Here is a 115343-nt window from a genome sequence, read left to right on the forward strand (position 1 = left end):
CTACTCGCCGAAAACCTAAGGTTTCCTCGGGAAGGCTCGTCCGCTGAGGGTTAGTCGGGACCTAAGCCGAGGCCGAAAGGCGTAGGTGATGGACAATCGGTTGATATTCCGATACCACCAGTAGCCGTTTGAGAGATGGGGTGACGCAGGAGGATAGGCTGAGCGCACGGATGGATATGTGCGTCCAAGGCGCAAGGCGTGCCTCCTAGGCAAATCCGGGAGGATAAGCTGAGTGCTTGATGGGGAGTCGTAAGACGAAGCAGCTGATTTCACACTGCCGAGAAAAGCCTCTATCGAGGATGCTGGTGCCCGTACCGCAAACCGACACAGGTAGGTGAGGAGAGAATCCTAAGGCGAGCGGGAGAACCCTTGTTAAGGAACTCGGCAAATTGACCCCGTAACTTCGGGAGAAGGGGTGCCTACCGCAAGGTAGGCCGCAGAGAATAGGCCCAGGCGACTGTTTAGCAAAAACACAGGTCTCTGCTAAGTCGAAAGACGATGTATAGGGGCTGACGCCTGCCCGGTGCTGGAAGGTTAAGGGGAAGGGTGAGCGAAGCTCTGAACCGAAGCCCCAGTAAACGGCGGCCGTAACTATAACGGTCCTAAGGTAGCGAAATTCCTTGTCGGGTAAGTTCCGACCCGCACGAATGGCGTAACGACCTGGGCGCTGTCTCAACAAGGGACCCGGCGAAATTGTAGTACAAGTGAAGATGCTTGCTACCCGCGATTGGACGGAAAGACCCCGTAGAGCTTTACTGCAGCTTAGCATTGGGTTTCGGTATTGTCTGTACAGGATAGGTGGGAGGCAGAGAAGTAGCGTCGCTAGGCGCTATGGAGCCGACGTTGGGATACCACCCTGATGATACTGAAGCCCTAACCGGAGGCTTTGAAGCAAGTCACGGGACATTGTTAGGCGGGCAGTTTGACTGGGGCGGTCGCCTCCTAAAGAGTAACGGAGGCGCCCAAAGGTTCCCTCAGTGCGGTTGGAAATCGCGCGTAGAGTGCAAAGGCAGAAGGGAGCCTAACTGTGAGACTGACAAGTCGAGCAGTGACGAAAGTCGGGCTTAGTGATCCGGTGGTACCGAGTGGAAGGGCCATCGCTCAACGGATAAAAGCTACCTCGGGGATAACAGGCTGATCTCCCCAAGAGTCCACATCGACGGGGAGGTTTGGCACCTCGATGTCGGCTCGTCGCATCCTGGGGCTGAAGTAGGTCCCAAGGGTTGGGCTGTTCGCCCATTAAAGCGGCACGCGAGCTGGGTTCAGAACGTCGTGAGACAGTTCGGTCCCTATCCGTCGCGGGCGTAGGAAATTTGAGGGGAGCTGTCCTTAGTACGAGAGGACCGGGATGGACGAACCTCTGGTGCACCAGTTGTCATGCCAATGGCACAGCTGGGTAGCCAAGTTCGGAAGGGATAAGCGCTGAAGGCATCTAAGCGCGAAGCCCACCCCAAGATGAGATTTCCCACGCGGAAGCGAGTAAGACCCCTGGAAGAACTATCAGGTTGATAGGCCAGAGGTGTAAGCGTCGTGAGGCGTTTAGCTGACTGGTACTAATAGGTCGAGGGCTTGATCTTATTGTGCAGTTTAATCCGGTGGTGATAGAGGTAGGGAAACACCCGTTCCCATTCCGAACACGAAGGTTAAGCCTACCTACGCCGATGGTACTAGGCTGGAGACGGCCTGGGAGAGTAGGTGACTGCCGGGTAAATTTAAAGCCTCAACCGAAATGGTTGAGGCTTTTTACTTGTGGTGCCTGGCACTTAAGTTTAAGATTTTACTGTTTTTTATGATTTTCAAACTGAGTAATTACCCTATCAAGTTTTTCTTCGATGGATTTTAATTTTTTAGTATGTTTGTTATGTATAAAAATGCTATAATTAAAATTATTATAGGTAGTCCTATGTTTGTTAAAAGAGCTAAAATATCGATTAAATTCATTTGATATCCCCCTAAATATATTATAAAATATATTAACAAATTACACAATAAATGTAAATACTTTGATAATGGATAATACATAAAAAGACTAAATAAAATTAGGAGGTGAAGCCTTTTAGGCGGACTATGAAGGAAATCAAACTACATGGAAATAGTATAATAATTGGGAAAGATTCACTAGAATACATTAAAGGATTGCAAATAAAAGGGCCTTTATTGTAACTGGTGGAAATTCGATGTTTAAAAATGGCGCTATTGATAGACTTACGAATATTTTAAGAGATGTAGATGCTGAATATGAATTATTTTGCAAAGTTAAAAAGAACCCATCAATAAATACAGTATTGGATGCTATAGAAAAAATGAAGGAATTTCAACCGGATACAGTAATAGGAATAGGTGGAGGCTCTCCTATAGATGTTGCTAAAGCTGCTGCAGTGTTTTATGAATATCCAGAACTTGATATAAAGAATCCTGATAATTTGATCCTTCCTAAAATGAGAAAAAAGGTAAGACTTATTGCAATCCCATCAACATCAGGAACGGGAACTGAGGTTACAAGGGCATCGGTGTTAACTTATGATGATATGAATTTAAAAATAGGGTTAAAGTGTGATGCCTTTATACCTGATGTCGCTGTTTTAGATGCTGCTTTAACTCTTTCAATGCCCAAAAGCATAGTAGCGGAAACTGGGATGGATGCCTTAACCCATGCAATTGAATGCTATATAAATAAAAATATAGATGAATTTACTGAAGTTCTAGCTGAAGGTGCGATAAAAGGCTTAATTAGATATTTGCCTTTATCTTATGAATATGAAAACTATGATTTTAGAGAAAAGGTTCACATATACAGCTCTATGGCAGGATGTGCCTTTTCAAATGTTGGGCTTGGCATGGCCCATGGAATTTCCCACGCATTAGGTGGCAGGTTCGACCTTTCCCATGGTCTTTTAAACGCTATTGCCCTTCCTTATGTGCTTTTGTTTAATTCAAGGGATGAAAAGGTAAAAGAAAGATTAAATAACATAAGCAGCATGATAGGCAATGATATAATAGAAGAGATAATAAAGCTAAATAGAAAGATAGGCATCCCTTTATCGTTAAAGGATGCTAGCCTTGATGAAGGAGAATTTTTAAATGAATTTGAATCATTATTAGAAAACTCTATGAAGGGGTCAACAAGGGTAAACCCTGCTAAGGTTACCCTTGATGATATGAGAGTAATCCTAAGGTCTATTTATTATGGCAGATTAGAGGATTTGAAAATCCAGTCATAGGCTGTAAGTGCAAGGGCACATGATGCTTTTATCATCATGTCCTTTGCATAGTTTTTTATTGTGGCTTCTTTAAATTCTATGGTTCCATACCTTTCACCATTTTCACATATTCCAATATAAGGATGAACTGTAGGAATCCTATGACTTATAAGGCCTATGTCTAAACTTAAAGCTGAAGATAACGGACCATGGATGTTTATTATGCCGCATTCCTTAAGATTATGGGAGGTAAGCTTTATAAGTTCAACATTTTTCTTAAAGGGCATATAATCTGCTTGAACTTTATAATCAAAATCACATGAGTATACTTTAGAAATAAATTTAGCACTTTCTATTATTTTATCCTTTATCTTTTCAAGAACCATCATATCGGTGGCCTTTACTCCAATTGTGCATTCTGATTTTTCAGGTATTATGAAGATATCTTGATTGTCGCAGTTGATGACGTAATTTACAAGATGGGAATTAAATTCGCTTTTAAGATCCTGAATGATATCTAAAAATTTAATTATAGGATTTAAAGATGATATTCCTTCATTAGGGTTAAGATTAAAACTTGCTCTTTTTCCAGTAAACTCAAATTTCATTATGCTCATGGCCATTGAGCCTACGCTTTCGTAAGTTTTTCACCTGGATGGGCACAAATTATTAAATCCAAGTCATCAAATATATGCCTATTCGATAAAGTAATTTTTAAGGGTAAAGATTCTTCCTTAGGAAGTCCATAGATAATTATTTTAGAATCAATTTTATCTAGGATCCTAGTTAAGCCTAATGCGCCGCCTATATTCATTACGCATTGAATATTATGACCGTTTGTATATCCTTCCTTAAGGGCTTCAAACTCGCAAAAAAGCCTATTTTCTTGCTGCCATTTCCTATTTCCGCAATAAATGTGTTTTCTATTTGCTGAATGTTATTGTTAATGAAAAAGCCATTTTCTTTTAAAAATGTTGATAGAATATTAAAGGCTTTTTTTCGTGATCTTTATCGATATTAATGTTATATAAGTCATCTAAAAGTGCATATAGCTTATCCTTTGAGCTTTCAATATAACCCTTTATTAGATTCCTTTCGATATTTGACATAATTTCACCTCAGGAATATTATTTACATTAATAAGAAATATATGCCTAAGATGTTCACAAGTTTAACGCAATATGATATATTGAAAATAATAGAACTAAGGAGGTTTCTATGGATACGCCGCTTATTAATGGTTTGTTAGAATATATTAGTCAGAGGAATGTTCCCTTTCATATGCCGGGGCATAAAAATAATGCTAATGAATTTAAAGAGCTAAATATAATTCAGGACAATATTTTTAAAATGGACCTTACTGAAGTTGAAGGAGTTGATAATCTCCACTCACCAGAGGGAATTATAAAGGATGCTCAGGGAAACTTTCTAAATGTCTTAAGTCTAAGGAAAGCTTTATGCTTGTAAATGGAAGCACTTCAGGGATTTATAGCATGATTCTTGGCCTTACAAAGCCTAAAGATAAAATCATAATTCAAAGAAATTGCCACAGATCCGTTTATTCAGCAGCTTTCTTGGGTGATTTAGAAGTTGAATATATAAATCCTTCGGTATTAAAGGATTTTAACATCCCGGTTTCAATAAACTTAGATGAAGCCTTTAAGGTTATAGAAAAAAATAAGGACGCAAAGGCTATAGTAGTTACTTATCCTACATATTACGGAACGTGTTTGGATTTAAAAAGGCTAATAGAATATGCCCATAGGTTTAATATACTTGTTTTGGTGGATGAGGCCCACGTGCCCATTTCCCCTTTAACTCTAAACTCCCAAAGAGTGCGATGGAACTTGGTGCTGATGTTTCTGTCAATAGCTTTCACAAAACATTGCCATCTTTAACACAAACGGCTGTTTTAAATGTAAATCATGGAGTTGATTCAACAGGAATAAAATATATGCTAAAAATTTTTCAATCTACAAGTCCTTCCTATATATTGATGTCCTCGATAGACGCTGCAAGAAGCATTATGGAGGGGAAGGAGAAAGGCTTTTAGATGAGGTTATTGGATATATTGAAGATTTAAAAAGGGATATAAGGTATGTTGATGGCTTTAAGATTTTAGATGAAAATTATATCGAAAAAGCAAATATTTATGACATAGATAGAACCAGGATAGTGATAAATTCAAATTTAGGAGGGAAAACTTTAGAAAGCATTTTAAGAAGAGAACACAATATTCAAGTTGAAATGTCGGATCTTTACAACATAGTTCTTATTGGAAGCGTCGCAGATAAAAAGGAATTTTATGATAGTCTAAGAAATGCATTGTTAAAGATAAAAGATAAATTTCAAGGACACAAAAATACTGATTTTACAAGCAAAAATGTTAACTATCAAAAAGTCCTATCCCTTAGGGATGCCTATTATATGCCTAAAAGACGGGTAAAGATTAAGGAGGCAAAGGGACTAATAAGCGGAGAGATGGTGGTGCCATATCCTCCTGGTATTCCAATATTAGTTCCGGGGAAATTATAACTCAAGATATAATAGATTTAATAGATGAGTATAAATCAAGCGGAATAACCTTAAACGGAATAGACGATGTAAACGGAGAATATATTTTAGTAGTAAACGGAGGGTAGTAAATGGGAAAACTTATAATAATAGATGGAACAGATGGAAGCGGCAAAGCAACTCAAACCCAAAGGTTATTTGAAAGGTTAAAGGCGGAAGGAATAAGGGTAAAAAAGTTGAGTTTCCAAACTATAAAAGTGAATCAAGTTCCTTAATTAAAATGTATCTTAATGGAGATTTTGGCAAAAATCCTGAGGATGTTAATCCCTATGCGGCTTCATGCTTCTACGCTGTCGACAGATTTGCAAGCTACAAGATGGAATGGGAGGAGTTTTATAAAGCTGATGGAGTTATAATAGCAGATAGATATGTAACATCCAATATGGTCCATCAGGCAGCAAAGATAAACGACTTAAAAGAAAAGGTATACTTTTTGGATTGGCTTTATGACCTTGAATATAATAAATTTAATCTTCCTAAGCCGGATCTTGTTATTTTTCTCGATGTTCCTCCGGATATAAGTTTAAATTTAATTAAAGATAGACCGAGCAAAATGTCAGGGGACATTAAAAAGGACATACATGAAAAAATTCAGAATATATTTTAACATCCTATAAGAATGCTGTTTTTGTGCTGAAAAATATGGCTGGAGGAAAATTCGATGCTATAGAGACGGAAACTTAAGGACTATTGAGGATATACATGAGGATATTTATAAAGAAGTTAAAAAAATATTATAAAGGGGTGTTTTTATGAAGCTTGTTATAGCGATAGTTCATGACGAGGATGCTTATGAGCTTGTTGACAATATAACGGAAAAAGGATTTCAAGTTACAAAGCTTGCAACGACTGGGGGATTTTTAAAATCAGGAAATACTACCCTTATGATAGGCGTTGAAAAGGAAAGGGTAGAGGAAGTTCTAGACATCATTAAAAATGTATGTAAGACTAGAAAAACCATAATATCTGCTCCATCACCTGTTATGGGAACAGCTGGAGTTTTTGTTCCTAATCCTATGGAGGTTACAATAGGAGGAGCAACTGTCTTTGTTTTAGATGTCGATAGATTTGAAAAATTTTAGGAGTGATTTGGCTTGTTTGAAGTAGTTGGACAAAATAAACTTAAGGAGGTCTTTGATAAAATATTAAAATTCGGTTCCCTTGTAAATTCTTATATTTTAAAGGGACCTGAGGGAATTGGAAAAAGGAATTTTGCCCTTTATATGGCAGCTAAAATATTATGTAAAACCAACGATGCCTGTGGAGTATGTCCTTCATGTATTAAGATTAAGCATTTCAATCATCCTGATGTCATCATACTTTCAAAAAAGGATAAAACTATAGGTGTTGAAGACATAGAAGAAATTATAGAAAGGATTCAGATAAAACCCTACGAAGGGGATAAAAAGGTGGTTATAATAGAAAACTTTGAAAATACCACTATTCAAGCTCAAAACAAATTTTTAAAGACTTTAGAGGAACCCGTAGAGGACACAATAATAATTCTTACAGCTAATCACTTAAATTCAGTTTTGGAAACTATAATTTCAAGGTGCCAAATTTTTAGTTTAAATAGAGTGGATAGTGAAGAAATACAAAGATATTTGATTAAAAGGGAGTAAACAGCGAAAAGGCAAGGGTTATAGCAAAACTAAGCGATGGCATAATTGGAATAGCTGAAAAATATTTAAATGAGGAATATGCTAATTTAAGAAACGATGTAATAAACATTGCCACCAAAATTACAAATATTGAGGGTTTGGAGATGACGGAAATAGTAAGATTCTTTGATGATAAAAGGGATTATATTGATGAAATACTGGATATGCTAATAACATGGTTTAGGGATGTTTTGATGTATAAGATCACTTACAATAAGGATGTTCTGATAAATGAAGATTATTTTGAAAGAATAATTGAAGAAAGCAAAATACTTTCTTATAATAAAATAAATGGGATAATTGATATAATCAAAAGAACAAAAGAAAAACTGAACTATTATTCAAATTATCAACTTACAATCGAAGCAATGCTTTTGAATATACAGGAGGTTTAATATGGTAACAGTAGTAGGCGTAAGATTTAAAAGGGCCGGTAAGATATATTATTTTGATCCAGACAACTTAGACATAAATATAGGGGATTATGTTATTGTTGAAACAGCTCGTGGTCTTGAATACGGTGAGGTAGTTATCGGGAAAAGAGAAGTTCCTGAGGAGGATATTGTAGCTCCTTTAAAAAAGGTGTTGAGGGTTGCAACCGATGAGGATAAAATGAAACATTTAGAAAATAAAGCAAAGGAAGAGACCGCCTTTGATATATGTCTTAAAAAAATAGCTGAGCATGGTCTTCCTATGAAACTGATTGATGTAGAATATACCTTTGACAACAATAAAGTTATATTCTACTTTGTGGCAGAGGGAAGGGTTGATTTTAGAGAGCTTGTTAAGGACCTTGCTGCTATTTTTAGAACTAGAATTGAGTTAAGGCAAATTGGGGTAAGGGACCAGGCAAAGATGGTTGGAGGCCTTGGGCCCTGTGGAAGACCTATGTGCTGTGCCCATTTTTAGGGGAATTTGAACCTGTTTCAATCAAAATGGCAAAGGAGCAGAATTTATCATTAAATCCATCTAAGATATCAGGCGTTTGTGGAAGGCTTATGTGCTGTTTAAACTATGAACAGGAAACCTACGAAGAAATTCGCAAAAAACTCCAACCATTGGTTCTATTGTAAGGACCCCTGATGGCGAAGGAGAAGTTGTAGAAAACAGCATCGTTCATGAAAGGGTTAAGGTTAAACTTAATAAGGAAAACGAGGTTGAAATAAAGGCGTATTCAATATATGATGTGGAACTTATTGAAGGAGAATATGAATTTAAAGAAATATCGGAGGAAGAATTGAAGCAGGAAATAGAAGAAATAGGAGAAGAGGGGTTAAACGACCTTTAGAAGAGTAATTGGAACATTTGACATTTATTTTATTTGTGATAAAATATATTTGAAAAGTGATAGGGGGTGAAAATATGGCATACAAAATTACAGATGCTTGCATAAACTGTGGAGCATGTGCAGCTGAATGCCCTGTTTCATGCATAAGCCAAGGAGATACAATCTATGTTATCGATGCATCAGCTTGCATAGATTGTGGAAACTGCGCTAATGTTTGTCCAGTAGGAGCTCCAGTTCAAGAATAATACATAAAAAGGCTGCTGATCTTCAGCAGCCTTTTTGTTGGCATAAAAAGGATTTCTAAAAAATTACAAAAAATTTGTGCGTCATTAAAATAATATATATAATTATAAATAACTATTATGTTAATAATAGTTAACAATTTTAAATAGGAGGATTTATTCATGGCAGTCAACCAAGCATTAATTAAAAGCAATTCTGAACTAAAAGCTGCAGCAAGAGAGCAGTTAAAGGGAAATTGGGGAGTGTCAATATTAATTTGCGTAATAGCAGGACTTATAGGAAGTCTTATTGGATTTATTCCTTATGTTGGGCCGGTTTTAGGCATTATAATTTCTGGACCACTTGCCCTTGGGCTTGCTATAAGTTTTTTAAAATTAGCAAGAAGAGAACCATTTAAACTTGAAAATTTATTCGACGGCTTTAAAAATTTTAAAACGGCATTTTTAACCCAACTTCTTATTGCTATATTTATTTTTTATGGACATTGCTTTTTATAATTCCAGGAATTATCGCTGGTTTCAATTATGCTATGGCTTTTTATATAATAAGTGATAATCCTGAAATTGGCGCAATGGAGGCCATAAGGAAAAGTAAAGAAATGATGCGTGGCTTTAGATGGAAGCTATTTAGCCTATATTTTAGTTTCATAGGTTGGACCCTTTTATGCGTCCTCACACTTGGCATTGGATTTTTATGGTTACAACCGTATATAAATACATCTGTTGCAAATTTTTATCAAAATTTGAAGGAAGTTTGTGCAGATCAAAAGGAAAATAAGATACCTCAAGAACAAGAAAATATGCCTACAGATGTAGAATGATGGGTAGATACAAAAGTATCTACCCTATCTTTATAAGGAAAAGTATACTTTTTATTAGCTTTAAATATGCTATAATGTATGAGAAATCGTTTGCATAAGGGGGATTATGATGAAAAAGAGATGACAGCATTTTTATTAGTTTTTTTATTATTTTATTAGCCTTTATTTTTCTAAGGAGTAGGTTGGGATCTAAAAGTTCAATAAAAGTATTTAAGGAAGGGAATCGGATAGTTATTAAAAAGGGAGAGGATATTAAAATAATAGAACTTTATGATGATAATATCATAAGAGTTGATTATCTTCCTAAAGGTGAAGAAAGCCAGGATACATTGGTAATTCAGGGTTTTCAGTCACAAGTTACAAAGATAGATTTTGAATTTAATTCAGGGGATATAGAATTGAATGGTTATAGGATAAATATAAACGAGGATACAGGAATGATTAGCATATTTGATGATGAGAATAAATTGATATTAAAGGAAGATGAAAAAAATACATATAAAGACAAGGTAAAATTTATCCACAATGCAGGGGATAACTTTTATGGAATAGATAGTTTTAATGTGGATCAAAAATCAAGTTTTAAACTAATATTAAGAAACAGTGGGGAAATGCAATTGCAGGAAAACAAGGACATGCAGGTGGGCCCTTTGTATGGTCAACTTCTGGTTATGGCATTTTAGTTGATTCTGATTCAGAAGGGGCATGGTTTGATATAAACGATGAATATGTTGAGTTTTTAGGTAATTCTAAAAGGGATTTTGAATATTTTGTTTTCCTTGGGGAGCCTAAGGATATATTTAGGGCTTTGTTTAAAATAAGCGGAAGATATCCTTTATTTCCTAAATGGTCGATGGGATTTATGAATACTGAGTGGGGAATAGATGAAAGGGAGCTTATAGAGACTATAGATACATACAGAAAAAGGAAATTCCTATAGATGCATTTGTCCTTGATTTTGATTGGAAGGCGTGGGGAGAAGAATTAGGGGAATTTCGATGGAATCAAAATAAGTTTCCAAACGGTCAAAGTGGAAGGTTAGCGGAAATTTTAAGAAAAAAGGAATTAAACTTGCAGGTATCTTTAAACCAAGGATTCATATTGATACAAAATCAGGTAAATTTGCTTTAGAGAAGGGATATTTTGTTGACAAGAAGCCCTATGAGGATTATTTTTCAAAGAAGTTAGTTAATGACCTTGACTTTTCTAAAGAGAAAGTTAGAAAATGGTTTTTGAAAATACAAAGGAGGCCTTTAACTCAGGAATAATAGGCTATTGGAATGATGAGGCGGATGAGGTTAACAATACCCAGTTTTTAAATATGCAAAGGGCCCTATATGAAGGACAAAGGGATTACACTAACAAAAGGGTATGGTCTTTGAATAGAAACTTCTTTTTAGGTTCCCAAAGATATTCCTACGGAATTTGGTCAGGGGATATAGATGCATCTTCTTATACTATGGCAGCTCAAAGGGAAAGGCTTTTAAGTTCAGTGAACATTGGAGCTGTAAAGTGGGGAATGGATACTGGAGGATTTAGAGGGAGCCTTCAGAGGAGACATATATAAGATGGGTTCAGTTTAGTGCCTTTACACCTATATTTAGGGTGCATGGAGATTTAAATCAGCAAAGACAGCCATGGGTATTCGGCAAAAGAGCAGAGGATTTATGTAGAGAAGCTATAAGATTAAGGTATAAATTAATTCCGTATATATATGCCTACGAAAGAAAACTTTATGATGAAGGATTCCCCTTGTAAGACCTTTGGTATTTGATTATCCTAAGGATAAAAATGTAATAAACTATGTGGATGCATGGATGTTTGGGGAATATCTTTTAGTGTCTCCTGTTGTTGAGGAGGGGCAAACAGAAAAGGAAATATATCTTCCTGAGGGGAATGGATAGATTATTTTAAAGGAACAGTATATAAAGGTGGACAAAATATTAAATATAAAGTAAATTTAGATACCCTTGAAGATATTCCTCTTTTATAAAAAAGGTGCCATAATTCCAACGCAGGATGTAGTAAATTATGTTGAGGAAAAGAAGATAGAGAATATTTATTTAGATATATTCCCGGATTATAAGTGGAGCTTTTTGACTATTACGATGATGACGGAGAAACATATAACTATGAGAAGGGAGAATATTTTAAACAAAGAATAGGTGCTATAGATGCTAAAGACTATGTTGAAGTAAATATATCAGAAAAAGAAGGAAGTTTTGTGCCACATTTAAAATATTATTTGATTAGACTACACAGGAATAATTTAAATGAAGTTAAAGTAAATGATATAAGCATTACTAAATTAAATAATTTAGAAGAGCTTTTGAGCTTTGAAGGAGAAGGGTATTTTAAGACAAGGGACAAATTCGGAGAAGTATTATGCATTAAGATAAAGACAGGTCTGAATAAAAATATCATTATAAAATAAAGGGAACGCTTTAGCGTTCCCTTTATTTTTAAGGCATACAAAGAGGTGCATAAGAATAATTATTTATGAGAAAACAAATCCTTTGGAGGTCTATATGAATTATATTTATGTTTATGCTCTTTTAATACTTTTGGGAATTGTGATTTTTTTAGGGTGTGTTTTTATAAAAATATAATTTTAAAGTTACAAAGGTGAAACCTAAGCTAACTTTAGCGATTTTAACTAAAAATAATGAGAAGTTGTTAGATACGATTTTAAATTATGATATTAGTTTTTGATGAGATATACATTTTTGACATCGGTTCTATCGATAATACTTTAGTAGTAGCAAGGGAGCATTCGAAAAAGGATAAAAGGATAATAGTAAAGGATATTAAAAGGGCAAGCATGTATAATGATTATTATAGCATAATAAGAAATAGTCTAAAGAGCGATTCGGTATTACTCCTCAATCTTATCGGCATCGATAAAGAAAATCCCCATGTTTATATTCCGGATATCTTTAAACCCATTAACGAGTTTAAAAATAAAGCAAAAATAAAGTTGGATTCAAGGATCAATGGGATATTTTTGCTTGAGCATGATATGCTTGAAAGGCAAAAAATAACTTGATTTTAAATGAGTATATTCAAAGGGCTTTAATAAATATAAAAGAAAGTTTAAAGGTGAATTCAAAATATGGTGAAAGGGATGAAGAAATATCTTATATCGATAAAGTAATCTATGAGATAGATCTTTTAATAAAGCTTATGGGGATTACCATAAAAAATGATGGGGAATTAGATGAGAACTTAGCAAAGATATTCAAGGAATACAGTGAAAAAAATAGGGTCCTAATTAATTTCAAAATAATTGGGAAAACGAGGTATTTCAATGAAACTATAAATAATTTAATATTGCAAATTGTTCAAGAACTTCTCTATGCGGTGTTTCATTTTAATTATTCTATATATCTTGATGTTTATGAAAGATATGGGAAAATTTATTTTCTTATGTTGAAGTTTGATTGGATAGGTAATTTTGAGGATTTTATAAACAATAAAAATAGCCTTAGCTATTATGTTTTGCAATCAATTAAAAACAGATTAAATTTAATTTCGGGAGACTTAAAAATAAAGAATAGGGGTAACAAGGTAAATATTTTAATTGAAATACCTGTAAAGAAAATAATAAAAGATATCTGCAATAGATAATATTAATCTTGAATAAGCACAAAGTAATTATATCCTACATAAGCTAATTTAAGAAGGAAGTTTATGGAGGCTTAAAGTTGATTGGAATTTTGTGTAATAATTCAGATATGGATTTTTTAAAGATTTTGTTGAAAAAAATGTTAAGAATGAGGAAGTTTTGATTTTTAATATACAAGATTTAGACTATGAAAAAACAATGTAAAAGGAATATTAATTAAAAAAGATATTATAATATATGACTATTTCAAAATACCCGATATAATCTTTAATTTTTCAATCCAGTATAATAGATTAAATATTAAAAAGCTAAGAAATTTAGTTGAAGATGAAAAAATTAAAGTGTTCAATTCTAGCAATAATGTTAATCAATACATGATTTATGAGATATTAAATTCAAATGAAGTTTTTAAGCCCTATATTAAGAGTTATATGATCAAAGATAAAAATACTATCTTATTAGAGGCGAATTTTATAAAAAATAATATAATTATTCCTATTAAAGGGACAAAGAATTTTATTTATATTGAGAAGTCTGGAGAATATTATGAGATTTATAAAGAAAACAATATTGAAGAAGTGTCAAAATTAGGTTTTAAAAATAGTCTAAATAGGGTTCTTAAAAAGAAAAGATTTTTAGTTATAGATTCACCTAAATTGATTAAGAATAATCAGCCTTTTATTATTAGAGTATACCTTCAATCAGATAAAAAACAAAGCCTAATACTTTATGAGATACCCTTGTTTGAAAAATATAACTTATCATCAAATATTACACAATTAGTTGAGGTATTAAGCATCAAGATGTTTGACTATATTAAGAAATTTTTACCAAATTTATTTTTGATTTATTTCGATTTTATATTTGATTTAGGCGAAAATCCATATTTTTTAAGAATGGGAGGAGCAGATATAAGCTTATTTAATGATAAGATAAAAAATGAAATATATAAAAATATTATTGAATTAAGCTTTGCATTAGAATAAAGGGGAGCTTATTATGTGGGTTGTTTTTGAAACTGTTAATGATGGAAGGTCGGTAATTTATCTACCCTTTGATAATCTAAAAAATTATATGCAAGTCCATTTTGGTAAGAATAGAGAGATTGCTAAGGTTATAAGAATAATGGGGAAGAACTTAAATTCTACCTACGAAAATCCTATAAAGATAAAAATAAGTTCCTCCTTAAAGGAAAAATTATTAATTAAAGAAACGTTAAAATATAGATTAATAGTTAAAGAAAATTCGATAATAATAGGGCCTGTTATAGGATTTTTGCTTGGCAGCCACAATAATTTATATAGTCCTATTCATATGGAAAAATATTCAGATAGATTTGGGATATATGATAAGGTTGGAGGATTAATATATGCCTTTTCACCTAACACTGTCGATTGGGAAAATAGAAAAATATATGGACTTTATTACAACATTAATAATTTAAAATGGGAATATGGCGTTTTTCCATTCCCTGATGTCGTATATAGAAGAAATTTTCATTCAAGTAATTTAATTATTAAAAGATTGAGATTAGAACTTAATGATAGGGTGTTTAATTCCCATAGATTTAATAAATATGAACTTTACGAGTTTTTGAGAAAGGACGATTATTTTAAAAGATATTTACCTTTAACAAAAATATCTAATGAAGAAAATGTAATTTTTATGTTGGAGGGATTTGAAAAGGTAATTTTTAAACCTATAGATCTTTCAAGAGGAAGAGGTATATTAATAGCTGAAAGGGAAGGAGATAAAGTAAAAATATATGATTATAGAAAAAAGGAAGATAGCATACTTAAAATAGAAAAAAATGTTTTTATGAACTTTTTAAAGGAAAACAAATTGTTAAGCGATAAATATTTAGTTCAACAATATATTAAGCTTAAAAAATATAAAGACTGTTTTTTGATATTAGAATTGTAATGCAAAAGGGTGAGAACAAAGCATGGGACTGTTCCGGGATTGAATGCAGGGTAGCCAAGATAAATACCATGGTAACAAATATCTCAAAAGGAGCTACTGCCCATAGTATAGATAGCGTTTACAAAAGTTTATTTAACGATAGAGCTGAGGAGGAAAAGAGAAACTTAATCGATTTTTGCAAAAATTTATGTAGTTATTTAGATACTATGGGTGAAATTTTTGGGGAATTTGGGATAGATGTTGCTTTAGATGAAGAAGATAATTTCTGGGTTATAGAGGTTAATGTTTTCCCAAGCTTTAAAGGATTTAAGCAGATGGATTATTTGACATATTTAAATATTAGATATAATCCACTTCTTTATGCAAAATCATTAACCGAATTTGAAGGTGATTAGATGAAACTTAAAATTATTCAAAATAAGGGCTGTATTTATTTTCCTGAAGAAATTCAAGAAAAATACAATTTAAATGAAGAAATTAAAATTTGCCATGGTAAGTTAACATCAAGGGCTATTATAAAAAGCACAAAAGAAGAATTAGCTATAAGTCAAGATTTAGCAGATTTATTAAAGATAAAGGAAGTCGATTATGATTTTAAGATAATAAACAGTGAAATGATTATTTTAGGACCGGTTGTAGGAATACTTGCAAAAAGGAATTTTTCCGCATTAACTTTAAAATATTTAAGTAGGATGGAAAGATTTGCAATAAATTGCACCAAGGGTTTATTAATAGTCTTTTCCTTAGATAAAATAAAGGATTCTTTCGTTAGGGGATATTATTTTAATCCAGAAAAAATAAATTTGAGGAGGCAGAACTTCCATTCCCTTTATCTGTTTATAGAAGGATTGGTTTAAGTTTGTTTGAAAAAAACATGTTACAATCCATTATAGGGAAAAGTTATTTTAATAGTCATTTTTTAAATAAATATGAGGTATATAAGTTATTATCGCAATTTGAAGATCTAAAAGCACACATCCCATATACAATTCTTTATAAAAATCCTAGTGATTTATTTGAAATGATAGATAAATTTAAAATAATTTATGCAAAGCCTATTTTAGGGCTTCAGGGAAGGAAGGTATATAAAATTTCAAAGGAAGAAGGATATATTAAATTAAGATTTAGAGAAGAAGGATTAAATAAAATAGCAATAATAAATATCCATCAGGCAGATGTAATCGATGAATATATTAAAAGTGGAAATTTTATTCTTCAACAGGGTATAGATTTAATTCAATATGAAGGTAGGAGTTTAGATTTAAGATGTATAATGACAAAGGATAGAAGCAATACTTGGATTTTAAATGGAATTGTAGTAAGGGTGGCTCCACAAGGCAGTATTGTAACAAATGTTTCAAGCGGTGGAGGAGCTTATATGTTTGAGGACTTTTGTATAAATAACATGGGATTTTCGGATGTTTATACTTTTTACTCAAGGAAAAGATAGATATTTTTGCAGGAGGATTTGTGATTGCTTGGATAATTTGGGATATAATATGGGTTATTTAGGGATAGATATTGGAGTTGATAAATATCATAATGTTTTTTGATAGAAATAAACTCGAGGGATCCTGATGCAACCATTGCTTTAGATGCACAAAATACTCTTTTATATTATGATATAAAGGCTAATATAGTGGATTATTTGAATTATCTATCAGGTTTTGGGGATGGTTAGATGATTTATAGAATAGAATTCAATGAGGATATATATGCTTTATTACCCTTTAAAATTGACTCTATCGAAAAAATATATATTTCGGCAGTAAAAATGTTAAAGTAAAATTAAGATGGGGTAAAGGATTAAAAAATAAAATAATTTTTCCTAAATCTTTGAAGGAGGAACTTTTAATTAAAGAAAAATTATTATATCAAATTATTATTGGAGACTCTATAAAAATAGGTCCATTGATAGGAATTTTAGTAGACAAAAGGACAGAAACATTGAAGAATAATCTAGATGATTATATTTCATATTTTTTACTTTATAGTAGATTTTATGGAGTAGTTTTTTATTTGCTCTAGATGGAATAGATTTTAAAAGGGGACTGTTACGGGATTTTATTTTAATCCCTTTAGTGATAATAATTTTATTTATGATACTTTGCCTCTGCCCTACTTTGTATTTAGGAGAATAGGATTAAATGAAAAACAAAGGGAATATTTATTAAATAATACTTTACTTTATAATTCATATTACTTTGATAAATGGGAATTCTATAACTTAATTAAAGATAAAGTAAATACGCCTGAGACAAAAATTTATAACAAAGAAAATTTACAATTCATGTTAAATCAGTATAAAGAAGTGTTTTTAAAAAGCAAAACGGAAGTATGGGGATTGATATATATAAAATAATAAAATCGCAGGAAGAATATATGTTAAAGGGTAAATTTGACAGATCATATTCTTCATATAAAAGTTTAGATGATTTGATGAAGACATTAAATTTGAAAGGTTACCTTATTCAAAGAGCTGTGAAACCTATTAAGGACGAAAACAGGTGTTCAGATATAAGAGTTATAATGCAGAAGGATGATACTTTAAAATGGAAGTTAGTGTCTATGATAGTTTACCTTGGAAAAAGAGACGGAATTTGTTCAAACTATCAAAGGTATGGATATACATTAAAATTTGAAGAATTTTTGTTGATAAGTTGGGGTTAGGGTATGATAAAGTATTTAGAATAAAAAAGGCTATAGAAGAGGAGTGCAAAAAGGTATGCAATCTTATGGATACTATCGGAAATTTTTGCGATGTAGGGATAGACGTTATAGTAGATGAGGATTATAATATATGGATAATCGAGGCAAATAAAAGGCATGATCATAGAATGGTTTTATCTTTAAATGATAAAATAGGCTATTACCAAATAAAAGGCAACCCAATTAAATTTGGAGTTAAAAAAGCGGGTTTGAATTATTTTAATAAAAATTAATTTTAAAAGGGAAAATAATATACAGAAGAAAATGAAGGGGTGATTATATGCATGAAATTTTTAAAAGAAGAAGCATAAGAAAATATCTTGATAAACCTGTTGCTAAAGAGGATATAGATGACCTTTAAGGGCAGCTATGGCAGCACCGCCGGCAGGAAATGAACAGCCGTGGGAGTTTATAGTTGTTGATGATAAAAATGTTTTAAAAAGAATTGCAGATGTTCATCCATATGCTAAAATGCTCTATGAAGCTCCTGTTGCTATAGTAGTTTGTGGCGACTTAAATAAAGAAAAGTATAAGGGTTTTTGGGTTCAGGATTGTTCAGCTGCAACTCAGAATATCCTGCTTGAAGCAACGGATAAGGGGCTTGGAGCTGTTTGGATTGGAGTATATCCAGATGATACAAGGGTTAAGGATATATCCAATATCTTCGGTATTCCATCAAATGTAATCCCATTATCCATAGTAGCTGTAGGATATCCTGCTCAGGAAATGCAGGAAGTTGATAGGTTTGATCCTCAAAAATACATTATAATAAGTGGTAAAGGTCCAAATTTTTGGGCCTTTTTTATTTGAATTTAACTTTATTAAAGGATAAAATGTAAATAAAGGGGGATTATGATGAGGGCCGACTATGCTATTTTAAAATATCAAAAGAAATTTATTTTAAATAGGTTTAAAGCAGTAGAATATTCTGAGGGAGCAAAGGAACATATAGATGAACTTGAGAAAATATTTAAAAGGGATATAAATAAACCCTTTGAATATTTTTATTATTTTAAACTTAATAATAGCAAATACTGCTTTGCAAGAGCCTTTTCTAAGGAAGGAAGTAGCAACGATTATACCGTAGAATGCCTTTTATTTGACGATATAGACTTTTATCCCTTTAAACTTTTTGATTGCAAAATAGAATATTCTCAATATGCGGATATAACTTTAAATGAGTTTAATCTTGAGGCTTTGAAAACTATTTCGGAGAATAGAGGGATTTACATTTTAATTTCCAAACTGATAGATGGAGAAAAGGTTAATATAATATTTGACGATTATAAAACTTTGTTAGTAGCGTTATATCATGCTTTTCCAGTAAAATTTGCAAAGGATATATATTTTACAACAGATGAGGCTTTCCCTAAAGAGGTTGATATAAAATTTGTGAAGGGAATAAACACTTCAAATGCTATTAATTTAAACGAAGGTAAAATTTTAAAAGGCAGGGGATATGAGGTTACTAACTTGATTGAACTGGCATATACCATTAATATAAATTATCTATTTGATTTTCATAGTTTTTTAGAACAATTTGAACTTAAAAAATTGGCCCTGATATAGATAATCTATATTGGTTATACAAGATGATAGGAATGGATGTAAAGGAAATAGATAGGGAAATTCTAATTAGAATTATAGGATTTTCCTTTAATTTACCTGATGAAAATATATTTGAAATCTTTAAGTCATTAGAAAAAAATTTTGAAGTATTAATAACAAAGCTTAATGTTTATGATTGTGATGTAATGCTAAAGTTTTTAATAAAGAATTTAGATTCTGATAATTTATTTGTAATTCAAAGAAGCCAAGAGCTAATAACATTTCTTTTAGATGAGATGATATTAAAGGATATAGACTTAAATTCTTTTATCGATAAAGTTGATGAATTGTTTAATATTATAAAGGATAAAGGACTTTATTTTATCAAATCAAACTTAAAGGAAGAAAGAATAGAATTTATCAATGCAATTTTAAATAAAATCGAAGATTCAAAAATTCACTACTTTTATTTATACATTACAATTAAATCTCTACTTGAACTTGATTATACCTTTGAAAAGGCTTTAAAAAATGAAGGGATAAGAAGTTTAATAGAAAAATCTTTAAATGTAATATTTGAGGATATAGATAAGAGCAAGTCTTTATTAAATTTGGTATCAAATAGTCCGGAGTTTTTTAGCAATTTATTTATTATTTTATTCGACAAGTCTGAGAATGAATTAAAACAAGCTGCTCTCATTGGAATTTTAATTTCAATTATAGATCAAAAGGATGAATTTATATCCTACCAGTTAAGAAGGGAAATAAAAAACAAAAATTCTGAAGTATTATATGAAGAATTTAAATTAAGGCTTGAAAATGTGGAAGACAAAGTGAAGTTTTTGAATTTTATACTGAAAATGTTTTAGAAAAGTTCGATGATTTTTATAGAGAATATTTTGAAAAAATTTTAAAGGATTATTTGTTAGAATTAAATGATGAAAATGCATCAAGGGAAGTAATAAAAATAATAAATAGGGTAATAAATGAAAAATTACTGCTTAGCGATGATGCAACGAGGATGCTTATTGAGTTCTTTGAAAAACATTATGATTTTAAAGATATAAACGAAGTAAAGGATATTGTTAAATGGATAAAGTTAATTAAAAGAATAAGAAAAATAAACACTAGCCCAGATGTTACTTCTTTACTTGATCTTGGTATATTTTTAGAGGAAGGCAAAGATGCGAGGACAAAAATAAATGATTTGATAAAAAGTTTTGGTAGGATAAACTTTCTTACAGGAGATAAATATAAGAACTTTCTTTTATGGACATTACCTAATATTTTAAGATTAATAGAGGATGTGGAAGACCATAAGTCCATAATTTACTTTTATAACCCAGAGGATGAATTGGAGTTTTATAAGTTTTATACAAATAATATTTTTAAATTCTACGAGGAAAACAAAGAGGCTGGCTATCATGTATTGCTTACTTTTTTAGTTTATTTTTACTTTTATATTGAACCTAAATACAGGCTTTATGGTGAGGAAAATAAGGTTGAAGAATTTAATGATTTTCTAATTCTAATGTTTTCAGAATACAAGAATATTTCAATTGAAAAATTTAATCTTGATATAATAAACGAATTTGAAAGCAGTGGACTTAGTGTGCCTATAATGTGGAAGAATATTTATGAAAAACTATTAAAGAGGTAGGGTGGTTTTGTGGAAGATTTAAAATTTGCAATAGACATAGGGACAAGAACTGTTATAGGAGTTGCTTATTATGTTGAAGATGGGAAAAGGATAATAAAAGATATAGAAATAGAAGAACACAAAAAAGGTCCATGTTTGATGGACAAGTCCACGATATTGCAGCAGTTTCTGAAGTTGTTTTAAAAGTTAAAAATAAATTAGAAGAAAGGTTGAACATAAAGATTGAAAGGGTTTCGATTGCAGCAGCAGGTAGAACCCTTAAAACATGTAAGTATAAATTGGATAAATACTTTGAAACTAATACCTTCATTGATAAGCATATTATAGGCCAAATTGAGATGGAGGCCCTTCAGGGTGCCTATAATATGATGGAGAAGGATAATTCTGATGAAGAATTCTATTGCGTAGGCTATACCGTCGTGAACTATTATCTAAATGATTATATTATTATGTCTTTAGAGGGTCATAAAGCCAATAAAATTTCTGTTGAAGTCCTTGCAAGTTTTCTACCAAGGTCAGTTGTCGATGGATTATACGAAGTTATAAATAGATGTAATATGACGGTTGAGAACCTAACATTAGAACCCATTGCCGCAATGAACGCAATAATACCTAAGGATCTGAGGCTTTTAAATCTAGCCCTTGTGGATATTGGAGCTGGAACATCCGATATTGCAATTACAAAGGATGGAACCGTAGTTGGATTTGGTATGGTTCCCTTTGCAGGGGATGAGATTACGGAGGCTATATGCCATTATTTGGTGGTAGATTTTAATACGGCTGAAAAAATTAAGATGGAAATGGGGACAAGGAAAAAGGAGATAAAATATATAGATGTTTTGGGAAATAAAAAGATAATAAAGAAGGAAGAGCTGCAGGAAGCAATAAGAGATGCTCTAAAAAGGATGGGAATGTTGATTTGTGAAAAAATAATTGACTTAAATGGGAAATCCCCTAATGCTGTCTTTTAGTAGGAGGAGGCAGTAAAATAGGCGGTATATCAGAATGTATATCCCAACAATTAAATCTTCCAAAGGAAAGGGTAGTAGTTAAAGGCCTTGAAGCTGTTAAGGGAATTATTAACATGAGCACAAAAAGCTTGGCCCTGAGGGAATAACTCCGATAGGTATTGCTTTAACTTCAACTAATGTAAATACTTTTATTGAAGTTAAAGTTAATGGCAAAGAGGTGAAACTTTATGGTGGAAGAAAAATGAAGATTTCGGATTGTTTAGCTCAGGTAGGATTAAGTTCTTTAAAATTGTTTGGAAGAAGCGGAAAAAGTTTAAGCTTTAAGTTAAATGGGGAGCAAAAGAAAATATATGGGGAAAATCCAACTCAAGGATTAATATTGTTGAATGGTGAACTATCCAACATAATGGCAGAGGTTAAAGATGGGGATGAAATTATCGTAAAAGAAGCAGTAGATGGGAAGGATGCGAAGGCTTTTATAAAAGAATTTATAAAGGATGGTCAAGTTGCCTATGTAAATTCAAAATTGGTTGATTTAAATTATGAAATAAAAGATGGAGATGAGGTAACAATAATAGATAAAGAAAACTTTATTAAAGTTAAAGTAAACAGTAAAGAAATAAAGTTAGAAAATAAAGAGGATGGTTATATATTTATAGATGTTTTTAATTACATAGATTTTGATATAAAAAGTGTAAAGAATGTTAAACTTCTTCTTAATGGAAGGCAGGCATCCTATACGGATAAAATATATGATGGGGATGAAATAGAAATACAATTTACTTAAAACTTGACCAAATAATGGAACAAAATTTAAAAAATGCTGTCTAATTTAGTGAAGAAGGAATAAAGAGGTGAAAAAATGAGGCTCCCCATAAGATTAAGAAACTTTTTAACAATAATGATTATAATTTTGCTTTTTCCTATAGTAGTTTTTGCCAATGCAACATATAAAGATATTAAAGTAAAGCTGGCAGCTCAAAATAGTCCCTCATTGCCATCAGTAGGTAGCTATGAAAATTTTATTAAACTATTAGAGAAATCTGAAAAAATAAAACCCTTCTATAAGCTAACCTTCACGACGGATGAAAGGGCATTAAAAACAGCTGCTGCTGACTATTCTAACACAAATGTTCAAGTTGAAGGCGTGGATGAATCGGATATTATAAAAACAGATGGTGAATACATTTATCAAGTCAACAATGAAAGATTGTTGATAGTTAAAGCTTATCCCGCTGAGGAAATGCAAGTCGTAAGTCAAATTAAGTATGACCTTGGTGCATTTTATCCTAACGATTTATATGTCTATAAAAACAATTTGGTAGTGATTGGTAGAAAATATGTTAATATAAGAAAAGAAGGAAGCCCAGTAGAAGGCGGAAAAATAATTAAAAACGTAATTAGGCCAATAGTTATTACAAAACCAGTTACAAAAGTTTTAGTTTATGATATAAGCAACAAAAAGAATATTAAGATTAAAAGAACTATAGAGGTTGATGGTGATTATCTAACATCTAGGATGATTAATTCTAAGTTTTATATGATAACAAATAAATATCTTTATGATTACAGGGCTAATCAAGATATAAAACCTATGTATAAGGATAGCGTATATAGAGCAGGTAGAGAAAATGAAATAGACTTTAAGGACATAAAATATTTCCCTGGATATGTTGAACCTAATTATATTTTGCTTTCTTCATTTGATATATTAAAGGATGATAAGGCAGACATTCAGACATATTTAGGTTCAGGTCAAAATGTCTATGCTTCATTAAACAATATTTATGTTGCAGTAAGCGAATATAGTTATCAAAATAACAACACTATAATTTACAAGTTTAATATTAAGGATGGAGTAAGGTATACAAATAGTGCAAAGATTCAAGGCATGCTTTTAAATCAATTTTCCATGGATGAATACGATGGTTATTTCAGAGTAGCTACCACTAGTTTTTCAAACGTTATAGGTGGGGATACATCTAATAATTTATATATCCTTGATGAGAATATGAATCTTGTCGGAAAGCTTGAAGGCTTAGCTGAAGGTGAAAATATTAAATCAGCAAGGTTTTTAAAGGACAAGGTATATTTGGTAACCTATAAAAATATTGACCCATTATTTGTAATTGATGCGTCTAATCCAAAAGAACCTAAAGTATTAGGATACCTTAAAATACCTGGATTCAGCACCTATCTACATCCCTATGATGAAAATCATATAATAGGCTTTGGAGTAAACACAAAGGATGTAGAGATTACGGGATATGATGGCAAGCCTTTTACTACAACTATAGAAAGTGGATTAAAATTATCTTTATTTGATATTACGGATTTTGAAAATCCGAAGGAACAGGATACAATTATAATAGGAGGAAGGGAAGCTATTCAGAGCTTTTATATAATCATAAGGCACTACTTTTCTCAAAGGAAAAGGACATTTTTGCCTTCCCAGTTACTATATTTGAAACTGCAAATTTAGATAAACCTTTTGATTATGGAAAGTTTAGTTTTCAAGGAGTATATATATTTGGTGTAGATGTAGAAAAAGGATTAAATCTGAAGGGCAAAATTACACATATAACAAAATTTGGTGATGATAAATATATTGGATTTGATTATAATGAGGCAATTCACAGAATGATATATATAAACGACGTAATATATACCATTTCAGATAAGTATATAAAGGCAAGCGACATTAACACCTTCGAAGAAATTAATAAAATTGAATTAAAATAAGGCACTTTTAAGGTGCCTTATTTTGTTGACTTAATCCTGCAATATTGATATAAATAAATTTAGGTGATGATAATGATTTTAATCCAGTGTGCACTATATTCCGAGGCTAAGCCTTTAATTGAAAAGTTCAGGCTTTCTAAAAATATGAAGGAAAATTATTTTGAAGTTTTTGAGGGGATAATATAAAACTTATTGTATCCGGATACGGTAAAATAAATGCAGCAGCATCTGCAGTTTATTTTATAACAAAAACAATTTAGAATGTGAAGCCTTTGTTAACATAGGAATTGCTGGAAGTTTAAAAAGAAAAATAAGGGAGGCAGTTTTAATAAACAAGATTGAGGATAATGATACAGGAAGAAGCTTTTACCCTGATATATTAATAAAACACTCCTTTGATGAAGGAACTCTCGAGACTTTTTCTAAGATAGTTATAAAAGATATGGTGGAGGACTTATGCGATATGGAGGGTAGTGCTTTTTCGAAGCCTTAAGTAAGTTCCTACCTCCCCATAAGCTTCAAGTTATTAAAATTGTTTCTGACAATCTTGATGGAAAAAGACTAAATCATGACTTTGTGTATGATGTTATTAAGGACAATATAGAAAAGATTGAGGATTTTATTGTAAAGCTTTATAATGCAAATAAAAGGGAAGAATTTTTGGATGACAAGGATGAGACAATTTTACAAGGGATTTCACAGAATTTGAATCTAACGGAATTTCAAAAAACGAACTTATAAAGCAATATATTTCCTTTAAAATTAGGGAGAGGACATTAATATTTTAGAACCTTTTTACAAATTAAAGTAAAAACAAAAACGAAGGGAAGAAATATTATAATGAAATCATCAGAACTTTATCTAAATAGTTTTTCCCATATATATGTTGAAAGGGATGTTTTTGAACATGAAAAAACTACTGATATTTTAAGAAAAGTTGTAAATGGGCAGGTTATAGTTATAGATAATTATAAAGATGTATTTAACAGGCCCAAGCAGGATTTTTAGTTCAAAAGAAGAGTCAAAAGTTAATTTTAGCTAAAAAAGAGATGAATTCTTATACAAGGGTTCTGAACTTTGTGAAAACTTTGGATATAAATATTTCTTTTATACATCAAATATTTTAAATTGCATTTATGATTGTGAGTATTGCTATTTAAGGGGACTATATAACTCATCGAATATTGTCATTTTTGTTAATATTGAAGATTTTTTTAGGGCAATCGATGAAGAAACTAAGGATAAAAAAATTTATGTAGCACTTTCCTATGATTCTGACATTTTAGCCTTTGAAGGTTTAACAGGTTTTTGTAATGATTATATTGATTATGCCAAAAAGAATAAAAATGTCCTGTTTGAGATAAGAACTAAAAGTTCAAACTTTAATTTAATTTCACAAATTGATATTCCTCAAAATATTATTTTGGCTTGGACACTTTTGCCTGATGATGTAATTAAGTTTTATGAAAATAAAACGCCATCTTTAGATCTAAGGCTTAAGGATATAAAAGCTGCTCAATCAAAGGGGTTAAGGGTTAGACTTTCTATTGAACCTATTATAAAGGTTAGGAACTTTGAGAAGATTTATAAAGATTTTATTGAAAAAGTCTTTAAGGAACTTGATAAAAATCTCATTAGGGATATTAATGTTGGTGCCTTTAGAATGAGTAAAGAACATATAAAAAGAATAAGGAAATTAAATCCTTATTCTAAAATATTTTCCTATAAATTTGTTAACAAAGAAGGATATGTAAGTTACGATGATGAAGAAAATTTAAGGGAATTTATAATATCTGAATTAAAGAAATATATAGAAGAAGAAAAAATTTATTGAATAAATTCGAAGGTATATGCCTTTTTGACAGGTCTTTTTACAATCCAAGTGGATTTAAGCCCTTTTGGGAAAGTCACTAGGGTGTTTTCATCGATATGAACTTCTTCATAGTCTGTTTTAACGATAACTTCTCCTTCAAATATGTAGCAGGTTTCAGTTTCATCATATTCCCAATCAAATGTTGAAACATCGCAGCTCCATCTTCCCCATGTGTCAATCCCAAGTTTTTGCTTCTTCAAGACTCATTTTTCTTTTTATTATTTTTATCATATATAACACCTCCCTAAGTAAATTTATAATGCAAATAAAATAATTTTTCAATAGAAATAAAAAGGCTGCCTTTGGGCAGCATTAAGCCATTTTTATAGCTCTATGTGGACATACTTGCACACATTTTCCACAACCAACACATTTGTTTGGGTCTACCTTTGGTGTTGATGCACCAAAAAGCCTTTTACCTCTTGTGTTATTGCTCCAACTGGACAAACCCTTTTTGCAGGACAGAATGGTGATCTATCGCATATATTAGGATCAACGTAAGCTTTTTTCATAAAACACACCTCCTACAAAATTATACCCCTGGGGGAATGCAAAAGTATTATATAATATATTTAAAGAAAATGCAATATAAAAAAGGTGGTAATTATGAAAAGAATTATTATATCATTAATTATTTTTTGTTTTTAGGATTTGAAGATATTAAAGAAATCAATATAAATGCCATTGGCGATTGCACTCTTGGTAATTATTATGGTCAGGACTATAAGTATAGTTTTGATTATATATTTGATACAAAGAAGGATTACTCTTATTTTTTAAAAATGTTAGAGGATTATTTAAAAAGGATGACTTGACAATTGCCAACCTTGAAGGACCCCTTACAAATTCAAAGGATTTAAAGATAAAGAATGCTTCGATTAGCTACAATTTTAAAGGCAAAAAGGAATACGCAAAAATATTAAAGGAAGGGTATGTTGATGTTGTTAATCTTTCCAATAATCATATCTATGACTATGGGAAAAAGGGATACGAGGATACATTGGCTGCTCTAAAGTCAAATGGCTTAGATTGGTATGGCAATGGAAGAATTTTAATCAAAAATGTAAAGGGAATAAAAATAGGAATATTAGGTTATAAATTGTTTGGTTTAGAAAAATTAAACGTTAAAAGTTATAAAGCTTATTTATTAAAGGAAGTTCAAAAAGTAAGAAAAAACTGCGATTATTTGATAGTTACCTTTCATTGGGGCGAAGAAAATGAATATTTTCCTAATAAAATTCAAAGGGAGATAGCCCATTTTTTAATCGATAATGGTGTTGATTTAATATTAGGACATCATCCCCATGTTCTTCAAGGAATTGAAAATTATAAAGGCAAATACATTGCTTATAGCTTAGGAAATTTTTGCTATGGAGGAAATAGAAAGCCAAGGGATTTTGATACTGTCATTTTAAATATAAAAATAAAATTTAGTTCCCAAAATAAAACTTTGGGAACTGAGATAAATATTATTCCTTGCTCTATATCGTCAACAAAAAATATAAATGATTATTGTCCAAAGATATTGAACGGGCAAGAAAAAAATAGGGTTTTAAATAAGATAAAAAGTTTGTCTAAAGATTTAGGAGAATATTAATTTCCTTAGAAACCTTTTAAATTACTACCTATTACCATTTTTGCAAAGTATTTTTATGCTGTCAAATAAAAATTATAGGGAATAATAAAATTAAAGCCATTTATTAAGGCTTAGGAGGGATAATATGTTAAAGATTGTTAAAGTTTTAAGGGATAATGAAGGCAAAATTATATCTTATGAGCTAAACAGTGGAGAGATAGTAAGTCAAAGCGAAGCTGCCCAAATGGTTAAAGAAGGAAAAATAAAAGGTGCTATTTTAGGCGTTGATGAATATGGACATCCAGCAATACATTCAGTTTTAGGCTCAAACAGGTTTGACGATGTAGAAAATTTACCTGAAGTATAAATTAAAAGAGGGGAAATCCCCTCTTTCTTATTTTTCTTCACTGAAGGTAAGTTTTAAAGCTATCTTTTTCCCATTTCTATATATTACTGCATCAACTGTATCCCCAGCTTTATATCTAGATTTTACAGCATCTACATCCTTAAGGCTTTTAATTTCTTGCCCTGCAAGCTTTATTAAAATATCGCCTGCTTGTATTCCTGCCTTATATGCACCCGTATTAGGAGTTACGCCTATAATATAGACACCCTGCGGAATATTATACATTTTTGCAATAGTTTCAGTAATTTCTCTTCCGGATATTCCTATAAATGGTCTTCCTTTTACGTATCCAAACATAACAAGCTGATCTATTATTGGTTTTGCGTCGTTAATAGGTATTGCAAAGCCTAAGCCTTCAAGGCCTGTTGAGGATATTTTTACAGTATTAATTCCAATTACTTGTCCCTTTGAGTTTACTAGCGCACCACCACTATTTCCAGGATTTATTGCGGCATCGGTTTGAATCAAGTTTAATGTTCTATCATCTATTTGGACTTTTCTGTTTACAGCGCTTATAATACCTGCTGTTACTGAACCTGCAAAATCAAGACCTAAGGGATTTCCTATTGCAACTGCAAGCTCTCCAACTTCAATGCTACTTGAATCCCCAAGTTCAGCAACAGGAAGATCACTAAGGTCTACCTTTATTACTGCAAGATCAGTTTTCCTATCTCCACCTATAAACTTACCTTTAGCCTGTCTTCCATCTGGTAAAAACACCTCTAATGTAGTATACTTACTATAAGAATTTTTAGGGTCTGCGTATTCTACAACGTGGTAGTTTGTCATTATATATCCATTCTTATCAAAAATTATTCCTGAACCTTCGGATTTATTCTGTGACATTACTTGATTTATTCTATTTGGAATTGTTATGGACATTCTAATTGCCACAATAGATGGGGAAACCTTTTTACTATTTGAGGAATAGTAAGGCCTGTATTGGTATTTGTTATGTTTTGGGATGTTGTAAGGGTATAATTTGTGCTAATAGGTTGATAGGGTGTATAATTTTTATTAGTTTTATTGTAAAATCCAAAATAAAATATAGAACCCATAATACTTGTTGTTAATAAAGAAGAAATTAATGCAGTAGTAAATATAATCTTAAAATTTTTCCTCATGCTCCCACCTCCAAGCCTTATATTAAAATTATAAATTGAAGAAAAGGTGGAAAAAGTATTAATTTTTGTTAATGATTTGATTTTTATGCTTCTATAATATTATTATATTTTACAAAAAATATTTACAAGGAGGATAACTATGGAATTTAATGTTAAAACTAACAAAAGGGAGGAATTTATAAACATTACTTCCTATATAAAAGGAGCAGTTAAAGAATCTGGAGTTAAAAATGGAATAGCAATAATTTTTGTTCCCCATACTACAGCAGGGGTTACTATAAATGAAAATACAGATCCAGATGTTACAATCGATATGATAAATGGCCTTAATGAAATCGTTCCAAACCTTAAAAAATTTAGGCATATTGAGGGAAACTCTGATGCCCATATAAAAGCATCACTTATTGGTTCTTCAGTAACTGTTATAATAGAAAACGGAAACCTAAAGCTTGGCACATGGCAGGGGATATATTTTTGCGAATTTGATGGACCGCGACTTAGAAAATTTTATTTGAAAATAATAAATGAATAAAAACTACATAATTTCTCCACATATGCTTGCTACAATACCATCAAGAGGTGAAATTTATGATTTTGATATTCTTAATATTGATTGGTGTTGTAGCATTTATTCTAATAGATGAAAGGAAGTGATTAAATGTTTGGAGGATTTTGTAGAGGATTATTTGGATATGGACTTGGTGGAAGTTATCCATTTTTCATGTTTTTTATGATGATGGCCTTAGTGCTTGTTTTAATAATAGGCATTTATTTCATATTAAAAAGACCTGAATTTAAGCCTAATAAAGACGATGTGTTAGAGATACTAAATAAAAAACTTGCAAATGGTGAAATCTCAGAGGAAGAATACTTTAGGAAAAAGAAATAATTTATAAAAAATAGCGGCGCTATGCCGCATTTTTATGGCTTTCCAAGCCATTAGTTTGAACATCAGCCGCCGCCAAATTGATTTGGAATTACAACATCAGAAGGATTTACTGATGAAACGTCATCTACAACTTTTATCACTCCATTTAACATCCCCATCCAGCAGCTAAATACAATATCCCCTTCTTCTTGTGGGGTAAATTCAATTATGTTTTCACCCTTTGTAAGCTCCCTTTCAATTCCTAAAGAGGGTATAACTATTGCATTGTTGCAGGATGTTAATTCTTTTCCGTTGATTATAAATTTTACAGGGATCCCCTTTTGAACTATGAAAACATTAGGATTATATCCGCTATATGTGGCATCCATTCTTATTACCTGGACATCATTTTCGAACTGTGAGACTGAAGCTTTAGTGTTTGGCGCAGTATATTTTAATGGGTTTATATTAATTCCAGCAAGGGCAAAACTTCTTGATAGCATTATAAATCCTAAAACCATCACAAAAATACCGCTGTATTTAAACATTTTCTGGGAGGAGTTTTTGTTAATTAAGGAGGATATAATGCCTAAAGTTAACATAATAGGAATGGTTCCTAAGGAGAAAACAAACATTGACAGTGCACCCTTTATAAAACTTCCTGTTGAAAGGGCATAAAGCTGCATAGCTTGAAGGGGACCGCAGGGCATAAATCCATTTAATAAACCAACAATAAATGGGGTTTTGCCACCTTTGATTCCTTTAATGTGGACAGGCGATAATATCCCTCTTAAAAATTTTATCCCGAAAAAATTTAACCCCATAATTATCATGAAGATGCCAGCTAAAGCCATTATAAACGCCTTTGCATAAGGACTTAGACTAAAAATAGAACCAACAGCTCCTATTATCCCACCCAGTATTGTATATGAAATAACTCGGCCTGAATTGTATAAAATTGCAGGAAGAAACTTTGAAAACCTATTATTTCCATGAAAACTAAATGTTTGGCTTAGCATTATTCCTCCGCACATTCCTACGCAATGGAGGGATGTAAATATTCCAATAATGAATAGGATTAAATATGTTACCTCCCCTTCAAGGGCGGAGGTTATATTAAACATATTGGAAAGCCTGTATAAAAGAACCATGATTAAGATTAATACAACAAGTTCTAAAATTTTTTCTACGTTATCGACTTCAACGCTGTAACCAGCCTTTTTGATAGCAATTTTAACCTTTTCAAGATTACATAGTGAGTCATCAAACTCGACAGTAACATCTCCCATTTTATAGCTTGCCTTAACAAAAGTGATTCCATCAAGTTTTCTTATTTCATTTTCTATCTTCCTTTCACATGAGGAACACGTCATATCGTTGACTTTGATTCTATGGATTCTTATCCCATCTTACCACCTCCAAAAACATATTAATAAATTTTTGTGTGTTTTTATGAAGAATCTTCAACAAAAGTTCATAAAATTAGGTTAATATAAATTTAGGAGGTGGGCACATGAACAAGGTGCTTATAATTGAAGACGAATATAAAATAGTCGATGTTTTAGAGGCTTATTTAAAAAAGGAAGGATATATTGTATTTACAGAAGCTTCAGGACTTAAAGGGTTACAGGCTTACTTAGAAAAACAGCCTGATATAATAATACTTGACCTTATGCTCCCTGATCTTACAGGGGAGGAGGTTTGCAAAAGGATAAGAAAAGAATCAAAAGTTCCTATATTAATGCTTACAGCAAAGTCTATGGAAGAGGACATTTTAAAGGGATTTGATATTGGAGCAGATGATTATGTAACAAAACCCTTTAGCCCCAAGGAAGTTGTTGCAAGGGTAAAGGCACTTATTAAAGGTCAAAGGATGAGGTTTTACCCTTAATAATTTATGAAGGTTTGGAAATAGACTGTGAAGGACGCAGAGTTAAATTAAATGGGGAGGAAATAGATTTGACACCAACAGAATTTAAGATACTAATTACTATGGCAAAAATGCAAAAAAGGTTTTTACAAGGGAGGAGCTTATAAACAACGTGTTTGGAATGGATTATGACGGATACGATAGATCAATAGATACCCATATAAAGAATTTAAGGCACAAGTTAAAGGAGGACCCTAAATACCCCAAATATATAAAAACGATAAGAGGATTAGGTTACAAATTTGGTGGTGAATAGAATGAAAAAAAGCTTAAAAAGGCAATTAACTTTGTCTCATCTAATGCTTAGCATTTTTAGTATTCTTCTTATTATTATATTAACTAATTATATTTTGGAAAGGCAGTTTAGGGATTATATTATCAATAACATAAATAATAAAACAATAGAGATTTTGAATTCAGTTAAAGAGGAATATAAAGACGGAAAATGGGACGTAAAATCCATTGAAAGCATAGGTGTATCTGCATTAGAAAATGGTATGATACTAAAGCTTGTAGATAATCAGGGAGAGTTATTTGGGATGCTCATCTTCACAATAGCGGGCAATGCCAAAATATACTTGACCATTATTCAAAAATTATGATGAAAAGGTATCCAAATTTTAATGGTGGATATAAGGAGGAAATAAAAAAATCTACTCAGAGGATCAATTTATTGCAACTTTATATATAGGATATTATGGCCCCTACTATTATACAGATAATGATATAATGTTCTTAAATACTTTAAATGGGGTTTCTATTGTTGTTTCTATTTTAGCTATACTATTTGCACTTTTATTTGGTAGTTTGATTTCTAAGAGTATAGCAACTCCAATTATGAAAGTCTCAGATTCTACGAACTTACTGTCGAGGGGGGAATTTAAAAGTTTAGATTATAAATCTGAAATTTTGGAGATAGATGAATTAATCAACGCAATAAATTTACTTTCAAAAAGCTTGATGAACAGGAAAAATTAAGAAAAAGATTAACCCAGGACATATCTCATGAACTTAGAACGCCCATAACAACCATAAAGAGCCATGTGGAGGCTATGCTTGATGGGATTTGGCAGCCGACAGAGGATAGATTAAGAAGCTGTCTTGAGGAAATAGAAAGATTGAATAAGTTAATCGGGGATATTAAACTTCTTGCAGAATATGAAATCGAGGAAAGAATTGAAAAACATGAACTAAATTTAAGGGATTTGATAAAGAGCATAACCTTAAATTTCGAAAAAAGTCTTTTAGATAAAAGATTAGTTTTAGAAACTCACCTTGAAGATGTGTTTTTATATGCAGATAAAGATAAAATCACACAAGTTATTATAAATTTGTTATCAAATGCAATTAAATATTCAAGGGAAGGTGGCAAAATTTATATTGAGCTCAAAGGAACTAGTGAAGGCGTTTTTATTAGAATAAAAGATGATGGTATAGGAATTCCTAAAAAGATTTACCATATATATTTGAAAGATTTTATAGGGTAGATCAATCAAGGAATAAAAAAACAGGGGGAGCTGGTATTGGCCTTTCTATTGTAAAAAGGATTATTAACATGCATAACGGTGAAATATCAGTAAAAAGCGAATTGAATAAGGGAACCGAGTTTATTATAAAGCTGCCCTATAAATAAATTTTTTATTTTTGTTATAATAAGAATAATAAATACAAAAATGGGGTGACGATATGAATAGGATAGGTAAAAGAATTGAAGAGGCAAGAAATAGATCTTCAATCAGTGTAAAAGAACTTGCTAAAAAGCTTGGTGTTTCTCCAAACTATATAATGGAAATAGAAATGGGGAAAAAATAATTAGCGAGGATATGATAAAAAGGATTGAGAAATTGCTAAATGTTAGTTTGAATGAAGATTTATATGATGAAGTTGTTGAACCAGTTGAAAATATAAAGGATTATGAAAACCTTCCAGTAAATAAAGAGATGGAGGAGGCTTTTTCAAATATATTAAAGAAAATTCCCGTGTGTGATGTTTATTTTAAAGAGATATATGAATACAAAATGCTTCCTATAATCGATAAAAAGATTGAGGGATATAATGCTGAGAAAATAATTTTCATAAAGGCTCCAGACGATTCAATGAGGGGATTTAGGATATTAAAGGGAGATAATATAATGATTTTTAAAACCTCTGAAATAGAAAATAACTCTATATGTCTAATAGAGATTGATAAAAAAGAATGATAAGGCAGTTAAAAAGGCTTGATGCAAATAAAGTATTATTGGTAAGTCATGGCAATGATTTAAAAACTGAAACTTTAGATGTTAAATCTTTCACAAGTGGTAGGTAAATGTTTAAAGTTAGAAATAGATTTATAATGTTAACTTTTTAGCATCTTTTTTAATTTTTATTAATATTATAAATTAAATATTTACTAAAAAAGTATAACAAATATTTGAAACATCGGGATTTTTAAGAGAATTATGCATACTTGACGAACATATTCTGCCCCCTTTTGATATTTTCTGACGTTATTTTCGTAACAAAGTAGTTTAATTAATAAAATTTTACAAATTTTAAATATTGAATTATTCTGAAAAATGAAGTATTATTATTTTTAAGTTTAAAAATTAGTCAGGGGGATGTAAATGTCCGAAAAAGAGAAAACTGGGGAAGCAAATTAGGACTAATATTGGCAATGGCTGGTAATGCGATAGGTCTTGGAAACTTCTGGAGATATCCTTACCAGGCTGCAAAAACGGTGGAGGAGCCTTCATGATTCCATACTTTGCAGCACTTATACTTCTTGGTATTCCTCTAATGCTTGTTGAGTGGAATCAAGGAAGGTATGGCGGTAAATATGGTCATGGAACATTAGGACCAATGGTTTACCTTCAGGCAAGGGAAGGCGCAAATCCAAAGGTTGCAAGGATTCTTGGTGGACTTGCTGGTGCCTTAGCCCTTGGAGTTACTGTTCTTCTTAACTCATATTACAATCATATAATTGGTTGGACATTAGGATATGCCTTTGAAACTGCAACAGGCGGCTATATGGATAAGGCTATAAATACTGGTGAATATTTCGTTAAGTATATCCAAAGTCCAGGAAAGGTTATGGTATTCTGGCTAATTGCCCTTGCTGTATTAGGATTTGCAGTTATGAGGGGTATCCAAAAGGTATTGAAGCTTGGGCAAAATTCATGATGCCAACTATTTATGTGTTTGGTATTATTTTGATAATAAGAACTCTAACCCTTGGTGCCCCAGTTAAGCCCGAATGGACTCCAATTGCAGGACTTAACTATATCTGGTCACCAAGATGGCAGGATCTTAACTGGACAGCAGCCCTTGCTGCAGCAGGACAGATTTTCTTTACATTGTCCCTTGGTATGGGAATTATCCAAAACTACGCATCCTATTTAAAGCCTGAGGATGATATAGTTCTTTCAGGACTTGCAACGGTTTCATTAAATGAGCTTGCTGAGGTTATTTTGGGCGGAACAATCGCAATTCCTATAGCTTATACCTTCTTAGGACCTGAAGGATTAGGAGCGGGCGTTGGTTTGTCCTTTATAGCCCTACCAAATATATTCAGACAAATGGCGGGAGGACAAATATTTGGAACCTTCTGGTTCTTGCTACTATTCTTTGCAGGTTTTACAAGTGCTATAGCTATGTATAATTATCTAGTTGCCCTCCTTGAAGAGGAAGCTGGAGTTCCAAGAAGAGTAGGTTCGGTATTAGTATTTGTAATATACATTATATTTGGACTTCCAGTTGGACTTGAACCAATCCTTACAAAAACAGCTGACCTTGCATACCTTACAGAGCTTGACAACTGGGTTGGAAGTTATCTTCTTGTAGTTCTTGGACTTCTTGAAGTAATAGTTACTGGATGGCTTCTTGGATTAAAAGGACTTGAAGAAATGAACAAGGGAAGCTTCTGGAAGGTATCAAAGACCTTCTACAACGTGTTTATCCAATTCTTGACTCCGGTTTCAATAATAATACTTCTTGGTTTCTCAACAAGAGACTACTTTAAGGCTGGATACTTCAAGTGGATACCAAGCTTTGTTGAAAAGACACCACAACTTGTTCCATGGGTTTTAGCTGCAAGATTTGTAATGTTTGCAGTTTTAATCATTGGATTTATTCAGGCTTATAGAAATATCGGCAAGAAATATGGACAGGAAATTTATGAGGGAAGAGTCCTCGTAAGGAGGGATTAATATGTCAGGTGCGGCATTAACCTTCATGATTTTAGCTTGGGGTGTTATTATAGTAGCTGTTGGTGTTACTTTAAGTTCACTTTTAAAGCATAGCAAATAATAAAATGCCTCCCAAAAGGGAGGCATTTTTGGAGGGATTATATGGATAAAAACTTATTAAAGCTCTTAGATGATATTAAAATAAAACTTCAAAGGAGTAATTTAAAAAATAGCGATAAATATTTAAAGGATATTGACGCTATAAAGGAAAGTTATAAAGAACTTCAAGTAAAAGAAGAAAAAAGGATAATTTATGAAAGCATCCTAAATATGGGGAAGGATTTATTAAAGGAGGATAAGGATTTTAAAAATAAATTGGAGCTTTTTATAAGATACTGTAATGCTGCAGTTTATGATTTCAACGATAACATAAGGCCTTTAAGAAGGATTACTTTGAGCTTTACTATAACCAGTATGCTCTTTATGCTATTAGCCCCGCAGTATCTTTCTTATTTACTCCCTCTTCTTATGATTTTGCCTATATTTTTAGGGTTAAAGGGAATGAGAAAAAGAAGCTTAAACGGACTTATTTTAGGGTTATCAGTTATGCCGATATCAATTTTAAATTCAGTTATTATTATAAGAAATGCCTATCTTGTTAGAAATAATTTTAATAGTTTTTTATTAGATCTTTCAAAGACCTATGGAAGATCCTTAGAATTTGTTAAGGGACTTTTTATAATCTCAACCATTTTAGGTATTATAATGCTCTTTACATCGATCTATACTATTTATCTTGGATATAAATATAAAAAGATGTTTGTGTAGGCTGATATATCAGCCTTTTTATTTGCACAAAGAGGGAAGAAGTGGTATATTATAATATAAGCTGAAAATTTAGGGTGATGGTTATGGAAAGGATAGTAGAAAAGGTCAAGACAAATTATAAAGAAATAGCTTTAAGGTTGCTGTTTTTGCTTTCCATTGGAGGACTTACAAAGATTTATGTTATTTTAAATAACTATAGGGGAAGGTATATCATCTTAAAACAGCATTAGATACTATAATCCCCTTTAATAAATATTTTGTAGTTCCCTATCTTTATTGGTATATTTATATGGCTGTTGTCTTTGTGTATTTTGCTGTAACAGACGGGAAAAAATACTTTAAGCTTCTTTCTGGAATAATAATAGGAATGGCTTTATGTTTTGTTATATATTATTTTTTCCAACAACTGTTCCAAGGCCTCTACTTAAGGGGGACGATATATTTATAAAGGCTGTAAATTTTATATATAAAAGGGACAACCCATATAATTGTTTTCCGAGCATTCATGTTTTAGATTCCTTTTTAGCAGCAGTTTATATCAACAGAGAAGAAAATATCTCATATAAATTAAAAATTACATCTTCAGTTATATCCTTTTCCATAATTTTATCTACCCTTTTTATAAAACAACATTACGTTTACGATGCTTTATCTGCAATGGTTTTGGCATATATTATGTATTATTCTTTAAATTATGCAGCTATAGTTGAAAAAATCAGGCAAAAACCTCTATTGAGATTAATGAATAAAGGCACCTTAATAGGTGCCTTATTCCATACTGCTTTTTATAGCTTCGTTAATGTCTTGAATTTTAATATTTTTATAGAAGTAATTTAGAATTTCTTGATATGTTTTTCCTGAATTTGCAAGATTCATTGCAGCATATTGGCTCATTCCGACACCGTGGCCATATCCACCGCCAAATATGGTTATACTTTTAATTCGTGTCTGACCATATATTCTATCTATTATAAAGAATGGTGAAGGAAGACTTTTAATATTTTTAAGTTTTAACCCAGAAATAGTTTCAATATCAAATTCCTTTGGAGTTATGATAAATTTTATATTTGAAGGACCAATTATTTTATACTGTTTATTATCGGTAATTATAATCATTTCCTGTGGAACTCCGCTTTTGCTACGCTTTGATATATAAATATCCTTAATTTTTCCTATACCTTCTTCGGATAATGTTGCCTTTTTATATATGTTAAGGAACCATTTTTCCTTAATGTTATCCGGATCCTTTAAATATCTATTATATATATTTTCGCTTACTGCTTTATTTAGTTCACTATAATCGATGGACACCTTCCACCTAAAATAAGGAGAAGAGGAATCTATAGCTTTAACGGTCCAATCCTTGAAAAATTTTGAGGCATTCTCTTCTGAGGATATTTCGCTTATATTCTGATCGGTATAATTGTTAAAATCTAAGTATGGCTTTGGATTGTAATTTTTAACCTCTTGATAGACCTCATCATAGGCTGCACCTAAACCGCAGGAGGTTGAATAATATTTAGCGTCTATGATTTTTCCATCATAAGTTAAAACTTCTCCTTTAGTTTCTTCTATGGCTTTAATACAAAGATCGTTTGTAGGTCTTTCGTTATAAACTTGGCTTTGCGTTGTATCGTCTATATTAAAACCATGTTTTGAAAATCTTCCACCAAGTATTTCAGATAGGGCATAGGTCCTTGCTGCCACCGACTGAACCTTATATCCTTCTATTCCGCCGTATCCAGGCATTTCAGATGGGACGACGTATTTTAAATAATCCTCTATATTTATTTCGTTTATAATTCTAAGGCTTTTGTCCTTTAGGAATATTTCTAAATTTCCATAATATTCGGGAGTATATCCGTTTTCTCTTTTAAGGATGTAATAAACACAGGATTTTCAGATGAAATGAAAATCCTTTTATCGGTTATTATCATGTCCTTTCTTTTTGATAAGAATCTTTAGGAGATTCAATAAGTATTTTTATTTTATTGCCTAATACTCTAAAGCTTGCAATTTCTTTTTCTTAACATCTATTTCAAAGTCCTTAGAATATATCCTAAAGCCTTTTTGGATGTAATTGTAATAAGGTTATGGTCATAGGAGGAAAAGTTATAGGTTGATAGACCAACTCGTATTTTATCTATAATAGGGAATTCGGTAAGGATAATTGCTTTAATAGTATCTTCATCCAATATAAATTGATAACTCGATTGGCCAACTATTAAAAAGCTTTTTTGGCCAGTTTATAATTATCGTTGTCTTTTATATAATAATTTATATTTTGGGATATTTTATATATAGTGTCATCGATATTTATATTATTTATATCTTTAGAATATACCTTGCCTGATATTGATTTCAAAGGCTTAAAATAGACAGTTCTAATCCCCTTTAACTTTATTTTATAAGCTGCCGCATCGATAAAATCCTTTTTCTTTATGTTTACCCATTTTATGTTTTTATCATAAATTATTTTTAATCTGTAATAATTTTTAAGTTCCTTTTTTCTACAACAAGACCACAATCGATGTCAACTGGGAAAAAAATAGAAAATATGCAAGGATTGATAGCAAAACAAATGTTAATGGGATTATATATCTTAAAGGACTTTTGCTTTTCCTTTTTCTTCTCATATCATCACCTCAAACTTTTACTGTATTTATTTTACAATAATATTTTACTTTATTAAAGGGAATTTTTATTGTTGTTTATAAAAAAAATGCTAAAATAATTTTAGCCTACATCCTTTTGGAGTGGGACTTTATAAAAAGAGGTGTTTTATATGAAAATCGGTTTTATTGGCGCTGGAAAGGTAGGTTCTGCCTTTGGACGCTATCTTTATGAAAAGGGTTTTAAAATTACAGGGTATTTTAGCAGGACAGAAGACTCAGCAAGAAAGGCTGCTGAGTTTACTAAGTCTAGTGTTCTTTCAATTCAGGAACTTGCAGAGGAATCAAACTACATATTCATAACAACACCGGATGGTGCCATATCAGAAGTTTGGGAAAATCTTAAGAAATTCAATATTAAAGGAAAGAAAATATTTCACATGAGCGGATGCCTAAGCTCTGATGTTTTTAATGGAAGCATGGACTTAGGCGTAGATTCATATTCTTTTCATCCCTTATATCCCTTTACAGATAAAAATTGCTATGACAAATTGAATAAAGTTATATTTTCCTTAGAAGGGGAAAATATAGAGAATATAAAAGAATTTTTAGACAGAGCAGATCTTAAATATTTTCTTTTGAACAAACAAGATAAGGTAAAGTATCATGCAGCGGCAGTTTTTGCGTCAAACTATTTAGTTGCCATATCAAAAATTGCTAAAGATTTACTTTTAGAATGTGGAATCAAGGAAGAATTTATTATAGATGCTATTTATCCCTTGATGGAGGGGCCCTTTTAAATATAAAGGAAAAGGGGATAGAGGATGCCTTGACGGGACCTATTGTTAGAGGGGATTATAAAACGATAAATATGCATTTAAAGAGTTTAAGGGAGTATAAGGATATTTATAAAAAACTCGGACTTGTTGCCCTTGGTATTGAAAGGGAGAAATCTTGTGATGATGAAAAGGCAAAAATCTTGATGAAATAGAATTTTTACTAAGGAGTGAAGAAATATGAAAAGGACAGTATCAAGTTTTAAAGAAGCAAAACAAAAGGGACAAAGGCTTACTATGCTTACGGCCTATGATTATTCTATGGCAAAACTTATAGATGAAGCAGGGATAGATGGGATTTTAGTTGGTGATTCATTGGGTATGGTGGCTCTTGGATATGAAAACACCTTATCAGTTACCGTCGATGATATGGTTCATCACATAAAGGCAGTTGCAAGAGGGGCGAAAAATGCCCTTATAGTTGGGGATATGCCTTTTTATCCTATCATATATCAATTAAAGAATCTATAAAAAATGCAGGAAGGTTAATTCAAGAAGGAGGATGTCATGCTGTAAAACTAGAAGGTGGAATTGAGGTTTTAGATAAGGTAAAGGCGATAATAAAGGCTCAAATTCCGGTTATGGGCCATATTGGATTGACTCCTCAGTCGGTAAATATGCTTGGGGGATTCAAAGTTCAAGGAAAGACTAAGGAGAGTATAAAAAAGCTCATAGATGATGCAAAATACTTAGAAGACGCAGGAGTTTTTGCGATTGTTTTAGAGGCAGTTCCAGATGAGGTTGCAAAATTAATTACGGAATCCATATCAATCCCTACTATTGGAATAGGTGCAGGTAAATACTGCGACGGACAAATACTTGTTGTTAACGATATGCTGGGACTTTTCAGCGACTTTGTTCCTAAATTTGTAAAAAATATAGAAATCTTGGCGATGAAATTAAGGGAGCAATAAAGGAATATATTGAGGAGGTTCGAAGGGGAGATTTCCCAGAGGATTCTCACTCATTTAAAATAGACAAAGACATAGTGGAAGAAATAAAAAGGCTTTATTAGGAGGTTTAAGGATGGAAATAATAAGAAGTGTAATAAAAATGCAGAATAAAGCAAAGGAGCTTTTAAAGGAAGGAAAAACTATTGGATTTGTTCCTACCATGGGATATCTTCACGATGGACATAAAAGCCTTATAGAAAGGGCACGAAGGGAAAATGATATTGTTGTGGTAAGCATTTTTGTTAATCCCACTCAATTTGGCCCTAATGAGGATTACGATAGATACCCAAGGGATGAGGAAAGGGATAAAAAATATGTGAAGCAGCAGGATGCGATATAGTGTTTATTCCCGAGAGGGAGGATATGTATGGAGAAAACTATTCAACATACGTTGAAGTTTTAAACTTAACTGAGGGGCTTTGTGGTGCCTCAAGGCCAGGACATTTTAGAGGCGTTGCAACGGTTGTAACTAAGCTTTTTAATATTGTAAAACCAACAAGGGCATATTTTGGGCAAAAAGATGCTCAGCAGCTTGCGGTAATTAAAAGAATGGTAATGGATTTGAATATGGATGTAGTAATAGTTCCTTGCCCTATAGTTAGGGAAGAGGATGGCCTTGCTATGAGTTCAAGGAATACCTATCTTAATGAAGATGAAAGAAAACAAGCCCTTGTTCTTTATAAATCCCTAAAGCTTGCGGAGAAAATGATAATAGATGGTGAAAGGGATGTAAAAAGGATAAAGGATGAGATGGTAAATTTAATTAAAACCTCAAAGGATGCTGTAATAGATTATGTGGAATTTGTCGACAATCAAAATTTAAAGCCTGTAGATAAAGTAGAAGGAGAAGTTTTAATAGCTCTTGCAGTAAAGATTGGAAAAACAAGGTTAATAGATAATACAGTTGTTAGAGCATAAGGAGGATGACTATGCTTTTAAATATGTTAAAATCTAAGATACACAGAGCTACTGTCACTGAAGCCAATTTAAACTACGTAGGAAGTATAACCATAGATGAAGATCTTATGGATGCGGTAGGAATATTGGAAAATGAAAGGGTCCAAATAGTTAATATAAATAATGGTAAAAGGCTAGATACCTATGTAATTAAAGGTGAAAGAGGTAAAGGAGATATCTGCCTTAATGGAGCAGCCGCAAGGCTTGTTCATCCAGGGGATAAGATTATAATAATGGCCTATTGCTTTGTTGATGAAAAGGAAGCAAAAACCTAAAGCCTAAGATTGTTCTTGTTGATGAGAATAACAAAATAGTAGAATTCTTACATGAGGAGCCTAAAAAATAGTTTAAGCACCCCTTAGGGTGCTTTTGTTATATCTAGGTGAAAATTTTTTATCCTTTCAATTTCCTCCTCCTTAGCTCCCAAAAGATATAAAGCCTTAAAAATATATTCATCTGCCTTTTCAGAGTAAAATTCAGGTGATGTTGCGGCTGTTATAAGGTCGATATTTTCAAAATAGGGAAGCTTATCAAAGGTTAATACAAAATAATCTATAGTTTGTTCACCAACCCTTGTTAAAACATCAAAGGTATAGTGGATTAGATTTTCTTCAACTACTAATGATTTTAAGAGATTTTGAGGGACAAATTTTTTGTAGACCTTCTCGTCCTTTAAATCATATGAATTATCAGGAACAACCCAGTAAATTTCATTTATAAAACCGTCCCTGATGGCATACCACATATAGTCGTCGCAGTTCATATCTAAATCCTTTAATAGGGTAAGATCCTTTTGTTTATTTCTATAAAGGTCGCTGTGGGCATCGATGTGGATTACGGTATTATTTGTAGTTCTTTTTATCCACCAATATGTGTAGGACTTTTTATGGTTTGTAAAAAATTTTTTTCCTTTGAGTTTAGCAAACCATGGTTTTGTAGGTTGGATACAAAGTTATAAATATCATCTATAAAACAGCCTTCACCTTTATATAATCTTTTGTTGTTTTCACCTTCTTGTTTTATGGGTTTTATTAGAAAATCTAAATCTATATCAACATAAATTCCCATTTTTTCACCTCTTTAGTAGTTGATTATAATTGCGTTTTGTGTGATAATTATTTAGTAAAATATGTAAAATAAATTATCTACAAATTCCAGTTGAACCTTCTCAGTTTTGATTATTAAAGCGTCCTTACTCGTGACTTTAGTCATGAGTAAGGACGCTTTAATAATAACATATATTATTTGTGTATTACAACTTATATTAGTTAAAAGTTTGTTTTGTGTAACAACATATGTTACAATAACTATGAGGTGAAAGTATGGAAAAAGCTTTTAAATTTAGGCTTTATCCTAATAAACAACAAATAGAGCTCATAAATAAAACCTTTGGTTGTGTTAGGTTTGTATATAACTACTACCTTGCTAAAAGAGAAGAAGAATATAAAACTAAAGGGATAACATTTAATTATAACAAATGTTCTGCTGACTTAACTAAACTTAAACAAACTAATACATGGCTAAAAGAAGCAGATAAGTTTGCACTTCAAAATTCGCTCAAAGACTTAGACAAAGCATTTAAGAATTTTTTGAAGGTAGAGCAAATTATCCAAAGTTTAAGTCAAAGAAATGTAAATACCAAAGCTATAGAACAACATTTACAAATAACAACATTGAAATTAAAGGAAACAAAATCAAACTACCTAAATTAGGCTGGGTAAAGTTTGTAAAATCAATGGAAGTAGAGGGTAAAATACTAAATGCAACTATAAGTAGAACTCCAACGGGGAAATATTTTGTTTCAATTTGTTGTAGTATAGAAAAAACTACAGAAAAGTCTAAAACTAACAAAGTAATCGGTATAGATTTAGGAGTAAAGCATTTTCTGATAGATAGTGAAGGTAACAAAATATCCAATCCTAAATATCTTATAAAGTTAGAAAAAAGACTTATTAAGGAACAAAGGAAGCTTTCTAAAAAACAATTAGATAGTAGTAACTATAAGAAACAAGCTAAGAAAGTAGCAAAAATACATGAGAAGATAAGAAACCAAAGGGAAGATTTTTGCAAAAGTTGTCCTCTAAAATTATAAACGAAAACCAAGTTATAATTTTGGAGGACTTAAAGGTTAAGAATATGTTAAGAAATAACAAACTATCAAAGTCCATATCAGATGTAGCATGGTCAAAATTTGTAAACATGCTTGAATATAAAGCATTATGGTATGGAAGAACAATAGTAAAAGTAGATATGTTTTATCCATCGAGTCAAATATGTAATGTATGTGGTTATAAAAATGAAGAAGTAAAAGACTTAAACGTAAGGGAGTGGGAATGTCCAATATGTAGGACAGTCCATGATAGAGATGTAAATGCAAGTAAAAATATATTAAAAGAAGGAAAGAGCATATTAGGTATAGCATAAGTAAAAACAGTAGGGTAGGGACTACCCGAATTAACGCCTGTGGAGATAGTAGGTTACGAGGTTGATGAAGCAGGAATCCCCGACTTTAGTCGTGGGAGGTTCAATATAAAATAGTTTTAAACCTATGCTTTAAGGAGATGGGAATTTGAAAAAAGGGTGTTTTTATTTTGCTTTATATTCTTTTTCTATTTAATATAGATATTAAAGCATCATCAAATAAATATTATAACAAGTTTTATGACTCATTAAAATATTCTCTCCTGCACAAAAAAATACCATAAAATTATCTGGCTATGATTATACAAAATTTAATATAAATGGAAATGTGAAAAAAATAATGTTGACGTATAAGAATGCAAAGTATATAGTAACGAACGTAAAAACGGTGAAGAAATCAAGGAATTTAACTTATATTTATGTTAAATATAAGGATGCAAATTATGTAGCAAACACAAGGAGAGAATTTGATGATATTTTGCTTAAAGTAATAAAATCTGGAATTACTTCAACATCTATAAAGATAAACGGATATACAAAAACTATAATTTTGAAAGGATAATAGACTCTTTAGATTTATCAAGTTCAAGTTTCTTTTTAACTGGTTTTTCCTATAAGGTATATCAGCATGGTTTGATTCCAAATCAAGTTATAGTAGATTTTACTTTTAAATATAATGATTTATCACAGTATAGGTATCCTAGTCAAAAATATGTTTTAAAAAATAGGTCAGATTTATATAATGCTATTAAAGATGAACTTTATAATTTAAGCGACAGGATTTATCTTCAGTTTGCCGATGCTATGATATTTGAAAAACCAAGTATAGTTTTTGACTATATAACTAAGGTTTTGGAGGATTATGGTGAATTATATTATATTAAATCCTACGGATATATATCTTTTGGTTCAAATGTTGTGGTCTTAATAAATTATACCTTCCCAAGGAATAATATTAAATATATGCGTCAGCATGTAGAAATAAAGGCAAAGGATATTTTAAGCAGGATAATCAATGATAATATGTCGGAATATGAAAAGGAACTTGCCATTCATGATTATCTTGTAAGTAATACCAAATATGATTATGCAAATGTTATAAAAAATACTGTTCCAGATGAATCCCATACATCCTATGGAGCTCTCATAAAAGGTATTGCTGTCTGCGATGGATATGCTACGGCTTTTAATATACTTTTGAGAATGGCGGGAATTGAAAATAAGATAGTTTATGGCTTTGCAAATGGAGTCCCCCATGCTTGGAACTTAGTAAAGTTGGATGGGCAGTGGTATCATGTTGATGTTACTTTTGATGATCCTGTTGTTAACGGTGGCGAAATGGATATAATTTCCTATAGATATTTTAACGTCACTGATAATCAGATTTTAATTGACCATAGCTTTGACAGAACACGATATCCAAAATCATCTACAATTCCATATACACCTTTAAAATGAGGCGTTAGCCTCTTTTTTCTTTTATTTTTTAAAAAAGGTGTATAATATAAATGCGAACAAATGTTCGGGTGGTGGTGATGTGAGAAGGATTTTGCATGTAGATCTTAATGCTTTTTATGCTTCTGTTGAAGAGGCGAAGGATGAAAGTTTAAAGGGGAAGGCTATTGCAGTGGCAGGAGATAAGGACAAAAGAAACGGCATTATATTAACGGCCTCTTACGAAGCAAGGAAATTTGGTATTAGAACCGGTATGACAATTCAGGAGGCTAGAAATTTATGTCCTAATATTATTTTTATTAAACCTCATTTTAAAGACTACATGGATTATTCTAATAGAGTAATGGACATTTTACGGGATTATACTCCGGATGTTGAGGTATTTAGCATTGATGAGGCTTGGCTAGATGTTACTGGGTGTGAAAGGCTATTTGGTGATGCTAAAAAAATTGCCGATACTATAAGGGAAAGGATAAAAGGGAACTTAAGATAACAGCCAGCATAGGTGTTTCTTATTGTAAACTTATGGCTAAAATGGCTTCGGACCTTAAAAAGCCTGATGCTACAACGGTAATAGAACCGGAGGATATTAAAGAAAAAATATGGCCCCTTCCAGTTGAAGATTTGTTTGGCGTTGGAAGGAGAATGAAAAGAAAACTCAATAATATTGGTATATTTACAATAGGCGATCTTGCCAATATGCCTATGTCTGTTATAGAAGATAAGTTTGGAAAGGTTGGCAGATACCTTTGGAAATTTGCTAACGGAATAGATGACTCTAAAGTAAACCCTAATTCAAGGCAAATCAAAGGCATAGGTAATTCCATAACTACGCCGAGGAACGTTGTTAATATGGAGGAAGCATCCGAGGTTTTAATGGCTCTTTCTGAAAGTGTAGGTAAAAGGCTCAGAGAACATGGACTGGAAGGAAGTATCATTGAAATTATTATAAGATATTCAGACTTTACAACAATAATAAGACAGAGAAAACTGTGTTTTTTACGGATATTACATATGAAATATATAAATCTTCCATGAAACTATTTAATGAAACTTGGGATGGAAGACCTTTAAGGCTTTTAGGTGTTAGAATAACAGGGCTTAAAAGGTGCGATGATTTTAAGCAGATAAGTATATTTGATGATGACAAAAAATAAAATATGAAAAAATAGACAAATGCATAGACTTGATTAGAGAAAAATATGGATATAATTCCGTCATAAGAGCAAAGCTTTTAACCAATGAAAGCTATAGAATGATAAAAATAGTTTCTGATGAGGAGTGGATTCCTATGCAATCCTACAACAAAGGTGGTGGACAGATATGAAGATGGTTAGAGAAATTGTAGATGCAATAGTCTTGTTTGAAAAGAATAATGTAAACCCTATGTTTATATCATCAAGCAGGGGCAATATTAAGATAAACAAGGTAATTAAAGTCTTCAAGGAAAGGAGAAACTTAAGGGATTGCTATATTTATATATGCTTGGTAGAGGGGAGGCAGGACCCAATAGAGCTAAGATGGGAGGTGGAAAGCAATAAATGGTATATGGAGAAGATATGACTAAGAAATACGAATTATACAATAAATTATGTTTTATAAATTTTATACATTAACGAACTATACATAAAATCCAATAAAAAAGTTGACTATTTTTAGTTGCCATGATATTATAGTAAATGTGATTTAGGCCATCCATATAATCCTAAGGATATGGCTTAGGAGTCTCTACCGAGGGGCCGTAAACCCTTCGACTATGGATGAGCTAGGGGTATTGCCATCTAGCTCTCCATAGCTAGATGGCAATTTTTGTTAGGGAGGGATTGTTGTGATGACGACGGCAACAAAAAAGGATTCTTAGAGAGGATTTTTCATTTAAGTGATGCTGGAACGGATGCTAAAACTGAAATTTTAGCAGGAATTACAACATTTATTACAATGGCCTATATTATATTTGTAAATCCTAATATACTTAAGTTTGCAGGAATGAATAGCCAAGGAGCCATCGGCGATGCAGCGGCAAGTTTTAATGCTATAAACGATCCGGTTGTAGCTTCCGTCTTTGCAGCAACGGCAATTTCAGCAGCAATAGGAACATTTATAATGGCTCTTTATGCAAATGTGCCCTTTGCACAGGCACCAGGTATGGGGCTTAATGCCTTCTTTACCTACAGTGTTTGTATAAATCTTGGTTACACATGGCAGGAAGCTTTAGCGGCAGTGTTTATTTCAGGTGTCCTTTTTATAATAATTACTGTAACATCTTTAAGGGAAAAGATTGTTGATGCTCTTCCTAAGAATCTTAAGCTTGCTATATCAGGAGGTATAGGACTTTTTATAGCTCTAATAGGCTTAAAAAACGGAAGTATAGTTGTAGACAACCCTGCCACTCTTGTTGGTTTTGGAAGTTTTACAGATAAGCATGCCCTTTTAACTTTGATTGGAATTATAATAACTTCTATATTAATGGCAAGAAGGGTAAAAGGTTCTATTTTAATAGGAATAATAGCAACTACGATAATAGGAATTCCAATGGGAATAACGAATATTTCTGGAGTTAAGATTTTAAGTATGCCTCCATCCCTTGCACCAACATTTATGAAGGCTGATTTTAGAGGACTTTTAGGGGTAGGAGGAGCAGGTCTTGTTGGTGCAATAAGCAGTGTTATAATGGTGGTTATATCCTTTAGCTTAGTTGATATGTTTGATACTATAGGAACTTTAGTAGGAACTGCACAAAAGGCTAATATGCTAGATGAGAATGGAAGAATGAAAAACATGAATAAAGCTCTCCTGGCAGATGCAGTTGCAACTTCTTGTGGTGCTCTGCTTGGAACAAGCACAGTAACCACATATGTAGAGTCAACAGCAGGCATTTCAGAGGGTGGAAAGACTGGACTTACATCCTTTACAGTTGGAGTTTTATTCTTACTTTCGCTATTCTTTGGCGGAGTAGTAGGTATTGTTCCTTCAGAGGCTACAGCTCCAGCCCTTGTTATAGTTGGAGTTCTTATGATGGGAGCAGTAAAAGATATAGATTTTAACGATTTTACAGAGGCACTGCCAGCCTTCTTTACAATTGCTATAATGCCCTTTAGCTATAGCATTGCAAACGGTATAGCAGCAGGAATCATATTCTATCCAATAGTTAAAATAGTTACAGGTAAAGGTAAAGAAGTGCATCCTATTATTTATGTCTTAGCTGTGTTGTTTATATTAAGATTCACAATGTTCCCCCATTAGATTTTTATATAAAAGTGAGGCAAAGAAAATTTCTTTGCCTCACTTTTATATTATGATTTTTACATTTTCACCGCTATGACTTACTATATTGACAAGCTCTAAACCTTTATATTTTTTAAGCTCATCAAAGGCTATACATAGAGCATCCCAATCTAAAGAATTTACATATTTTAGATCTTCTTCGTCAAGATATTTGCTTGCAACTTTTTTACCTAACTTAAGGGAGAGTTTAATAATAGATATAGGTAAAATAATTGGAATAGTAAATTTTGATTTTGGAGTTTTAATAAAAATTTTCATAATATCACCTATTCAATGGTAACCTCAACTATATCGCCCTCTGCGCTTTTTACATCCACTATTTTCCCAATCACAGAGGCATCAAGAGCTTCAATTAAGGCATTCATATCTATATTTGTGATTTGATCACCCATTGTTATTGGGAATTTCCCTGTAGCCTTTAAGATTGCTTTTGCTGCCTTTACTGGAAAGTTTACGTTTACATTGTCACCTTCATGGGATAGAACCTTAACCTTTAGAATTTTGTTGTCATAGTCATTATTGCTTTTTTCTTCCCTTTGATAAAGGGCATCGATAAGTTCTGCTGCCTTTTCCTGAGATATCTTCCCATCACTTACCATACTTAAAATCCTTAAAATTTCATCCTTCATAATATCCCCCTCTTTAATTAATCCTTTAACATTTTAATAGCCTCATCGGGTGTTATTTCACCCTTTTCCAGCATATCAAGGACGTCCTTTTCCTTTTCAGATTTTTGTTTGATAGGGTAACCAAGGGCTAAAATTACTTCGTCGAGTTTCGAACGAGCAGTTGGATAGGATATGGAAAGTTCCTTTTCAACATCTTTAATATTTCCCTACATTTTATGAATACTTCTACAAAATCCAGCTGTTCTTTGGTTAGATATGAGAGATTAGAAAGTTCAAATTCGTTCTCAATTGTAGTTCCACATTTTTTACAGCTAAGTCTTGTGATTTTTAATTTAGAATCGCAAACAGGACAACGAGTGATTATCTTGTATCCCATATTTTCACCATCCTTGATTTTATTATAGCACTTATATTAAAAAAATCAATATATATATTAAAAAAATTAAACTAAAAATTAAAAAAATTAATATTATAATTAATTTATTGAAGAAATAAAAAAGCACAGTATATTGAATATACTGTGCTATAAACCAACATTAGGCATAAAGCTCTTCCTTTTGATCAAGGACCATTTGTGCGATATTGTTAGCATGGTCGCCTATTCTTTCGAGATTGCTTAATATATCAAGGAATACAGTTCCACTGACGGGGTTGCATATTCCCCTTGATAATCTATCGATATGATCTTCTCTAAATCTTTTTCAAGTTCATCTATTTTCCCTTCTGTTTCGATTACATCTTCTGCCTTTATAAAGTCAGTATTCTCAAGAGCCTCAATTGATGAGTCGATAGCAAATTTAACTGTTTCATACATTTTTGTAAGCTGCGATATTGCAGACTCTGAGAATGGGAGCTTGTTATCAATCTTATATTGAGCAAGTTCAGCAAGGTTGTCTGCATGGTCTCCAACTCTTTCTATATCGTTTACGACGTGGAAAAGCCCAGATACAAGCTCCGATTGTTCTTCTGATAAAGAGGTATTTGAAAGAGCAACCATGAAGCCAGTTATTTCTCTTTCAAGGAAGTTGATGACTTCTTCTGTGTTGAACACTTGTTTTATAGCATTTTCATCTTCGTTTATAATAGCATCTATTGCAGTTGAAAGATTCTTAGATGCTAATCTACCCATTCTTATAACTTCTTTTACAAGCTGTCCCACAGCTATTGATGGAGTTTCTAAAAGTCTTCTATCAAGATGTTCTAATGTCATGACATCTTCCTTGTCTTCTTTTCCTGGTATTAACCAATTAACAAATTTAACAAGAAAAACTATGAATGGAGCTTGTATTAAAGTATTTGTTATATTGAACATAGTATGGGCATTTGCTATTTGTCTTTTAATATCCCCACCTAATACAGGGATTAGTTTTACAACAACAGGAAGTATAAGCATAAATATTATAGTTCCTATGATATTAAATGTTAAGTGTATAAGGGCTGCCCTTTTAGCGTTTTTGCTTGTTCCAATACTTGCAAGAAGAGCTGTAACACAAGTTCCTATATTATCACCAAATAGTATCGGAAGAGCAACAGCAAGAGGCATTGCATTAAGCCCTGCAAGAGCCTGTAAAATTCCGATTGTTGCACTACTGCTTTGAACAACTGCTGTCATTCCAAGTCCAACAAAAACCCCCATTATTGGATGCTGTCCGATGGTAGTTATCAAATTTTTAAACTCATCAAGTTCAGTCAGTGGCCTCATAGATTTTTCCATTATCTTCATTCCAACGAAGAGCATACCAAAACCGAGAATTATTCCACCAAGATCCTTCGTTCTTTTTCTTTTTCCAAACATAACCATTATAGTTCCAATAGCAAGCACTAATGGGGCGATGTCTGTAAGCTTGAATGCTATTAACTGAGCTGTCATTGTAGTCCCTATGTTTGCACCCATTATAACCCCGCTGCTTGAAAAAGGTCCATAAGTCCTGCGTTCACAAATCCTACCGTCATAACGGTTGTTGCACTACTGCTTTGAATAATTGCAGTGACAAAGGCACCCACTAAAATCGCAAAAACTCTGTTTCTTGTGAGGGTTTCAAGGATCTTTTTGAGCCTATTTCCAGCAGCCTTTTGCAGGCCATCCCCCATTGTTTTCATACCAAAAATAAAAAGGCCAAGTCCTCCAAGAAGCTCAAATATGTTTTTCCAACTCATACTATACCTCCATTGTCTGTTAAAAATAAGTTAACACCAGGTTAAATTATAGTAAATTTGCAGTAAAGAAGTGTTAAATTCATGTTAAGTTTATGTTAATTATGTATTTGAAATTATTGTTAATGCCGATTAAATCCTGATATTTGGATTTAAAGGCAAAATACTACTTCAGCAAAATAATTAAGCTGCCCACATGGGCAGCTTAATTATTTTGTTGCCATTTCTAATGCTTTTTAACAGCTTCAATATAGCTCTTTGAACTTCCTGTTACACCAGCAACTGTTTCAACATCAGCTGAATTTTTTCAACGAATCTTTTTGCCATTTCTTCGTTTGCAGCCTTAGCTTCTTTTAATGGGTATGTTGCATAATCTTTAAACTTGCCGTCCTTACCTACTTCTTGGAGGACAACATTTGTTATTTTATCATCCTTAATTGTAACATATGCAAGTGCATAGCCGTTTTGTGCAGATTGATCTGAAGTTGCAAGGAATGTTCCATCAAAGTATTTCTTTCCATCCTTTTCTTTGCTTGCCTTTTCAAGTGCCCTTGAAACTGCTTCCTTATACTTTTTGGAACTATTTGTTACACCAGTGTAATCATCAACATCAGCTGAATTTTTTCAACGAATCTTTTTGCCATTTCTTCGTTTGCAGTTTTAGCTTCTTTTAATGGGTATGTTGAATAATCCTTAAGTTTTCCATATTCATTAACTTCATATAATTTAACTTCAGTTATTTTATCATCCTTTATTGTAACTTCTGCATAGGCAAAGCCACGAGATTCTGGAGTAGCATCTGAATATCCAATGTATGTGCCGTCGTTGTATTTTGTGCTTGTTGCAGTGTTGGCATTGTTATTTGTGTTGCTGTTGGTATTGTTGTCTGTTTGCTTTGAACAAGCTGCGAATAATGGAATTAATAATAACATTGATAATACTAAAGCTAAGAATTTTTTCATAAATATCCCTCCTGTTTGTTAAAAAATAAACTGCAATATACAACATCTTCCAAGAATATTTTAACATAGTTTAAAATTTATTTCAATTAATAATTTTTATTGAAATTATTTTTAAAAAGATTTAATATAATATTAACGAATTAAATACGGGGGTGATTTAATGACAAAAAAATAGTGATCCTGGGTGCCGGGTATGGAGGTGTTAGGGCTGCAAAATTGTTAAATAAAAGACTAAAAAACATGATGTAGAGATTAATCTCATAGATAAAAATCCATACCATACCCTTATGACTGAACTTCATGAGGTTGCTGGAGGAAGGGTTGAAGAGGATGCTGTAAAAGTGGAGCTAAAAAGATTGTTCCACAGGAGCAAGGTTAATGTTATTGTTGATCAAATAATTGATGTTGATTTTAAAAACAGGAGATTGACATCAAAGGAAGCAATTTATGAATATGATTATTTGATATTAAACATAGGAAGTGAACCTGCTTTCTTTGGAGTTAAAGGTGTTCAAGAATACGGTTTTACATTATGGTCTTTAGAGGATGCTAAAAATATTAGAAGACATATTGAAGACATGTTTGAAGAAGCTTCAAAAACCACAAGCAGCGAAGAAAGAAGAAAATTATTAACCTTTGTAGTAGCAGGTGCAGGCTTTACAGGAGTTGAAATGGCAGGGGAACTTGCAGAATTTAAAAAAGAATTGTGCTATAAATATAATATAGATGAAAAAGAAGTTAGAGTAATGATAGTTGAGGCTTTAGATACCATACTGCCTACTTTGAACGAAAAACTTATTAAAAAGGCAAGATATTATATCAACAAGTTAAACATAGAGCTAAGAACCTCATCTCCTATTGTTGAAGTTTCCGAGGATAAGGTTGTCCTTAAAAATGGAGATGTAATTAATACTAAAACCCTTATTTGGACATGCGGGGTTCAAGGTAATTCATTTGCTTCTAAGTTAGATATAACTTTGGGTAAAAGAGGAAGAATTTTAACGAATGAATATATGCAAAGCGTTGATTATGACAATGTTTATGTTATTGGCGATATAACATATTTTGAAGAAGATCAAAAACCGGTTCTTCAGGTTGTTGAAACTGCTCTTCAAACTGCGGATGTTGCAGCTGAAAATATAGTTGCAGATATCAAAGGCAGTGAAAAGAAAAGGTTCAAATCAAACTATCATGGCTTTATGGTATCTATAGGTTCTAGATACTGCGTTGCAACCTTGATGAATAAAAATGTTACAGGATTTTTTGCAATGGCAGCAAAACATCTTGTAAATATGCATTATTTATTTGGAATCGGCGGATTTTTATTGATATGGGACTATTTTAAACATCATTTTATGGACATTAAAAATAATAAATCTATGGTTGGAGGACATTTTGCTTCTAAAACGCCTACTTTCTGGCTTGTTCTTTTAAGATTATTTATAGGAATAATGTGGTTGATAGAAGGATTGGGCAAAGTAAAACAAGGCTGGCTAAGTCCAGATAAAATATTTATTGTAACAGCTTCAAGTGTTTCTGGAGCATCCCAAGCAACAGAGGCTGTTGCTTCGGCATCCCAGGCAGTAAGCCAGGCTGTTCCACTTTTAAAGCAGCCACCTGAATTTTATCAACAATTTATGCATATATTTGTTGAGCCCTTTGCTTATTATTTTCAAGTGATGGTAGTATTAGCTGAGATAGGAATAGGTTTAGCATTGATAGCAGGTCTTTTTACAGCATTAGCATCATTAGCATCGATTTTCTTGTGCTTTAACTTTATATTGTCTGCTATGGCAGGTAAGGAAATACTCTGGTATATATTTGGCGCTATAGCCCTTTTAGGAGGAGCTGGACGTTCCTTTGGACTTGATTATTATGTAGTTCCATGGTTCTATAAATGGTGGGAAAAGACTTTTAGAGGTAAATTAAACTTTAAATCTAAAAGAGGGGAATATATGAAAAAGCATGACATATATATAATAGTTATTACACTCATAATAGCTCTTTCCATCCAAGGATTTTACATGTTTAGCAAAAAGGAAAAGGTGAATACGTTCACATATATAAGGGAGGAAAATTATATAAAAGCTTAAAGCTAAGTGAGAATAATAAAGTTGTAATTACGGATGGGAAAGATATCAATATAATCGTAATAGAGAATGGATGCGTTTACATGAAGGAAGCAAATTGCCATGACGGGCTATGTGTAAAGATGGGTAAAATCTCAGGGGCAGGGGAAAGCATTGTTTGCCTGCCCCATAAAATTGTTGTTGAGATAGAAGGAGAAAAAAGGATATAGATGATTCTACGTATTGAGGTGGCATCATGAAAACTAGAAGACTTGTATTTAGTTCAGTTTTAATTTCAATTGCACTTTGTCTTTATATAATTGAAATGTATATTCAATTGCCATTTACCTTTCCAGGTGCAAAAATAGGTCTTGCTAATATTGTTACTGTTATCTCTTTATATATTTTAACTCCATACGAAACACTTTTAATTGTTATAATAAGAGTAGTATTGGGTTCTATTTTTAGCGGAAATTTATCTTCTTTTTGTTTAGCGTATCTGGTGCTATCCTAAGTTTTATTATGATGCTAACTTTACTTAAAATTAGCAAAAATATATCCCCAGTTGGAATAAGTATGGTTGGAGGAATATTTCATAATGTTGGACAAGTTCTAGTTGCTATGTTTATATTAAACAATATCAATATTTTTGGTATTTGCCATTTTTATTAGTTACAGGGCTTGTTACAGGAATATTTATAGGATATGCAGCAAACTTTTCTATTGAACATCTTAGAAGAATACAATTTAAGATAGAAAGGTGATCAAATGTCAGGATTTTGGGATAATATTGATTTTGTGAGGGATGAACTTCAGAAGGTAAATAAAATAATTAAAAGAAAAGTAAGGTGCAGCGAAAAAACGATAGAAAGTGCGTTGATAGATATATTTGACAATAACGGAAAAATGCTAAGACCTGGATTTGTTATCTTGGCTGCGTCATTTGGGGAATATGATTCTGACAAGATGACTCAAATTGCTGCAGCTGTTGAAATGTTTCATAACGCAACTTTAATTCATGATGATATACTGGATGATTCTAAGATTAGGAGAAACATGAAAACTGTTCAAGAAAAATATGGAAAAGAGGCTGCCGTTCTAATAGGGGATTTTCTCCTTTCAAGGTGTATGAGTTTATTGACGGTTTGCGATCAGGTTGATACTATAAAGGGCGTTATAAGAAGCATGGAAAGGCTAAGCGTTGGAGAGATAAATCAAATGATGACAAAGAAAAGAACGGATGTTTCTATAAATTCTTATCTAAAAAGGATTGCTGCAAAAACAGCAATATTGTTTTCCCTTAGCTTTTTTATAGGAGCTGTGGAGTCTAGGTGTTCAAAGGATATTGCTAATAGATTAAAAAAATAGGATTTGATCTTGGAATGGCTTTTCAAATAAAGGATGATATATTGGACTTGATAGGAGATAGGACTTTTGGAAAAAGCATTGGACATGATCTAATGGAGGGAATTTATACTCTTCCAGTTATTTATGCATTAAGACATGATAAAGAGCTAGAAGAAATTTTAAGCAGCGATAAGATTGAAGACTTAAATTATTTGATCGACAGAATAATTAAGAACGGTGGAATAGAGTATTCTGAAGGACTAGCAAAAAGATATACAAGTAAAGCTTTAAAAAATATAGAGACTCTTCCTAATAATAGCTCTAAATTGGTTTTAAAAGAAATAGCATTACAACTTGCTGAAAGGAAATATTAAGATAATTAAAGGATTTTAATTTTTCTTGGCAAATAACAAACAAATAAGACTAAAATAGTAGTTTTAAGAGCTTTTAATTTTCAGAATTTGGAAGTATAATAAAAAAACATATAAGGGGGTTTATTTGTTTGTTATATGTTTGGATTATAATAGCACTTTTAGGAATATTGACAGATATCCTGACAAGTGCTTATCTATTTTTGCCTTCACGATAGGGGCTATTTTTGCCATTGTAGCTTTAATTTTTAATGCCTCAAATTTAATTCAGATTATAATTTTTTCAATTGTCAGTGCTTTAACTTTAGGAATAAGCTATCCTTTTATCAAAGAGACCTTAAAAAAGACTGTAAAGAGGACCTTGAGGATGGAAGAGGAATATATAGGAATGGAACTTACGGCAGAAGAGGATATAATTGATAAGGCTCATATTAAAATTAACGGAATTTATTGGCTTGCTAAAAATACTGGGGAGATAATAAAAAGGGGAGAAAGGTTTAAGATCATAGGCATAGAAGGAAGTAAGTTTTTAATCCAAAAAGTAAGGGGGAAAAATATGAATATCATAGCTAATGTTTTTTGGTGTTAATTGTATTTATAGTTTTAATTGTTGTAATTTCGTCAATTAGGATTGTTAATACTGGTTATTTATACGTGGTTGAAAGGTTCGGTCAGTTTCACAGGATATTGGAGCCTGGGTGGCACTTTATAGTTCCAATTGCTGATTTTGTTAGGGCAAAGGTTTCGACAAAGCAACAAATACTTGACATTGAACCACAATCGGTTATCACTAAAGATAATGTAAAAATTTCTATAGACAACGTAATTTTTTATAAAGTAATGGATGCAAGGGCAGCAATTTATAATATTGAAAATTACAAAGCGGGTATAATTTATTCTACAATAACTAATATGAGAAATATCGTAGGAAATATGACCCTTGATGAGGTATTATCAGGTAGGGATAAAATTAACAATGAACTTTTAAGGGTTGTTGATGAAATTACAGATGCTTACGGTATTAAAATACTTTCTGTTGAGATTAAAAACATAATTCCTCCAGCGGAAATTCAACAGGCAATGGAAAAGCAGATGAAGGCAGAAAGAGATAAAAGAGCAGCAATACTTCAAGCAGAAGGTGAAAAACAAAGCGCCATTGCAAAGGCAGAAGGGTTAAAGCAGGCTAAAATTCTAGAGGCAGAAGCAGAAAGAGAAGCAAATATAAGAAGAGCAGAAGGTCAAAGAGAAGCACAGCTTCTTGAAGCAGAAGGTAGGGCTATGGCAATAAGAAAGATCGCAGAAGCTCAGGCAGAAGCCATTAATCTTGTAAACAAGGCAATAATTGAATCGGGAACAAATGAAGTAGTTATAGCACTAAAGCAGGTTGAAGCACTACAAGAGATGGCTAAAAATCCAGCAAATAAAATCATACTTCCCAATGAAGCTATATCAAGCCTTGGCAACATTGCAGCAATTGGAGAAATGCTTAAAAATAAAGGGATGCTCAGCATCCCTTTATATATTTTGCTTCGAATTCTTCCTTAGGCAAAGGTTTATCTATAAGATATCCCTGAATTTTTCAACATTAAGTTCCTTTAAAATCTCAAGTTGCAATTTGTTTTCAATACCTTCAACAATTACACTTAATTTTAATGAGTTTGCCATTGAAATAATGGCCTTTATTATTTCGATATTTTTTTCATCTTTTATGTTATTTATAAGGGATCTATCTATCTTTAATATATCTATAGGGAGTCTAGCTATATAATTTAGAGAGGAATAACCTGTTCCGAAATCATCTATTGCAATTTTTACACCTAATTCCTTTAATTTATTTAATATTTCTGCTACCCTTTCTAAATCTTCTAAAGCTTCTTCTTCAGTGATTTCAAGAATTACATTCTGAGGGAAAAAGTAAACTTTGTGATAGTGTCTTTAATGAACTCTACAAAGTTTTCATCTATAATTTGTTTAAAAGAGGTATTAATTGAAATTGAAAAATTTTCCACACCTGAATCCATCCAAATTTTACATTGTTTAATTGAATTAGTTAAGACAAAGTTATCTATCTCGGGAAGTAATCCTAATTCCCTTGCAATTGGAATAAACTGATTAGGTGGGATAATCTTATTATCTAAACTTAATCTAACTAAAGCTTCTGCACTACAAACTTTATTTTCCTTTAAACTATAAATAGGTTGATAGAATATAATAAATTCATTATTTTCTATACATTGTTTTAATTTGTTGCTTAAAGTTAAAGTGGTTAAAGCCTTTTCATTTAGTGCAGGATTGAAATATTGATATTTTAATTTTTTCTTTTTACATTCATACATGGCTATCTCAACGTTTTTTAGTAAACTTTTAAGAGTAGAACCATCCTTTGGAAATTCGGCTATTCCTATGGATGCTTCAATGTATAATTTGTCTGATTTTAAATGCAAAGGTTTGGATAATAGGTTAATAATATCATTAACTATATTTTGAATTTGAAAAGTGCCGCTCAGGTTTTCAAGGATGATTAAAAATTCGTCGCCCCCTATTCTTGCTATAAATTTATTCTTTTTTATATTATTTTGTAATTTCTTTGATAAAAACTTTAAAACTGCATCGCCTAAATCATGTCCATACATATCGTTTATATTTTTGAAATTATCTATATCAAGCAAAATAGCGTAAAAGGGTCTCTTAGCATTTATCAATTCTTCAATGTGTTTTACGGCTTTTAGCCTATTTGGAAGTTGAGTTAAACTATCATGATATGCAAGATAGTAAATATCATCAAGGCTTTCCTTTAATCGTTTTGACGTTAGTTTAAATTTATCCAGCATAGAATTAATGTCCCTTGATAAAATATCAATCTCATCATCACCGCCAATAGGTAGGCGAAGTTCAAGATTTGATGTTTTTTCAATAGTATTAATTATATCCTTAATCAGCATTATCCTGTTGAGGATGGATTTTCTTAATCTAAAAACAAATATCAAGATGGATGTAAGAACTAATAACAGAGAAGTAAGGGAAAAAACATGATGTTTTTTATAGCTTCACGATAAAAAATCCTTTCAAATCTAATTGTAAAGGACACCGAGGGATGATTAAAAATATTTTTAAAAGTGGTTTTAGCATAAATTAAATTATCATTGAGTTTTAAAGATCGATCAAGAAAATTAGTTTTTTCTATAGAGTCTATATTAACTGTCAGATCATTATCTATTTCACGAATTTCTTCCTTGTTTAAATATTTACCAACTATAAAATACCCTTTTGGCGGAGATGATGCATTGCTGTCTTGAATTGTTTGAATGCTTAATAAAACTGGTGTGTTATAAAGGTTTTCTACGCCTAAAGTATCTTTACCAATTGATAATATATATTTGTTTATTAAAGGAAGTATACTTGTTTTTATCTTTTTGTTTAAAAATTCATCATCATAACTATTTTGGTTATATCTTTCATATATAATGTTCCCACTTTTATCGGTAATAAATAAAAAGTTTACGCCGTTTTTATCAAAGGAAATATCGTAGTTGAAATTTGAATTTATATATTCGGAATTTTGTTTCTACAAATTTATAAGTTTCATCCCACTTTGAATAATCAAGGGATAGGCTATATAACATATGAGCTTGTTTGTTTATATAGATTTCTAAGCGATTTATTTTATCATAAGCTATTTGTTTCTCAAAAGTTGTTACAGGATCAAAAATATATTTTTTAAAAATAAAAAAAGTTAAGACAAGCACTATTAAAGCCACTATACTAATATCTTTTGTCAATCGCTTCTGTATCTTCATGCGTTATCCTCCAAAAGTTAGTATTAAGTAATATTATACAATAAACAAAAATTTATGAAAATATTAATTTTGTGAAAATACAGATATTGAATTTTACTAAAAATTATGATATTATTTTTTAAGGAAACGTTTCCAAGGAGTGATTTTATGTCAGTTACAATAAAGGACGTAGCAAAAAAGCAGGTGTAGGCCTAGGAACCGTGTCAAGAGTTTTAAACAATCATCCTTCGGTCTCTGAGGAAACAAGGAAAAAAGTTTTAGATGCTATTAAGGAGCTTGATTATAATCCAAATGCAATAGCAAGAAGCTTAAAAGTAAAATCTACAAAGTCTATTGGTGTTATGATTCCTGATATATCCAGTGCCTTTTATCCTGATATAGTAAGGGGCATAGAAGATATAGCAAATGAGTATAAATATAACATAATACTTTTAAATACAGACCTTAAAAGGGAGAAGGAAAAGGAAGCCCTTATAATGCTCAAAGAAAAAAGGCAGATGGAATTTTGTTTATTAGTAATACAATAAGCGAAAAATTAAAAAGGGATTTTAAGAAGGTAAACATACCTATAGTTTTGATAGCCACAAAAGATGATGAAAGTGAATTTTACAGCGTTACCATAGATAACGAAAGGGCAGCCTATGAGGCTACAAAGTATTTAATTAAATTAGGCCACAAAAGGATTGCCATGCTTGCAGGGAAAAAGGAAGACCCTAATGCTGGAATTCCAAGAATAAACGGATACAAAAGGGCACTTGAAGAAAGCGGCTTAAAATTAGATGAAAACATCATATTTTACAGTGATTATAAATTTAAAAGTGGATATCAAAATATGCTAAAAGTTCTAAAGCTTAAGGACAAGCCAACTGCAATTTTTTCAGCTTCAGATACCATGGCTGTTGGTGCTGCATCTTGTGCGATGCAACATGGCTTTAAAGTCCCTGATGATTTTTCAATTATAGGTTTTGACGGAGTAGAACTTGCAGAATACTTTTATCCTCCTATAACTACTGTAAAGCAGCCAAGATATGAAATGGGAGCAAAGGGGATGGAGATGCTTATAAAAATACTCCAAGGAGAAGATGTAGAAAGGGAAGTTCAACTTGATTTTGAATTAATTGAAAGAAGCTCTTGCAAAGTAAAGGGGAAAGTTGATGAAATTTATTAAAAAGTATTATTTTGAACTTCTTTTAATTTTACCGCTGGCTTTATATATCCTTGGCTTTACTATTTTTCCTATTTTAAAAACCATTTTGTTAAGTTTTCAAGATAAAGATACAGGGGCATTAGGTTTTTCAACTTATCAGTATCTTTTTGCTAAAAAGGATTTTAATATGGCAATATTCAACACGATTGCAGTTACATTGGTAGGGCTTACATTTCAATTAGTTGTAGGTTTATTTATTGCAATGGCTCTAAAGTATGATTTCAAAGGAAAAGGATTAGTAAGGTCCCTGGTTTTACTTCCAATGGGGGTGCCAACACTTGTATCAGGTGTTACATTGCTTTATATATTTGGAACGCAAGGATATTTAAACGAATTGTTATACAGGCTCGGTATAATAACAAAGCCAATTGCGTGGACATCAGGAGGTATAAAAATATATTCGTCATAGCCTTTGCGGATTCTTGGAAGGTATTGCCGGTTGTAGTATTACTTCTTTTAGCTGGCTTGGAATCGATTCCAAGCGATGTTTATGAAGCAAGTGCAATTGATGGTGCATCAAAAACCCAAACATTTTTCTATGTTACATTGCCTCTTTTGAAACCCTCCATCACAATGACTATGATACTAAGGGCTGTAGATTCATTTAGAATATTTGAACTTCCAAAGATTTTAGCAGGTAGAGTTACTCCATTCCTTGCAACCTATGCCTATGATGAATATTCCTACAACAACCTAAATGCATCAGCAGCAGCATCGACGATATTGCTACTTATCATAATAATATTCATGGTATTATACTTTAGATTTGTGGATAGAGGGGAGGGAGTAAAAGGTGCAAAGTAAAAAAATCATTAGCAAATTTTTCTTCTACCTTGGAATAATACTTATAGTGCTGTTTATGACAAGTGCCTGTTTATATACTTTTTAGAGTTTCCTTTGCTGTGCCTGAGGATGTTTTAACATCTCATCCGAAGTTTTTAATTACAAGGTTTGAGTTTAAACATTGGGAGCAGGTGTTTAAATCAGGGAATCTTTGGCCTCCCCTCTATAAGAGTTTTATAGTTGCGACACTTACTATGATTTTAGCTTTGATTATTGCTGCACCTGCTTCCTATGCAATTTCTAGATTTGATAGGAAGATAAAATATGCAATAATTCTAACTTTGTTCTTTACGAGGATGTTCCCAAATGTAGGTATAGCACTGCCAATATCTGTTACCTTTTTAAAGTGGAACCTTATGGATACAAACTTAGGACTTGTTATGGCACACTTAATAGAGCAGCTCCCGTTTATTGCGTGGATATTGGTTTCAACCTTTGAAACGATTCCGATTGATCTTGAAGAGGCAGCATCAATTGATGGTGCAGGTAGAATAAGAACTCTACTTAAAATAGTTCTTCCAGTTGCAGCACCAGGGCTTGCAGTTGCAGCTATGTTTACATGGCTTAATTCATGGAACGAGTTTACTTATGCCCTTTATTTATCTCTTACAACAAAGACATTACCGCTACAAATTTATTACTACGTTTTAAGAGGTGGTTTCTTCCAACAGGCAGCCTACTCAACGATACTTACAATACCAGTATTGATTATTACATTTGCCCTCCAAAGATATATAAGATCAGATTACCTTGGGGGAGCTATAAAGGGTTAATGACTGCCTAAGGCAGTTAATATAATCATATAAAAAGGGGGAATCTTGATGAAATTTAAAAAACTTGTAGCACTTGCTTTATCTTTATTTGTTGTTTCAGGTTTCTTTGCAGGCTGTGCTAAAAGGAAGCTCAGCAGCCTACAACATTAAGAGTTACAATGGGTCTTGGTGAAGAAGAATGGAAGGTTATGAGGGAGGAGATATTCCCAGCCTTCGAACAAGCAAACAATTGTAAAATTGAAGCTATTCAAGTTGAATCAGGGGACGTTGTAAAGAAATTAGAAGCAATGAAACAGGCAGGAAAGATGGAAATTGATCTTATTGCACAGGATAACATGGCTCTTGCGCCACTTGTAGAAAAGGGACTTGTTGAAGATATTTCAGAATTTAGAAGCAAAATTCCAGCTGAAATAATTCCTTCACTTGTTACAGTTGGTGAATTTGATGGAAAGCTTTATTTCTTCCCATTCAGACCAAATGTTGAAATCAATTTCTACAATGAAGCTAAGTTCAATCAATATGGATTAAAGCCACCAACAAACTGGGACGAATTATTACAAGTTGCAAAAACATTAAAGGAAAAAGAAGGCGTTGGTAAGGTAGGTATTAAGGCTGTATTTGACGGAAATACAACTGTTCAATTATTCGAATTCATAAGACAAGCTGGTGGAGACCCACTTGTTCTTAATGATGAAGGAAGCATTAAGGCTTATACATTCTTGAAGGAACTTTGGCCATACCTTTCACCAGACTCATTAAAGGCTGACTGGAACACAACAAATAGGTTTATTGCTGAAGAATCAATGTATCTTGCAGCTAACTGGCCATTTGGTGTTAACGTAATTGTTAAGGATGGCGGAAAGAAGGAAATAAAGGCTTATGGTGGATTCTCAGGACCAGTTAAGGCTTCAAAGGTCCTTGGTGGAGACGTTCTTGGTATTCCAGTTGGATCACCAAACAAGGAACTTGCTCTTAAGTTCATCGAATACTTAATGTCAAAGGAAGTTCAAGAAAAACTTGCTTCAAAGCTCGGCTGGCCATCAGCAAGAACAGATGCTTATGGTCAAGTTGAAGATTGGCAAAAGCCATATTTTGATGCTATAAACGAAGCTATGAAGGTTGCTGAACCAAGACCAAACCTTGTTTACTGGGCAGATGTTGATAAGGCTCTTAACGATGCATTAAAGGAAATAGTTATCGACGGTAAGGATGTTAAGGCTACATTAGACAAGTATCATCAAAAGATTGAAGAAGCAAAGCAAAAAGCAGGTAAGTAATAATTTGGCATGCCCTAAGGCATGCCAAATTTTAATAGAAAGGAGATGTTGCAATGAATGAAATAAAGAACGATCTTTTAATAGATGAATGGAAAATAGTTGAGAAAAATTTTAATCTAGAGGGCAGCAAAAAAATGAGACAATTTTCTCAATTGGCAACGGTTATATTGGAATGAGGGGAAATTTTGAAGAAGGCTTAAAGGATAAAAAATATACAGTAGAAGGCACATATTTAAACGGTTTTTATGAAACCCATGAAATAAAATATGGAGAAAAGGCCTATGCCTTCCCAGAGATAGGTCAGACTATGTTAAACGTCATAAATTCAAAGATTATAAAAATTTATGTTGATGATGAAGAATTTAATATGATGGATTCAGAAATTTTAGATTATGAAAGGGTTTTGGATCTTAAGGAAGGAGTTTTAAAAAGAAAAGCTGTATGGAGAACTAAAACAGGTAAAGAATTGGAATTAAATTTTGAAAGATTGGCAAGTTTCGATGATAAGCACCTTGCAGCAGTAAAAGTTTCAATTATACCTTTAAATTTTAGTGGAAAAATTAAATTGGTTTCGTTAATAGATGGAAACGTAAAGAATCTTACTGCTGAGGATGATCCAAGAGTAGGTTCGGGACTTTCTGGAAGATCCCTTGAAATAATAGAAAAAAATATTGAAGATGACGAAATTTCAATCCTTTCAAAAACAAAGAATTCTAACTTTAAACTTTTATGTGCAGCCAAAAATTTATTTACAACAGAACAAGATTATACAGTAAAGAGCATTGAGGATGAATATATAGTTGGAATTGAATACGAAATAAATGGGGTTGAAAAGAAAAAAATAGAATTTATTAAATATATATCCTACACAACAACAAGGGACTATGATGATGAAATTTTTAATGTGAAGGATAGGGTGCTAAAAAGGGCAGTTAAGATGGGTTATGAGAATATCAAGAAAAATCAAATAGAGTATATGAAAAGATTTTGGGAAAGTGCAGATGTTGAGATCGAAGGGGATGCTAAACTTCAGCAGGGGATAAGATTTAATATGTTCCATATTCTTCAATCAACAGGTAAGGATTCAAAAACAAATATAGGAGCAAAAGGCCTGACTGGAGAAGGATATGAAGGACATTATTTTTGGGATACAGAAATGTATATTATCCCAATGTTTATATATACAAAGCCTGAGGTAGCCAGAAAATTATTAGAATATAGATATAATACCTTGGACAAAGCGAGGGAAAGGGCGAGACAAATGTCCCATGAAAAAGGTGCTCTTTTCCCATGGAGAACAATAAACGGTGAAGAATGTTCGGCTTACTTTCCAGCTTCAACTGCACAATATCATATAAATGCTGATATAGCATATGCTATTAAGAAATATTATGAGGCAACTTTAGACGAAGAGTTTTTAATAAAGTATGGGGCAGAGATACTATTTGAAACTGCAAGGATTTTTGAGGATCTTGGTCATTATGTTGAAGGCAAGGGCTTTTGTATAGATGGAGTTACAGGTCCAGATGAATATACAGCAATCGTTAACAACAACGCATATACAAACCTAATGGCAAAGGATCATTTGAGTTTTGCAGCCTATGTAGCAGAATATTTGAAGAAAAACTTTAATGATGAATATCAAAGGATAAAAGAAAAAATAGAACTTGATGAAGAGGAAATAGTAAGATGGAAAAAAGCAGCCGACAATATGTATATTCCATATGATGAAAAATTAAAGATCCATCCGCAGGATGATAGCTTCCTTAGCAAGAAAATTTGGGACTTTGAAAATACCCCAAAGGAAAATTACCCTCTACTTTTGCACTACCATCCTCTTGTGATTTATAGGCACCAGGTTTGTAAACAGGCTGACTGGGTTTTAGCCCTATATTTACACAGCGATAAATTTACTAAAGAACAAAAATTAGGGATTTTGAATACTATGAGAAAGTAACAACCCATGATTCTTCATTATCTCCCTGCATTTTTAGTATTGTTGCCTGTGATATAGGATATATAGATAAGGCTTATGATTACTTTATGAGAACGGCAAGAATGGACCTTGATGACCACCATGGAAATACAAAGGATGGAATCCATGCAGCTAATATGGCAGGGTCATGGTTAGGTATTGTGGCTGGTTTTGGAGGATTTAGAGCCTTTGAAGATGAAATTTTATTTAGCCCAAGGATCCCACAAAATTGGAATAGATATTCATTTAAGATAAACTATAGACAAAGACTTATAAAAGTTGATGTAAATAAAGAAAAAGTAATATTACAATTAATAAAGGGAAGCCCTATTAAAGTTAAGCTGTATGATAAAGAAGTTCAGCTAGAGGATAAAATCGAAAGAGATTTAGCGAATTAAAATAGCCTTTAGACTGCTTATGACAAGAAAAATCAGGCTGATTACCCCATAAAGAGGATAAATTAGTCTTATAAGACTAGAAAAACTAATAAAAGCGAAGGGAATTGAAACTGATATTATTATAATTGCTGTCTGGCTATAATTAAGCTTAAAAAGATGTTTTAGTCTGTTTGAAAGGGAATAGATATCGCTAATTTCAGTTGAAATCATTTCAAGCCAAATAGCAATCAAAAGATTAATAGGGAGTATTTTTCCATAGAATCTTGCAATATATATATTTGGGACTTCTTTGCTAAAACTTTGAGGATAATAGCACAAAAGGGAGTAGTTTATTATAAGTGCTATAAAGGTTAATATGAAACTTCCTAATATGGAGCCTTTAATAAAGGCTCCTTTATTTTTATTTCCTCCATCATTGGTGTAAATACTCCAACTAAAGACATAATATTGAAGGAGGCATATATAATAGAAGAAACTATCCAATTTGTTTTAAAGGGTTTGTAGATATCAATGATATGATAAAATGTGTCCTTTTCCGAGAAAAAGACTAAGATTCCAAGTATTATTATGTTGATTGTTGAAAAGGGAACAACTAAGGAGTTAAATTCAATAATACCCTTTGTTGAAAAGAGGGAGATTAAAAGCACAACTATACAAACCAATATTACAGCAAATCTTTTATCGATATGGAAATATTCATAGAGCATCGTCGCAGAACCTGAAATCATAATAACATTACTGGAAAACACAAAAAAGTATAAATAGAATCGCTCAAGAATGAAAATTTCCCAAATACAAAATCTAAAAAATCCTTATATGATTTAAATTTATATTTATTAGATAATTCGATGATTATTATTGAAAAAAACATATATAAAAATAAACATAAAAATATTCCCCAAAAACCATCGACTCCATAAACAGTAAAAAATTGCAGTATCTCCTGACCGGAAGCAAGGCCAGCACCTATAATCGTTCCAACAAACACAAAGGCGATCTTTAATATGTTCATTTTATCACCTTAATATTATTACAAAACTATATTTATGAAAAAACCTAATAATAATGAATCCTTTGAGGAAAAATAAATAAAAAAGGTAGGTGATGATATGAAAAGGATTATAGCGATATTTTTACTATTGTCCATATTTTTTCTAGTTGGCTGCCCCGATAAGAATGAGAAATCAGATACTAATAAAACTGAAGTAAAAAGTGACAAACTGGACAAAAAAGTGCAGAGGAGTTTTTAAATAATTACATGTTCCACGCAATGCAAAGAGATATAAATGCGATGCTATCCTACTATAGCCCTAAGCTTAGGGAAAACTATAAGGAACTTCCTAAACAGGAAAATCCAAGACCAGTTGCTTATAAAATAGAAAAGGAAGGCTTTAATGAAGATGAGTTTACAGTCCATATATTTAGTTCTTATTCTAACTTTCCTTACTTTTCTGAGGATGTTTTCAAATATAAAATAATTACTAAGGATAGCAAACTTATGATAGATGAAATTAAAAAGGATAAATCTACTGAGTATTTTGCAAAGGGAAATATTCTTTATAAAAAGAAGATGAAAAGTCTAAGGCTGAAGCTATTATCTCCCTTGAGGATTTACCCAATTTTACATCTGCTCAAAACATGCTAACTCCTGAACAAAAGTTTAAAGTCCCTAAAAAAGATTTGGTCCTTGTGCATCCTCCCCCGAAGGGGACATGATTGTCATATCAAGCATTGATAAGGATTCTTTTTGGGGATGGTAAACCTTGAGGAGGAAACCTTTAAGGTATCTCAAGGAGGTGAGCAGGGTCAACAGGAGGGGCAAGCTGCCCAGCAGGCACAACAGGAAGGACAGGAGGAGGAGGGAAAAAGGGAGGTAAAAATAAAGTCCATAGATTATTTCCTTGGTAAGGTAATAAATTTAATAGCCTTTTCACCGGATGGTAAAAAGTTTTTAGTTGAGATTGAGGATGAAAAGGGAAAAAGGGAAATTAAAGCATATAACAGTGAAGATGGTTCAAGTATCGACATGCCCCTAAATTCTCAATTTAAAGGTGATGTTTTTTCTTTAAGGGACCCCTTTTTTATATCTGAAAAGGAATTTGCCTTTAGCGTCGATGTAAAGGCTAATGCAACGGATGAGGAAAAAAGACTTAAGGGAGACTGGATTTTTGACATTGAAAATAAAAATTCAGACAAATCAAACAATTTTGATTGGAATTTTAAAAATTTCAAAGTATAATATAAATAAAGAAAAAAATTGGGGTGGGTTTATGAATAGGGGGAATGAAGTTAAAATTATTAATTTCAAATGGCTAAGATTTAAAAAGAAGCTTAAAAATTTTTTTAGTTTTTTGTGCCTGCAAAAATTGTGATAAAGCAAAACAAAAGAATTCCCAAAGGATTCATAAGGTAATATAACTTTGTTTAAATTGCATATTTTATTCATATACCTTATATATTTAAGGTCCTTTTTTGTATGCTATGATGTTATTAAAGTCTTATATTTAAGGGGATCTTTATGGCTAAAGTTGTATTAAAGAATGTTTATAAAGTTTATCCAGGTAATGTTACTGCAGTTAAAGATTGTAATTTAGAAATTGAAGATAAGGAATTCGTAGTTCTTGTTGGACCTTCAGGATGTGGAAAATCAACAACTTTAAGAATGATTGCAGGCCTTGAAGAAATTTCATCAGGTGAGCTTTACATTGGAGACAAGCTAATGAACGATGTTGCACCAAAGGATAGAGATATTGCAATGGTTTTCCAAAACTATGCTCTTTATCCACATATGACTGCTTATGAAAACATGGCCTTTGGATTAAAGTTAAGGAAAGTTCCCAAGGATGTAATCGATAAAAAGGTTAGAGAAGCTGCAAGAATACTTGATATTGAACATCTTTTAGATAGAAAGCCAAAGGCTCTATCAGGTGGACAAAGACAAAGAGTTGCCCTTGGAAGAGCAATAGTTAGAGAGCCTAAGGTATTCTTAATGGATGAGCCTCTATCAAACCTTGATGCAAAATTAAGAGTTCAAATGAGAACAGAAATTTCAAAGCTTCATAAGAGATTAAATACTACATTTATATATGTTACCCATGACCAAACAGAAGCTATGACGATGGGAACAAAGATAGTTGTAATAAAGGATGGAGTAATTCAGCAAATTGCTGCACCACAGGACATTTATGAACATCCTGCAAACCTATTTGTTGCCGGATTTATTGGAAGCCCACAGATGAACTTTATCGATGCAAAGATTGTTAAAGAAGGAGATAATTTATTCATTGTATTTGGCAATGTAAAGCTCCCTATTCCACAGGATAAGGCAAAGGTTATTGAAGAAAAGGGCTATATTGGTAAGGAAGTAATCTTTGGTATAAGACCAGAACATATAGATGATAGCACAGATTTCATAACTGCACATAAGGAAAGCATAATTGAGGCTAAGGTAGAGGTTATTGAGCACATGGGTGCTGAAACATATCTTTATGTTGTATGCGAAGGCAAGAATATAACAGCAAGAGTTGAGCCAACAAGTAAGGCAAAGGTTGATGAAACTATAAAACTTGCTATAGATATGAACAAGATGCACGTTTTTGACAAAGAAACTGAACTTGCTATTTGCTAAGGAGGATATTTATGTCATTCTGCGATGATTTATATTTGGCCTTAGGATATGAAATTGGGTTATACGATATAAATGGCAATCTCAAAGAAGGAAAAGATATAGGGTTTAAGGACGTTGATGATATAGAAATCGGTGACTTTACCTTTATTAGGATAGGCGATAATATATTATCAATTAAAGGTAAATTATCGCAGGATGCCTGTAACCTTGTAAAGCTTTATTTTAGTTTTTATAAAAATAAAGAGGCTGCAGATGTTCTGCAGCCTCTTGAATATATTCTAAAAAACGATGTTCCTAAAGAAAAGCTAATAGGAAAGTTTTTAAATAAAACGACGATGTATATAATGTGCCCTATTAAGTATTTCAATATAGTAGAAAGTATTTACGATGGTTACGAGGCAGAACTTGTAAAGGATGACGAGGGCATTTATATAGTAAAAGAAATTGAAAATTTTGAAGAGGAAGCAGAATCCATTCTTGAGGAGTTAAAGCAGGAAGGTGCTAATAATGTAATAATAGGCTCGGGAAGACAAGTAAAGGGTGATTATACTATAAAAAATTCAGCTATTCATGCTAAAACATCCTGTCTTCTTGCGAAAAATTTAGGATACAATGAAGGAATATTCCATATTGATAAAATGATTCTTTATGGTATAATTTCTGAGGGTGATATGTCTAAAATAGATTTTTATCTAAATGGCGGGTATGAAAATTTTTATGATGTATACAGAGATAAAGAGCTTATAAATACAGCAGAAGAGCTCTTTAGGTGCCATCTTAATATAAGTGAGGCATCGAGAAGGCTGTATCTTCATAGAAATACGCTTCTTTATAGAATTGAAAAGATTAAGGCTATAACAGGACTTGATATTAAAAAATTTGAAGAGGCTGTTGTATTTAGGACCGTTATTTCTATTTTTAAATTAAAAAGAAAGTAGGGGAAGGTAATGGTTACAATAAAGGATGTAGCAGAAAAAGCTGGAGTATCCCCATCGACGGTATCAAGAGTAATATCGGACAGTCCAAGGATAAGTGAAAAACTAAGGAAAAGGTAAGGCTGGCGATGAAGGAATTAGGATATCATCCTAATGCTATAGCAAGAAGCCTTGTAAACAAGACGACAAAAACTATAGGAATAGTTATGCCACGTTCTGCTGAACATGTCTTTTGAATCCCTTCTTTCCAGAGGCGCTAAGAGGCATTGCAAAGTGTGCCCATGATGAAGAATATTGCCTGCTTCTTACTACAGGCAATACAGAAAAGGAGCAGATGGAATCTTTAAATTCCATTGTTTTTGGTGGAAGAGTAGATGGGCTTATTTTGATGTATTCGAGGGTAAACGATGCTATTTTAAACAAAGTTATGGAGCTTAACCTTCCTTTTTCGATGATAGGAAGGCCCTATAATGATGAAAATATAAATTTTGTAGATAATGATAATGTTAAATCTGCCTATGAAGCAACAAACTTTTTAATAAAAAAGGGACATAGAAGGATTGGGCTCATTAACGGTTCTTTAAATCTTGTCGTTTCATTAGACCGATTTGAAGGCTACAAAAAGGCATTAATTGAGAATAAAATAGAACTTGATGAAGGTTTATTGACCTCCAGCGATTTCGTTCAGCAGGGTGGATATGATTGTATGAAGATAATTTTGTCAAGTCCTAAGCCACCTACAGCTGTTCTTGTTACAGATGATTTAATGGCCTTTGGTGCTATAAGGGCTGCAAGAGAACTTGGTTTTAAGGTTCCTCAGGATATATCTATATTGAGCTTTAACAATATACCCCTTGCAGAACATGCAACTCCGCCGTTAAGTTCTGTTGATATCAATGCATATAAGTTAGGATTCGAAGCAGCAAGGCTTGTTATCGACGAAATAATGGGAAGAAATGAAGAAAAACAGAAAATTATAGTTGAAACAAAACTAATATCAAGAAAATCAGTAACAAATTATAAGGCAAAATAATGTAACCCCTTTAAAGGGGTTTTTGCTTACTTTAAGGAGATGATAATGTGAATATCGCTTTGTTTCCTTCCGTAAACGATGTTGATAAGGAATTTTTAAGGGATAAAGATGTAATTGTAATAGACGTTTTAAGAGCTACATCGGTTATTACAACAGCTATATATAACGGTGCAACTGTTTTTCCAGTATTAGAGGTGGAGGATGCATTAAAGTTTAAGGAAGAAGGATATCTTTTAGGTGGTGAAAGAAGGGGACTTAAAATCGATGGTTTTGATTTTGGAAATTCACCCTTAGAATATAAAAGGGAATTTGTGGAGGGCAAGAATATTGTTTTTACGACCTCAAATGGAACAAGAGCAATATATAAATCCTTTAATGCTAAAAATATCTATATTGGGTGCATGCTGAATGGAAAGGCTCTTGTAAAAAAGTATTCGAGGATAAAAGGGATATTGCCATAGTTTGTGCAGGAACTTATGGTAAGCTTTCTTTAGATGATTTTATATGTGCAGGGAAAATAATATATGAATTTTTAAAACTTGGGAATTGCAATATTGATGATATATCAACTGCTGCTTATATTGCCTATAGGGATTATAAAGGAAAAATATTAGAATATGTAAAATATGCGGGACATTATAATTATTTGATTTCTATAGGTTGTAAAGAGGATATAGAATATTGCTTTATGGAAGATATATTGGATGTGGTTCCTGTTTTTAAGGATGGAAGGATAGTAAAAATATAAGGCTGCATTGTATGCAGCCTATATTATTTGAAGTATAAGGAATTTTAAGTATAGGGTTTCACCGGAGTTCCAAAGGATTGGATGGTCCTTGGATTGGGTCCTATATTCAACTTGCCTTATAGTTTTTTGGCATCTATTGCAGCATCCATGATAACTTGATAAAAAGCTCTGGGGTTAAATGATGTGAACAAGAAGCTGTTACCAAAAATCCTCCGGGTTTTAAAAGCTTCATGGCTCTTAAGTTTATTTCTTTGTATCCCCTCATTGCACTTTCTACTGTATCTTTACTCTTTGTAAAGGCTGGTGGGTCAAGGATAACTACATCGAATTTTCTTCCTTCCTTTGACCATGGGTGAAGAACATCAAAGGCATTGTGGGCTTCAAATTTACATATATCCTGGAACCCATTAAGTTCAGCATTTTTTCTTGCAAATTCAACGGCATGTTCAGAAATATCTATTCCAAGAACACTTTTGCACCATATCTTGCGGCATGCAGGGAAAATGAGCCGGTATGGCAAAAACAGCCTAAAACATCAGCATCCTTTACAATGTCCTTAATGGCAGCTCTATTTTCCTTTTGATCTAGGAAGTAACCTGTCTTTTGGCCGTTTTCTATGTCAACATAGAATTTAACGCCATTTTCTTCGGTAATTATTGTAGTATCAAAGGGTTCTGTTAAAAATCCCTTTTGTTGATTAAGCCCCTCAAGTTCCCTAACAGGAACGTCGTTCCTTTCATATATGCCCTTTGGATTGAAGATTTCCTTTAAAACTTTTACTATAATATCTTTGTATTTATCAATTCCAAGGGCAAGGGTTTGGACAACAAGATAATCGCTATATTTATCAACGATAAGGGCAGGAAGAAAATCAGCCTCACCAAACACTACTCTACAGCATGTGGTTTCTATAACCTTTTTGCGATAGTTCCAGGCCTCTAAAATTCTTCTTCTGAAGAAATCTTCGTTTATTTCTTCATCTTTGTTTCTTGTTAGTATTCTTACTGTAATCTGGGATTTAGTGTTTATGTAACCTTTGCCTATAAATTTGCCTTTAAAATTGTAAACTTCAACTATATCTCCGTTTTCAAAATCGCCTTCTATTTTATCGATTTCACCAGAAAAAATCCAAGGGTGCCCCATTTCAGCTCTTAATCCTTTTTTAGATTTTAGAAAGACCTTTGCCATGAAGATTCCTCCATTTGTTTTTTAATTATTTTTATGTTTATTTACATAATCTCTAATAATCATCATTTCCTCAGATTTTAGTGCTATAAACTCACCACCTGCAATATATTCTCCATCTTCAACTTTAGTCCAGACGATTTTTACCAATACTCTAAATGGTATATTATCCTCTATTCTAAAATAAAATGATAGAAAGCTTTCATTTGGAATAAAGAAATTTGACCTTACACATATACCAGCTTCAGAAATATCACACACATAAAGCTTAGCATTATCATCAAGAAAAGTTCTTTTTCATTATTTAAAATTAAGGTAGGATATAGAATTTGACAGTCCATTTTGACCCTTTCAAATTTTCTACGTTCTTTATAATCCATATAACCACCCCAATCCCTATCTATATTTTTATTATACATGAGAAACAATATACATTAAATATAAAAAATTGTAAAAAATAAAATTAGAATGGAGGGATTTTATGACGAACTATTTAGGAGTTAAAACTTTTTTATAATGCTTGCAGTAGATATACTAATTGTTCTTGTTACCTTCTTTTTGTTTTCTAAATTAATACCCGGCGAGAAAAGACATAGGATATGGGAAAAATATATAAGCTCCTTTTCAAGGTTTGTAATTTATCTTTTTTAGTTACGGTTATAATAAACGTAATAACAGCTTTAATAGTCTACTCTTTAAGATATCAAAAATACTTAAATTATATTGCCCCAGCAGTTCAATCTGTTCTTATAGGGTTTATTGCTTCATGTGTTCCAAGGCGTGGTGTGGAGGAAAAAAGTCTTAAGCCTATCAACCCATAAATAAAACCCATTCACCAGACAATGGTTGATCTCAATTTCAAAAAGTAACGCCTAATATATGTGGCACTTTTAGATGAAAAATCTAAAAAGTGCCCTATATTTTTGACTTTATTGAATTTATATATCCTTCTTGGTATAATTTAAGAAAAAGAAAGGGGAAGGTGTATGAAGGTTGTTGCCTTTAACGGAAGCCCAAAAAGGAAGGAAATACATATCATGCTATAAAAATTGTAGCAGATGAACTTGAAAAGGAAGGAATTGAAGTTGAAATAGTCCATGTTGGAGATAAAATTATAAGAGGCTGCATAGCCTGCGGGATGTGCTACAAAAATAAAAATGAAAGATGCATAACGGATGATGAGGTAAATGAATGGATTCAAAAGATGAAAAACGCTGATGGGATAATTTTAGGCTCACCAGTTCACTATTCCGGCATTGCTGCAACCATGAAGGCCTTTTTAGACAGAGCCTTTTATGTTGCATCAGCAAATGGAGGGCTTTTTAGGCATAAAGTAGGAGCTTCAGTAGTTGCTGTGAGACGTTCAGGTGGGGTTACAACCTTTGAACAGCTTAACAATTATCTTCTTTATTCAGAAATGCTCATTCCAACGACAAACTATTGGAATGTAATTCATGGTGCAAAACCTGGGGAAGTTTATCAGGATGAAGAGGGAGTTCAGATAATGAGGATCCTTGGCAAAAACATGGCATGGCTTTTGAAATTAAAAAGAGTGGAGAAGGTATAGTCCTTGAGCCTGAAAAGGAGAAAAAGATTTTTACTAATTTTGTTCGCTGATACTAAATAGGCAAAAATTCCACAAAAAACACTTGAAAAAATAAAAAAATGTCTTATAATTTATTTTGTCGATAGCGGGGTGTGGCGCAGATGGGAGCGCGCGTGGTTTGGGACCATGAGGTCGCAGGTTCAATCCCTGTCACCCCGACCATAGGTTTAGCCTTAAGGCTAAACCTTATTTTATAATCTCATAAGGAAATTTTTACCGGGGCGTAGCGCAGGTGGTAGCGCGTGTGGTTCGGGACCATAAGGTCGCAGGTTCGAGTCCTGTCGCCCCGACCAAAATGGCCTGTGGCTTTATAGCTTACAGGTCTTTTTTACTTTCACTTATTAAGAATTTTATTTACTTAAATGACTAAAAATTTTTATATATTGGTAGGAAATAAACACATTATGGAGAATAAATTTAGTAAGAGATAAAAAATGTGAGGTGGCGATATGGATAATCATAAAAGAACAGCAATTATAACGGGTGGAGGTCAAGGAATAGGAAAGGGAATAGCTAAAAGACTATTAAAAGAAAATTATAACGTCATAATTGCAGAAATAGATAAAGAGGCAGGAGAAGAAACGGAAAGGGAATTGAGCTCATTAGGCAACATTAAATTTATTCACTGCGATGTATCGAAGGAGGATGATGTTAAAAAACTTATTAAAGAAACGGTAAAAAATTTCGGTGGAATTGACGTTTTAATAAACAACGCTGCAATTTCAATAAATAAGTCTATAACAGAACTTAGCCTTGATGAGTGGAACAGGGTAATTGGAGTAAACTTAACTGGTGCATTTTTGTGTTCAAAATACTGTGCACCCTACATAAAAGAAAGAAAAGGTTCCATAATAAACATAGCTTCAACAAGGGCCTTCATGTCGGAATCGAATACCGAGGCCTATTCAGCATCAAAGGGGAGTATTTGCCCTAACCCATGCCCTGGCCATAAGCCTTGGACCGGATGTAAGGGTAAACTGCATAAGTCCAGGATGGATTGAAGTTAGTCACCTTAAGAAGCAAAGCCAACGATATATTGCAAATTTAACGGAAATGGACCATAAGCAACACCCAGCAGGAAGAGTTGGCAACGAGGATGATATAGCATCGCTAGTTTTATTTTTAATCGATCCACAAAATTCCTTCATAACAGGTGCAAATTTCATAGTTGATGGAGGCATGACAAGGAAAATGATTTATGTTTAAAAATAAATAATTCATAGAAAGAAGGTCTTATTATGACAAAAGGTGCTGTTGTTTATTTTTCCCTTGATGGAAATACTGAGTTTGTGGCAAATAAGATTACTGAAAGGACAGGATTTGAAATTATAAAGATAAAGCCCTTAAAAGAGTTCAAGTATAAAGGATTTTGGAAGTTCTTTTATGGTGGCAAGATGTCCCTTTTTGGTGAAAGGCCGGAGGTTGAGAGGGTGCCTAATTGGGAGCTTTACGATACTATATTTTTAGGGACTCCAATTTGGGCAGGAAGACCTTGTCCATATGTCCTATCTTTTATTGAAAATCATCCTTTTAATGAGAAGAAGATATACCTATTTTCAACCTTTGCAGCGGACGAGAAAAAGGCTTATGAATATTTCACTAAAAAATGAATTTGATTATTTCTGATGAAATTGGCTTTAAGGATTCTTTTATAAAAAATAAAATAGAAGTTGAAAAAAGAATAGAGAATTGGCTCAAGGGGCTCATATGAGCCCCTTGTTTATTGCACCCCAAAGATAAAGGGATAATATAGTTCTGTAGGGTTTAATGTAAAGCTATAATTATTTTATCATAATTTCTACTTTTATTTGACAATACTAATATCAAATATTATAATTTTATATAAATATTAAAAGACTATGATGGGAAGAGTAGATATGGGAAGTAGTCATAGCGAGTCGGTGGCGGTGGAAGACCGATACGAAGCCCATATTGAAGAACATCCCGGAGTTTCTTACCGAAATCGATAGAGAGTAGGCTAAGACGTGGCTGGAACGTTAAATCCAGGGGGTATGTTAGTACCTTCAAAGAGGCCATTTTGGCAATTTGGGTGGCACCGCGGAAGTTAAGCCTTTCGTCCCATTTAGGGATGAAGGGCTTTTTAATTTGGAAAAATATACAGGAAAGGGAGGATAAACATGTTTGAGGTTGAAGTAAAGGAACTTTATAGACATCAAGAAAAGTATCTAAATCAAGAGGTTAAAGTTAGCGGCTGGATAAGAACAGTTAGAAGTTCTAAAAGCTTTGGATTTATTGAGCTTAATGACGGAACCTTCTTTAAAAATCTTCAAATTGTATTTGACGAAAAACTAGATAATTTTAAGGAAATTGAAAAGCTTCCCATTAGTTCATCAATAACTGTGGAAGGTAAGTTAGTTGAAACACCTGGTGCAAAGCAGCCCTTTGAAGTTCATGCGGATAGGATAGTAGTTGAAGGATATTCCCATTCTGATTATCCGCTACAAAAGAAAAAGCATTCCTTTGAATACCTAAGGACTATAGCCCACCTAAGACCAAGGAGCAATACCTTTTCAGCAGTATTTAGGGTAAGGTCAGTTGCAGCCTATGCTATTCATAAGTTCTTCCAAGAAAGAGGCTTTGTTTATGTTCATACTCCAATAATAACAGGAAGCGACTGCGAAGGCGCAGGACAAATGTTTAGAGTAACTACCCTTGATCTTAATAATCTTCCAAGAAAGGAAGATGGTTCAATTGATTTTTCTGAAGACTTTTTGGCAAGGAAACAAATCTTACAGTTTCAGGACAATTAGAAGCAGAAGTTTATGCCCTTGCCTTTAAAAAGGTTTATACCTTTGGACCAACCTTTAGAGCAGAAAATTCAAATACACCAAGACATGCATCGGAGTTTTGGATGATTGAGCCAGAGATCGCCTTTGCTGATCTTAACGATTACATGGACCTTGCAGAGGATATGGTTAAATATATAATCAGCTATGTTCTTGAAAATTGCCCAGAGGAGATGGAGTTTTTCAATAATTTCATTGACAATACATTATTTGAAAGATTAAATAATGTTGTTAATTCAGAATTTGCAAGAATAACATACACAGAAGCAATAGAGCTTTTGAAAAAGTCAGGAGAGAACTTCCAATTCCCAGTTGAATGGGGATGCGACCTACAAACAGAACATGAAAGATATATCACAGAAAAAATATTTAAAAAGCCAGTATTTGTAACTAATTATCCAAAGGATATAAAGGCCTTCTATATGAGATTGAATGATGATGGAAAGACTGTTGCAGCTGCAGACCTTTTGGTTCCTGGAGTTGGAGAGATAATCGGAGGAAGCCAAAGGGAAGAAAGATACGATGTGCTTTTAAATAGAATAAGAGAGCTTGGAATGAAAGAGGAGGACTACTGGTGGTATCTAGAACTTAGAAAATACGGTGGAACAAAGCACGCAGGATATGGCCTTGGTTTTGAAAGAATGATAATGTATCTAACAGGGATGAGCAACATAAGGGACGTTATCCCATTCCCAAGAACTCCAAGAAATGCAGAATTCTAAAGTGACAGGCACTTGACATTTTGACTTTTTGACATTACTATAATTTACCAACACCTTTTTAGATGAAAAGTCTAAAAAGGTGTTTTTATTTATATAATATACTTGAAAATAATGGTAAAAGGACTTAAAATATTATTAAAAGACGTGCACAAATTGTGCACCAATGGAGGGGTTGGGATGAAAAGATTTGCCTTTATTATTCATCCAATTGAATATACTGATGTTAGCAGAAAATTTAAGTTTCTAAAAAATCTTTCAGAAAAAAATGTTGAGAGGATAATAAAATTTTTACCTCCTATAAAAATATCTAAAATAACAGGGATAAAAAGTGAGCTTTCAGAAACTGAAGGTTATTTTATTGCAGTTCCTTTAACATCAAATCAGATGTTATCCTTACCTGAAGACTATGTTTTAAAAAGAATAATAAGGGCGGCAAAGATGGCAGAAAAATTGGATGTTGACATTGTAGGCCTTGGGGCTTTAACATCGGTTGTTGGGGATGCAGGAATAACAATCGCTGAAAACGTAAACATCGCGGTAACATCTGGAAATAGTTTAACCGTTGCAACAGCTGTTGAAGCAACCAAAAAGGCAGTTGATATTATGGGTAAATACTTAGATGAATGCAATGTTGCTGTAGTAGGTGCAACAGGATCCATTGGAAAGGTTTGTGCAGAACTTTTATTGCCGGAGGCAAAAATATGTTCCTTGTTGCAAGGAATATGGAAAGGTTAAAGGAATTTGCAAATAAATTAGAAGGAAATTACAACAAAAAGTGTATATAACTTCGGATATAAAGGAAGCCCTGCAAAATGCAGACGTTGTTATAACCGTATCAAGTTCTAAAGATGCCATTATCGAGGCAGAATATTTAAAAAAGGGAGCAATAGTTTGCGATGTTGCAAGGCCAAGGGATGTTTCAAAGGATGTAGCAAAGAAAAGGCAGGATGTATTAATAATAGAGGGTGGAGTTGTTGAAATCCCTGGAGATGTAAACTTTAATTTTAACTTTGGTTTTCCACCTAAAACAGGATATGCCTGCATGGCTGAAACCATGCTTCTTGCTTTAGAAGGCAGGATTGAAAACTATTCCTTAGGAAGGGATTTGAGCCTTGAAAGGGTTAAAGAGATACATAATCTTGCTAAAAAACATGGATTTAAACTTGCTGGATTTAGAAGTTTTGAAAGGCCTGTTACAAAGGAAGACATCGAAAGGGTAAAAAGATTAGCCTTTTCAAAGTATAAGCCCTGCATTATACAGGGCTTACTTTTTAAAAACATTTCACCGATTTTATAAACATCTCCGGCACCCATTGTTATTAAGAGGTCTCCTTCTTTTAGTTCGCCTTCTAAATAGCTTAATATTTCATCAAAATCCTTGATGTATATAGAGTCAACGCCGTGCTTAACAACTGCATCCGAGAGCATTTTAGAATTTACAAGTCCGGTATCCTTTTCCCTTGCGGCATATATATCGGTAAGAATAAGTTTGTCAACTCCTAAAAAGGCAGTTGAAAATTCATCGAATAGAGTATATGTTCTTGTATATGTGTGGGGCTGAAATACGCAATATATTCTTTTATGAGGATAGTTTTTAGCAGCTTTAATTGTAGCCTTTATTTCGGCAGGATGATGGGCATAGTCGTCTATCACAACTACTCCATTCTTTTCACCTTTTTCTCAAACCTTCTGTGGGTTCCCTTAAATTCTAAAAGGCTATTTTTAATTGTTTCAACATCAATTCCTAAAAAGTGCCCACAGGCGATAGTAGCTAGAGCGTTTAATACGTTATGTTCACCAGGAATAGACAACTTAAAATCGCCATATGGTTTATCGTTTAGATTAACTTTAAAGGAGGCGCATCCCTTTTCGTCATACTTTATATCTATTGCCTTAAAATCTCCCCTGTTTATCCCGTAGGTTAATTTATTGCATTCTAAGTCTTTAAAAATTTCTATGACGTTTTCATCTTCAGCATATCCAACAACAAGACCATCCTTAGGAATAAGTTTACCAAATTTTAAAAAGGCCTCTTTTATATGATTGATATCCTTATAATAATCTAAATGGTCTGCATCTATGTTTAAAATTACACCAATAAAAGGATAGAATTTTAAAAAGCTTTCTTTATATTCACAGGCTTCTGTAACAAAGTATGGACTTTTACCTACCCTAACATTTCCACCTAATATATCAACCTCTCCACCTATCATTAAAGTAGGATCAAGATTAGCCCTAAATAGCATCAATGAAACTAAAGAGGTTGTTGTGGTTTTACCATGAGTTCCAGCAATTGCCACACCTTTTTGTATCTTTTCATTATTTGTCCCAAAAATTCGGCTCTATCGTAAATGATCAAGTTCCTACTTCTTGCCTCCATAAGTTCAGGATTATCATCCTTTACAGCTGCAGTATAAACGACAATATCTGCATCTTCAATATTTTTAGTATCGTGTCCAATAAATATTTTTGCACCCATTGCTTGTAACTTATCAGTAAGGTGGGATTTAGCCCTATCAGAACCAGAAACCTTGTAGCCGTATTCTAAAAGTATTTCAGCAAGGGCACTCATGCTTATTCCACCAATTCCAATAAAATGAACTTTTTATCAAAATCCCTTTCAAGATCAAACATCCTATCACTCCTAAACAAAATTTACATAACATTATTTTATATTTTAAATTATAATATATCAATAAAATATTGGTAATCGTTGAAAATCAGACTCGTTTTTTTACAATTAGATTAGATAGTTTAGAATTTGCCATTATAAAATATGTATAAAAATAAAAAATTATGATAAAAATATTTAAGTGAATAGGATGTGGGAAAAATGGAAAGACTAAACAGGAAGGAAAGGGTAGCGGCTATACTTAAAATATTATCAGACAATCCTAACAAAGTAATAAGTTTAAGTTTTTTTCAAGAAAACTTTAATATGGCTCGATCAACTTTAAGTGAAGATGTTACTATACTTAAAAAAGTTGTTGAGGATATTGGAGTTGGAAGCGTTGAAACTGTGGCTGGGCCAACAGGTGGAGTAAGGTTTGTGCCTTCTTTAAGGGAAGAGGATAAACAAAGCTTTTTAAAAGAGCTTTGTGAAAGTTTAAAGAATAAAGACAGAATTATGCCTGGGGTTTTTTATATACGAACGATTTAATTTTTTCTCCGGATATTACAAATAAATTAGGCATTATTTTTGCAAGTTACTTTAGGGATAAAGAACCCGATTATGTTCTTACGTAGAAACCAAGGGTATTCCAATAGCCATGATGACTGCAAGATACTTGAATGTTCCTTTAGTTATAGTAAGAAGAGAAAACAAGGGGGCAGAAGGCCCTACTGTAAGCATAAATTATGTTTCAGGTTCAAAAAGGCAAATTCAAACCATGAGCCTTCCTAAAAGGGCAGTAAAAAGGGAAGCAAAGTAGTATTCATAGACGATTTTATGAGGGCCGGGGGACAGCAAAGGGAATAATAAAATTAATGGAGGAGTTTGAGTCTAAAGTTGTCGGAGTTGGAGTATTTATAGAGGCTAAGACTGAAAAGAAGTTAGTTCAAGATTACATATCTCTACTTATATTGAATAATGTCGATGAAGAAAGGGAAATAATTGATGTAAAACTTAAAAACAATTAATTCTCCAATTTAACTTGGAGAATTAATATAAAAATTTTTCGAAATATTCACAATTTTAAGCAGGAATTTGAAAAAAATGAAGAATATATTAATTAAGCAACATGGAAGGTGGTGAATTTTATGCAAATTACCGATGTTAGAGTAAGAAAGGTTATGAACGAAGGGAAAATGAAGGCTATTGTATCAGTTACCTTCGACAACGAATTTGTGGTTCATGACATCAAAGTAATAGATGGACAAAATGGATTATTCATAGCAATGCCATCGAGAAAAACACCAGATGGTGAGTTTAAGGACATTGCTCATCCAATAAACACACAAACAAGAGAAAAGCTTCAAGCAGCCATCCTTGCAGAATATGAAAAGGTAAAGAACATGCCAGAAGAAAATGAATAATCATAAAAGGAAGTGAAATACTTCCTTTTTATTTTTGTTAATTTAATTGCAATAATTTTGTTAATACAATATAATATATAGGGTAGAAAAATATCGAATTGAGGTGCAGAATATGAATAAGTGTTATGGTATTATATTAGCCGCTGGCGAAGGAAAAAGGATGAAATCCAATCTTCCTAAAGTTTTACATAAGGTTTGCGGCAAATCCATGATAGAGCATGTTATTCATGCACTTGATTCTGTTGTCGAAGACTTTACTATTGTTGTTGGACATGGTGCCGATAAGGTTAAAGGATACCTTGGTGATAGATTTAGTTATTCATATCAGGATAAGCAACTTGGGACAGGTCATGCGGTAATGTGTGCAAGTGAATTTTTAAAAGGTAAAAAAGGGACAGTAATTATTCTTGCAGGAGACACTCCACTTATTACATCTAAAACCATATCAGAGGTTTTCCAGTATCATATTGAAAAGGGATATTCTGCGGCTGTTATAACAGGTGTTGTTGATAATCCAAAGGGGTATGGAAGGATTGTAAGGGATTTTGAAGGTAACCTTGAAAGAATAGTTGAAGATAAAGATGCAAATGAATTTGAAAGGCAGATTAAAGAAGTAAATTCCGGGGCATACTGTTTTGATATAGAATTCCTTTTAGATTCCCTTAAGAGATTGAATAATAACAACGCACAGGGCGAATATTATCTAACAGATGTAATAGAGATATTAAAGTCAGATGGCAAAAAGTTGGTGCCTATGTAACTGATTTTGAAGAATTTACAGGTGTTAATTCAAGGGCGCAGCTTTATGAGGCAAGCGTTATAATGAGAAAAAGGATTATAAATAAATTCATGGATGAAGGAGTAACCTTTATAGATCCAAATAATACTTATGTAGATTCGGATGTTCAAATAGGAAAGGATACAATAATTTATCCAGGAACAATACTCGAAGGGAAAACAATAATCGGTGAAAACTGTATAATAGGACCGAACACAAGGCTTGTGGATGTTGAGGTTGAGGATGATGTAATGATTCAAAACTCAGTTGTTTTAGAAAGTAAAATAATGCAAGGGGCTAATGTTGGACCATTTGCTTATATAAGACCTGAAAGCGTCATTGGCAGAGATGTAAAAATTGGAGATTTTGTTGAAATTAAAAAATCAACAATTGGAGATGGAACAAAGGTTTCACATCTTACTTATATTGGTGATGCTGAGGTTGGAAGGGGATGCAATTTTGGATGTGGAACTGTTGTTGTAAACTATGATGGAACAAAGAAACATAAAACAATAGTTAAAGATAAGGCCTTTATAGGCTGTAATACAAATCTTGTTGCTCCAGTTACAGTTGGGGAGGGTGCTTATATTGCCGCAGGTTCTACAATAACTCAAGACGTTCCTGATGGAGCACTTGCAATTGCAAGGGAAAAGCAGGTTAATAAAGAAGGATGGGTGCAAAAAGAGGAATTTGGAAAAAATAGCTTAGGAGGAGTTAAAGATGTTTGGACATGGTAAGCACATCAAAATATTTACAGGAAATGCTCATCCAGAGCTTGCGAAGGAAATAGCTGATATCGTAGGCGTTCCGATGGGAAATGCTGTTGTTGGAAGATTCAGCGATGGCGAAATTTCTGTAGATATCAATGAAACTGTCAGAGGTGCAGATGTTTTTGTTGTTCAATCCACATGTGCACCTGTTAATGACAATTTAATGGAACTTCTTATAATGATTGATGCCCTCAAGAGAGCTTCTGCAGGTCGGATTACAGCTGTTATACCATATTATGGTTATGCAAGACAGGACAGAAAAGCAAAGGCAAGGGATCCAATTACAGCGAAACTTGTTGCAGACATTTTAACAGCTGCTGGGGCTAATAGGGTCCTAACAATGGACCTTCATGCTGCACAGATTCAGGGATATTTTAATATTCCGGTTGATCACCTTCTTGGAGTTCCAATCCTTGCAAAATACTATCAAGAAAAGAATTTTAATGAAGATGAAGTGGTAGTTGTTTCACCTGACCTTGGTAGCGTTACAAGGGCAAGAAAATTTGCAGATAGGCTTCACGCACCAATTGCTATAATTGATAAAAGAAGACCAAAGGCAAATGTTTCAGAAATAATGAATGTCATCGGAGATGTTAAGGACAAATATGTTATTTTAGTAGATGATATGATAGACACTGCAGGAACTATTACTAATGCAGCAAATGCCCTAAAGGATATGGGGGCAAAGGAAGTATTTGCATGCTGCACCCATGCGGTATTATCTGGACCAGCTGTTGAAAGAATTGAAAAATCAGCAATTAAAGAACTTGTAGTATTAAACACAATTCCTCTTCCACCAGAAAAACATCTTGATAAGATAAAAGTTTTATCTGTTGCACCTATTTTTGCAGAGGCAATAAAGAGAATATATGAAGACCTTTCCGTAAGCAGAATATTTGAGTGATAGGCCGGTTTAATCCGGCTTATTTTTTAGTTACTTCTTTAATATTTTAGTGTAAAGAATTATAATTTATAGTAAATATTAGTTTTATTGGGGGATTTGATGAAGAGGGTTTTGATTGTGGAGGATCACGAGGAAATCAGGGGATTTATAAAAATAAATTTAAAAAGAGAAGGATATGATGTCCTTGAAGCGGAGGATGGGGAAAAGGCGCTGGATATATTAAAAAGAATGATGGTATTGATATAGCTATTGTAGATTTAATGCTTCCTAAGCTAGATGGATTTTATGTTTGCAATAAGATTAGAGAAAAGGATCCTTTTATAGGAATTATTATACTTACGGCAAGATCTCAAGAGGCTGATAAGATAGCTGGATTTTCAAAGGGTGCTGATGATTATGTTGTAAAGCCCTTTAGCCCAAGAGAATTAGTTGCAAGAGTTGAGTCACTTTTTAGAAGGGTTTCTATGATTAGAAGAAATAACAATGAAATTTTTATGTATCCTTTTAAAGTTGATTTTAACTCAAGAAAATTTTTTAAAGAAGACAAAGAAATTGAACTTACCCATATTGAATTTGAACTTTTAAAATTATTCATTAATAATCCTAATAGAGCTTTTAAAAGGGATGAAATTTTAAACATAATATGGGGCGAAGACTATATTGGAAGTTATAAGATAGTTGATGTTAATATAAGTAGGCTAAGGCAGAAGATAGAAGATGACCCTACATGCCCTAAATACATTAAGTCTATAAGAGGATATGGATATAGGTGGGAAATTAAGTAATAGGGGGCTAAAGAAGGTGAAATCTTTAATCAAAAGGATTGTTTTATTATTTTTGTGTTTATTTTTCAATCTTGTAATTTCCATGAAGAAAATATTATTGTAAAGCCTATGATTCCTAAAGAATACGAAATGGCAATTGGTAAAATAAAATATTTTGTTGCTCCTAACTCAAAATTAACTTCTCCAATAGATGGGGAGAACAAAAACTCCATTTATTTGTTAGATTTTGATGGAGATAAAAATAGTGATATAGTTTATTTCATAAAAACTTCGGATTTGTTTTCACCTTTAAAAATAGGGCTTATCAAAAGTTCTAGTTTTATTAATGCAGTTAGTTATGGATTTGTTGGAGACGAAATTCATAAATTTTATTATTCAGACTTAGATAAAGATAAAAAGGTGGAGTTTATTATAGGGAACTATAAAAATAATTCGAAGGAAGTTTTTATATTAAAGGAAATAGAAGGAATATTAAGAGTGGTATTTAAGTCGGAGTATGAGGATTTTGCTATTAATGATATAGATGGGGATGGGACAGATGAGATATTGCTAATAAGAAAAGACGAATTTCCCTTTTAAATATATTAAAGGCTGAGGGTGAAAAATTTAACTCTTTATATGTAGTTCCTTTAGACAAAGGAACAAAACACTATAAAAATATAACCTATTGTAAATTAAATAAGAGCCAAAATGGAATAGTTATAGATAGTTTAATAGGAGAAGAATTAGCACTAACTCAAATATTAGTTTTAGATAAAAAAAGATAAAAAATTTGTTTTTAAACTCCCAAAATCATATATGTGAAAATGGAATAAAGGCTTATTATATAAAATCACAGGATATTGATGGAGATGGATTTATTGAAGTTGCGATGCCAGAGATTAATAACAGTTTCCAGAATAAAAATATTTGGATTAACAACTGGTATAAGATAGATGAAAAGGGAAATTTAATCTACTCCTGTTCTACCTATGGTGATGATAGTTATTATTTTCTTATTCCTAAAAAATACAAAATAACTTTATAATTAAATATAATCAGAAGGACTATGAAAGTGTATCCTTTTATTTAAAGGATTCAAATAAATATCTTTTTTCTTTATATAGGATTAAGGAAGGAAATACAATAGATTTGGCGGATAAAATTAAAATATTGGATTATCTGAATTACAGAGTATACATAAATTATGATAAAAAGATTTTTAATCCGGATGAAATAGAAAAAATATATTCATAAATAAGGAATGATTTAACATGACGGGGATTAAGAAAAGGTGGGTTAAGGATTACATTATAGGGATTATAGTTATTTTAATAGTTTTCAATCTATCCTTTGCCCTTATCATAAGAAACTATTATTATTCAAGCTTACGACAGCTTTTGATAAATAAAGTTAATACATCTACGGAGTTTTTCAATAGATATTTCACAGATAAAGAAAAAATAACTTTTCTTCTTAAAAATTATGTTGAAGATTATTCCTTTGATGAGGATTTTATTATTCAAGTTTGGGATACTAAAGGGAAAGTGCTATTTTGTTCTAGCGGATTAAATTACGCTGAAAATCTTCAATCAGATTATATTCTTGCTCTTCAAGATAAGGTTCATTCTTCTATATACATAAACAATATAACAATGGAAAAATTAATAGCAGCATCAGCTCCTATAAAGGTGGATGGTTCCATAGTTGGAGTTTTGAGAATAATAACATCCTTAAGGGAAGTGGATTCTAGAATAAAATATTATATAACCTTTGTTATTTTTATTAGCTTTGTTTTAGTGATATTTCTATTTATTTTGAGCTTAACCTTTAGTAAAAGCATAATAGAACCTATAAAGGATATCAACGAAGTTGCAAAAAAATGGCAAGGGGTAATTTCGATGTAAAAATAACCACAAAATACAACGATGAGATTGGAGAGCTGGCAGAAACTTTAAATTATATGGCAAACGAGATTAAAAGGATGCAGAATTTAAAAAGTGAATTTATATCATCGGTATCTCATGAACTAGGAACGCCTTTAACTTCTATTAAGGGATGGAGTGAAACTATTTTGACAAGTGATTTTAATGACTTAGAAGAGGTAAAACAAGGGTTAAAGATTATTACAAAGGAAGTAGATAGGCTTTCAGACATGGTTGAGGATCTTCTTGATTTTTCAAAACTTGAAGGGGAAAGATTAAATTAAGCCTTGAAAACTTTAGTTTAAATCAAGAAATTCATGATATTTGTAATCTGTATAAAGGGAAGGCTAACAATAAAGGTTTAAAAATAACTGAAGAATTGGATGAAAATGATATTATTTTGGCTGATAAATTTAGAATAAGACAAGTAATAATAAACCTTATTGATAATGCTGTAAAATTTTCAAAGCAAGACGGGTCAATCTTAATAAGAACTATAAGGGAAAAGCATGCAGTAAAGATAATTGTGGAAGATGATGGTATAGGAATACCAATTGAAAAGATAGATAAAGTAAAAGAAAAGTTCTATAAAATCGATATAAAAAAGGAAGGAAGCGGACTTGGGCTTGCAATATGCGACGAGATAATCAGACTCCATAAAGGTGATATTGTTATAGAAAGCAATGAAGGATTAGGAACCAAAGTAACAATATATTTGCCACAATCTGAGGTAAGTTAATAAAACTTACCTCATTTTTGCAATATAACAAATTACTTATTTCCTTTTTGTAAAATTCTAAATTGTTACCATATTGTTACCAAAAATATATATATTTTTAATAAAATTTATATTAAGAAGAACAATTTAAATTTTAGGGGGATAAGATGAAAAAAATCTTAAGTGTTTTTTAGGGATTTTGATTATGGTTGGGACATTTTCATCATGTTCAAAGCCTTCTTCAAATCAAGGAAGTTCTGACAACAAGTCTTTAAACAAGAGTCAAATTGAGATAATTCAAGCTACCAATCCAGAAAAACTTCCACAGGTTGCAAGGGATAGAAAGGATACTTTAATAGTTGGAACTACTGCACCAAATGGAACCTTTAATCCAATTTATTCAGGCAGTTTATACGATTCATGGGTATGTTCTTTGATTTTCGATGGACTTATTAGCAATGACGCTGAGGGTAATCCAATTCCAAATGTTGCGGAAAAATGGGATATATCTGAAGATGGTAAAACATATACCTTCTATATAAAAAAGGAATTAAATTCCATGATGGAAAGGAACTTACAGCTGAAGACGTTGCCTTCACCTTCACAGCTATCTGCGATCCTAATTATGATGGTCCAAGAACAGATGCTGTTATGTATTTAGAGGGATACGAGGAATACAATAAGGATAAAGAAAATAAAGTAAAGGAAGTTAAAGGAATAAAGGTTATCGATCCATATACAATACAATTTACTTTAACAGAGGCTCAAGCACCTGCTATTTGGAACTTTGGATATGGAATACTTCCAAAGCATTATTATGGTTTTGAAAAGGGAAATATTAAAAAGCTTAAAGACCTTTTCTTAAAACCAATGGGATCGGGAGCATATACACTTAAGAATTACAAACCAGGTGCAGAAGTAGTATTTGAAAAGAATCCAAACTATTGGAAGGGCGAGCCAAAGATTAAAACTATAGTTATGAAGGTTACAAACGCAAATACAGTAGTTCAAGAATTAACCTCTGGTAATGTAGATATAGATGCTGTAGGTAAGCCAGAAATGGTTGAACTTATAAAGCAGGCGGGATTTTTCAACATATATAGCTATCCTTCCAATTCCTATGGGTATATAGGATTAAATCTCAGGGATGAAAGATTTAAGGATAAGAGAGTAAGACAAGCACTAATGTATGGACTTGATAGAAAAGGGTTTATAAACGCTTATTACAAAGGAAACGGTCAGGTATGTAATGCACCGGTTTCACCAGTTTCTTGGGCATATACGGATGAAATAAACCAATACGAATATAATCCTGATCTTGCGAATAAACTCTTAGATGAGGCTGGCTGGGTAAAGAAGGAAGATGGGTTTAGATATAAAGATGGCAAAAATTTATAATTCATTGGATGACCTATACAGGAAGCAAATATGTAGAATCTTTAATACCTATTGTTAAAGATAATTGGGGAAAACTAGGAATAGAAGTTGTTCCAGAACTTATGGAATTTGGAACATTGGTTGAAAAGGTTTATGACAAAAGGGAATTTGAAATGTATAACATGGCTTGGTCCCTATCGATTGACCCAGATCCATCAGGAATATTCTCAAAGGCACAGGATGTTCCTGGAGGAAACAATTCTGTTGGCTGGGTAAACGAAGAATCTGAAAAACTTATGAAACAGGGTCTTACTGAATTTAATCAGGAAAAGAGAAAGGAAATTTATAAACAGTGGAATAAGCTTGCAAATGAAGAATTGCCATATCTTTTCTTGAGCTATAACAAGGATAATGTTGCTGTAAGTTGCAGGGTTAAGGGAGTAAATCCATCACCATATATAGATTGGACATATGATATTCAAAATGTTGAAATAGTTGATGTTAAATAAAAATTGCCCGGCAATCGCCGGGCAATATTTAGGAGGTAGGACGATGAGGCAGTATATTACCCGAAGATTACTTGAAATGATTCCTGTTCTTATAGGTATATCTATACTAATTTTTGTTATTTTTCAATTGGCACCTGGAGACGCGGTGTCAGCAATAGTTGATCCAAAGACATCAGCTGAAACTAAAGCAAAGCTAAGAGAACAGCTTCACTTAAATGAACCGATTCTTGTTCAGTATAAATATTGGGTAATGGATATCTTAAAGGGTCAATGGGGAGAATCCTTTTATTATAAGCAACCTGTTTCAAGGGTTATAAATTCCTTTATATGGAATTCTTTTTATCTTTCTTTAGCATCTTTTTTGCTAAGTGCAATTCTTTCTATTCCAATCGGTGTTTTATCAGCAACAAAACAATATTCAAAATTTGATTACATATTTACAATATTTGCCTTGATAGGTATTTCGATGCCCTCATTTTTCTTCGGGCTTTTACTTATAAAGTGGTTTGCAGTCGACCTAAAGTTATTTCCAGTTTCAGGAATGACTAATCCAGGAAGCACAGCAACGGGCTTTGCTTTATTTAAAGAAGTTATGCATCATATGGCACTACCACTAATAGTTTTAACCCTTGGAAGCCTCGCGGGACTTATGAGATATACAAGATCAAGCATGCTGGAGGTTATAAGGCAGGATTATATTAGAACAGCAAGGGCAAAGGGATTAAGGGAAAAGGTTGTCATATATAAACATGCCTTAAGGAATGCCCTTATTCCTGTTGTAACGATTTTCGGAATGAGTTTGCCAGGACTTTTTCAGGGGCTATTATTACGGAGCAAATATTTAATTGGCCTGGTATTGGGCCTATTGAACTTCAGGCAGTAAATACAAGGGATTATCCCCTTTTGATGGGTATAAATATGCTTCTTGCTCTGTTAACTTTACTTGGTAATCTAATTGCGGATGTTACTTATGCTTTAGTTGACCCAAGGATAAGGCTAAAATAGGGGGATTTATATGCAGGCTGTTCGAAGTGTAGAAGCAAAAATAAGAGAAGAGAAAATATTAGGACCTTGGCAGCTTGCTTGGATTAGATTAAAAGGAATAAGCTTGCAATGCTTGGACTTTATATTTTGATATTTATGGTGCTTCTTTCAGTTTTTGGACCAATGATATCACCATATAATATGGAAACATTAGATCTTAGCAATATTTCTGCACCTCCTTCTCTGTCCCATCCCTTAGGAACAGATGAGGTAGGAAGGGATGTTTTAACAAGAGTTATGTATGCCGGGAGAATATCTCTATCAGTAGGAATAGTAGCAGTTTTGATAAGTGTTTTAATAGGGAGTATAGTAGGTGCAATATCTGGTTATTATGGTGGAATTATTGATGCTGTTTTGATGAGAATAGTAGATATATTTATGTGTTTCCCGTTTTTGCCACTTCTTTTGATGGTGGCTGCTGTTATGTCGGATTATAAAATTCATCCTAATTATAGAATTTATGTCGTTATGTTTATTATAGGAATACTAAGTTGGCCTGGACTTAGTAGAATAATAAGAGGTCAGATACTTTCCCTTAGAGAGCAGGAATTTATCCAAGCTGCGGAAGCGTTGGGGTTAAGGGATAGAAGAAAAATATTTAGGCATCTTTTACCAAACACCTTTAGTTCGATTATCGTTTCAGCAACATTGGAGGTTGCCGGAGCCATTTTAACTGAATCGGCTTTGAGCTATCTTGGACTTGGAGTTACACCTCCAACTCCATCATGGGGCAATATGGTAAATGCAGTCACAGATGCTTATGTTTTTCAGTTTTATCCTTGGCGATGGGTTCCCCAGGAATATGTATTTTTATAACAGTTATGGCAATAAATTTATTAGGTGATGGTTTAAGGGATGCATTGGATCCCAAATTAAAACGCTAGGAGGGGGACAAAATGGACGAATTATTAATAATAAAAAATTTGAAAACATACTTTTATACCGATGAGGGGTTGTAAAGGCAGTTGACGATGTCAGTTTAAGGATAAATAGAGGACAGACTCTTTGCATAGTTGGCGAATCAGGCTGTGGGAAAAGTATAACTGCAATGTCAATATTAAGATTAATACCCGATCCACCTGGTAAAATAGAAGGCGGGGAGATAATATTTGAAGGTAAAGATCTCTTAAAGCTTTCAGATGATGAAGTAAGAGAAATTAGGGGAAATAAAATTTCTATGATATTTCAGGAGCCTATGACATCTTTAAATCCTGTTTTTACAATAGGTAATCAAATAATAGAAGCCATAATGCTTCATCAAAAACTAGATAAAAAGAAGCAACTAAAAAAGCGGTTGAGGCTCTAAAACTTGTAGGTATACCACGAGCAGAAGAAATAATAAATGCATATCCCCATGAACTTAGTGGTGGCATGAGACAAAGGGCTATGATTGCAATGGCTATGGTTTGTAATCCTACTCTTTTAATAGCAGATGAACCAACAACAGCCCTTGATGTAACGATTCAGGCCCAAATACTTGACTTGATGAGAAAATTAAAGGAGGAAACAAAAACAAGCATTATGCTTATAACCCATGACTTGGGTGTTGTGGCAGAAATGGCAGAATATGTAACAGTGATGTATGCAGGTAAAGTTGTTGAGGAGGCTGATGTTATTGAACTATTTAAAAACCCTAAACATCCTTATACATTGGGCTTATTAGAATCAAAGCCACAAATACACATTGATAAAGAGAAGCTATATTCTATTCCTGGGCAGGTTCCTAATCCCTTTAATTTACCTAAAGGATGTTATTTCTTCCCAAGGTGTGAAAAAGCGATGGAAATTTGTAAGGAAGTTATGCCAACGTTAAAGGAAGTTGGAAATGGACATAAGGTTGCCTGCCACCTTTATGGGGGTGATAGTAATGAATGAAGTTATACTAAGTGTTAAAAATTTAAAAAAGTATTTTCCAATAAGGTCCGGTGTTTTTCAAAAAGTTGTTGGGCATGTAAAGGCTGTTGATGACGTTTCTTTTGAGCTAAGAAAAGGTGAAACATTAGGTCTTGTTGGCGAATCGGGATGCGGAAAATCAACAACAGGAAGAACTATATTAAGGCTTATAGAAAAAACTGAAGGAGAAGTAATGTTTGAAGGCAAGGATATTTATAAGTTAAGTAGAGAAGAATTAAGAAAATTAAGACCAAATATGCAAATTATATTTCAAGATCCATATTCATCCTTAAATCCAAGGATGACAGTAGGAGAAATAGTAGGAGAAGCCTTAATTGAACATGGTATGGCAGATAAAAATACAGTAAAGTCAAAGGTTGAAGAGGTTTTAGAGATGTGCGGATTAAGCTCATATTATATAAAAAGATATCCCCATGAATTTTCAGGTGGGCAAAGACAAAGGATTGGAATTGCAAGGGCACTTGCACTAAATCCTAAATTTATAGTGTGTGACGAGCCGGTTTCGGCATTGGATGTTTCAATACAGCCTCAAATAGTTAATTTGCTATGTGAGCTTCAACAAAAGTTTAATTTTTCTTACCTTTTCATTTCTCATGATTTAAGTGTAGTAAAGCATATAAGTCATAGGGTTGGGGTTATGTATCTTGGTTCATTAGTAGAGCTTGCTGATAAAAAGAAATTTTTAAAAATCCAATTCATCCTTACACAAAGGCCCTTTTATCAGCAGTTCTAGTTCCTGATCCTACATTGAAAAGGGAAAGGATAATACTTGAAGGAGATATACCAAGCCCTGCAAATCCGCCAAAGGGATGTAAATTTCACACAAGGTGTCCATATAAGATGGACATTTGTAAAGAGGTAGCACCAGAATATAAGGATATAGGTAATAACCATTTTGTTGCATGTCATTTAGTTGGAAGGTGATTATATGGAAAAGGATAAGGAAGATTTAAAGCTTGAATGGAAGGATATTTTGGCCATAATGATTGCTCAGTTTGAAATATTAATGCCACTTGTTCTTATCTTTTGGTTTATACTTTGGGTAGTTTTAAAAATAATTACTATAACTTGGGTGAAATAACTAAGGCTGCCTAATGGCAGCCTTTTTATTATACTATTCCTTGAGCAAGCATTGCATCTGCAACCTTTACGAAACCAGCGATATTTGCTCCAACAACAAGGTTATCCTTATATCCATATTCTTCAGCCTTTTGGCTAGCATTCTTGTAGATATTTACCATTATGTTATGGAGTCTTTGATCTACTTCTTCAAATGTCCATGATAATCTTAAGCTGTTTTGTGACATTTCAAGGGCGGAAGTTGCAACTCCACCTGCATTTGCAGCCTTTGCTGGTGCAAATAATATGCCATTATTTAAGAATATTTCGGTAGCTTCAAGAGTTGATGGCATGTTTGCACCTTCACCAACAGCAATAACTCCATTGCTTACTAATGTCTTTGCTGCTTCTGCATCTATTTCGTTTTGAGTTGCACATGGAAGTGCTATATCGCATTTTACATTCCAAATATTCTTATGACCTTCATGATATTCAGCACTTGGATGGAATTTTATGTATTCTGAAATTCTCTTTCTTTCAACTTCTTTTATTTGCTTTATTGTATCAAGCTTAATTCCATCTTTGTCATATACATATCCGTTTGAGTCGCTCATTGCAACTACCTTAGCACCAAGTTGCATAGCCTTTTCAGCAGCATAGATAGCAACATTTCCTGAACCTGAAATTACAACAACTTTACCTTTGAAGGAATTTCCTTTAGCATTTAACATTTCTTCAACGAAGTAAACAAGACCATAACCTGTAGCTTCTTTTCTTACTAAACTTCCACCATATGTTAATCCTTTTCCAGTTAAAACACCAGCTTCATAAGCGCCTGTGATTTTTTATACATTCCATAGAGGTAACCTATTTCTCTTGCACCAACTCCTATATCACCTGCCGGAACGTCGATGTCTGGACCTACGTGTCTATATAATTCAGCCATAAAGCTTTGGCAGAATCTCATTATTTCTGCATCTGATTTTCCCTTAGGATCGAAGTCTGAACCGCCCTTTCCACCACCAATTGGAAGGCCAGTTAATGAGTTTTTAAATATTTGTTCGAAACCAAGGAATTTGATTATGCTTGCGTTAACTGATGGATGGAATCTAAGTCCTCCCTTATATGGTCCAATTGCGCTGTTGAATTGAATTCTAAATCCTCTGTTTACGTGAATCTTGCCATTATCATCAACCCATGGAACTCTAAACATAATTTGTCTTTCTGGTTCGACAATTCTTTCTACTATTCCAGCTTCGATATATTCAGGTCTTCTTTCGAGAACTGGAACAAGGGAGTCAAGAACTTCCTTAACTGCCTGATGGAATTCAGGTTCATTTGGATTTCTCTTTACCACTTGTTCAAATACTTGATTAACATGTTCTCTTGCGTTCATAAAATGCGCCTCCTATGTAAAAATTATCTATAAATATAATAGCACATGTTAAAAAAATTATAAATATTTTTTAAATAATCAATCATAGTGTAAAATTATTGTAGGACGAAAAAGACAAAAATTTAAAAGAGACAACCCCTGTGATAAAATAAAAGTGAAAAAACACACAAACCAATAAGGGGTGTCTCTTTTGAATAATATTATACAACAACATTTAATAAATTTCACTACTAAATTAATAAAAAATGTTGAAGAAACTATATCAAAAGAATGGGATCTAACAAAACTTGTTGATGTAGTTAAAAAAATGACTGATGAATTAGGAGCAAACATAATAAAGGACTTTTTAGAAGAATTAGATAAAACGATTAAAGAAGATGAAAAAAGGAAAAAGGGATGGGTAGTAGAAAGGAAAGACAAGAAAAAGATTGTAACAATGCTAGGCGAAATAGAATATGCAAGAACGTATTACAAATCTAAGAAGAATGGGGAATATAGATATTTACTTGATGAAATTATAGGGATAAGCAAACATGAGAAGGTAGATAAAGAAGTAAAGATAAAGCTGGTGGAGAACGCAATTAATATGTCCTATGAGGAGAGTAGTAAAATAACATGTCCGGAGAAACTAAGTAGACAGACAGTATTTAATGCAATAAGACAGGTAGGAGAAGTAGAAGTAAAAGGGAAGTAAAAGAAAAGAGGAAAGTAAGGGTGCTATACATAGAAGCAGATGAGGATCATGTGGCATTGCAGGATGGGAAGAAGGAGATGCCAAGGCTTGTATATATACATGAAGGAAGGCAAAGCAAAAATGGGAGAAACGAATTAAAGAATGTATATTACAAAGCATACGTTGGTGTAGAAGCTGAAGAAATATGGATAGATGTAGCGAATTATGTGTATGACAATTATGAAATAGAGAGCATAGAAAAGATATACATAGCAGGAGATGGAGCAAGATGGATAAAGGAAGGAATGGAATGGATTCCGAAAGCGAAATTTGTATTAGATAGATATCATTTGAACAAATACATAATAAGAGGGACAGCAAAGCGAGAAGAATATAGGCAAAAGATATGGGGAGCGATAAATGAAGGGGATAAGAAGGTTTTAAGGGAGATATTTAAGGAGTTAATAAATATAGCAGAAACTAAGACAGAAAAGGAGAGAGCAAAAGAAGCAAGGAGATATATATTAAATAACTGGGAAGGGATAGTAATATATAAAGAGGACGAGGATGTAATAGGATGCAGTGCAGAAGGGCATATAAGCCATGTATTATCAGCGAGATTAAGCAGTAGGCCATTAGGATGGAGTAAAGAGGGATTAAAGATAATGGCAAAGCTAAGGGTATTTAGCAGGAATGGAGGTAATTTAAGGGAAATAAGTATATACAAGGAAGATGTTGAAACATTTAGATTAAATAAAAAGAAGATAAAAGAAACAATTAAAAGAATAAATAATTCTTCACGAGAAGGAATAAATAATATAACAATATTAAACATTGGAAAAGTAACACCGATGTATAAGATATTAAAATCAATTAAATATGAAAATATAATTTAAAGTTTAAAAGTTTACGAAAGTCTTGATTTTAAACATTTTAGGGGGTTGTCTATAAAAAATTAACCTACAATATCTTGACACTATCATAATCAATTAAAATTTTGTTCAAAAATGGCATATTGTATTAAAATTAAAATAATGAGAAAATAAATTAAGGAGGTTGATATAATGGAAAATAGAATTCTAATTGTTGATGATGATGTCAATATTTGCGATCTTTTGGAGATATATCTTGAAAAGGAAGGGTATAAAGTTTATAAAGCTAACTCAGGAGTTGATGCTCTTAAGATTTTTAGGGAAAGGCAACTTGATTTAATAGTTTTAGACGTTATGATGCCAGGCCTTGATGGTTATGAAACATTAAAGGAAATTAGAAAAACTTCTGCTATTCCTGTTGTTATGCTTACAGCAAAAGGAGAAACCTTTGACAGAGTTTTAGGGTTAGAGCTTGGTGCAGATGATTATATTGTAAAGCCATTTGAACCTAAGGAACTTGTTGCAAGAATTAGAGCGGTATTAAGAAGATATAAACCTCAAGTTCAGAAAAAATCCCTTGAATATAAGGATTTAATAATTGATGCAGATTCATTTATTGTTATATATAAGGGTCAGGAGATGGAGTTTCCTCCAAAAGAGTTTGAACTTTTATATTTCCTTGCGTCAAACCCCAACAAAGTTTTTACAAGGGACCAGCTTCTATATGAAGTTTGGGGGTATGATTATCCGGGAGATTCAAGAACAGTTGATGTCCATATAAAGAGAATAAGAGAAAAGCTTCCAGAGCATGATGAATGGCAGATTAAAACTGTTTGGGGCGTTGGATATAAATTTGAGGTGAAGTCATAATGAAAAAAGTTTATTTGCAAAGCTAATAATCACTTATTTTGTAATTTTAGCTATATCCTTTAGTTTGGTTGCTATTTTTCTTTCGCAATGGTTTTATAATTATTCAGTTAATCAAAAAGCTGCAACATTACTAAAACAAGGAACCGTATTAAAGGATATTGTTTCAGACTATTTTGATAGAAAAATCAGCAAGAAAAAGCTAAAGGATGAGCTTTTATTAATAGACAGACTTGTAAATGCAAGAATATGGGTGGTTGATAAATATGGGTATATCTATGCTTATACTGAACCAACGATAGACTATGAAAAACAGCTAACCTTTACAGAATTCCAAGATGTTATTTCTGGGAAAATTGTAATAAAAAAGGATAGCTTTAAAGGTATATTTAAAAAGCCAATGCTAACGTGGGCATTCCAGTTTATGTAGATGATAATGTTTTGAGTGCAATTTTTTGCATACCTCACTTGATGAAATAAGATTTGCCCTTAAAAAGGTATATATTGTTATATGGATGTCGGCTTTTTGCAACTGTCATCTCTCTTTTCATTATTTTCTATATTTCCGAAAAAATATTGATAAGGCCTCTAAGCAAGATAAATGATACTGCAAAGGCTATATCAAAGGGAGAATTCGACAAAAGAGTTGACATAGACTCAGAAGACGAGATAGGAAAACTTGCAAATTCTTTTAACTATATGGCTGATACATTGAAGAATTTAGAAAACATGAGAAGAAATTTTATTGCAGATGTATCACATGAACTAAGGTCACCGATGACATCCATTAACGGATTTATCTCTGGTATGCTTGATGGAACTATCCCAATGGAAAAATGGACAAAATATCTGGAGATAGTCCATGACGAGATAAAAAGATTAATTAGACTTATTAATGATCTTTTAGATCTTGCAAGCTTAGAATCAGGAGAATTTTCATTAAAAATAGGGATATTTGATATAAATGAGCTTATAAGGCAAAGAATTATTAAATTCGAAGATAAAATAAACAAAAAGAAAATAAATGTAAATGTTTATTTAATTGAAAAAGAATGATGGTTAAAGGGGATAGGGATAGGATCGACCAGGTGTTGACAAATATAATAGATAACGCCATTAAGTTTGTCCATGAGGGTGGCAATATTGAAATCTGAACAGAAATAAAGGAGGATAGACTTTTAGTGAGTATCTTTAATGATGGCCCCCCAATTCCTAAAGAAGATATAAAGTATATTTGGGATAGATTCCACAAGGGCGATAAGTCAAGGACAAAGGGCGGAGGAACAGGGCTTGGACTTTCTATAGCAAGGCAGATTATAAATAAACATAACCAAACAATTTGGGTTGAGTCAGGTGAAAAGGGAACAAAATTTACATTTACATTAGAAATTTCATAATTTTTATTTATTTCAAATCTTATTCATACTTTCTTAAAAATTGGAAGATAGAATATAAAGTGAGGAGGTGTAATTATGGAGTTTAATGAAAATAACTGGGGAGTGGAGTAAAATTCGTGGAAGAAAGAAGACCTAAAAGGTTTTTAAGGGCTGTTGGCATTATACTTTTAGTATTTTTTCTGCTTCTTTAGGAGGAATACTAGGCGGATATTATGTTAAAAAGAATTATGAATCGAATTCTTCAGGAATTACACTGCCTAATTTAACTCAACAAACAACATCCGCGCTACCTAAAAATTCTATAAATAAAGTTGCAGAATTAGTTGGACCTGCTATAGTTGGAGTTAATAATAATGTAGATACATTGTTTTGGGGAAAGCAAAAGCAAGGCTCCGGTTCTGGAATTATATTTGACAAAAACGGTTATATCGTTACTAATTATCACGTAATTGAAGGGGCAACCGATGTTACTGTAACTTTATCTGGAGGCAAAAACTTCCTGCAAGGATTATAGGATCAGATTATGAAACAGACATCGCAGTATTAAAAGTTAATGCCACTAATCTTCCTGTTGCTAAATTTGGTGATTCATCAAGCGTTAGGGTTGGAGATATAGCCATTGCAATAGGTAATCCACTTGGAGAGGAATTTGCAGGAAGTGTTACGATGGGAGTTATAAGTGCTATAAATAGGGAAATTACAGTTGAGGATAGAAAATATAAAGTTATTCAGACAGATGCTTCTATAAATCAAGGCAATAGTGGCGGTGCCCTTTGCAATGAAAATGGAGAAGTTATAGGTATTAATACATTAAAAATAACATCAGCTGAAGGTATGGGTTTTGCAATACCTATAAATGAGGCTAAAAAATAATCGAAGAATTGATGAAACATGGCTATGTTTCAAGGCCATATATAGGAATCGCAGGCACGTTTATTGACGAAGAACAGGCAAAAGAATATGGAGTTCCTGTAGGTGTTGGTGTTCAGGAGGTTGTAAGGGGAAGCGGTGCTGACCTTGCTGGAATAAGACCTGGAGATATAATCGTAGAATTCGATGGTAAAAAGTTAACTAAATTTGAAGATCTACAGGAGGCAAAGGAAAAACGTAAGGTTGGGGACATAGTAAAGGCTAAAGTATGGAGGGATGGAAGATATTTTGATGTTAGAATAAAACTAACAGAACAAATTAGATAGGCTGCATATGCAGCCATGTTTTTTTGAATAATTTATGGTAATATTTTTAATGGAAATATAAATGGCGAGGGAGTGAGAGGATGTATCTTGTAGTTGGACTAGGAAATCCAGGAAGGGATTACGAAAAAACAAGGCATAATGTTGGTTTTGAGGTTATTGATAGATTGGCTGAAAAATTAGGAGTAAGTGTTAACAAAATAAAGTTCAAAGGTTTATTCGGGGAAGGAATTTTTGATAATAAGAAGGTATTACTGTTAAAACCCTCAACCTTCATGAATTTAAGTGGAGAGAGCTTAATAGAGGCTGTTGAGTTTTATAAAATTAATGTTGAAAATATTATTGTCGTTTATGACGATGTTGATATAGATGTTGGAAGGTTAAGAATTAGGCCTAGCGGAAGTGATGGTGGCCATAATGGAATGAAAAACATCATATATCATCTGCAGGATAATAAGTTTCCAAGGGTAAGAATTGGAATAGGTAAACCCAAATTTGATATGGTATCCCACGTTCTTGGAAAATTTTCAAAGGAGGAAGAAGTTTTAATAGAAAAAGTAGTTGATGCTGCTTCTGATGCTGTCTTGGAAATAATAAAAAATGGTATTCAAAGTGCCATGAATAAGTATAACTCCTTCGATGCAGGCAAAAATAAAGCTTAAGGGGGTGAAGTTTTGAAATATAAGGGGTTATTGGAGGTATTATTAAAAAATAGAGAATTTAATGAAATCCTAAAGGCTATAGAAAATAAAAATACCCCATGTCAAGCCCACGGCCTTTCGGAATCTCAAAAGGCCTTGGTTTGTTATTGTCTTTTTGAAGTTAAATAGGCAAATGCTTATTTTATCTTACAATGATATAGAAGCTAAAAAATCTACGATGATATTAAAAATTTTGCAGACCAATGCTATTATTTTCCTTCTAAAGAACTCGTCCTTAATATAGACGTTACATCCTTCGAGATAAAATCAGAAAGATTAAAGATTTTAAAAAAGATTTTAAATGGGGAGAAAGTAATTGTTGTATCTACTATTGACTCTATTATGTCTTTAATGCCACCTAAGGATGTTTTAAAAAACAGTTTTTGAAGATAAATGAAGGTTTGAATATTGAGGTTTTAGACTTGGTTTCTAAATTATATGAATTGGGTTATGAAAGAGTTGATATAGTTGAAGGGAAGGGACAGCTTGCCCAAAGGGGAGGAATAGTTGACATTTTCCCAATTGATAAAGAGGAGCCGATAAGAATTGAATTTTTGATGATGAAATCGATACGATAAGGACTTTTGATGTCCTAAGCCAAAGGAGTATTCAAAGGATAAGTGAAATTATAATAAATCCGGCAAGGGAAATTCTACTTGATGATGCTGCCTTGAAAAGAGGATATGAATTAATAAAAGAGGATTTAGAAGCAAAACTTAAAAGTTTTTCAAAAAGAAAAAGGATGAAGCTAATTTACTAAAACAAAGATACGAAGAAATTTTAGAAAAGCTTTCTAATTTAAAATATTTTGAAGGAATAGATAGTTTTTGCCTTATTTTTACACATATAATTCAAACCTACTAGATTATTTTGATGATCCTATAGTCATATTAGATGAATCCTCAAGGATTTCACAAAGAATTTTTCTGCTTATGAAGATTTTCAAGAGATGTATAAAACTATGCTTGAAAATGGGAATGCTCTATCAAGACAGGGAGAATTTTTATTCATCCTGAAATCATACTTGCCAACTTAAAAGGAAAACAATTGGTTTCTTTTAACATGCTTCCTAGGATTGTAGAGGATTTTAAACCTAAGGCTATAGCAAACTTTAATGCCATTGGACTAAATTCCTATGCCGGCAATTTAGAATATCTTATTGAAGAACTAAGATTAAAATCAAATAGAGGATACAAAATATTAATATTTACTCCCACAGAAGCTAAAGGACTAAGGCTTAAAAATTCATTAAAGGAAGAAGGTTTTAATTCTGTTTATAAGGAAGATATAGATGAGCTTATTGAAAATGTTATAACAATAACAACAGGAAGCATATCAAAGGGGATGGACTTTCCTGATATCAAACTTTTGATTGTTTCTGATACGGAAATACATCCAAGCAAAAACAAGTAAAGAAAAAACAAAGGAATCAAGGTCAAAGAAGATTGATGTATTTACTGATCTTAAGGTTGGAGACTATGTTGTTCATGAAATACATGGAATAGGAATATTCAAAGGAATAAATGAGCTTGTTATTGAAGGTATAAAAGGGATTATTTAGTAATTCAATATCAGGGTAATGATACATTGTATGTTCCTGTAGAGCAATTGGACATTATTCAAAAATATATAGGTGCAGATGATAATCCTCCTAAAGTTAATAAGCTTGGAAGTTCAGATTGGATAAAAACCAAAAACAAAGTAAAGGCTTCCCTAAAGGAGATGGCGGAGGACCTTATAAAGCTTTATGCCGAAAGAAGCAAAATTCAAGGACATGCTTTTTCACCCGATACTCCATGGCAAAGACAGTTTGAAGACGAATTTCCATATCAGGAAACAGAAGATCAACTCAGGGCAATAGAAGAGATAAAAGGGATATGGAAAGTCCAAAGCCTATGGATAGGCTTCTCTGTGGGGATGTAGGCTATGGTAAAACCGAAGTTGCTATGAGGGCAGCATTTAAAGCAGTGATGGATGGCAAGCAGGTTGCTGTATTGGTTCCTACGACTATACTTGCAGAGCAGCATTACAACACTTTTCTTCAAAGATTTAAAGGTTATCCGATCAACATAGATATGATTAGCAGATTTAGAAATCGGCAGGAACAGAAAAGAACCCTAAAGGAACTTGCAAATGGTAACGTAGATATTATTATTGGGACACATAAACTTTTAAACAAAGAAGTAAAATTTAAAGACTTAGGACTATTAATTATTGATGAGGAACAAAGATTTGGAGTTAGCCATAAGGAAAAGATAAAAGCCTTAAAAAGAATATAGATGTTTTAACATTAACTGCAACGCCGATTCCAAGGACCTTGCATATGTCCTTAATTGGTGTTAGAGATATGAGCATAATAGAAACCCCTCCTGAGGATAGATATCCTGTGCAGACCTATGTTTTAGAATATAATGAAGCGATAGTTAGAGAGGCAATTTTAAGGGAAATTTCAAGAGGTGGTCAGGTATTTTTGTTTACAATAGAGTGGAAACTATTATTGATATGCAAAGGGAGATATCAAAGCTGGTTCCTGAGGCAAGGATAATAATAGCCCATGGACAAATGAACGAAGAAGAACTCGAAGATGCAATAATAAGTTTTATTAATGGTGATGCTGAGATTTTATTATGCACAACGATAATTGAAACAGGAATTGATATGCCTAATGTTAACACATTAATAGTCTATGATGCAGACCGAATGGGACTTTCTCAGCTGTATCAGTTAAGAGGGCGAGTTGGAAGATCTAACAGGATCGCATATGCATACTTTACCTATAAAAGGATAAAGTTCTTTCTGAGGCTGCAGAAAAAGGCTTAAGGCTATCAAAGAATTTACTGAGTTTGGTTCAGGATTTAAAATTGCCATGAGGGACCTTGAAATTAGAGGTGCCGGAAGTCTTTTGGCACAAAACAGCATGGCCATTTGGCAGCTGTTGGGTATGACATGTATTGTAAACTCCTTGATGAAGCTGTAAGGGAACTTAAAGGGAGGTAAAGGAAGAGGAGATAGAAACGCAGATAGAACTTCAGATAAATGCCTTTATTCCTTCGGAATATATAGAAGATGAAAAATTAAAAATCGAGGTATATAAAAAGATAGCTTCCATTTTTGATTATGAAAGCAAGATGGATATAATTGATGAGCTTATAGATAGATTTGGTGATGTTCCAAAGAACGTAGAAAACTTAATTCAAGTTGCCTATATTAAGGCTTTGGCTAGGAAATTAAAGATAACAAATGTAAAGCAAATCGATAAAGATGTATTCTTGCACTTTAAAAATGCGGATGTCTTAAGTTTAGAACTTCTAAAGGAATTAAATATGAAGTATAATAATATCATTAGTTTTGGAAGCATCAAAGAGCCAATTTTAAAAATAAAAATCAATAAAAATAGTGAACTTTTACAGGTTCTGACCAACATTATGGAAGATTTTTGCAGTTTGCAATAAATTACAAAATAGTATATAATATTTGATAAGTTTGAAAAAGGAGAGGATGGGCGTGAATTTAAAAAGACTTTCTATCATTTTAGCAATTACGTTATTTGTCAATTTATTGGGGGATGTGAGCTTATATCAAAAACTGAAGAGGGAGAAAAGAAAACAGTAGTTGCAAAGGTTAATGGAGAAAAAATAACAAAGGGTGAGTTTGAAAAAATATTTCAATCTCAACTCGTTCAATATGAAATGATGTATGGACAGGATTTTGCGACAAAAAAGAAAACGAGGAACTTATTAAAAATATTAAAGAGGATTTATTAAATGAGCTTATAAATGAAAGAATTCTTCTTCAGAAGGCAAAGGAACTTAATGTTCAGCCTTCACAGGAGGAGATAGATAAAGAAGTTGCTAAGGCTTATGATGAAGCGGTTAAGCAGGCAGGTGGAGAAGATAAGTTTAATAAGACACTTGAAGCTTTTAAAATGACTGTTGATGATTTTAAAAATTACATGGCCAATAGAGTAGTTATAGACAAAGTTTATGATGAAATAATTAAGGATGTAACAGTCAGTGAAGATGAACTTTTAAAATATTATAACGAAAACATGTATGATTATACTGAAAAACCAAACAAGATGAATGTATCCCATATACTTGTTGAAACTGAGGACACTGCAAAGAAGGTTTTAGAAGAGCTAAACAAAGGGGCAAAATTCGAAGACCTTGCTAAAAAATACAGTATAGATCCCGGTTCAAAGGACAAAGGGGAAATCTTGGAGATATATATTATAATGATGATAATTACGATAAGACCTTTTAACTAATGCAATTGCACTTCCAGTTGGGAAAATAAGCCCGATAGTGAAGACACAATTCGGATATCATATTATAAAAGTAAACAAGAAAGAAGAATACAGATTAAAAACTTTTGATGAAGTAAAGGATCAAGTTAAAGAAGTTGTTTTGGAACAAAAGAAGGCGGACAAAATAGACGAAACATTTAACAAGTGGAAGGAAGAAGCTAAAATTACAAAATATATTGATAGATTATAATCGAAAACAATTAAAGCAAGGGTTTTTACCCTTGCTTGTTTTTAAAATTAATGTATAATTATAAAAAATAATGAATAAATATAATAAGAGGTGATAATATGAAATATATCTATGAAAATGATTCAAGGGACGTTTTAAGAAGCAATCAAAGGAATATGCCTAATTCTTGTTCCTATTGTATATATAAGGCAAAGCCCTCTACATCCCAGTTTAGTTGCAATATTTGTCATTTAAAATACCTCCCCAAAAGTAGTTTCAGGAAAATCCCTGAAACTTTTTTGCCCATATACATTTTTGGTATATTTTTGAAAATTTGAGAAAATTATAAATAATAGAAAATAATAAGAAGGAGGGAGAAAATGAAGGCTACCGGTATTGTAAGAAGAATAGATGATCTTGGCAGAGTGGTTATTCCAAAGGAAATAAGAAGAACTTTAAGAATTAGAGAAGGAGACCCTCTTGAGATATTCACTGATAGAGAAGGCGGAATAATACTTAAGAAATATTCCCCAATCGGTGAGTTAAGTGAGTTTGCAAAGGAATATGCTGAAGCTTTGCAAGGTCAGGTTAATAGACCGGTTTTAATTTGCGATAAGGATTCAATAATTTCAGTTGCAGGTGCTAATAAGAAGGAATATATCGACAAAAGAATAAGTGAGGACCTTGAAAGGATAATGAGCGAAAGAAAAACGGCAGTATATAATGCAAAGGAAGGTGGAAGGGCCTTTGCACTTACTAAGGATGAGGAAGATGACGTAGATTATACTGCACAAGTTATAGCTCCAATTATTGTTGAAGGGGAATCGATTGGAGCTGTTATTATAATGTCTAAAGAAGCAAATGTAGCAATGGGTGAGATTGAAAGAAAGCTAGCTGAAACAGCAGCTGCATTTTTAAGCAAACAAATGGCATCTTAACATAATAAGAATCCTCCTATTTTTACATAATTCGGCCATGTAAACTTTTGTTTATATGGCCGAATTAAAATGGGTTGGTTAGTGCTAATTTAACCATTACCTAAATATTATTTAATTGAAGATGAAAATAGGGGGATTTTTATGCCCAAAAAAGCATCATTAAAGGGACAATCATCTTATCCTTAACAGGAATTATTGCTAAATTTTTAGGTTTTTTCTTTAGAATACCATTGATTTATTTAATTGGTGAAGAGGGAATAGGAATTTATCAGATAACATATCCTTTGTATACTTTTTTACTTGCAATATCCTCTGGCGTTCCTATTGCCCTTTCAAAGATGATTTCGGAAAGATTGGCAGTGAATAAAAATAAAGAAGCTAATATTATATTTAGAAGCGCTTTACTTTTGATGTTTTTAATTGGTTCATTATCAAGTTTTATATTAATTTTTTTGCAAAAGACTTTATTCGAATATTTAATTGGAATAATAAAGTGTATTATTCAATTTTAGCAATTGCTCTTGCACCCCTTTTACTACAGTTTTATCAGCCTTTAGAGGATATTATCAAGGAATTCAAAATATGTTTCCGGCAGGTTTAAGTCAAATAATTGAACAAATTGTAAGGGTGTTGGTTGGAGTTGGACTTGCTTATATTCTTTTACCATATGGGATTGAATTTGCTGCCTCAGGTGCCTCCTTTGGTGCTACTATGGGAAGTTTTATTGGACTTATATTTTTGATTATTTATTTTAATAAAAGTAAAATAATTTATAACAAAAATGAATGTAGTAAGGATTTTTTCATATAACAGCTGAAATAATTAAAATTGGAATTCCCATTTCAATTGCCCAGACCATAGGCTCAATTATGGCTCTTATAGATTCTGCATTAGTTGTTGGACTTTTAAAAGCCTCAGGATTTGATGATGTGACTGCAACATCCCTTTATGGACAACTTACAGGAAAAGCATTTGTTTTAATTAATGTTCCGCTAACAATATCAGTTGCAATTGCCCAAAGTATAGTCCCGGCCATTTCTGAAAGTTATGCAATTAAAAGCAGGATCAAGTTAAATCATAATATAAACATGGCATATAAAATGGCGATGATTTTAGCCTTGCCTTCTTGTGCAGGGCTTTATACCCTTGCAAGACCTATTTTAAGTTTAATATTCCAAGGTTTAGATGGTGGGTGGCAAGTTTTACAGATTTTATCTATATCCGCTTTTTTATTATTTTATCCCAAACATCAACCAGCATCTTAAATGGACTTGGTAAAACTTATATCCCTTTATTTGTTATGCTCATAGGGTCTTTACTTAAGATTATATTTTCATATATGTTAATACCTACAAATTTAAATATACTTGGAGCTGCATATAGCACTCTTATAGCATATTTTGCTATTTCAGTTATTGATATTATTTTAGTAATAAAATATACTAATGTTATAGTAAACATTAGAGAAGTTGTTATTTATCCCCTTTTGAGCACTTTAGTTATGATATTTGCTGTTATCTTTTCTTATTTAGAGCTCAATAAATATATAGGAGTTAATTTGACAACTGTTATTACAATTTTTATAGGAGGAGTAATCTACTTTCTTATGCTTCACATAACAGATACATTTAATTTCAAAGATATAGTGAAACTTATTAAAGGTTAATTTATGATTAACTTTTTATGCGAGGTGTTTACATAAGATGATTAAAATCGTTGGATTAGGACCAGGTTCAATCGATGATTTAACTTTAAAAACCATTGAAACATTGAAAAATGCAGATAAGGTATTTTTAAGGACGCATAAACATCCAAATGTCAATTATTTAAAGGAGATAGGAATAAAATTTGAAACATTTGACAAATATTATGATGAGGGTAATGATTTTGATGAGGTTTATGAGAAAATAGCTAAAAAAATAATAGAGGAAAAGGAATGCGTTTATGGTGTTCCAGGACATCCGTTGGTTGCTGAAAAATCCGTTGAACTAATTTTAAAATATGCCAAAGATAAAAATATTGATGTAGAAATAGTTCCTGCATTAAGTTTTATAGATGCCCTTTTTAATTCTTTAAAAATAGATCCTTCAAATGGATTTAAACTAATAGACGGGTTAATGCTAGAAGAACATAAACCGGATCCTAAAACCTCAAATGTCATAACACAGGTTTACAGTAGGTTTATAGCAGGAGAAGTTAAAATAAAGCTTATGGAATACTATGATGATGAACAGGAAGTTTATGTGGTTAGAGCTGCTGGGGTAAAGGAGCTTGAGAGAATTGAAAAGGTAAAGCTTTATGAGATAGATAGACTTGATTTTATTGATTATTTGACAACCCTTTATATTCCACCAGCTAAGAATAAAAAAGAAAGGATTTTAATGATTTAGTTGATATTGTTGAGTTTTTAAGGTCGCCAAAGGGATGCCCATGGGATAGGGAACAAACCCATGAAAGTTTAAAAAGGTATTTATTGGAGGAATGTTATGAGATAATAGAGGCAATAGATGAAAAGGATTATGAAGGCTTATGTGAAGAACTTGGTGATATGCTTTTGCATGTGGTATTCCATTCACAGATTGCTAAGGAAAACGAATATTTTGAAATTTGGGATGTAGTAGATGGAATTGCAAATAAAATGATAATAAGACATCCACATGTATTTGGAGGAGCAAAGGCTAAAACTCCTGAAGATGTAATGGAAATTTGGGAAAAGAATAAAATGAAGGAAAAGGGAGTAAAAAATTATACCGAAAATATTAAGAAAATACCTAAAACTTTACCTGCCCTAATGAGGAGTTTAAAAATACAAGAAAAGGCAGCGGAGGTTGGATTTGATTGGGATGATGTTGAAGGTGCCATTGATAAGGTAAAAGAGGAATTGAATGAACTTTTAGAGGTATATAAATCGCAAAAAATGGAAAAATATTAGAAGAAATTGGAGATTTGTTATTTGCAGTGGTAAATGTTGCGAGATTTTTAGGAGTTGAACCAGAAACAGCCTTGACAAAAACTGCAAATAAGTTTATAAATAGATTTGAATATATAGAAAAAATTCACATAAGTTCAACAAAAGGATAGAAGAACTTACTTTAGAAGAAATGGATAAGCTTTGGGAAGAATCAAAGAAATTTGAGGAATAATATAAAAAAATATTAAAATTAGCAGGATTTTTGATTTTGTGAAGAATAATAAAAACATGATATAATTTAGCTAAATCCTGCTTTATATATTAAATTTTTCAAGGAGGGAAAATAATGAACAAGGCAGATTTAATTTCAATGATGGCAGAAAAGAGTGGTTTAACAAAAAGGACGCTGAAAAGGCTTTAAAGGCTTTCATCGACAGCGTTCAAGAGGCACTTGCAAAAAATGAAAAGGTTCAACTTGTTGGATTTGGAACATTTGAAGTAAGAGAAAGAGGAGAAAGAAAAGGTAGAAATCCAAAGACAATGGAAGAAATCGTAATTCCAGCTACAAAGGTTCCAGTATTTAAAGCAGGAAAAGAATTAAGAGAAAATGTTAACAAATAAAACAAATAAAAAAATCAGGTTTTAAAACCTGATTTTTTTTGGAAGGATGGACATTATGAGGCTTGATAAGTTTTTAAAGGTTTCAAGGATTATAAAAAGAAGAACCGTAGCAAAGGAAGTTTGTGATAGTGGAAAAGTTCTAGTGAATGGAAGGGTTGCAAAACCAGGAACCGATTTAAAAGTTGGAGATATAATAGAAATCCAATATGCTTCAGGAAGTGTAAAGGCAGAAGTTTTAAGTATTCAAGAACATGTAACAAAAGAAGCAGCAAAGGAAATGTATAGAATAATAAGTGGGAAGGAAATAGAATGACTTATCAACAACCTGTGGATAAGTATGTTAATAAGTTGTGATATAATTGTTGATTTTAATTTGCATAATTTCCACAGTTTTAGCTGTAACCTTTTTATAAAAGGATTTAATATGTGGATAAATTATGGAATAAAGCGTATGCCTCCTTCATATTAATTTATATGAAGGGGGTATTTTTATGGAAAATGGTAAGATAGTTAAGGATCATAAAATTTATATTGATAATAGAAAAAAGATTGATATAACTGGGGTTAATACTATATATACCTTTAATGAAGAACAGGTCAGTTTATCGACTATAATGGGAAACTTATTGATCAGGGGTAAGGACCTTAAGGTTAATAAGTTAAATGTTGATACAGGAGAGGTTTCAATAGTAGGAGAAATAAATTCCTTAACTTACATCTCTAAGGATGAGAATAGAAGTGAGAGCTTTATTAAGAAGCTTTTCAAATAATTAAGGTGATGTGAATGGTTTTAGATATAAACACTCAATTTGTATATTTTTTTCAAATGTCCTGTGTGGAATATTTGTTGGTTTATTATTTGATATTTATAGAGTAATAAGGGGATTTAAAACGCCAAATAAGATATTAACTGCAATTTCAGATATACTTTTTGGATCTTTGCATCCCTCTTAACTTTTACTTTTATGCTTATAACTAATAACGCCAACTTAAGATACTATACTTTTTAGGGCTTTTTTAGGTTTATATTTTTATTTCTTATTTATATCAAGGGTATTTATTGGTTCGTTGCGTTATATAGTTTACTTTATTATAAAAACAGTAAGGTTATTTTTTAGATTCATTATTACTCCCTTTGTTTTGTTAAGGAGGCTGATTTTTAATATCAGTTTTCTTATAAGAAGAACAGGAAGATTAATTTTAGGTAAAAAATTATAAAAAAGCAGGAAATTTAATTTATTTATAGAATATTATATATTGAACAAAAGAAGAGGGGATGCCTATGAAGAAAAAAGAAACATTAAAAAGATTATTTGGGGATTAGTATTTATTATGTTTGGTTCAATTTTCGTTAAACAGCAAATAATATTATATAGATTGAATAAGCAATATAAACATTATAATGAGCAGCTTCAAAAAGTAAAAGTTATAAACTCTCAACTTAAGGAACAACTTAAGGAGGCAAAAAGGCCTGAACATGTAGAGAAGCTAGCCAGGGAAAAACTTGGTTTGGTAAAACCGGGAGAGATCTTATTTATCGACAAAAACAAAAGAAGATAATTTGACTTGGATTATATAATTTTGTATAATTATATCATTAAAATATATTAAGGAGGAATTCTTTTAATATGACCTTAAAGGTAGGAACGATTTTAGAAGGAACAGTAGTAAACATTACAAATTTTGGAGCATTTGTTGATGTATCAGGTAAAACAGGTTTGGTTCACATCAGCGAGGTATCTGATACTTACGTTAAGGACATCAGGCAGCATCTTAAGGAAAAGGACAAAGTAAAGGTAAAAGTTATTGCAATCGATGATGATGGCAAAATAAGCCTTTCAATTAAGCAGGCTATGCCTAAATCATCAAAGCCAATTGAAGTTGATTGGCAGAGCGAAAGAAACAAAAATAATGGACTTTCTTTTGAGGAAAGGCTTGCTAAATTCTTAAAAGAAAGCGAGGAGAGAATCCAGGACATTAAGCATAGAGAAGGCAAAAGATATGGAACAGTATCAAGAAGATAGAAACTCAAGGTGTTTTACCAAACGTAAAACACCTTTTTATAATAAATAATAAGAACTTACTTCTACAATATATTACCATAAAAATTTTATAAAAAAATTAAAAAATACTATTGACGAAATAATAATAGCATTATATAATAAGTATTGTCGATGCGAGATAACAAAACTGAATGCCGGAGTGGCGGAACAGGCAGACGCACAGGACTTAAAATCCTGCGGTCCCTAAAGGACCGTACCGGTTCGACCCCGGTCTCCGGCACCAATGTCGCGGGGTGGAGCAGTTGGTAGCTCGTCGGGCTCATAACCCGAAGGTCGAAGGTTCAAGTCCTTCCCCGCAACCAACATGGCGGCGTAGCTCAGTTGGCCAGAGCAATCGGTTCATACCCGATGTGTCAGCGGTTCGAATCCGTTCGCCGCCACCATACTTAAGCAGCTTAGGCTGCTTTTTTATTTTTGTAAAAAGAATCAATAAATCATAAGCTGATTTGTTGAAAATATTTGTTATTAGAATAAAATTTCCGTCGTATTTTTATGGTCTATGAAAATATTCTTATTTTTTTACAAGATCAAAGTTGAATTTTTATATAAAAAGGAGGAAGAAAACATAATTGGCTTAAAATAAAATAATCTGTCAATATTTTTGTATGGAAATAAAAGGAATAATGACAAAATATTCAGCATATATTTGATATAATAACCTCACAAAAATATGTGAGGTGGTTTTATGATAGAAAGGGAAGTTCTACATAAAAAAGATG

General features: G+C 32.5%; 134 protein-coding genes, 5 tRNA genes, 2 rRNA genes, 39 pseudogenes, 1 riboswitch and 1 other annotated feature (1 of these 182 cut by a window edge). Of the genes and pseudogenes, 154 read left to right on the plus strand and 26 right to left on the minus strand.

Features of this window, described 5'->3' with window-relative positions; genetic code table 11:
• The 3 genes from PWK10_RS17210 to PWK10_RS17220 all read left to right on the plus strand — a co-directional run.
• Positions 1–1577, plus strand: a 23S ribosomal RNA gene (locus tag PWK10_RS17210); it begins 1324 nt to the left of the window's first position.
• Positions 1578–1591: 14 nt separating this feature from the next.
• A 5S ribosomal RNA gene (gene rrf, locus PWK10_RS17215) occupies positions 1592–1708 on the plus strand.
• Between the two features lie 469 nt (positions 1709–2177).
• Positions 2178–3221 carry an iron-containing alcohol dehydrogenase gene (locus PWK10_RS17220; protein WP_274766873.1) on the plus strand — a complete coding sequence of 348 codons (1044 nt, stop codon included), beginning with the start codon at positions 2178–2180 and terminating at the stop codon, positions 3219–3221.
• Here PWK10_RS17220 and PWK10_RS17225 read toward each other — a convergent pair.
• Positions 3185–3823 (minus strand): hypothetical protein, encoded by a 639-nt coding sequence (locus tag PWK10_RS17225; protein ID WP_274766874.1) that lies wholly within the window; start codon positions 3821–3823, stop codon positions 3185–3187. The genes PWK10_RS17220 and PWK10_RS17225 overlap by 37 nt on opposite strands.
• A gap of 342 nt (positions 3824–4165) precedes the next feature.
• Positions 4166–4309, minus strand: coding sequence for a hypothetical protein (locus tag PWK10_RS17230; RefSeq protein ID WP_274766875.1), 144 nt, complete (start codon positions 4307–4309; stop codon positions 4166–4168).
• A gap of 172 nt (positions 4310–4481) precedes the next feature.
• Between PWK10_RS17230 and PWK10_RS20215 the strand changes: the two are divergent.
• The 38 genes and pseudogenes from PWK10_RS20215 to PWK10_RS19110 all read left to right on the plus strand — a co-directional run bounded on the left by PWK10_RS20215 (position 4482) and on the right by PWK10_RS19110 (position 26798).
• Positions 4482–5253, plus strand: a pseudogene (locus tag PWK10_RS20215) (aminotransferase class I/II-fold pyridoxal phosphate-dependent enzyme).
• 122 nt (positions 5254–5375) lie between these two features.
• Positions 5376–5735 carry an Orn/Lys/Arg family decarboxylase gene (locus PWK10_RS17245; RefSeq protein ID WP_274766878.1) on the plus strand — a complete coding sequence of 120 codons (360 nt, stop codon included), beginning with the start codon at positions 5376–5378 and terminating at the stop codon, positions 5733–5735.
• Between the two features lie 110 nt (positions 5736–5845).
• A pseudogene (locus tag PWK10_RS17250) lies at positions 5846–6514 on the plus strand (dTMP kinase).
• A gap of 12 nt (positions 6515–6526) precedes the next feature.
• Positions 6527–6856, plus strand: coding sequence for a cyclic-di-AMP receptor (locus tag PWK10_RS17255; RefSeq protein ID WP_008908277.1), 330 nt, complete (start codon positions 6527–6529; stop codon positions 6854–6856).
• Positions 6857–6868: 12 nt separating this feature from the next.
• Entirely contained in the window at positions 6869–7396 is a 528-nt protein-coding gene (locus tag PWK10_RS17260; RefSeq protein WP_274766879.1) for an AAA family ATPase, read from the plus strand.
• Positions 7397–7539: 143 nt separating this feature from the next.
• On the plus strand, positions 7540–7830 hold the full coding sequence (locus tag PWK10_RS17265; RefSeq protein WP_274766880.1) for a DNA polymerase III subunit delta' C-terminal domain-containing protein: 291 nt from the start codon (positions 7540–7542) through the stop codon (positions 7828–7830).
• Position 7831: 1 nt separating this feature from the next.
• A pseudogene (locus tag PWK10_RS17270) lies at positions 7832–8723 on the plus strand (PSP1 domain-containing protein).
• 74 nt (positions 8724–8797) lie between these two features.
• Positions 8798–8968: a DUF362 domain-containing protein gene (locus tag PWK10_RS17275; RefSeq protein WP_008908280.1), complete on the plus strand. Its 171-nt coding sequence runs from the start codon at positions 8798–8800 to the stop codon at positions 8966–8968.
• A gap of 159 nt (positions 8969–9127) precedes the next feature.
• Positions 9128–9786 (plus strand): annotated as a pseudogene (locus PWK10_RS17280) (DUF975 family protein).
• Between the two features lie 182 nt (positions 9787–9968).
• Positions 9969–10469: an alpha-glucosidase domain-containing protein gene (locus PWK10_RS17285; protein WP_274766881.1), complete on the plus strand. Its 501-nt coding sequence runs from the start codon at positions 9969–9971 to the stop codon at positions 10467–10469.
• A 125-nt stretch (positions 10470–10594) separates the two neighbouring features.
• Complete coding sequence (locus PWK10_RS17290) at positions 10595–10726, plus strand: hypothetical protein (RefSeq protein ID WP_274766882.1); 132 nt, start codon at positions 10595–10597, stop codon at positions 10724–10726.
• Complete coding sequence (locus PWK10_RS19090) at positions 10723–10917, plus strand: hypothetical protein (protein ID WP_342455828.1); 195 nt, start codon at positions 10723–10725, stop codon at positions 10915–10917. Before PWK10_RS17290 ends, PWK10_RS19090 begins: the two co-directional genes overlap by 4 nt.
• A gap of 94 nt (positions 10918–11011) precedes the next feature.
• A complete protein-coding gene (locus PWK10_RS17295) occupies positions 11012–11353 on the plus strand; it encodes a TIM-barrel domain-containing protein (protein ID WP_274766883.1) in 342 nt (113 codons plus the stop codon).
• Between the two features lie 38 nt (positions 11354–11391).
• Complete coding sequence (locus PWK10_RS19095) at positions 11392–11544, plus strand: TIM-barrel domain-containing protein (protein ID WP_342455568.1); 153 nt, start codon at positions 11392–11394, stop codon at positions 11542–11544.
• Positions 11545–11549: 5 nt separating this feature from the next.
• Complete coding sequence (locus PWK10_RS19100; protein WP_342455569.1) at positions 11550–11690, plus strand: hypothetical protein; 141 nt, start codon at positions 11550–11552, stop codon at positions 11688–11690.
• Positions 11691–11872: 182 nt separating this feature from the next.
• Positions 11873–12220, plus strand: a complete 348-nt coding sequence (locus tag PWK10_RS17305; protein ID WP_274766884.1) for a DUF5110 domain-containing protein — start codon at positions 11873–11875, stop codon at positions 12218–12220.
• Positions 12221–12481: 261 nt separating this feature from the next.
• Complete coding sequence (locus PWK10_RS17310; protein ID WP_274766885.1) at positions 12482–12832, plus strand: hypothetical protein; 351 nt, start codon at positions 12482–12484, stop codon at positions 12830–12832.
• Positions 12829–13413 carry a hypothetical protein gene (locus PWK10_RS17315; protein ID WP_274766886.1) on the plus strand — a complete coding sequence of 195 codons (585 nt, stop codon included), beginning with the start codon at positions 12829–12831 and terminating at the stop codon, positions 13411–13413. Before PWK10_RS17310 ends, PWK10_RS17315 begins: the two co-directional genes overlap by 4 nt.
• Positions 13414–13752: 339 nt before the next feature.
• Positions 13753–14397, plus strand: a complete 645-nt coding sequence (locus tag PWK10_RS17320) for a hypothetical protein (RefSeq protein ID WP_274766887.1) — start codon at positions 13753–13755, stop codon at positions 14395–14397.
• Positions 14398–14410: 13 nt separating this feature from the next.
• Positions 14411–15334 (plus strand): YheC/YheD family protein, encoded by a 924-nt coding sequence (locus PWK10_RS17325; protein WP_274766888.1) that lies wholly within the window; start codon positions 14411–14413, stop codon positions 15332–15334.
• Positions 15334–15729 carry a YheC/YheD family protein gene (locus tag PWK10_RS17330; RefSeq protein WP_274766889.1) on the plus strand — a complete coding sequence of 132 codons (396 nt, stop codon included), beginning with the start codon at positions 15334–15336 and terminating at the stop codon, positions 15727–15729. Before PWK10_RS17325 ends, PWK10_RS17330 begins: the two co-directional genes overlap by 1 nt.
• Complete coding sequence (locus PWK10_RS17335; RefSeq protein ID WP_274766890.1) at positions 15730–16191, plus strand: hypothetical protein; 462 nt, start codon at positions 15730–15732, stop codon at positions 16189–16191.
• Between the two features lie 17 nt (positions 16192–16208).
• Entirely contained in the window at positions 16209–16784 is a 576-nt protein-coding gene (locus PWK10_RS17340; protein WP_274768361.1) for a YheC/YheD family protein, read from the plus strand.
• 99 nt (positions 16785–16883) lie between these two features.
• Complete coding sequence (locus tag PWK10_RS17345) at positions 16884–17015, plus strand: hypothetical protein (RefSeq protein WP_274766891.1); 132 nt, start codon at positions 16884–16886, stop codon at positions 17013–17015.
• 155 nt (positions 17016–17170) lie between these two features.
• Positions 17171–17362 carry a hypothetical protein gene (locus PWK10_RS17350; protein ID WP_274766892.1) on the plus strand — a complete coding sequence of 64 codons (192 nt, stop codon included), beginning with the start codon at positions 17171–17173 and terminating at the stop codon, positions 17360–17362.
• Positions 17363–17441: 79 nt separating this feature from the next.
• A pseudogene (locus PWK10_RS19105) lies at positions 17442–18004 on the plus strand (YheC/YheD family protein).
• Positions 17995–18276: a YheC/YheD family protein gene (locus tag PWK10_RS17360; RefSeq protein WP_274766894.1), complete on the plus strand. Its 282-nt coding sequence runs from the start codon at positions 17995–17997 to the stop codon at positions 18274–18276. The pseudogene PWK10_RS19105 and the gene PWK10_RS17360 overlap by 10 nt, the downstream one beginning before the upstream one ends.
• Positions 18277–18412: 136 nt before the next feature.
• Positions 18413–18853 carry a nitroreductase family protein gene (locus PWK10_RS17365; RefSeq protein WP_342455570.1) on the plus strand — a complete coding sequence of 147 codons (441 nt, stop codon included), beginning with the start codon at positions 18413–18415 and terminating at the stop codon, positions 18851–18853.
• A gap of 45 nt (positions 18854–18898) precedes the next feature.
• Positions 18899–19612: a hypothetical protein gene (locus tag PWK10_RS17370; RefSeq protein ID WP_274766895.1), complete on the plus strand. Its 714-nt coding sequence runs from the start codon at positions 18899–18901 to the stop codon at positions 19610–19612.
• A gap of 32 nt (positions 19613–19644) precedes the next feature.
• A complete protein-coding gene (locus tag PWK10_RS17375) occupies positions 19645–20460 on the plus strand; it encodes a hypothetical protein (RefSeq protein WP_274766896.1) in 816 nt (271 codons plus the stop codon).
• 53 nt (positions 20461–20513) lie between these two features.
• Positions 20514–21251 (plus strand): hypothetical protein, encoded by a 738-nt coding sequence (locus tag PWK10_RS17380; RefSeq protein WP_274766897.1) that lies wholly within the window; start codon positions 20514–20516, stop codon positions 21249–21251.
• 9 nt (positions 21252–21260) lie between these two features.
• Positions 21261–21434, plus strand: coding sequence for a hypothetical protein (locus PWK10_RS17385; protein WP_274766898.1), 174 nt, complete (start codon positions 21261–21263; stop codon positions 21432–21434).
• Entirely contained in the window at positions 21383–22222 is an 840-nt protein-coding gene (locus PWK10_RS17390; RefSeq protein WP_274766899.1) for a cell division FtsA domain-containing protein, read from the plus strand. Before PWK10_RS17385 ends, PWK10_RS17390 begins: the two co-directional genes overlap by 52 nt.
• Positions 22223–22463: 241 nt before the next feature.
• Positions 22464–23009, plus strand: coding sequence for a TGS domain-containing protein (locus PWK10_RS17395; protein WP_274766900.1), 546 nt, complete (start codon positions 22464–22466; stop codon positions 23007–23009).
• Between the two features lie 114 nt (positions 23010–23123).
• A pseudogene (locus tag PWK10_RS17400) lies at positions 23124–24964 on the plus strand (beta-propeller domain-containing protein).
• Positions 24965–25540: 576 nt separating this feature from the next.
• Positions 25541–25705 (plus strand): hypothetical protein, encoded by a 165-nt coding sequence (locus PWK10_RS17405; protein WP_274766902.1) that lies wholly within the window; start codon positions 25541–25543, stop codon positions 25703–25705.
• Between the two features lie 99 nt (positions 25706–25804).
• A complete protein-coding gene (locus PWK10_RS17410) occupies positions 25805–25972 on the plus strand; it encodes a hypothetical protein (protein WP_274766903.1) in 168 nt (55 codons plus the stop codon).
• Positions 25973–26147: 175 nt separating this feature from the next.
• Positions 26148–26798: a spore photoproduct lyase family protein gene (locus tag PWK10_RS19110; protein WP_342455829.1), complete on the plus strand. Its 651-nt coding sequence runs from the start codon at positions 26148–26150 to the stop codon at positions 26796–26798.
• On the opposite strand, the gene PWK10_RS17420 is transcribed toward PWK10_RS19110, so the two are convergent.
• The 3 genes from PWK10_RS17420 to PWK10_RS17430 form a co-directional block, all read right to left on the minus strand.
• Positions 26792–27037, minus strand: a complete 246-nt coding sequence (locus PWK10_RS17420; protein WP_274766905.1) for a cupin domain-containing protein — start codon at positions 27035–27037, stop codon at positions 26792–26794. The two genes, PWK10_RS19110 and PWK10_RS17420, sit on opposite strands and share 7 nt — an antisense overlap.
• A 112-nt stretch (positions 27038–27149) precedes the next feature.
• Positions 27150–27284 carry a 4Fe-4S binding protein gene (locus PWK10_RS17425; protein ID WP_274766906.1) on the minus strand — a complete coding sequence of 45 codons (135 nt, stop codon included), beginning with the start codon at positions 27282–27284 and terminating at the stop codon, positions 27150–27152.
• Complete coding sequence (locus PWK10_RS17430) at positions 27221–27349, minus strand: hypothetical protein (RefSeq protein ID WP_274768386.1); 129 nt, start codon at positions 27347–27349, stop codon at positions 27221–27223. The genes PWK10_RS17425 and PWK10_RS17430 overlap by 64 nt, the downstream gene beginning before the upstream one ends.
• Before the next feature lie 36 nt (positions 27350–27385).
• Between PWK10_RS17430 and PWK10_RS17435 the strand changes: the two genes are divergently transcribed.
• The 3 genes from PWK10_RS17435 (at position 27386) to PWK10_RS17445 (ending at position 28780) form a co-directional block, all read left to right on the plus strand.
• Positions 27386–27652, plus strand: coding sequence for a hypothetical protein (locus PWK10_RS17435; protein ID WP_274766907.1), 267 nt, complete (start codon positions 27386–27388; stop codon positions 27650–27652).
• Positions 27649–28434, plus strand: a complete 786-nt coding sequence (locus PWK10_RS17440) for a CapA family protein (protein WP_274766908.1) — start codon at positions 27649–27651, stop codon at positions 28432–28434. Before PWK10_RS17435 ends, PWK10_RS17440 begins: the two co-directional genes overlap by 4 nt.
• Before the next feature lie 124 nt (positions 28435–28558).
• Positions 28559–28780, plus strand: coding sequence for a DUF3892 domain-containing protein (locus tag PWK10_RS17445; RefSeq protein ID WP_008908297.1), 222 nt, complete (start codon positions 28559–28561; stop codon positions 28778–28780).
• Positions 28781–28807: 27 nt separating this feature from the next.
• On the opposite strand, the gene PWK10_RS17450 is transcribed toward PWK10_RS17445, so the two are convergent.
• Together PWK10_RS17450 and PWK10_RS17455 are read right to left on the minus strand one after the other, a co-directional pair.
• Positions 28808–29713 (minus strand): S1C family serine protease, encoded by a 906-nt coding sequence (locus tag PWK10_RS17450; RefSeq protein WP_274766909.1) that lies wholly within the window; start codon positions 29711–29713, stop codon positions 28808–28810.
• On the minus strand, positions 29692–29943 hold the full coding sequence (locus tag PWK10_RS17455) for a hypothetical protein (protein ID WP_274766910.1): 252 nt from the start codon (positions 29941–29943) through the stop codon (positions 29692–29694). Before PWK10_RS17455 ends, PWK10_RS17450 begins: the two co-directional genes overlap by 22 nt.
• A 139-nt stretch (positions 29944–30082) precedes the next feature.
• Between PWK10_RS17455 and PWK10_RS17460 the strand changes: the two genes are divergently transcribed.
• Positions 30083–30475 (plus strand): secondary thiamine-phosphate synthase enzyme YjbQ, encoded by a 393-nt coding sequence (locus PWK10_RS17460; RefSeq protein ID WP_008908299.1) that lies wholly within the window; start codon positions 30083–30085, stop codon positions 30473–30475.
• Between the two features lie 126 nt (positions 30476–30601).
• Positions 30602–30832: an SHOCT domain-containing protein gene (locus PWK10_RS17465; protein ID WP_274766911.1), complete on the plus strand. Its 231-nt coding sequence runs from the start codon at positions 30602–30604 to the stop codon at positions 30830–30832.
• Positions 30833–30894: 62 nt separating this feature from the next.
• On the opposite strand, the gene PWK10_RS17470 is transcribed toward PWK10_RS17465, so the two are convergent.
• Positions 30895–32214, minus strand: a complete 1320-nt coding sequence (locus PWK10_RS17470) for an urease accessory protein UreH domain-containing protein (protein WP_342455830.1) — start codon at positions 32212–32214, stop codon at positions 30895–30897.
• Between the two features lie 110 nt (positions 32215–32324).
• On the opposite strand from PWK10_RS17470, the pseudogene PWK10_RS17475 reads away from it, so the two are divergent.
• The 11 genes and pseudogenes from PWK10_RS17475 (at position 32325) to PWK10_RS17525 (ending at position 38572) form a co-directional block, all read left to right on the plus strand.
• Positions 32325–32997, plus strand: a pseudogene (locus PWK10_RS17475) (response regulator transcription factor).
• Between the two features lies 1 nt (position 32998).
• Entirely contained in the window at positions 32999–33343 is a 345-nt protein-coding gene (locus PWK10_RS17480; RefSeq protein ID WP_274766912.1) for a hypothetical protein, read from the plus strand.
• Positions 33344–33470: 127 nt separating this feature from the next.
• Positions 33471–33719 (plus strand): hypothetical protein, encoded by a 249-nt coding sequence (locus PWK10_RS17485; protein WP_274766913.1) that lies wholly within the window; start codon positions 33471–33473, stop codon positions 33717–33719.
• A gap of 53 nt (positions 33720–33772) precedes the next feature.
• Positions 33773–34374: pseudogene (locus PWK10_RS17490) on the plus strand (sensor histidine kinase).
• Between the two features lie 53 nt (positions 34375–34427).
• A complete protein-coding gene (locus PWK10_RS17495) occupies positions 34428–34553 on the plus strand; it encodes a helix-turn-helix domain-containing protein (RefSeq protein ID WP_274766914.1) in 126 nt (41 codons plus the stop codon).
• A 32-nt stretch (positions 34554–34585) separates the two neighbouring features.
• On the plus strand, positions 34586–34942 hold the full coding sequence (locus PWK10_RS17500) for a hypothetical protein (protein WP_274766915.1): 357 nt from the start codon (positions 34586–34588) through the stop codon (positions 34940–34942).
• A 455-nt stretch (positions 34943–35397) separates the two neighbouring features.
• A pseudogene (locus PWK10_RS17505) lies at positions 35398–35903 on the plus strand (hypothetical protein).
• Positions 35903–36928 (plus strand): hypothetical protein, encoded by a 1026-nt coding sequence (locus PWK10_RS17510; RefSeq protein ID WP_274766916.1) that lies wholly within the window; start codon positions 35903–35905, stop codon positions 36926–36928. The pseudogene PWK10_RS17505 and the gene PWK10_RS17510 overlap by 1 nt, the downstream one beginning before the upstream one ends.
• Before the next feature lie 141 nt (positions 36929–37069).
• Positions 37070–37735 (plus strand): hypothetical protein, encoded by a 666-nt coding sequence (locus PWK10_RS17515; RefSeq protein WP_008908306.1) that lies wholly within the window; start codon positions 37070–37072, stop codon positions 37733–37735.
• An 83-nt stretch (positions 37736–37818) separates the two neighbouring features.
• On the plus strand, positions 37819–37965 hold the full coding sequence (locus tag PWK10_RS17520) for a hypothetical protein (RefSeq protein ID WP_274766917.1): 147 nt from the start codon (positions 37819–37821) through the stop codon (positions 37963–37965).
• A gap of 145 nt (positions 37966–38110) precedes the next feature.
• Positions 38111–38572, plus strand: coding sequence for a phosphatase PAP2 family protein (locus tag PWK10_RS17525; protein ID WP_274766918.1), 462 nt, complete (start codon positions 38111–38113; stop codon positions 38570–38572).
• On the opposite strand, the gene PWK10_RS17530 is transcribed toward PWK10_RS17525, so the two are convergent.
• Together PWK10_RS17530 and PWK10_RS17535 are read right to left on the minus strand one after the other, a co-directional pair.
• Entirely contained in the window at positions 38504–39616 is a 1113-nt protein-coding gene (locus PWK10_RS17530; RefSeq protein ID WP_342455831.1) for a SpoIID/LytB domain-containing protein, read from the minus strand. The genes PWK10_RS17525 and PWK10_RS17530 overlap by 69 nt on opposite strands.
• Before the next feature lie 343 nt (positions 39617–39959).
• A complete protein-coding gene (locus tag PWK10_RS17535; protein WP_274766919.1) occupies positions 39960–40262 on the minus strand; it encodes a hypothetical protein in 303 nt (100 codons plus the stop codon).
• A 258-nt stretch (positions 40263–40520) separates the two neighbouring features.
• Here PWK10_RS17535 and PWK10_RS17540 point away from each other — a divergent pair.
• The 4 pseudogenes from PWK10_RS17540 to panD all read left to right on the plus strand — a co-directional run bounded on the left by PWK10_RS17540 (position 40521) and on the right by panD (position 43439).
• Positions 40521–41338: pseudogene (locus tag PWK10_RS17540) on the plus strand (Rossmann-like and DUF2520 domain-containing protein).
• Positions 41339–41363: 25 nt separating this feature from the next.
• Positions 41364–42198: pseudogene (gene panB, locus PWK10_RS17545) on the plus strand (3-methyl-2-oxobutanoate hydroxymethyltransferase).
• 11 nt (positions 42199–42209) lie between these two features.
• Positions 42210–43054: pseudogene (panC, locus tag PWK10_RS17550) on the plus strand (pantoate--beta-alanine ligase).
• Between the two features lie 11 nt (positions 43055–43065).
• Positions 43066–43439: pseudogene (gene panD, locus PWK10_RS17555) on the plus strand (aspartate 1-decarboxylase).
• A gap of 12 nt (positions 43440–43451) precedes the next feature.
• Here the strand turns inward: panD and PWK10_RS17560 are convergent.
• Both PWK10_RS17560 and PWK10_RS17565 read right to left on the minus strand, forming a co-directional pair.
• Positions 43452–43856 carry a hypothetical protein gene (locus PWK10_RS17560; protein WP_274766920.1) on the minus strand — a complete coding sequence of 135 codons (405 nt, stop codon included), beginning with the start codon at positions 43854–43856 and terminating at the stop codon, positions 43452–43454.
• A 95-nt stretch (positions 43857–43951) separates the two neighbouring features.
• Positions 43952–44161, minus strand: a complete 210-nt coding sequence (locus PWK10_RS17565) for a hypothetical protein (RefSeq protein ID WP_274766921.1) — start codon at positions 44159–44161, stop codon at positions 43952–43954.
• 254 nt (positions 44162–44415) lie between these two features.
• Between PWK10_RS17565 and tnpB the strand changes: the two are divergent.
• The 8 genes and pseudogenes from tnpB to PWK10_RS17605 all read left to right on the plus strand — a co-directional run bounded on the left by tnpB (position 44416) and on the right by PWK10_RS17605 (position 50212).
• Positions 44416–45517: pseudogene (gene tnpB, locus PWK10_RS17570) on the plus strand (IS200/IS605 family element RNA-guided endonuclease TnpB).
• Between the two features lie 325 nt (positions 45518–45842).
• Entirely contained in the window at positions 45843–46076 is a 234-nt protein-coding gene (locus PWK10_RS17575) for a hypothetical protein (RefSeq protein WP_274766922.1), read from the plus strand.
• A 71-nt stretch (positions 46077–46147) separates the two neighbouring features.
• Positions 46148–46972 carry a transglutaminase domain-containing protein gene (locus PWK10_RS17580; RefSeq protein ID WP_274766923.1) on the plus strand — a complete coding sequence of 275 codons (825 nt, stop codon included), beginning with the start codon at positions 46148–46150 and terminating at the stop codon, positions 46970–46972.
• A 79-nt stretch (positions 46973–47051) separates the two neighbouring features.
• Positions 47052–47462, plus strand: a complete 411-nt coding sequence (locus tag PWK10_RS17585; protein ID WP_274766925.1) for a DNA polymerase Y family protein — start codon at positions 47052–47054, stop codon at positions 47460–47462.
• 41 nt (positions 47463–47503) lie between these two features.
• Positions 47504–48126, plus strand: a pseudogene (locus PWK10_RS17590) (DNA polymerase Y family protein).
• Positions 48127–48155: 29 nt separating this feature from the next.
• Complete coding sequence (locus PWK10_RS17595) at positions 48156–48296, plus strand: hypothetical protein (RefSeq protein WP_274766926.1); 141 nt, start codon at positions 48156–48158, stop codon at positions 48294–48296.
• Positions 48293–48532: a hypothetical protein gene (locus tag PWK10_RS17600; RefSeq protein WP_008909985.1), complete on the plus strand. Its 240-nt coding sequence runs from the start codon at positions 48293–48295 to the stop codon at positions 48530–48532. The genes PWK10_RS17595 and PWK10_RS17600 overlap by 4 nt, the downstream gene beginning before the upstream one ends.
• Before the next feature lie 112 nt (positions 48533–48644).
• A riboswitch (purine riboswitch) is annotated at positions 48645–48746 on the plus strand.
• A gap of 32 nt (positions 48747–48778) precedes the next feature.
• Positions 48779–50212, plus strand: coding sequence for an NCS2 family permease (locus tag PWK10_RS17605; protein ID WP_274766927.1), 1434 nt, complete (start codon positions 48779–48781; stop codon positions 50210–50212).
• A gap of 45 nt (positions 50213–50257) precedes the next feature.
• Here the strand turns inward: PWK10_RS17605 and PWK10_RS17610 are convergent, their stop codons facing one another.
• The 5 genes and pseudogenes from PWK10_RS17610 to PWK10_RS17630 all read right to left on the minus strand — a co-directional run bounded on the left by PWK10_RS17610 (position 50258) and on the right by PWK10_RS17630 (position 53999).
• On the minus strand, positions 50258–50512 hold the full coding sequence (locus PWK10_RS17610) for a hypothetical protein (RefSeq protein WP_008909983.1): 255 nt from the start codon (positions 50510–50512) through the stop codon (positions 50258–50260).
• An 8-nt stretch (positions 50513–50520) separates the two neighbouring features.
• The gene (locus PWK10_RS17615) at positions 50521–50883 is read right to left on the minus strand and encodes an SHOCT-like domain-containing protein (RefSeq protein WP_008909982.1); all 363 of its coding nucleotides are present in this window, start codon (positions 50881–50883) and stop codon (positions 50521–50523) included.
• 17 nt (positions 50884–50900) lie between these two features.
• A pseudogene (locus tag PWK10_RS17620) lies at positions 50901–51259 on the minus strand (DUF2089 family protein).
• A 160-nt stretch (positions 51260–51419) separates the two neighbouring features.
• Positions 51420–53040, minus strand: a pseudogene (locus PWK10_RS17625) (Na/Pi cotransporter family protein).
• 584 nt (positions 53041–53624) lie between these two features.
• Entirely contained in the window at positions 53625–53999 is a 375-nt protein-coding gene (locus tag PWK10_RS17630) for a hypothetical protein (protein WP_274766928.1), read from the minus strand.
• A 287-nt stretch (positions 54000–54286) separates the two neighbouring features.
• Between PWK10_RS17630 and PWK10_RS17635 the strand changes: the two genes are divergently transcribed.
• The 6 genes and pseudogenes from PWK10_RS17635 (at position 54287) to PWK10_RS17660 (ending at position 59331) form a co-directional block, all read left to right on the plus strand.
• A complete protein-coding gene (locus PWK10_RS17635; protein ID WP_274766929.1) occupies positions 54287–56092 on the plus strand; it encodes an FAD-dependent oxidoreductase in 1806 nt (601 codons plus the stop codon).
• Positions 56059–56298 carry a NusG domain II-containing protein gene (locus tag PWK10_RS17640; RefSeq protein ID WP_274768365.1) on the plus strand — a complete coding sequence of 80 codons (240 nt, stop codon included), beginning with the start codon at positions 56059–56061 and terminating at the stop codon, positions 56296–56298. Before PWK10_RS17635 ends, PWK10_RS17640 begins: the two co-directional genes overlap by 34 nt.
• A 95-nt stretch (positions 56299–56393) precedes the next feature.
• Positions 56394–56740 (plus strand): annotated as a pseudogene (locus tag PWK10_RS17645) (Gx transporter family protein).
• A 234-nt stretch (positions 56741–56974) separates the two neighbouring features.
• Positions 56975–57789 (plus strand): annotated as a pseudogene (locus PWK10_RS17650) (polyprenyl synthetase family protein).
• Positions 57790–57913: 124 nt separating this feature from the next.
• The gene (locus PWK10_RS17655) at positions 57914–58375 is read left to right on the plus strand and encodes an NfeD family protein (RefSeq protein ID WP_274766930.1); all 462 of its coding nucleotides are present in this window, start codon (positions 57914–57916) and stop codon (positions 58373–58375) included.
• Positions 58366–59331, plus strand: coding sequence for an SPFH domain-containing protein (locus PWK10_RS17660; protein ID WP_274766931.1), 966 nt, complete (start codon positions 58366–58368; stop codon positions 59329–59331). Before PWK10_RS17655 ends, PWK10_RS17660 begins: the two co-directional genes overlap by 10 nt.
• Before the next feature lie 12 nt (positions 59332–59343).
• Here PWK10_RS17660 and PWK10_RS17665 read toward each other — a convergent pair whose 3' ends face one another.
• The 3 genes and pseudogenes from PWK10_RS17665 to PWK10_RS20220 all read right to left on the minus strand — a co-directional run.
• Positions 59344–59682, minus strand: coding sequence for an EAL domain-containing protein (locus PWK10_RS17665; protein ID WP_342455832.1), 339 nt, complete (start codon positions 59680–59682; stop codon positions 59344–59346).
• Positions 59682–60728, minus strand: coding sequence for a diguanylate cyclase domain-containing protein (locus PWK10_RS17670; RefSeq protein ID WP_274766932.1), 1047 nt, complete (start codon positions 60726–60728; stop codon positions 59682–59684). The genes PWK10_RS17665 and PWK10_RS17670 overlap by 1 nt, the downstream gene beginning before the upstream one ends.
• Positions 60729–60787: 59 nt before the next feature.
• Positions 60788–61336, minus strand: a pseudogene (locus PWK10_RS20220) (CHASE4 domain-containing protein); the annotation flags it as partial.
• A 447-nt stretch (positions 61337–61783) separates the two neighbouring features.
• On the opposite strand from PWK10_RS20220, the gene PWK10_RS17675 reads away from it, so the two are divergent.
• The 9 genes and pseudogenes from PWK10_RS17675 to PWK10_RS17715 all read left to right on the plus strand — a co-directional run bounded on the left by PWK10_RS17675 (position 61784) and on the right by PWK10_RS17715 (position 68056).
• Complete coding sequence (locus PWK10_RS17675; protein ID WP_274766933.1) at positions 61784–62110, plus strand: LacI family DNA-binding transcriptional regulator; 327 nt, start codon at positions 61784–61786, stop codon at positions 62108–62110.
• Positions 62089–62751 (plus strand): substrate-binding domain-containing protein, encoded by a 663-nt coding sequence (locus PWK10_RS17680; protein ID WP_274766934.1) that lies wholly within the window; start codon positions 62089–62091, stop codon positions 62749–62751. Before PWK10_RS17675 ends, PWK10_RS17680 begins: the two co-directional genes overlap by 22 nt.
• Complete coding sequence (locus tag PWK10_RS17685; RefSeq protein WP_274766935.1) at positions 62738–63199, plus strand: carbohydrate ABC transporter permease; 462 nt, start codon at positions 62738–62740, stop codon at positions 63197–63199. The genes PWK10_RS17680 and PWK10_RS17685 overlap by 14 nt, the downstream gene beginning before the upstream one ends.
• A gap of 23 nt (positions 63200–63222) precedes the next feature.
• Positions 63223–63594 carry a carbohydrate ABC transporter permease gene (locus tag PWK10_RS17690; protein ID WP_274766936.1) on the plus strand — a complete coding sequence of 124 codons (372 nt, stop codon included), beginning with the start codon at positions 63223–63225 and terminating at the stop codon, positions 63592–63594.
• A 62-nt stretch (positions 63595–63656) separates the two neighbouring features.
• Positions 63657–64406, plus strand: coding sequence for a carbohydrate ABC transporter permease (locus tag PWK10_RS17695; RefSeq protein WP_274766937.1), 750 nt, complete (start codon positions 63657–63659; stop codon positions 64404–64406).
• 158 nt (positions 64407–64564) lie between these two features.
• A complete protein-coding gene (locus PWK10_RS17700; protein ID WP_274766938.1) occupies positions 64565–65683 on the plus strand; it encodes a sugar ABC transporter substrate-binding protein in 1119 nt (372 codons plus the stop codon).
• A gap of 53 nt (positions 65684–65736) precedes the next feature.
• Positions 65737–65859, plus strand: coding sequence for a hypothetical protein (locus PWK10_RS17705; RefSeq protein WP_274766940.1), 123 nt, complete (start codon positions 65737–65739; stop codon positions 65857–65859).
• Positions 65856–67750: pseudogene (locus tag PWK10_RS17710) on the plus strand (glycoside hydrolase family 65 protein); the annotation flags it as partial. The gene PWK10_RS17705 and the pseudogene PWK10_RS17710, both read left to right, overlap by 4 nt.
• A gap of 45 nt (positions 67751–67795) precedes the next feature.
• Positions 67796–68056, plus strand: coding sequence for a glycosyl hydrolase family 65 protein (locus PWK10_RS17715; RefSeq protein ID WP_342455833.1), 261 nt, complete (start codon positions 67796–67798; stop codon positions 68054–68056).
• Positions 68057–68421: 365 nt separating this feature from the next.
• Here PWK10_RS17715 and PWK10_RS17720 read toward each other — a convergent pair whose 3' ends face one another.
• Positions 68422–68763, minus strand: a complete 342-nt coding sequence (locus tag PWK10_RS17720; RefSeq protein ID WP_274766942.1) for a hypothetical protein — start codon at positions 68761–68763, stop codon at positions 68422–68424.
• Positions 68764–68780: 17 nt separating this feature from the next.
• Entirely contained in the window at positions 68781–69068 is a 288-nt protein-coding gene (locus PWK10_RS17725) for a hypothetical protein (protein ID WP_274766943.1), read from the minus strand.
• A 246-nt stretch (positions 69069–69314) separates the two neighbouring features.
• Here PWK10_RS17725 and PWK10_RS17730 point away from each other — a divergent pair, with 246 nt between their 5' ends.
• From PWK10_RS17730 to PWK10_RS17760, 7 genes and pseudogenes are all read left to right on the plus strand, one after another.
• Complete coding sequence (locus PWK10_RS17730) at positions 69315–69701, plus strand: hypothetical protein (RefSeq protein WP_274766944.1); 387 nt, start codon at positions 69315–69317, stop codon at positions 69699–69701.
• Positions 69702–69809: 108 nt separating this feature from the next.
• A complete protein-coding gene (locus tag PWK10_RS17735) occupies positions 69810–70295 on the plus strand; it encodes a hypothetical protein (RefSeq protein WP_274766945.1) in 486 nt (161 codons plus the stop codon).
• 279 nt (positions 70296–70574) lie between these two features.
• Positions 70575–71684: an ABC transporter ATP-binding protein gene (locus tag PWK10_RS17740; RefSeq protein WP_274766946.1), complete on the plus strand. Its 1110-nt coding sequence runs from the start codon at positions 70575–70577 to the stop codon at positions 71682–71684.
• 11 nt (positions 71685–71695) lie between these two features.
• Positions 71696–72622, plus strand: coding sequence for a PucR family transcriptional regulator (locus PWK10_RS17745; RefSeq protein WP_274766947.1), 927 nt, complete (start codon positions 71696–71698; stop codon positions 72620–72622).
• 9 nt (positions 72623–72631) lie between these two features.
• Complete coding sequence (locus PWK10_RS17750) at positions 72632–72739, plus strand: LacI family DNA-binding transcriptional regulator (RefSeq protein WP_274766948.1); 108 nt, start codon at positions 72632–72634, stop codon at positions 72737–72739.
• A gap of 112 nt (positions 72740–72851) precedes the next feature.
• Entirely contained in the window at positions 72852–73652 is an 801-nt protein-coding gene (locus tag PWK10_RS17755; protein WP_274766949.1) for a substrate-binding domain-containing protein, read from the plus strand.
• A gap of 47 nt (positions 73653–73699) precedes the next feature.
• Positions 73700–74400 (plus strand): annotated as a pseudogene (locus PWK10_RS17760) (2-phosphosulfolactate phosphatase).
• 18 nt (positions 74401–74418) lie between these two features.
• Here the strand turns inward: PWK10_RS17760 and PWK10_RS17765 are convergent.
• Together PWK10_RS17765 and PWK10_RS17770 are read right to left on the minus strand one after the other, a co-directional pair.
• A pseudogene (locus PWK10_RS17765) lies at positions 74419–75588 on the minus strand (class I SAM-dependent rRNA methyltransferase).
• Between the two features lie 21 nt (positions 75589–75609).
• Positions 75610–75846 (minus strand): PilZ domain-containing protein, encoded by a 237-nt coding sequence (locus PWK10_RS17770; RefSeq protein WP_274766950.1) that lies wholly within the window; start codon positions 75844–75846, stop codon positions 75610–75612.
• A gap of 338 nt (positions 75847–76184) precedes the next feature.
• Between PWK10_RS17770 and PWK10_RS17775 the strand changes: the two genes are divergently transcribed.
• The 9 genes and pseudogenes from PWK10_RS17775 to PWK10_RS19120 all read left to right on the plus strand — a co-directional run bounded on the left by PWK10_RS17775 (position 76185) and on the right by PWK10_RS19120 (position 82017).
• Positions 76185–76406, plus strand: coding sequence for a hypothetical protein (locus PWK10_RS17775; protein ID WP_342455571.1), 222 nt, complete (start codon positions 76185–76187; stop codon positions 76404–76406).
• 165 nt (positions 76407–76571) lie between these two features.
• Positions 76572–77202 (plus strand): annotated as a pseudogene (locus tag PWK10_RS17780) (flavodoxin family protein).
• Between the two features lie 75 nt (positions 77203–77277).
• Positions 77278–77353 (plus strand) — tRNA-Pro (locus PWK10_RS17785).
• A gap of 55 nt (positions 77354–77408) precedes the next feature.
• A tRNA-Pro gene (locus tag PWK10_RS17790) sits at positions 77409–77484 on the plus strand.
• 156 nt (positions 77485–77640) lie between these two features.
• A pseudogene (locus PWK10_RS17795) lies at positions 77641–78397 on the plus strand (SDR family oxidoreductase).
• A 32-nt stretch (positions 78398–78429) separates the two neighbouring features.
• On the plus strand, positions 78430–78801 hold the full coding sequence (locus PWK10_RS17800; protein WP_274766951.1) for a flavodoxin family protein: 372 nt from the start codon (positions 78430–78432) through the stop codon (positions 78799–78801).
• Positions 78802–79041: 240 nt separating this feature from the next.
• Positions 79042–79276 (plus strand) — a binding site (T-box leader).
• Between the two features lie 53 nt (positions 79277–79329).
• Positions 79330–80720 (plus strand): annotated as a pseudogene (gene asnS, locus PWK10_RS17805) (asparagine--tRNA ligase).
• Between the two features lie 177 nt (positions 80721–80897).
• Positions 80898–81455: a hypothetical protein gene (locus tag PWK10_RS19115; protein WP_342455572.1), complete on the plus strand. Its 558-nt coding sequence runs from the start codon at positions 80898–80900 to the stop codon at positions 81453–81455.
• 40 nt (positions 81456–81495) lie between these two features.
• The gene (locus PWK10_RS19120; RefSeq protein WP_342455573.1) at positions 81496–82017 is read left to right on the plus strand and encodes a hypothetical protein; all 522 of its coding nucleotides are present in this window, start codon (positions 81496–81498) and stop codon (positions 82015–82017) included.
• On the opposite strand, the pseudogene murC reads toward PWK10_RS19120, so the two are convergent.
• Positions 81993–83292, minus strand: a pseudogene (murC, locus tag PWK10_RS17815) (UDP-N-acetylmuramate--L-alanine ligase); the annotation flags it as partial. The gene PWK10_RS19120 and the pseudogene murC sit on opposite strands and share 25 nt — an antisense overlap.
• 261 nt (positions 83293–83553) lie before the next feature.
• Between murC and purR the strand changes: the two are divergent.
• From purR to PWK10_RS17905, 19 genes and pseudogenes are all read left to right on the plus strand, one after another.
• Positions 83554–84359, plus strand: a pseudogene (purR, locus tag PWK10_RS20225) (pur operon repressor).
• Positions 84360–84479: 120 nt separating this feature from the next.
• Positions 84480–84755, plus strand: a complete 276-nt coding sequence (gene spoVG, locus PWK10_RS17825; RefSeq protein ID WP_008908002.1) for a septation regulator SpoVG — start codon at positions 84480–84482, stop codon at positions 84753–84755.
• A 112-nt stretch (positions 84756–84867) separates the two neighbouring features.
• A pseudogene (gene glmU / locus PWK10_RS17830) lies at positions 84868–86270 on the plus strand (bifunctional UDP-N-acetylglucosamine diphosphorylase/glucosamine-1-phosphate N-acetyltransferase GlmU).
• A complete protein-coding gene (locus PWK10_RS17835; RefSeq protein WP_008908000.1) occupies positions 86254–87207 on the plus strand; it encodes a ribose-phosphate diphosphokinase in 954 nt (317 codons plus the stop codon). The pseudogene glmU and the gene PWK10_RS17835 overlap by 17 nt, the downstream one beginning before the upstream one ends.
• A gap of 99 nt (positions 87208–87306) precedes the next feature.
• A complete protein-coding gene (locus PWK10_RS19140) occupies positions 87307–87453 on the plus strand; it encodes a response regulator (protein ID WP_342455577.1) in 147 nt (48 codons plus the stop codon).
• A 14-nt stretch (positions 87454–87467) separates the two neighbouring features.
• Positions 87468–87992 carry a response regulator transcription factor gene (locus tag PWK10_RS17840; RefSeq protein ID WP_342455578.1) on the plus strand — a complete coding sequence of 175 codons (525 nt, stop codon included), beginning with the start codon at positions 87468–87470 and terminating at the stop codon, positions 87990–87992.
• Positions 87993–88046: 54 nt separating this feature from the next.
• Positions 88047–88571, plus strand: a complete 525-nt coding sequence (locus PWK10_RS17845; protein ID WP_274766952.1) for a hypothetical protein — start codon at positions 88047–88049, stop codon at positions 88569–88571.
• A 193-nt stretch (positions 88572–88764) separates the two neighbouring features.
• On the plus strand, positions 88765–89019 hold the full coding sequence (locus PWK10_RS17850) for a hypothetical protein (RefSeq protein WP_274766953.1): 255 nt from the start codon (positions 88765–88767) through the stop codon (positions 89017–89019).
• Between the two features lie 226 nt (positions 89020–89245).
• Complete coding sequence (locus PWK10_RS17855; RefSeq protein WP_274766954.1) at positions 89246–89878, plus strand: hypothetical protein; 633 nt, start codon at positions 89246–89248, stop codon at positions 89876–89878.
• Positions 89854–90180 (plus strand): HAMP domain-containing protein, encoded by a 327-nt coding sequence (locus PWK10_RS17860; RefSeq protein ID WP_274766955.1) that lies wholly within the window; start codon positions 89854–89856, stop codon positions 90178–90180. The genes PWK10_RS17855 and PWK10_RS17860 overlap by 25 nt, the downstream gene beginning before the upstream one ends.
• Before the next feature lie 95 nt (positions 90181–90275).
• Complete coding sequence (locus PWK10_RS17865) at positions 90276–90635, plus strand: sensor histidine kinase (protein ID WP_274766956.1); 360 nt, start codon at positions 90276–90278, stop codon at positions 90633–90635.
• Positions 90636–90819: 184 nt separating this feature from the next.
• Entirely contained in the window at positions 90820–91275 is a 456-nt protein-coding gene (locus PWK10_RS17870) for a hypothetical protein (RefSeq protein WP_274766957.1), read from the plus strand.
• Positions 91164–92012, plus strand: coding sequence for an ABC transporter substrate-binding protein (locus tag PWK10_RS17875; protein WP_274768368.1), 849 nt, complete (start codon positions 91164–91166; stop codon positions 92010–92012). Before PWK10_RS17870 ends, PWK10_RS17875 begins: the two co-directional genes overlap by 112 nt.
• Positions 92013–92020: 8 nt before the next feature.
• Entirely contained in the window at positions 92021–92500 is a 480-nt protein-coding gene (locus PWK10_RS17880) for a hypothetical protein (protein ID WP_274766958.1), read from the plus strand.
• Between the two features lie 76 nt (positions 92501–92576).
• A pseudogene (locus PWK10_RS17885) lies at positions 92577–93505 on the plus strand (ABC transporter permease).
• A 108-nt stretch (positions 93506–93613) separates the two neighbouring features.
• Positions 93614–94360 carry an ABC transporter permease gene (locus tag PWK10_RS17890; protein ID WP_274766959.1) on the plus strand — a complete coding sequence of 249 codons (747 nt, stop codon included), beginning with the start codon at positions 93614–93616 and terminating at the stop codon, positions 94358–94360.
• 80 nt (positions 94361–94440) lie between these two features.
• Positions 94441–95419, plus strand: a pseudogene (locus PWK10_RS17895) (ABC transporter ATP-binding protein).
• A pseudogene (locus tag PWK10_RS17900) lies at positions 95412–96382 on the plus strand (ABC transporter ATP-binding protein). The pseudogenes PWK10_RS17895 and PWK10_RS17900 overlap by 8 nt, the downstream one beginning before the upstream one ends.
• A gap of 4 nt (positions 96383–96386) precedes the next feature.
• Positions 96387–96539, plus strand: a complete 153-nt coding sequence (locus PWK10_RS17905) for a hypothetical protein (RefSeq protein ID WP_274766960.1) — start codon at positions 96387–96389, stop codon at positions 96537–96539.
• Between the two features lie 28 nt (positions 96540–96567).
• Here PWK10_RS17905 and gdhA read toward each other — a convergent pair.
• Positions 96568–97913: pseudogene (gene gdhA, locus PWK10_RS17910) on the minus strand (NADP-specific glutamate dehydrogenase).
• Positions 97914–98094: 181 nt separating this feature from the next.
• Between gdhA and PWK10_RS17915 the strand changes: the two are divergent.
• The 35 genes and pseudogenes from PWK10_RS17915 (at position 98095) to PWK10_RS18045 (ending at position 115007) form a co-directional block, all read left to right on the plus strand.
• Positions 98095–99482 (plus strand): annotated as a pseudogene (locus tag PWK10_RS17915) (ISLre2 family transposase).
• Between the two features lie 168 nt (positions 99483–99650).
• On the plus strand, positions 99651–100328 hold the full coding sequence (locus PWK10_RS17920) for a response regulator transcription factor (protein WP_274766961.1): 678 nt from the start codon (positions 99651–99653) through the stop codon (positions 100326–100328).
• Positions 100329–100392: 64 nt separating this feature from the next.
• Positions 100393–100755 (plus strand): hypothetical protein, encoded by a 363-nt coding sequence (locus tag PWK10_RS17925; protein ID WP_274766962.1) that lies wholly within the window; start codon positions 100393–100395, stop codon positions 100753–100755.
• Positions 100756–100901: 146 nt separating this feature from the next.
• Positions 100902–101381, plus strand: coding sequence for a HAMP domain-containing sensor histidine kinase (locus tag PWK10_RS17930; protein WP_274766963.1), 480 nt, complete (start codon positions 100902–100904; stop codon positions 101379–101381).
• A gap of 125 nt (positions 101382–101506) precedes the next feature.
• A complete protein-coding gene (locus tag PWK10_RS17935; protein ID WP_446715270.1) occupies positions 101507–101722 on the plus strand; it encodes an ATP-binding protein in 216 nt (71 codons plus the stop codon).
• Between the two features lie 534 nt (positions 101723–102256).
• The gene (locus PWK10_RS17940) at positions 102257–102595 is read left to right on the plus strand and encodes a S1C family serine protease (protein WP_274768370.1); all 339 of its coding nucleotides are present in this window, start codon (positions 102257–102259) and stop codon (positions 102593–102595) included.
• Positions 102596–102606: 11 nt separating this feature from the next.
• Positions 102607–102918: a S1C family serine protease gene (locus PWK10_RS17945; RefSeq protein ID WP_274766964.1), complete on the plus strand. Its 312-nt coding sequence runs from the start codon at positions 102607–102609 to the stop codon at positions 102916–102918.
• Between the two features lie 80 nt (positions 102919–102998).
• A complete protein-coding gene (gene pth, locus PWK10_RS17950; RefSeq protein WP_274766965.1) occupies positions 102999–103577 on the plus strand; it encodes an aminoacyl-tRNA hydrolase in 579 nt (192 codons plus the stop codon).
• Positions 103578–103589: 12 nt separating this feature from the next.
• Positions 103590–103745, plus strand: coding sequence for a hypothetical protein (locus tag PWK10_RS17955; protein WP_274766966.1), 156 nt, complete (start codon positions 103590–103592; stop codon positions 103743–103745).
• A gap of 314 nt (positions 103746–104059) precedes the next feature.
• Positions 104060–104205: pseudogene (locus tag PWK10_RS17960) on the plus strand (hypothetical protein); the annotation flags it as partial.
• 458 nt (positions 104206–104663) lie between these two features.
• Entirely contained in the window at positions 104664–105029 is a 366-nt protein-coding gene (locus PWK10_RS19145; RefSeq protein ID WP_342455579.1) for a hypothetical protein, read from the plus strand.
• Positions 104989–105188, plus strand: a pseudogene (locus PWK10_RS19150) (CarD family transcriptional regulator); the annotation flags it as partial. The gene PWK10_RS19145 and the pseudogene PWK10_RS19150, both read left to right, overlap by 41 nt.
• 15 nt (positions 105189–105203) lie before the next feature.
• Entirely contained in the window at positions 105204–105539 is a 336-nt protein-coding gene (locus PWK10_RS19155; protein ID WP_342455837.1) for a hypothetical protein, read from the plus strand.
• Positions 105494–105895: a DEAD/DEAH box helicase gene (locus tag PWK10_RS19160; protein ID WP_342455580.1), complete on the plus strand. Its 402-nt coding sequence runs from the start codon at positions 105494–105496 to the stop codon at positions 105893–105895. Before PWK10_RS19155 ends, PWK10_RS19160 begins: the two co-directional genes overlap by 46 nt.
• Positions 105896–105963: 68 nt before the next feature.
• Positions 105964–106161: a hypothetical protein gene (locus PWK10_RS19165; RefSeq protein WP_342455581.1), complete on the plus strand. Its 198-nt coding sequence runs from the start codon at positions 105964–105966 to the stop codon at positions 106159–106161.
• Positions 106119–106436 carry a helicase-related protein gene (locus PWK10_RS19170; RefSeq protein WP_342455582.1) on the plus strand — a complete coding sequence of 106 codons (318 nt, stop codon included), beginning with the start codon at positions 106119–106121 and terminating at the stop codon, positions 106434–106436. Before PWK10_RS19165 ends, PWK10_RS19170 begins: the two co-directional genes overlap by 43 nt.
• Positions 106437–106696: 260 nt before the next feature.
• Entirely contained in the window at positions 106697–107068 is a 372-nt protein-coding gene (locus tag PWK10_RS19175) for a TRCF domain-containing protein (protein ID WP_342455834.1), read from the plus strand.
• Between the two features lie 123 nt (positions 107069–107191).
• Positions 107192–107380 (plus strand): SurA N-terminal domain-containing protein, encoded by a 189-nt coding sequence (locus PWK10_RS20230; RefSeq protein WP_446715400.1) that lies wholly within the window; start codon positions 107192–107194, stop codon positions 107378–107380.
• Positions 107353–107883 carry a SurA N-terminal domain-containing protein gene (locus tag PWK10_RS17970; protein WP_274768371.1) on the plus strand — a complete coding sequence of 177 codons (531 nt, stop codon included), beginning with the start codon at positions 107353–107355 and terminating at the stop codon, positions 107881–107883. The genes PWK10_RS20230 and PWK10_RS17970 overlap by 28 nt, the downstream gene beginning before the upstream one ends.
• Positions 107884–107887: 4 nt before the next feature.
• The gene (locus PWK10_RS17975; protein ID WP_274768372.1) at positions 107888–108112 is read left to right on the plus strand and encodes a peptidyl-prolyl cis-trans isomerase; all 225 of its coding nucleotides are present in this window, start codon (positions 107888–107890) and stop codon (positions 108110–108112) included.
• Between the two features lie 359 nt (positions 108113–108471).
• Positions 108472–109029, plus strand: coding sequence for a stage V sporulation protein T (gene spoVT / locus PWK10_RS17980; RefSeq protein ID WP_274766967.1), 558 nt, complete (start codon positions 108472–108474; stop codon positions 109027–109029).
• 170 nt (positions 109030–109199) lie between these two features.
• Positions 109200–109541: an MATE family efflux transporter gene (locus PWK10_RS17985; protein ID WP_274768373.1), complete on the plus strand. Its 342-nt coding sequence runs from the start codon at positions 109200–109202 to the stop codon at positions 109539–109541.
• Positions 109542–109569: 28 nt separating this feature from the next.
• A pseudogene (locus PWK10_RS17990) lies at positions 109570–109839 on the plus strand (oligosaccharide flippase family protein); the annotation flags it as partial.
• Between the two features lie 59 nt (positions 109840–109898).
• A complete protein-coding gene (locus tag PWK10_RS17995; protein WP_274766969.1) occupies positions 109899–110294 on the plus strand; it encodes a lipid II flippase MurJ in 396 nt (131 codons plus the stop codon).
• The gene (locus PWK10_RS18000; RefSeq protein WP_274766970.1) at positions 110222–110695 is read left to right on the plus strand and encodes a polysaccharide biosynthesis C-terminal domain-containing protein; all 474 of its coding nucleotides are present in this window, start codon (positions 110222–110224) and stop codon (positions 110693–110695) included. Before PWK10_RS17995 ends, PWK10_RS18000 begins: the two co-directional genes overlap by 73 nt.
• A gap of 37 nt (positions 110696–110732) precedes the next feature.
• A pseudogene (gene mazG, locus PWK10_RS18005) lies at positions 110733–112172 on the plus strand (nucleoside triphosphate pyrophosphohydrolase).
• A 114-nt stretch (positions 112173–112286) separates the two neighbouring features.
• Positions 112287–112561, plus strand: a pseudogene (locus PWK10_RS18010) (HU family DNA-binding protein).
• Between the two features lie 55 nt (positions 112562–112616).
• The gene (locus tag PWK10_RS18015; RefSeq protein ID WP_274766972.1) at positions 112617–112874 is read left to right on the plus strand and encodes an RNA-binding S4 domain-containing protein; all 258 of its coding nucleotides are present in this window, start codon (positions 112617–112619) and stop codon (positions 112872–112874) included.
• A 178-nt stretch (positions 112875–113052) separates the two neighbouring features.
• Positions 113053–113331, plus strand: a complete 279-nt coding sequence (yabP, locus tag PWK10_RS18020; RefSeq protein ID WP_008909584.1) for a sporulation protein YabP — start codon at positions 113053–113055, stop codon at positions 113329–113331.
• A gap of 10 nt (positions 113332–113341) precedes the next feature.
• A complete protein-coding gene (gene yabQ, locus PWK10_RS20235; RefSeq protein ID WP_446715271.1) occupies positions 113342–113515 on the plus strand; it encodes a spore cortex biosynthesis protein YabQ in 174 nt (57 codons plus the stop codon).
• Between the two features lie 303 nt (positions 113516–113818).
• Positions 113819–114121, plus strand: a complete 303-nt coding sequence (locus tag PWK10_RS18025) for an FtsB family cell division protein (RefSeq protein ID WP_274766973.1) — start codon at positions 113819–113821, stop codon at positions 114119–114121.
• Positions 114122–114189: 68 nt separating this feature from the next.
• Positions 114190–114585: a S1 domain-containing RNA-binding protein gene (locus tag PWK10_RS18030; RefSeq protein WP_008909581.1), complete on the plus strand. Its 396-nt coding sequence runs from the start codon at positions 114190–114192 to the stop codon at positions 114583–114585.
• Positions 114586–114757: 172 nt separating this feature from the next.
• Positions 114758–114847: transfer RNA gene (locus PWK10_RS18035), tRNA-Leu, on the plus strand.
• A gap of 4 nt (positions 114848–114851) precedes the next feature.
• A tRNA-Met gene (locus tag PWK10_RS18040) sits at positions 114852–114926 on the plus strand.
• 4 nt (positions 114927–114930) lie between these two features.
• A tRNA-Met gene (locus PWK10_RS18045) sits at positions 114931–115007 on the plus strand.
• The last annotated feature ends 336 nt before the right edge of the window (positions 115008–115343 follow it).

It is taken from the genome of Caloramator sp. Dgby_cultured_2 (genome assembly GCF_028872215.1).
In the GTDB taxonomy this organism is placed as follows: Bacteria; Bacillota; Clostridia; order Clostridiales; family Caloramatoraceae; genus Caloramator; species Caloramator australicus.

Coding starts and splice junctions, on each gene's coding strand:
- PWK10_RS17220 (WP_274766873.1), top strand. CDS start 2,178: ATGTTTAAAAATGGCGCTATTGATAGACTTACGAATATTTTAAGAGAT.
- PWK10_RS17225 (WP_274766874.1), bottom strand. CDS start 3,823: ATGGCCATGAGCATAATGAAATTTGAGTTTACTGGAAAAAGAGCAAGT.
- PWK10_RS17230 (WP_274766875.1), bottom strand. CDS start 4,309: ATGTCAAATATCGAAAGGAATCTAATAAAGGGTTATATTGAAAGCTCA.
- PWK10_RS17255 (WP_008908277.1), top strand. CDS start 6,527: ATGAAGCTTGTTATAGCGATAGTTCATGACGAGGATGCTTATGAGCTT.
- PWK10_RS17265 (WP_274766880.1), top strand. CDS start 7,540: ATGACGGAAATAGTAAGATTCTTTGATGATAAAAGGGATTATATTGAT.
- PWK10_RS17275 (WP_008908280.1), top strand. CDS start 8,798: ATGGCATACAAAATTACAGATGCTTGCATAAACTGTGGAGCATGTGCA.
- PWK10_RS17295 (WP_274766883.1), top strand. CDS start 11,012: ATGGTTTTTGAAAATACAAAGGAGGCCTTTAACTCAGGAATAATAGGC.
- PWK10_RS17310 (WP_274766885.1), top strand. CDS start 12,482: ATGATATTAGTTTTTGATGAGATATACATTTTTGACATCGGTTCTATC.
- PWK10_RS17325 (WP_274766888.1), top strand. CDS start 14,411: ATGTGGGTTGTTTTTGAAACTGTTAATGATGGAAGGTCGGTAATTTAT.
- PWK10_RS17330 (WP_274766889.1), top strand. CDS start 15,334: ATGCAAAAGGGTGAGAACAAAGCATGGGACTGTTCCGGGATTGAATGC.
- PWK10_RS17335 (WP_274766890.1), top strand. CDS start 15,730: ATGAAACTTAAAATTATTCAAAATAAGGGCTGTATTTATTTTCCTGAA.
- PWK10_RS17340 (WP_274768361.1), top strand. CDS start 16,209: ATGTTACAATCCATTATAGGGAAAAGTTATTTTAATAGTCATTTTTTA.
- PWK10_RS17365 (WP_342455570.1), top strand. CDS start 18,413: ATGGCAGCACCGCCGGCAGGAAATGAACAGCCGTGGGAGTTTATAGTT.
- PWK10_RS17370 (WP_274766895.1), top strand. CDS start 18,899: ATGAGGGCCGACTATGCTATTTTAAAATATCAAAAGAAATTTATTTTA.
- PWK10_RS17375 (WP_274766896.1), top strand. CDS start 19,645: ATGGATGTAAAGGAAATAGATAGGGAAATTCTAATTAGAATTATAGGA.
- PWK10_RS17390 (WP_274766899.1), top strand. CDS start 21,383: ATGTTTGATGGACAAGTCCACGATATTGCAGCAGTTTCTGAAGTTGTT.
- PWK10_RS17395 (WP_274766900.1), top strand. CDS start 22,464: ATGAAGATTTCGGATTGTTTAGCTCAGGTAGGATTAAGTTCTTTAAAA.
- PWK10_RS17410 (WP_274766903.1), top strand. CDS start 25,805: ATGAAATCATCAGAACTTTATCTAAATAGTTTTTCCCATATATATGTT.
- PWK10_RS17430 (WP_274768386.1), bottom strand. CDS start 27,349: ATGAAAAAAGCTTACGTTGATCCTAATATATGCGATAGATCACCATTC.
- PWK10_RS17435 (WP_274766907.1), top strand. CDS start 27,386: ATGCAAAAGTATTATATAATATATTTAAAGAAAATGCAATATAAAAAA.
- PWK10_RS17445 (WP_008908297.1), top strand. CDS start 28,559: ATGTTAAAGATTGTTAAAGTTTTAAGGGATAATGAAGGCAAAATTATA.
- PWK10_RS17455 (WP_274766910.1), bottom strand. CDS start 29,943: ATGAGGAAAAATTTTAAGATTATATTTACTACTGCATTAATTTCTTCT.
- PWK10_RS17460 (WP_008908299.1), top strand. CDS start 30,083: ATGGAATTTAATGTTAAAACTAACAAAAGGGAGGAATTTATAAACATT.
- PWK10_RS17465 (WP_274766911.1), top strand. CDS start 30,602: ATGTTTGGAGGATTTTGTAGAGGATTATTTGGATATGGACTTGGTGGA.
- PWK10_RS17480 (WP_274766912.1), top strand. CDS start 32,999: ATGAAAAAAAGCTTAAAAAGGCAATTAACTTTGTCTCATCTAATGCTT.
- PWK10_RS17485 (WP_274766913.1), top strand. CDS start 33,471: ATGTTCTTAAATACTTTAAATGGGGTTTCTATTGTTGTTTCTATTTTA.
- PWK10_RS17495 (WP_274766914.1), top strand. CDS start 34,428: ATGAATAGGATAGGTAAAAGAATTGAAGAGGCAAGAAATAGATCTTCA.
- PWK10_RS17510 (WP_274766916.1), top strand. CDS start 35,903: ATGCCAACTATTTATGTGTTTGGTATTATTTTGATAATAAGAACTCTA.
- PWK10_RS17515 (WP_008908306.1), top strand. CDS start 37,070: ATGGATAAAAACTTATTAAAGCTCTTAGATGATATTAAAATAAAACTT.
- PWK10_RS17520 (WP_274766917.1), top strand. CDS start 37,819: ATGGAAAGGATAGTAGAAAAGGTCAAGACAAATTATAAAGAAATAGCT.
- PWK10_RS17525 (WP_274766918.1), top strand. CDS start 38,111: ATGTTTTGTTATATATTATTTTTTCCAACAACTGTTCCAAGGCCTCTA.
- PWK10_RS17560 (WP_274766920.1), bottom strand. CDS start 43,856: ATGAACTGCGACGACTATATGTGGTATGCCATCAGGGACGGTTTTATA.
- PWK10_RS17565 (WP_274766921.1), bottom strand. CDS start 44,161: ATGGGAATTTATGTTGATATAGATTTAGATTTTCTAATAAAACCCATA.
- PWK10_RS17600 (WP_008909985.1), top strand. CDS start 48,293: ATGAAGATGGTTAGAGAAATTGTAGATGCAATAGTCTTGTTTGAAAAG.
- PWK10_RS17610 (WP_008909983.1), bottom strand. CDS start 50,512: ATGAAAATTTTTATTAAAACTCCAAAATCAAAATTTACTATTCCAATT.
- PWK10_RS17615 (WP_008909982.1), bottom strand. CDS start 50,883: ATGAAGGATGAAATTTTAAGGATTTTAAGTATGGTAAGTGATGGGAAG.
- PWK10_RS17630 (WP_274766928.1), bottom strand. CDS start 53,999: ATGAAAAAATTCTTAGCTTTAGTATTATCAATGTTATTATTAATTCCA.
- PWK10_RS17635 (WP_274766929.1), top strand. CDS start 54,287: ATGACTGAACTTCATGAGGTTGCTGGAGGAAGGGTTGAAGAGGATGCT.
- PWK10_RS17670 (WP_274766932.1), bottom strand. CDS start 60,728: ATGCTGATTAAGGATATAATTAATACTATTGAAAAAACATCAAATCTT.
- PWK10_RS17685 (WP_274766935.1), top strand. CDS start 62,738: ATGAAATTTATTAAAAAGTATTATTTTGAACTTCTTTTAATTTTACCG.
- PWK10_RS17700 (WP_274766938.1), top strand. CDS start 64,565: ATGGGTCTTGGTGAAGAAGAATGGAAGGTTATGAGGGAGGAGATATTC.
- PWK10_RS17705 (WP_274766940.1), top strand. CDS start 65,737: ATGAATGAAATAAAGAACGATCTTTTAATAGATGAATGGAAAATAGTT.
- PWK10_RS17715 (WP_342455833.1), top strand. CDS start 67,796: ATGGCAGGGTCATGGTTAGGTATTGTGGCTGGTTTTGGAGGATTTAGA.
- PWK10_RS17720 (WP_274766942.1), bottom strand. CDS start 68,763: ATGCTCTATGAATATTTCCATATCGATAAAAGATTTGCTGTAATATTG.
- PWK10_RS17725 (WP_274766943.1), bottom strand. CDS start 69,068: ATGAACATATTAAAGATCGCCTTTGTGTTTGTTGGAACGATTATAGGT.
- PWK10_RS17730 (WP_274766944.1), top strand. CDS start 69,315: ATGTTCCACGCAATGCAAAGAGATATAAATGCGATGCTATCCTACTAT.
- PWK10_RS17735 (WP_274766945.1), top strand. CDS start 69,810: ATGGTAAACCTTGAGGAGGAAACCTTTAAGGTATCTCAAGGAGGTGAG.
- PWK10_RS17740 (WP_274766946.1), top strand. CDS start 70,575: ATGGCTAAAGTTGTATTAAAGAATGTTTATAAAGTTTATCCAGGTAAT.
- PWK10_RS17745 (WP_274766947.1), top strand. CDS start 71,696: ATGTCATTCTGCGATGATTTATATTTGGCCTTAGGATATGAAATTGGG.
- PWK10_RS17750 (WP_274766948.1), top strand. CDS start 72,632: ATGGTTACAATAAAGGATGTAGCAGAAAAAGCTGGAGTATCCCCATCG.
- PWK10_RS17775 (WP_342455571.1), top strand. CDS start 76,185: ATGGGAAAAATATATAAGCTCCTTTTCAAGGTTTGTAATTTATCTTTT.
- PWK10_RS17800 (WP_274766951.1), top strand. CDS start 78,430: ATGACAAAAGGTGCTGTTGTTTATTTTTCCCTTGATGGAAATACTGAG.
- PWK10_RS19115 (WP_342455572.1), top strand. CDS start 80,898: ATGAAAAGATTTGCCTTTATTATTCATCCAATTGAATATACTGATGTT.
- spoVG (WP_008908002.1), top strand. CDS start 84,480: ATGCAAATTACCGATGTTAGAGTAAGAAAGGTTATGAACGAAGGGAAA.
- PWK10_RS17835 (WP_008908000.1), top strand. CDS start 86,254: ATGTTTGGACATGGTAAGCACATCAAAATATTTACAGGAAATGCTCAT.
- PWK10_RS19140 (WP_342455577.1), top strand. CDS start 87,307: ATGAAGAGGGTTTTGATTGTGGAGGATCACGAGGAAATCAGGGGATTT.
- PWK10_RS17840 (WP_342455578.1), top strand. CDS start 87,468: ATGCTTCCTAAGCTAGATGGATTTTATGTTTGCAATAAGATTAGAGAA.
- PWK10_RS17855 (WP_274766954.1), top strand. CDS start 89,246: ATGACGGGGATTAAGAAAAGGTGGGTTAAGGATTACATTATAGGGATT.
- PWK10_RS17860 (WP_274766955.1), top strand. CDS start 89,854: ATGGCAAGGGGTAATTTCGATGTAAAAATAACCACAAAATACAACGAT.
- PWK10_RS17870 (WP_274766957.1), top strand. CDS start 90,820: ATGGTTGGGACATTTTCATCATGTTCAAAGCCTTCTTCAAATCAAGGA.
- PWK10_RS17880 (WP_274766958.1), top strand. CDS start 92,021: ATGACCTATACAGGAAGCAAATATGTAGAATCTTTAATACCTATTGTT.
- PWK10_RS17890 (WP_274766959.1), top strand. CDS start 93,614: ATGCTTGGACTTTATATTTTGATATTTATGGTGCTTCTTTCAGTTTTT.
- PWK10_RS17905 (WP_274766960.1), top strand. CDS start 96,387: ATGGAAAAGGATAAGGAAGATTTAAAGCTTGAATGGAAGGATATTTTG.
- PWK10_RS17920 (WP_274766961.1), top strand. CDS start 99,651: ATGGAAAATAGAATTCTAATTGTTGATGATGATGTCAATATTTGCGAT.
- PWK10_RS17945 (WP_274766964.1), top strand. CDS start 102,607: ATGAAACATGGCTATGTTTCAAGGCCATATATAGGAATCGCAGGCACG.
- pth (WP_274766965.1), top strand. CDS start 102,999: ATGTATCTTGTAGTTGGACTAGGAAATCCAGGAAGGGATTACGAAAAA.
- PWK10_RS19160 (WP_342455580.1), top strand. CDS start 105,494: ATGGAAAGTCCAAAGCCTATGGATAGGCTTCTCTGTGGGGATGTAGGC.
- PWK10_RS19165 (WP_342455581.1), top strand. CDS start 105,964: ATGAGCATAATAGAAACCCCTCCTGAGGATAGATATCCTGTGCAGACC.
- PWK10_RS19170 (WP_342455582.1), top strand. CDS start 106,119: ATGCAAAGGGAGATATCAAAGCTGGTTCCTGAGGCAAGGATAATAATA.
- spoVT (WP_274766967.1), top strand. CDS start 108,472: ATGAAGGCTACCGGTATTGTAAGAAGAATAGATGATCTTGGCAGAGTG.
- PWK10_RS17995 (WP_274766969.1), top strand. CDS start 109,899: ATGGCTCTTATAGATTCTGCATTAGTTGTTGGACTTTTAAAAGCCTCA.
- PWK10_RS18015 (WP_274766972.1), top strand. CDS start 112,617: ATGAGGCTTGATAAGTTTTTAAAGGTTTCAAGGATTATAAAAAGAAGA.
- yabP (WP_008909584.1), top strand. CDS start 113,053: ATGGAAAATGGTAAGATAGTTAAGGATCATAAAATTTATATTGATAAT.
- PWK10_RS18030 (WP_008909581.1), top strand. CDS start 114,190: ATGACCTTAAAGGTAGGAACGATTTTAGAAGGAACAGTAGTAAACATT.